The 115,343-nt window shown below is 43.7% G+C and carries 105 protein-coding genes and 1 pseudogene (1 of these 106 running past the window's edge); 44 read left to right on the forward strand and 62 right to left on the reverse strand.

Annotated elements, in window-relative coordinates; translation table 11 throughout:
• The first annotated feature begins 207 nt into the window (after positions 1 to 207).
• Both NL626_RS18425 and NL626_RS18430 read left to right on the forward strand, forming a co-directional pair.
• A complete protein-coding gene (locus tag NL626_RS18425; RefSeq protein ID WP_017634171.1) occupies positions 208 to 417 on the forward strand; it encodes a YgdI/YgdR family lipoprotein in 210 nt (69 codons plus the stop codon).
• A gap of 289 nt (positions 418 to 706) precedes the next feature.
• The gene (locus NL626_RS18430) at positions 707 to 1,264 is read left to right on the forward strand and encodes a PhnA domain-containing protein (protein ID WP_005376350.1); all 558 of its coding nucleotides are present in this window, start codon (positions 707 to 709) and stop codon (positions 1,262 to 1,264) included.
• Positions 1,265 to 1,449: 185 nt separating this feature from the next.
• Here NL626_RS18430 and NL626_RS18435 read toward each other — a convergent pair whose 3' ends face one another.
• The 3 genes from NL626_RS18435 to NL626_RS18445 form a co-directional block, all read right to left on the reverse strand.
• Positions 1,450 to 1,641: a hypothetical protein gene (locus NL626_RS18435; RefSeq protein WP_005376351.1), complete on the reverse strand. Its 192-nt coding sequence runs from the start codon at positions 1,639 to 1,641 to the stop codon at positions 1,450 to 1,452.
• A 279-nt stretch (positions 1,642 to 1,920) separates the two neighbouring features.
• Positions 1,921 to 2,940, reverse strand: a complete 1,020-nt coding sequence (locus tag NL626_RS18440) for a TerC/Alx family metal homeostasis membrane protein (protein ID WP_017820941.1) — start codon at positions 2,938 to 2,940, stop codon at positions 1,921 to 1,923.
• A gap of 622 nt (positions 2,941 to 3,562) precedes the next feature.
• A complete protein-coding gene (locus NL626_RS18445; protein ID WP_253657620.1) occupies positions 3,563 to 5,305 on the reverse strand; it encodes a bifunctional UDP-sugar hydrolase/5'-nucleotidase in 1,743 nt (580 codons plus the stop codon).
• A gap of 268 nt (positions 5,306 to 5,573) precedes the next feature.
• On the opposite strand from NL626_RS18445, the gene NL626_RS18450 reads away from it, so the two are divergent.
• Positions 5,574 to 7,208 (forward strand): ATP-dependent endonuclease, encoded by a 1,635-nt coding sequence (locus tag NL626_RS18450; RefSeq protein WP_042520844.1) that lies wholly within the window; start codon positions 5,574 to 5,576, stop codon positions 7,206 to 7,208.
• A gap of 153 nt (positions 7,209 to 7,361) precedes the next feature.
• On the opposite strand, the gene NL626_RS18455 is transcribed toward NL626_RS18450, so the two are convergent.
• Together NL626_RS18455 and NL626_RS18460 are read right to left on the reverse strand one after the other, a co-directional pair.
• Positions 7,362 to 7,844 (reverse strand): DUF1097 domain-containing protein, encoded by a 483-nt coding sequence (locus tag NL626_RS18455; RefSeq protein WP_017634175.1) that lies wholly within the window; start codon positions 7,842 to 7,844, stop codon positions 7,362 to 7,364.
• 228 nt (positions 7,845 to 8,072) lie between these two features.
• The gene (locus tag NL626_RS18460; protein ID WP_253657621.1) at positions 8,073 to 8,978 is read right to left on the reverse strand and encodes a LysR substrate-binding domain-containing protein; all 906 of its coding nucleotides are present in this window, start codon (positions 8,976 to 8,978) and stop codon (positions 8,073 to 8,075) included.
• Positions 8,979 to 9,279: 301 nt separating this feature from the next.
• Here NL626_RS18460 and focA point away from each other — a divergent pair, with 301 nt between their 5' ends.
• Positions 9,280 to 10,731 (forward strand): formate transporter FocA, encoded by a 1,452-nt coding sequence (gene focA, locus NL626_RS18465; protein WP_085569043.1) that lies wholly within the window; start codon positions 9,280 to 9,282, stop codon positions 10,729 to 10,731.
• 137 nt (positions 10,732 to 10,868) lie between these two features.
• Here focA and NL626_RS18470 read toward each other — a convergent pair whose 3' ends face one another.
• The 3 genes from NL626_RS18470 to NL626_RS18480 form a co-directional block, all read right to left on the reverse strand.
• Complete coding sequence (locus NL626_RS18470; RefSeq protein WP_017634178.1) at positions 10,869 to 11,438, reverse strand: YceI family protein; 570 nt, start codon at positions 11,436 to 11,438, stop codon at positions 10,869 to 10,871.
• Positions 11,435 to 11,974, reverse strand: a complete 540-nt coding sequence (locus NL626_RS18475; protein ID WP_042520838.1) for a cytochrome b — start codon at positions 11,972 to 11,974, stop codon at positions 11,435 to 11,437. Before NL626_RS18475 ends, NL626_RS18470 begins: the two co-directional genes overlap by 4 nt.
• Before the next feature lie 174 nt (positions 11,975 to 12,148).
• Positions 12,149 to 12,391 carry a DUF2164 domain-containing protein gene (locus tag NL626_RS18480; RefSeq protein ID WP_042520836.1) on the reverse strand — a complete coding sequence of 81 codons (243 nt, stop codon included), beginning with the start codon at positions 12,389 to 12,391 and terminating at the stop codon, positions 12,149 to 12,151.
• A gap of 183 nt (positions 12,392 to 12,574) precedes the next feature.
• Here NL626_RS18480 and NL626_RS18485 point away from each other — a divergent pair, with 183 nt between their 5' ends.
• Positions 12,575 to 13,207, forward strand: a complete 633-nt coding sequence (locus NL626_RS18485) for a hypothetical protein (RefSeq protein WP_005376385.1) — start codon at positions 12,575 to 12,577, stop codon at positions 13,205 to 13,207.
• 187 nt (positions 13,208 to 13,394) lie between these two features.
• Positions 13,395 to 14,183, forward strand: a complete 789-nt coding sequence (locus NL626_RS18490) for an EAL domain-containing protein (protein ID WP_167416040.1) — start codon at positions 13,395 to 13,397, stop codon at positions 14,181 to 14,183.
• Between the two features lie 27 nt (positions 14,184 to 14,210).
• Here the strand turns inward: NL626_RS18490 and NL626_RS18495 are convergent, their stop codons facing one another.
• The 3 genes from NL626_RS18495 to NL626_RS18505 all read right to left on the reverse strand — a co-directional run bounded on the left by NL626_RS18495 (position 14,211) and on the right by NL626_RS18505 (position 16,395).
• Positions 14,211 to 15,470 (reverse strand): DEAD/DEAH box helicase, encoded by a 1,260-nt coding sequence (locus NL626_RS18495; RefSeq protein ID WP_167416041.1) that lies wholly within the window; start codon positions 15,468 to 15,470, stop codon positions 14,211 to 14,213.
• 67 nt (positions 15,471 to 15,537) lie between these two features.
• Entirely contained in the window at positions 15,538 to 16,140 is a 603-nt protein-coding gene (locus NL626_RS18500; protein WP_085569047.1) for an ACP phosphodiesterase, read from the reverse strand.
• A gap of 81 nt (positions 16,141 to 16,221) precedes the next feature.
• Positions 16,222 to 16,395, reverse strand: coding sequence for a hypothetical protein (locus NL626_RS18505; protein WP_005376381.1), 174 nt, complete (start codon positions 16,393 to 16,395; stop codon positions 16,222 to 16,224).
• 314 nt (positions 16,396 to 16,709) lie between these two features.
• Here NL626_RS18505 and NL626_RS18510 point away from each other — a divergent pair, with 314 nt between their 5' ends.
• Entirely contained in the window at positions 16,710 to 18,140 is a 1,431-nt protein-coding gene (locus NL626_RS18510; RefSeq protein WP_005376380.1) for a methyl-accepting chemotaxis protein, read from the forward strand.
• A gap of 430 nt (positions 18,141 to 18,570) precedes the next feature.
• On the opposite strand, the gene NL626_RS18515 is transcribed toward NL626_RS18510, so the two are convergent.
• Positions 18,571 to 19,239, reverse strand: a complete 669-nt coding sequence (locus tag NL626_RS18515; protein ID WP_253657622.1) for an HAD-IA family hydrolase — start codon at positions 19,237 to 19,239, stop codon at positions 18,571 to 18,573.
• A gap of 195 nt (positions 19,240 to 19,434) precedes the next feature.
• Positions 19,435 to 19,944, reverse strand: a complete 510-nt coding sequence (locus NL626_RS18520) for a flavodoxin (RefSeq protein ID WP_253657623.1) — start codon at positions 19,942 to 19,944, stop codon at positions 19,435 to 19,437.
• Between the two features lie 145 nt (positions 19,945 to 20,089).
• Between NL626_RS18520 and NL626_RS18525 the strand changes: the two genes are divergently transcribed.
• From NL626_RS18525 to glgC, 4 genes are all read left to right on the forward strand, one after another.
• Positions 20,090 to 20,560: a CreA family protein gene (locus NL626_RS18525; protein WP_005397614.1), complete on the forward strand. Its 471-nt coding sequence runs from the start codon at positions 20,090 to 20,092 to the stop codon at positions 20,558 to 20,560.
• A 233-nt stretch (positions 20,561 to 20,793) separates the two neighbouring features.
• Complete coding sequence (locus tag NL626_RS18530) at positions 20,794 to 22,098, forward strand: inosine/guanosine kinase (RefSeq protein WP_005376376.1); 1,305 nt, start codon at positions 20,794 to 20,796, stop codon at positions 22,096 to 22,098.
• 236 nt (positions 22,099 to 22,334) lie between these two features.
• A complete protein-coding gene (locus NL626_RS18535) occupies positions 22,335 to 24,083 on the forward strand; it encodes a formate--tetrahydrofolate ligase (RefSeq protein WP_104976103.1) in 1,749 nt (582 codons plus the stop codon).
• A gap of 537 nt (positions 24,084 to 24,620) precedes the next feature.
• On the forward strand, positions 24,621 to 25,838 hold the full coding sequence (gene glgC / locus NL626_RS18540) for a glucose-1-phosphate adenylyltransferase (RefSeq protein WP_253657624.1): 1,218 nt from the start codon (positions 24,621 to 24,623) through the stop codon (positions 25,836 to 25,838).
• Between the two features lie 97 nt (positions 25,839 to 25,935).
• Here the strand turns inward: glgC and NL626_RS18545 are convergent, their stop codons facing one another.
• Entirely contained in the window at positions 25,936 to 29,097 is a 3,162-nt protein-coding gene (locus NL626_RS18545) for a glycosyl hydrolase family 18 protein (RefSeq protein WP_253657625.1), read from the reverse strand.
• Between the two features lie 277 nt (positions 29,098 to 29,374).
• Positions 29,375 to 30,256, reverse strand: coding sequence for an AraC family transcriptional regulator (locus NL626_RS18550; protein ID WP_253657626.1), 882 nt, complete (start codon positions 30,254 to 30,256; stop codon positions 29,375 to 29,377).
• A gap of 206 nt (positions 30,257 to 30,462) precedes the next feature.
• Here NL626_RS18550 and NL626_RS18555 point away from each other — a divergent pair, with 206 nt between their 5' ends.
• From NL626_RS18555 to NL626_RS18585, 7 genes are all read left to right on the forward strand, one after another.
• Complete coding sequence (locus tag NL626_RS18555; RefSeq protein WP_005386076.1) at positions 30,463 to 31,611, forward strand: iron-containing alcohol dehydrogenase; 1,149 nt, start codon at positions 30,463 to 30,465, stop codon at positions 31,609 to 31,611.
• A 294-nt stretch (positions 31,612 to 31,905) separates the two neighbouring features.
• Positions 31,906 to 32,562, forward strand: a complete 657-nt coding sequence (locus tag NL626_RS18560; protein ID WP_005376394.1) for a lysoplasmalogenase — start codon at positions 31,906 to 31,908, stop codon at positions 32,560 to 32,562.
• A gap of 162 nt (positions 32,563 to 32,724) precedes the next feature.
• Positions 32,725 to 33,459 carry an amino acid ABC transporter ATP-binding protein gene (locus NL626_RS18565; protein ID WP_017820955.1) on the forward strand — a complete coding sequence of 245 codons (735 nt, stop codon included), beginning with the start codon at positions 32,725 to 32,727 and terminating at the stop codon, positions 33,457 to 33,459.
• Positions 33,459 to 34,256 (forward strand): amino acid ABC transporter permease, encoded by a 798-nt coding sequence (locus NL626_RS18570; RefSeq protein ID WP_253657627.1) that lies wholly within the window; start codon positions 33,459 to 33,461, stop codon positions 34,254 to 34,256. The genes NL626_RS18565 and NL626_RS18570 overlap by 1 nt, the downstream gene beginning before the upstream one ends.
• Positions 34,257 to 34,265: 9 nt before the next feature.
• Positions 34,266 to 35,084, forward strand: a complete 819-nt coding sequence (locus NL626_RS18575) for a transporter substrate-binding domain-containing protein (protein WP_206954118.1) — start codon at positions 34,266 to 34,268, stop codon at positions 35,082 to 35,084.
• 81 nt (positions 35,085 to 35,165) lie between these two features.
• The gene (locus tag NL626_RS18580; protein WP_017820957.1) at positions 35,166 to 36,086 is read left to right on the forward strand and encodes an amino acid ABC transporter permease; all 921 of its coding nucleotides are present in this window, start codon (positions 35,166 to 35,168) and stop codon (positions 36,084 to 36,086) included.
• Between the two features lie 92 nt (positions 36,087 to 36,178).
• Positions 36,179 to 36,997, forward strand: coding sequence for an EAL domain-containing protein (locus NL626_RS18585; protein ID WP_005386068.1), 819 nt, complete (start codon positions 36,179 to 36,181; stop codon positions 36,995 to 36,997).
• A gap of 106 nt (positions 36,998 to 37,103) precedes the next feature.
• Here the strand turns inward: NL626_RS18585 and NL626_RS18590 are convergent, their stop codons facing one another.
• Positions 37,104 to 37,637 (reverse strand): RNA-binding S4 domain-containing protein, encoded by a 534-nt coding sequence (locus tag NL626_RS18590; RefSeq protein WP_053303581.1) that lies wholly within the window; start codon positions 37,635 to 37,637, stop codon positions 37,104 to 37,106.
• A gap of 226 nt (positions 37,638 to 37,863) precedes the next feature.
• Between NL626_RS18590 and NL626_RS18595 the strand changes: the two genes are divergently transcribed.
• Positions 37,864 to 38,817 carry an endonuclease/exonuclease/phosphatase family protein gene (locus tag NL626_RS18595; protein ID WP_047103544.1) on the forward strand — a complete coding sequence of 318 codons (954 nt, stop codon included), beginning with the start codon at positions 37,864 to 37,866 and terminating at the stop codon, positions 38,815 to 38,817.
• 17 nt (positions 38,818 to 38,834) lie between these two features.
• Here the strand turns inward: NL626_RS18595 and cra are convergent, their stop codons facing one another.
• Positions 38,835 to 39,815 carry a catabolite repressor/activator gene (gene cra / locus NL626_RS18600; RefSeq protein WP_042520802.1) on the reverse strand — a complete coding sequence of 327 codons (981 nt, stop codon included), beginning with the start codon at positions 39,813 to 39,815 and terminating at the stop codon, positions 38,835 to 38,837.
• A 373-nt stretch (positions 39,816 to 40,188) separates the two neighbouring features.
• Between cra and fruB the strand changes: the two genes are divergently transcribed.
• The 3 genes from fruB to fruA are packed head-to-tail and all read left to right on the forward strand — an operon-like array spanning position 40,189 to position 44,061.
• Complete coding sequence (gene fruB, locus NL626_RS18605; protein ID WP_005386065.1) at positions 40,189 to 41,322, forward strand: fused PTS fructose transporter subunit IIA/HPr protein; 1,134 nt, start codon at positions 40,189 to 40,191, stop codon at positions 41,320 to 41,322.
• Between the two features lie 9 nt (positions 41,323 to 41,331).
• Entirely contained in the window at positions 41,332 to 42,303 is a 972-nt protein-coding gene (pfkB, locus tag NL626_RS18610; protein ID WP_253657628.1) for a 1-phosphofructokinase, read from the forward strand.
• Between the two features lie 18 nt (positions 42,304 to 42,321).
• Positions 42,322 to 44,061, forward strand: coding sequence for a PTS fructose transporter subunit IIBC (gene fruA / locus NL626_RS18615; protein WP_253657629.1), 1,740 nt, complete (start codon positions 42,322 to 42,324; stop codon positions 44,059 to 44,061).
• A gap of 82 nt (positions 44,062 to 44,143) precedes the next feature.
• Here the strand turns inward: fruA and NL626_RS18620 are convergent, their stop codons facing one another.
• The 4 genes from NL626_RS18620 to NL626_RS18635 all read right to left on the reverse strand — a co-directional run bounded on the left by NL626_RS18620 (position 44,144) and on the right by NL626_RS18635 (position 50,223).
• Complete coding sequence (locus NL626_RS18620) at positions 44,144 to 44,854, reverse strand: hypothetical protein (RefSeq protein WP_005376411.1); 711 nt, start codon at positions 44,852 to 44,854, stop codon at positions 44,144 to 44,146.
• A 175-nt stretch (positions 44,855 to 45,029) separates the two neighbouring features.
• Entirely contained in the window at positions 45,030 to 48,089 is a 3,060-nt protein-coding gene (locus tag NL626_RS18625; RefSeq protein WP_005376413.1) for an efflux RND transporter permease subunit, read from the reverse strand.
• On the reverse strand, positions 48,089 to 49,150 hold the full coding sequence (locus NL626_RS18630; protein WP_054576014.1) for an efflux RND transporter periplasmic adaptor subunit: 1,062 nt from the start codon (positions 49,148 to 49,150) through the stop codon (positions 48,089 to 48,091). Before NL626_RS18630 ends, NL626_RS18625 begins: the two co-directional genes overlap by 1 nt.
• Positions 49,150 to 50,223, reverse strand: coding sequence for an efflux RND transporter periplasmic adaptor subunit (locus tag NL626_RS18635; RefSeq protein ID WP_017820965.1), 1,074 nt, complete (start codon positions 50,221 to 50,223; stop codon positions 49,150 to 49,152). Before NL626_RS18635 ends, NL626_RS18630 begins: the two co-directional genes overlap by 1 nt.
• A 160-nt stretch (positions 50,224 to 50,383) precedes the next feature.
• Here NL626_RS18635 and vdeR point away from each other — a divergent pair, with 160 nt between their 5' ends.
• Complete coding sequence (gene vdeR / locus NL626_RS18640) at positions 50,384 to 51,112, forward strand: efflux transporter transcriptional repressor VdeR (RefSeq protein ID WP_017820966.1); 729 nt, start codon at positions 50,384 to 50,386, stop codon at positions 51,110 to 51,112.
• A 70-nt stretch (positions 51,113 to 51,182) separates the two neighbouring features.
• On the opposite strand, the gene gcvT is transcribed toward vdeR, so the two are convergent.
• Together gcvT and NL626_RS18650 are read right to left on the reverse strand one after the other, a co-directional pair.
• A complete protein-coding gene (gcvT, locus tag NL626_RS18645) occupies positions 51,183 to 52,301 on the reverse strand; it encodes a glycine cleavage system aminomethyltransferase GcvT (RefSeq protein ID WP_053303572.1) in 1,119 nt (372 codons plus the stop codon).
• A gap of 260 nt (positions 52,302 to 52,561) precedes the next feature.
• On the reverse strand, positions 52,562 to 53,185 hold the full coding sequence (locus tag NL626_RS18650) for a helix-turn-helix domain-containing protein (RefSeq protein WP_005376429.1): 624 nt from the start codon (positions 53,183 to 53,185) through the stop codon (positions 52,562 to 52,564).
• A gap of 379 nt (positions 53,186 to 53,564) precedes the next feature.
• On the opposite strand from NL626_RS18650, the gene NL626_RS18655 reads away from it, so the two are divergent.
• The 3 genes from NL626_RS18655 to gcvP all read left to right on the forward strand — a co-directional run bounded on the left by NL626_RS18655 (position 53,565) and on the right by gcvP (position 58,285).
• Complete coding sequence (locus NL626_RS18655) at positions 53,565 to 54,860, forward strand: serine hydroxymethyltransferase (protein WP_005376430.1); 1,296 nt, start codon at positions 53,565 to 53,567, stop codon at positions 54,858 to 54,860.
• A gap of 53 nt (positions 54,861 to 54,913) precedes the next feature.
• A complete protein-coding gene (gcvH, locus tag NL626_RS18660) occupies positions 54,914 to 55,294 on the forward strand; it encodes a glycine cleavage system protein GcvH (RefSeq protein WP_005376432.1) in 381 nt (126 codons plus the stop codon).
• Between the two features lie 126 nt (positions 55,295 to 55,420).
• Positions 55,421 to 58,285, forward strand: coding sequence for an aminomethyl-transferring glycine dehydrogenase (gene gcvP, locus NL626_RS18665; protein ID WP_253657630.1), 2,865 nt, complete (start codon positions 55,421 to 55,423; stop codon positions 58,283 to 58,285).
• Between the two features lie 241 nt (positions 58,286 to 58,526).
• On the opposite strand, the gene NL626_RS18670 is transcribed toward gcvP, so the two are convergent.
• The 3 genes from NL626_RS18670 to NL626_RS18680 all read right to left on the reverse strand — a co-directional run bounded on the left by NL626_RS18670 (position 58,527) and on the right by NL626_RS18680 (position 61,178).
• Positions 58,527 to 58,928 (reverse strand): VOC family protein, encoded by a 402-nt coding sequence (locus tag NL626_RS18670; RefSeq protein WP_005388788.1) that lies wholly within the window; start codon positions 58,926 to 58,928, stop codon positions 58,527 to 58,529.
• A gap of 250 nt (positions 58,929 to 59,178) precedes the next feature.
• Positions 59,179 to 60,006, reverse strand: coding sequence for an MBL fold metallo-hydrolase (locus NL626_RS18675; RefSeq protein WP_225452537.1), 828 nt, complete (start codon positions 60,004 to 60,006; stop codon positions 59,179 to 59,181).
• Between the two features lie 266 nt (positions 60,007 to 60,272).
• The gene (locus tag NL626_RS18680) at positions 60,273 to 61,178 is read right to left on the reverse strand and encodes a LysR family transcriptional regulator (RefSeq protein WP_115386627.1); all 906 of its coding nucleotides are present in this window, start codon (positions 61,176 to 61,178) and stop codon (positions 60,273 to 60,275) included.
• A gap of 93 nt (positions 61,179 to 61,271) precedes the next feature.
• Between NL626_RS18680 and NL626_RS18685 the strand changes: the two genes are divergently transcribed.
• The 3 genes from NL626_RS18685 (at position 61,272) to NL626_RS18695 (ending at position 63,686) form a co-directional block, all read left to right on the forward strand.
• A complete protein-coding gene (locus NL626_RS18685; protein WP_253657631.1) occupies positions 61,272 to 62,183 on the forward strand; it encodes a DMT family transporter in 912 nt (303 codons plus the stop codon).
• A 196-nt stretch (positions 62,184 to 62,379) separates the two neighbouring features.
• The gene (locus tag NL626_RS18690; protein ID WP_005376442.1) at positions 62,380 to 62,841 is read left to right on the forward strand and encodes a carboxymuconolactone decarboxylase family protein; all 462 of its coding nucleotides are present in this window, start codon (positions 62,380 to 62,382) and stop codon (positions 62,839 to 62,841) included.
• A 104-nt stretch (positions 62,842 to 62,945) separates the two neighbouring features.
• Entirely contained in the window at positions 62,946 to 63,686 is a 741-nt protein-coding gene (locus NL626_RS18695) for a helix-turn-helix domain-containing protein (RefSeq protein ID WP_253657632.1), read from the forward strand.
• Between the two features lie 119 nt (positions 63,687 to 63,805).
• Here the strand turns inward: NL626_RS18695 and NL626_RS18700 are convergent, their stop codons facing one another.
• The 4 genes and pseudogenes from NL626_RS18700 to NL626_RS18715 form a co-directional block, all read right to left on the reverse strand.
• The gene (locus tag NL626_RS18700; RefSeq protein WP_005376446.1) at positions 63,806 to 64,300 is read right to left on the reverse strand and encodes a YcxB family protein; all 495 of its coding nucleotides are present in this window, start codon (positions 64,298 to 64,300) and stop codon (positions 63,806 to 63,808) included.
• A gap of 223 nt (positions 64,301 to 64,523) precedes the next feature.
• Positions 64,524 to 64,784: a DUF5062 family protein gene (locus NL626_RS18705; protein ID WP_005376453.1), complete on the reverse strand. Its 261-nt coding sequence runs from the start codon at positions 64,782 to 64,784 to the stop codon at positions 64,524 to 64,526.
• Positions 64,785 to 64,866: 82 nt separating this feature from the next.
• Positions 64,867 to 65,091: pseudogene (locus tag NL626_RS18710) on the reverse strand (hypothetical protein); the annotation flags it as partial.
• A gap of 52 nt (positions 65,092 to 65,143) precedes the next feature.
• Positions 65,144 to 66,004, reverse strand: coding sequence for an immunity 49 family protein (locus NL626_RS18715; RefSeq protein WP_253657633.1), 861 nt, complete (start codon positions 66,002 to 66,004; stop codon positions 65,144 to 65,146).
• Positions 66,005 to 66,360: 356 nt separating this feature from the next.
• Here NL626_RS18715 and NL626_RS18720 point away from each other — a divergent pair, with 356 nt between their 5' ends.
• From NL626_RS18720 to NL626_RS18730, 3 genes are all read left to right on the forward strand, one after another.
• Positions 66,361 to 66,975: a PolC-type DNA polymerase III gene (locus tag NL626_RS18720; protein ID WP_165401653.1), complete on the forward strand. Its 615-nt coding sequence runs from the start codon at positions 66,361 to 66,363 to the stop codon at positions 66,973 to 66,975.
• A 173-nt stretch (positions 66,976 to 67,148) separates the two neighbouring features.
• Positions 67,149 to 68,909 carry an ABC transporter ATP-binding protein/permease gene (locus NL626_RS18725; protein ID WP_017635320.1) on the forward strand — a complete coding sequence of 587 codons (1,761 nt, stop codon included), beginning with the start codon at positions 67,149 to 67,151 and terminating at the stop codon, positions 68,907 to 68,909.
• A gap of 491 nt (positions 68,910 to 69,400) precedes the next feature.
• Positions 69,401 to 69,793 carry a hypothetical protein gene (locus tag NL626_RS18730; RefSeq protein ID WP_086047431.1) on the forward strand — a complete coding sequence of 131 codons (393 nt, stop codon included), beginning with the start codon at positions 69,401 to 69,403 and terminating at the stop codon, positions 69,791 to 69,793.
• Positions 69,794 to 69,833: 40 nt separating this feature from the next.
• On the opposite strand, the gene NL626_RS18735 is transcribed toward NL626_RS18730, so the two are convergent.
• The 4 genes from NL626_RS18735 to NL626_RS18750 all read right to left on the reverse strand — a co-directional run bounded on the left by NL626_RS18735 (position 69,834) and on the right by NL626_RS18750 (position 73,477).
• Positions 69,834 to 70,838 (reverse strand): metal-dependent hydrolase, encoded by a 1,005-nt coding sequence (locus NL626_RS18735; RefSeq protein WP_086047432.1) that lies wholly within the window; start codon positions 70,836 to 70,838, stop codon positions 69,834 to 69,836.
• A 328-nt stretch (positions 70,839 to 71,166) separates the two neighbouring features.
• The gene (locus NL626_RS18740; RefSeq protein ID WP_042520759.1) at positions 71,167 to 71,625 is read right to left on the reverse strand and encodes a hypothetical protein; all 459 of its coding nucleotides are present in this window, start codon (positions 71,623 to 71,625) and stop codon (positions 71,167 to 71,169) included.
• Positions 71,626 to 71,718: 93 nt separating this feature from the next.
• Complete coding sequence (locus NL626_RS18745; RefSeq protein WP_005376466.1) at positions 71,719 to 72,747, reverse strand: phospholipase A; 1,029 nt, start codon at positions 72,745 to 72,747, stop codon at positions 71,719 to 71,721.
• A gap of 226 nt (positions 72,748 to 72,973) precedes the next feature.
• On the reverse strand, positions 72,974 to 73,477 hold the full coding sequence (locus tag NL626_RS18750; protein WP_033906514.1) for a DUF2938 domain-containing protein: 504 nt from the start codon (positions 73,475 to 73,477) through the stop codon (positions 72,974 to 72,976).
• An 84-nt stretch (positions 73,478 to 73,561) separates the two neighbouring features.
• On the opposite strand from NL626_RS18750, the gene NL626_RS18755 reads away from it, so the two are divergent.
• Entirely contained in the window at positions 73,562 to 73,969 is a 408-nt protein-coding gene (locus tag NL626_RS18755; RefSeq protein ID WP_031778925.1) for a helix-turn-helix domain-containing protein, read from the forward strand.
• A gap of 72 nt (positions 73,970 to 74,041) precedes the next feature.
• On the opposite strand, the gene def is transcribed toward NL626_RS18755, so the two are convergent.
• The 7 genes from def to NL626_RS18790 form a co-directional block, all read right to left on the reverse strand.
• Positions 74,042 to 74,548 carry a peptide deformylase gene (gene def, locus NL626_RS18760; protein WP_253657634.1) on the reverse strand — a complete coding sequence of 169 codons (507 nt, stop codon included), beginning with the start codon at positions 74,546 to 74,548 and terminating at the stop codon, positions 74,042 to 74,044.
• Between the two features lie 234 nt (positions 74,549 to 74,782).
• Positions 74,783 to 75,247, reverse strand: a complete 465-nt coding sequence (locus NL626_RS18765; protein ID WP_065275261.1) for an ABZJ_00895 family protein — start codon at positions 75,245 to 75,247, stop codon at positions 74,783 to 74,785.
• A gap of 512 nt (positions 75,248 to 75,759) precedes the next feature.
• Positions 75,760 to 76,299 (reverse strand): tetratricopeptide repeat protein, encoded by a 540-nt coding sequence (locus NL626_RS18770; RefSeq protein WP_064354738.1) that lies wholly within the window; start codon positions 76,297 to 76,299, stop codon positions 75,760 to 75,762.
• Between the two features lies 1 nt (position 76,300).
• On the reverse strand, positions 76,301 to 77,071 hold the full coding sequence (locus tag NL626_RS18775; RefSeq protein ID WP_086047433.1) for a hypothetical protein: 771 nt from the start codon (positions 77,069 to 77,071) through the stop codon (positions 76,301 to 76,303).
• A gap of 296 nt (positions 77,072 to 77,367) precedes the next feature.
• Positions 77,368 to 78,813, reverse strand: coding sequence for an AGE family epimerase/isomerase (locus NL626_RS18780; RefSeq protein ID WP_253657635.1), 1,446 nt, complete (start codon positions 78,811 to 78,813; stop codon positions 77,368 to 77,370).
• A 113-nt stretch (positions 78,814 to 78,926) separates the two neighbouring features.
• Positions 78,927 to 79,463 carry an AAA family ATPase gene (locus tag NL626_RS18785; RefSeq protein WP_162497046.1) on the reverse strand — a complete coding sequence of 179 codons (537 nt, stop codon included), beginning with the start codon at positions 79,461 to 79,463 and terminating at the stop codon, positions 78,927 to 78,929.
• Between the two features lie 289 nt (positions 79,464 to 79,752).
• Positions 79,753 to 81,096 carry a magnesium transporter gene (locus NL626_RS18790; RefSeq protein WP_017635328.1) on the reverse strand — a complete coding sequence of 448 codons (1,344 nt, stop codon included), beginning with the start codon at positions 81,094 to 81,096 and terminating at the stop codon, positions 79,753 to 79,755.
• A gap of 215 nt (positions 81,097 to 81,311) precedes the next feature.
• Between NL626_RS18790 and NL626_RS18795 the strand changes: the two genes are divergently transcribed.
• Complete coding sequence (locus NL626_RS18795; RefSeq protein WP_025767825.1) at positions 81,312 to 82,187, forward strand: universal stress protein; 876 nt, start codon at positions 81,312 to 81,314, stop codon at positions 82,185 to 82,187.
• 43 nt (positions 82,188 to 82,230) lie between these two features.
• On the opposite strand, the gene NL626_RS18800 is transcribed toward NL626_RS18795, so the two are convergent.
• Together NL626_RS18800 and NL626_RS18805 are read right to left on the reverse strand one after the other, a co-directional pair.
• Complete coding sequence (locus NL626_RS18800) at positions 82,231 to 82,620, reverse strand: MazG nucleotide pyrophosphohydrolase domain-containing protein (protein WP_054574607.1); 390 nt, start codon at positions 82,618 to 82,620, stop codon at positions 82,231 to 82,233.
• Positions 82,621 to 82,646: 26 nt separating this feature from the next.
• Positions 82,647 to 83,075, reverse strand: coding sequence for a PaaI family thioesterase (locus tag NL626_RS18805; protein ID WP_031781242.1), 429 nt, complete (start codon positions 83,073 to 83,075; stop codon positions 82,647 to 82,649).
• 211 nt (positions 83,076 to 83,286) lie between these two features.
• Between NL626_RS18805 and gloA the strand changes: the two genes are divergently transcribed.
• On the forward strand, positions 83,287 to 83,673 hold the full coding sequence (gene gloA / locus NL626_RS18810; protein ID WP_213903310.1) for a lactoylglutathione lyase: 387 nt from the start codon (positions 83,287 to 83,289) through the stop codon (positions 83,671 to 83,673).
• 11 nt (positions 83,674 to 83,684) lie between these two features.
• Complete coding sequence (locus NL626_RS18815) at positions 83,685 to 84,785, forward strand: alkene reductase (protein WP_253657636.1); 1,101 nt, start codon at positions 83,685 to 83,687, stop codon at positions 84,783 to 84,785.
• Between the two features lie 117 nt (positions 84,786 to 84,902).
• On the opposite strand, the gene NL626_RS18820 is transcribed toward NL626_RS18815, so the two are convergent.
• Complete coding sequence (locus NL626_RS18820) at positions 84,903 to 85,178, reverse strand: nitrogenase-stabilizing/protective protein NifW (RefSeq protein WP_033906505.1); 276 nt, start codon at positions 85,176 to 85,178, stop codon at positions 84,903 to 84,905.
• A gap of 241 nt (positions 85,179 to 85,419) precedes the next feature.
• Between NL626_RS18820 and NL626_RS18825 the strand changes: the two genes are divergently transcribed.
• The gene (locus NL626_RS18825; protein ID WP_253657637.1) at positions 85,420 to 87,270 is read left to right on the forward strand and encodes an acyltransferase family protein; all 1,851 of its coding nucleotides are present in this window, start codon (positions 85,420 to 85,422) and stop codon (positions 87,268 to 87,270) included.
• 79 nt (positions 87,271 to 87,349) lie between these two features.
• On the opposite strand, the gene NL626_RS18830 is transcribed toward NL626_RS18825, so the two are convergent.
• The 4 genes from NL626_RS18830 to NL626_RS18845 all read right to left on the reverse strand — a co-directional run bounded on the left by NL626_RS18830 (position 87,350) and on the right by NL626_RS18845 (position 92,330).
• Positions 87,350 to 87,820: an RES family NAD+ phosphorylase gene (locus NL626_RS18830; protein ID WP_253657638.1), complete on the reverse strand. Its 471-nt coding sequence runs from the start codon at positions 87,818 to 87,820 to the stop codon at positions 87,350 to 87,352.
• A 1-nt stretch (position 87,821) separates the two neighbouring features.
• Positions 87,822 to 88,274, reverse strand: a complete 453-nt coding sequence (locus tag NL626_RS18835) for an antitoxin Xre/MbcA/ParS toxin-binding domain-containing protein (RefSeq protein ID WP_005376498.1) — start codon at positions 88,272 to 88,274, stop codon at positions 87,822 to 87,824.
• Between the two features lie 153 nt (positions 88,275 to 88,427).
• Positions 88,428 to 90,602, reverse strand: a complete 2,175-nt coding sequence (gene katG, locus NL626_RS18840; protein WP_253657639.1) for a catalase/peroxidase HPI — start codon at positions 90,600 to 90,602, stop codon at positions 88,428 to 88,430.
• Positions 90,603 to 90,788: 186 nt separating this feature from the next.
• On the reverse strand, positions 90,789 to 92,330 hold the full coding sequence (locus NL626_RS18845) for a glutamate synthase-related protein (protein ID WP_064354734.1): 1,542 nt from the start codon (positions 92,328 to 92,330) through the stop codon (positions 90,789 to 90,791).
• Between the two features lie 156 nt (positions 92,331 to 92,486).
• Between NL626_RS18845 and NL626_RS18850 the strand changes: the two genes are divergently transcribed.
• The gene (locus tag NL626_RS18850) at positions 92,487 to 92,966 is read left to right on the forward strand and encodes an aminoacyl-tRNA deacylase (protein ID WP_005376501.1); all 480 of its coding nucleotides are present in this window, start codon (positions 92,487 to 92,489) and stop codon (positions 92,964 to 92,966) included.
• Between the two features lie 175 nt (positions 92,967 to 93,141).
• Here NL626_RS18850 and NL626_RS18855 read toward each other — a convergent pair whose 3' ends face one another.
• The 3 genes from NL626_RS18855 to NL626_RS18865 form a co-directional block, all read right to left on the reverse strand.
• Positions 93,142 to 94,554, reverse strand: coding sequence for a coniferyl aldehyde dehydrogenase (locus NL626_RS18855; protein ID WP_005390037.1), 1,413 nt, complete (start codon positions 94,552 to 94,554; stop codon positions 93,142 to 93,144).
• 125 nt (positions 94,555 to 94,679) lie between these two features.
• Entirely contained in the window at positions 94,680 to 95,252 is a 573-nt protein-coding gene (locus NL626_RS18860) for a GNAT family N-acetyltransferase (protein WP_054574614.1), read from the reverse strand.
• Between the two features lie 104 nt (positions 95,253 to 95,356).
• Positions 95,357 to 95,815: an NUDIX pyrophosphatase gene (locus NL626_RS18865; protein WP_005376504.1), complete on the reverse strand. Its 459-nt coding sequence runs from the start codon at positions 95,813 to 95,815 to the stop codon at positions 95,357 to 95,359.
• Positions 95,816 to 95,984: 169 nt separating this feature from the next.
• Here NL626_RS18865 and NL626_RS18870 point away from each other — a divergent pair, with 169 nt between their 5' ends.
• Positions 95,985 to 96,890: a DMT family transporter gene (locus tag NL626_RS18870; RefSeq protein WP_005376505.1), complete on the forward strand. Its 906-nt coding sequence runs from the start codon at positions 95,985 to 95,987 to the stop codon at positions 96,888 to 96,890.
• A 79-nt stretch (positions 96,891 to 96,969) separates the two neighbouring features.
• Here the strand turns inward: NL626_RS18870 and NL626_RS18875 are convergent, their stop codons facing one another.
• On the reverse strand, positions 96,970 to 97,284 hold the full coding sequence (locus NL626_RS18875) for a multidrug efflux SMR transporter (protein ID WP_005376506.1): 315 nt from the start codon (positions 97,282 to 97,284) through the stop codon (positions 96,970 to 96,972).
• 394 nt (positions 97,285 to 97,678) lie between these two features.
• Between NL626_RS18875 and NL626_RS18880 the strand changes: the two genes are divergently transcribed.
• Positions 97,679 to 99,043 (forward strand): endonuclease/exonuclease/phosphatase family protein, encoded by a 1,365-nt coding sequence (locus NL626_RS18880; protein ID WP_253657640.1) that lies wholly within the window; start codon positions 97,679 to 97,681, stop codon positions 99,041 to 99,043.
• A gap of 284 nt (positions 99,044 to 99,327) precedes the next feature.
• Here NL626_RS18880 and NL626_RS18885 read toward each other — a convergent pair whose 3' ends face one another.
• From NL626_RS18885 to NL626_RS18900, 4 genes are all read right to left on the reverse strand, one after another.
• On the reverse strand, positions 99,328 to 99,861 hold the full coding sequence (locus NL626_RS18885; protein WP_253657641.1) for a DNA mismatch repair protein: 534 nt from the start codon (positions 99,859 to 99,861) through the stop codon (positions 99,328 to 99,330).
• Positions 99,855 to 100,241 (reverse strand): MAPEG family protein, encoded by a 387-nt coding sequence (locus tag NL626_RS18890; protein ID WP_005376510.1) that lies wholly within the window; start codon positions 100,239 to 100,241, stop codon positions 99,855 to 99,857. The genes NL626_RS18885 and NL626_RS18890 overlap by 7 nt, the downstream gene beginning before the upstream one ends.
• Before the next feature lie 209 nt (positions 100,242 to 100,450).
• Entirely contained in the window at positions 100,451 to 101,356 is a 906-nt protein-coding gene (gene rarD / locus NL626_RS18895) for an EamA family transporter RarD (protein ID WP_253657642.1), read from the reverse strand.
• A gap of 102 nt (positions 101,357 to 101,458) precedes the next feature.
• Positions 101,459 to 102,181: a sulfite exporter TauE/SafE family protein gene (locus NL626_RS18900; RefSeq protein WP_042520743.1), complete on the reverse strand. Its 723-nt coding sequence runs from the start codon at positions 102,179 to 102,181 to the stop codon at positions 101,459 to 101,461.
• Positions 102,182 to 102,625: 444 nt separating this feature from the next.
• On the opposite strand from NL626_RS18900, the gene NL626_RS18905 reads away from it, so the two are divergent.
• The gene (locus NL626_RS18905; protein WP_005376513.1) at positions 102,626 to 103,156 is read left to right on the forward strand and encodes a prepilin-type N-terminal cleavage/methylation domain-containing protein; all 531 of its coding nucleotides are present in this window, start codon (positions 102,626 to 102,628) and stop codon (positions 103,154 to 103,156) included.
• Between the two features lie 49 nt (positions 103,157 to 103,205).
• Here the strand turns inward: NL626_RS18905 and NL626_RS18910 are convergent, their stop codons facing one another.
• Positions 103,206 to 104,186, reverse strand: coding sequence for a chemotaxis protein (locus NL626_RS18910; RefSeq protein WP_025998672.1), 981 nt, complete (start codon positions 104,184 to 104,186; stop codon positions 103,206 to 103,208).
• Positions 104,187 to 104,869: 683 nt separating this feature from the next.
• Between NL626_RS18910 and NL626_RS18915 the strand changes: the two genes are divergently transcribed.
• Entirely contained in the window at positions 104,870 to 105,478 is a 609-nt protein-coding gene (locus NL626_RS18915; RefSeq protein WP_253657643.1) for a response regulator transcription factor, read from the forward strand.
• Here the strand turns inward: NL626_RS18915 and NL626_RS18920 are convergent.
• The 5 genes from NL626_RS18920 to NL626_RS18940 all read right to left on the reverse strand — a co-directional run bounded on the left by NL626_RS18920 (position 105,475) and on the right by NL626_RS18940 (position 113,304).
• On the reverse strand, positions 105,475 to 106,362 hold the full coding sequence (locus NL626_RS18920; protein WP_033906494.1) for a LysR family transcriptional regulator: 888 nt from the start codon (positions 106,360 to 106,362) through the stop codon (positions 105,475 to 105,477). The genes NL626_RS18915 and NL626_RS18920 overlap by 4 nt on opposite strands.
• 157 nt (positions 106,363 to 106,519) lie before the next feature.
• Positions 106,520 to 107,890: a GGDEF domain-containing protein gene (locus NL626_RS18925; protein ID WP_053307630.1), complete on the reverse strand. Its 1,371-nt coding sequence runs from the start codon at positions 107,888 to 107,890 to the stop codon at positions 106,520 to 106,522.
• A gap of 9 nt (positions 107,891 to 107,899) precedes the next feature.
• Positions 107,900 to 108,496: a response regulator transcription factor gene (locus NL626_RS18930; protein WP_017635347.1), complete on the reverse strand. Its 597-nt coding sequence runs from the start codon at positions 108,494 to 108,496 to the stop codon at positions 107,900 to 107,902.
• Complete coding sequence (locus NL626_RS18935) at positions 108,489 to 109,655, reverse strand: EAL domain-containing protein (protein ID WP_054576033.1); 1,167 nt, start codon at positions 109,653 to 109,655, stop codon at positions 108,489 to 108,491. Before NL626_RS18935 ends, NL626_RS18930 begins: the two co-directional genes overlap by 8 nt.
• Positions 109,639 to 113,304 carry a transporter substrate-binding domain-containing protein gene (locus NL626_RS18940; RefSeq protein WP_253657644.1) on the reverse strand — a complete coding sequence of 1,222 codons (3,666 nt, stop codon included), beginning with the start codon at positions 113,302 to 113,304 and terminating at the stop codon, positions 109,639 to 109,641. The genes NL626_RS18935 and NL626_RS18940 overlap by 17 nt, the downstream gene beginning before the upstream one ends.
• Positions 113,305 to 113,751: 447 nt before the next feature.
• Here NL626_RS18940 and ylqF point away from each other — a divergent pair, with 447 nt between their 5' ends.
• Positions 113,752 to 114,696, forward strand: coding sequence for a ribosome biogenesis GTPase YlqF (ylqF, locus tag NL626_RS18945; RefSeq protein ID WP_005376521.1), 945 nt, complete (start codon positions 113,752 to 113,754; stop codon positions 114,694 to 114,696).
• A gap of 337 nt (positions 114,697 to 115,033) precedes the next feature.
• On the forward strand, positions 115,034 to 115,343 hold the 5' portion of the coding sequence (gene cqsA / locus NL626_RS18950; RefSeq protein WP_213968441.1) for an alpha-hydroxyketone-type quorum-sensing autoinducer synthase. The gene runs 872 nt beyond the window's last position; the window shows 310 of its 1,182 coding nt (coding positions 1-310); it begins with the start codon at positions 115,034 to 115,036; its stop codon lies off the right edge, out of view.

Raw genomic sequence — 115,343 nt, forward strand, 5'->3', positions numbered from 1 at the left:
TGTAAGACATCAAGAGAAGCAAGAGCGAGTAGAGCAGCAGCAATTGGCGCTGGACTAAACAAAGGCCCCCTTTTAGGGGGCTCACACAAAGCCACCTTCTTTAGAAGGTGGTAATTTACTTCAATTCTATTCAAACCCACTCATATTTCCTCTGCTATAGTTAAATCGATGTCTTTGCCTAACTCACTTGTTTAAAAGGAAAACTCTATGCGCGTATTGACTGTTATTGCCACTGTATTACTTCTTTCTGCATGCGGAAGTAGCCAATATCTGATGTCGACAAATGAAGGGAAAATTATTACCTCTTACGGTAAACCAGACCTGAACGAGGAAACGGGTATGTACGAATATGAAGACATGGATGGTAAAGAAATGAGTATTTCAAAAGAGCAAATTGTCCAGATTGTCGAACGTTAACGACAGGCCCTCTGTAAATTAGAGGGCTATGTTCTAGCCACCCTCTCTCTACATTTACCTCTTTTAGGCTTGTAATCGTTGTAGAAATTGACACAACTAATTCATAAGCCAAAACAATTAATAGTGTCTTTTATACTTCCGTATTATTTATTTAGCGAATATTTTACATCTTCACCTTAATCAGGTTGGAGTATTGTAAAATCTAGTCTTTAATTCGCTAACACCCTTTTATTTCTCAGGATAAAGTGGATAATACCGCCACAAAATAACATTACTAAGGTGAGTCCTTATGTCTATTGAAGCTACTCTGCTTGCGCGCTGCGAGTCAAAATGTGAACTGTGTTCTTCTGAATCTCAACTAACTGCATACGCTGTCCCACCTCACGGTAATGTGACGGTTGATACTGCCATCATGGTTTGTGATAAGTGTCTGGGTGAGATCGATGAGCCAAAAGACATTAACCACTGGCGTTGTCTAAACGAAAGTATGTGGAGCCAGGTTCCTGCTGTACAAGTGACTGCATGGCGCCAACTCACTCGCCTAAACACAGAAAGCTGGGCTCAAGATGCTCTTGACATGATGTACATGGAAGAAGAGCAAATGAACTGGGCAATGAAAGGGATGTCTGCTGACGATAAAACGGTTGACTGTAACGGCACTGAACTTAAGAAAGGTGACGATGTAACTGTAATTAAAGACCTACCAGTAAAAGGCACTAACCAAGTAATCAAACAAGGTACAGTGATTCGTGGCATTAGCCTTGGCGATGATCCAAAGCTAGTTTCGGGTAAGGCAAATGGTGGTCAGTCGATGTACGTGATCGCAGAATACTGCCGCAAGAAGTAATATCGCACTTCAGTCATGTCAAAACGGGGCACCAATGGTGCCCCGTTTTTCTATACAACACTTAATCTACTCTCATGTCTACCTCCTCTAGAGTGTTTCTTTTCTAGGGCGTAGGTTGAGTAGGCATGTTTTACAAATAAAAAAATACCGGCTCATAGGCCGGTATTTCTTACATTATTTCAATATTAACGGTACATACCGATGTCTTTTTGAATATGTGCTGACAAGTCTTCTGCGTAGTAACTGCGTGGCGCAGTGTTATCTACAAATAGAATGTCCAGTAAGTGAGCAATCAGTCCTTTGAAGTTAACCGCGTAGGTTTTCTTATCCATAGAGGTTGGTAAAGCTACATTTGTCATTTGCATTGCTTGTGCCATGATTGCCTCTCTTTAAAAGCAGTAGTCTGTTTAGTTGGTTGTATATTAGTCAGTTTCTTATTGTTTAAGAAATGACAAATTTTACCCATTCAAATTAGAATTTCTAATAAAACAAACTCATTACAAAACTCAAAAATACAAATGAATAATAACGGCATAAATAATCATAATTGCTGTAATTACATTGAATAACTGAACATTACCTGCATAATCGCCCCTTAAGAAACAACATATATTTAACAATATTTTTCGTTATTTCTTTTGATTTTAGTGCTTACTTTATATTTTTTGATTAGTAATATTAACGCTAGTTTGACGCTTCGCTTTATTTTTTAGGAGTGATGCCACCACTGCCGATGTCATCACAACAACTAAAAATGTGAGAGACCATGCTGTCGGAATCTCATATTCTGTTCCAACCAATAGCATTTTCACCCCGATAAACATCATGATTACTGATAATGCTGGTTTTAAGTACACAAACTTATCTAACATTGCTTGAAGAACAAAGTACAGCGATCGCAAACCCAATAATGCAAATACGTTCGCGGCTAAGACTAAAAATGGCTCTCGCGTTACCGCGAATATAGCTGGTATAGAATCCAATGCAAACATAACGTCCATTACTGCAATGACACCAACAACGATCAGCATCGGTGTTGCCACCCACTTACCAGCTTGCTTTAAGATTAAGTGATTTCCTTGGTAGTCATCTGTAACTGGCAATACCTTTCGAATCAACTGCTCCGGATATGGATTAACCTCTTGTGCTTCGCCTTTGTCGCGAGCTAGCTTAACACCTGTCCAAATAAGGAAAGCAGCAAATAAGTACAATACCCAGTGATACTGTGCAAGTAACTGAGCACCAACCGCAATCATGACAGCGCGTAAAACTAGCGCACCTATCACCCCCCAAAGCAATGCTCTCGGACGCAAATGCTCCGGCACACTGTATTGTGCAAAGATGATGGCAAACACAAACAAGTTATCAACGCTTAACGACTTCTCTAGTAAGTAACCAGTTAAGAATGAAATCGTTGCTTTGTCGTTCGTATAAGCGCTATGTGGCGCGTAAAAGTCCCAGAATAAATAAATAGAACCTGCAAAAACAAAGGCAAGCAAGAACCAAAAAACACTCCAAACGATGGCTTTTTTCATCGTGATAACGCCACCACGTGTTTGATAGATATCAAGCGTAACAAGAACAAGGGTAAATAAACCAAAAGCACCATACATCGCTAATGATTCTTGAAGAGGCACCGATTGGCTCAATTGGGTGGTACTTTCGATAAGAGACATATTTCCTCCCATGGCGGAAGGACTTCGTTTGGTGACCTTCCGCATACAATAACAACCAACAGCCACATAACGATTATGTGCTGCTAGTCAATGAATGCGTTGGTCTCGTTGAAGTGTTGATGTGAATAAACCACGTAACACCTTTACTTACCGGATAAGCTGATGCTTAACGAGATGACGATAAGTAAACTTGCGCTAACTACTCCCCAAACGCCGACATAATAACGCCGAGCGTCAGGCTTTCCAACAAAAAAACCTTGTCTTATCGAAATAAAATTCTTATCAAAAATCAGGAAGCACTATAAAAAGAAAGAAATGGATTCAACCACCTGAACTTTAGTAAACAGACAAAAAGCAGCAAATGGCTCAAGACAAACTCTTCATTGGTTAGAGCCCTAACGGGGAAGATAGATACAAAAAAGGAGCATTACTGCTCCCTTTTGTAACATCCACATTCTTAGCAATTCAAAAGCCGCTTAGAGGCACAAAGTAGACCAGTGTTGACCAAATTGCGATCCAGGCAACCACGACTGCCGTATCTGCCCAATCTTCATTCCACATACTGCCATCCTCATCAACCCATGTAGTAAGTGGAGAGCAGCAAAATGAATACCAGTATCTATTATCGACGTCGCTTTGTGTAAAGTTTGTGACTTTGATTCAAACAGTTTGGCTCATCGGTCAGGAGTTCAATAAAACAATCAGCCATGGACAAACTGGTCACACGCCCTTCTCCTTTCATCTCCTGCAATGCGTCGTACCCCTCTTTCCCTTTCATCGTATAGGCAGAAGAAGTCCCTCGATACCAAACATCATCTTGAACACCTACCCATTGTTTACCATCAAAAATCACTAATGATTGAACTCTTTCACCTTTTGGGGCTTCTGCGTGGTACTCGAAGTTTAAATTGTAAGTGTACGGATAACTGCCAGATCCAGTGCCTTCTACGCCATTGTTGAGTGCATTATTTATCGCGCCTTCAAGTGCACGGCGAATAGCGCTGCCTTTTACATCGTAAAAGCCGATAGGAACGGCAAAAGGCAACAGCCGTCCGGCAATGTCTGCCACTGTAATGTTGCCAGGGTTCAAAGAGGTTCGCACGCCACCCGCATTATGAATTGCAAATTGAACGTCATATCCACGTTTGTTTAAACAGTGCAGAAATGATCGGGCAACGGAGGAAGCCAACTCACTCTCACCAAATTCATCGGGAATTCTCACATGACGCTTTTTGGTGTCAACACTAGCAATGACTTGTGACTGTAACTGCCTGACCTGAGGAATATATTTATCGCTCAGGATCGCTTGAGTTTCCGGGTGTTTCTTACAAACCACGACATTCGGTTGACCATGGATGAAGTCGCACGCGGTTTCGAATACACCTTGGTCGAGCTGTTGGTTTAGCGTCGAGTCCCAAAAAATACGTCGACCAAGCAACAGTTCATTTTGTCCACTCAACATCGTTGCTTTACCGTGTTCATCAAACTCAATGACGCAGTGCCCCATTGTCAAAGCATGGAAACCCGCTTGCACCACATAGGTATCATTAATTTTGATACCGTAGGGATCGTCTTGTCCTAACCCTATTGATGAAAAATCACCTTGCAACCGGTGGCTGTGTCCACCAACAATTATACCAATACCTGCGACTTTCTCAGCTAACTCTAAATCACCTTCATAACCTAAGTGGCTCAGAAGAATAATATTTTTTATACCTGATGAATGGATTTGTTTTACGGTCGCCTTGGCGGTTTCAATTGCTGAGTGAAAAGGCGTGTCTGCATCAGGGTTTGCGATGTCGCTCATTTTATCTATGGATAATCCGAAAATCGCGACCCGCTCACCATGGAATTCTTTAACAATGTATTGAGCGCTCTGTGTATCCGGTTGGTAACTATATACATCCTTGCAATCACTGATACGGTGAGTTTTTTTAAGTGATTCATTGGATAAATCCCAGTTGCCAGCAAGCAATGGGAACTGAGTACGTTGGCAAAACAATGCAACTGGCTCATTCCCCATATCTAATTCATGATTGCCTAACGCCATTGCATCAATCTTTAATGCGTTCAATAAGTCGGCATTGGCTTTGCCTTTAAATAGTGAGAAATACAGCGTGCCTTGGAAGCAATCTCCGGCATGGAGGAACAACATCCCGTGACCTTGGCGCTGAGCATCATCTCTTAACTGCTCGACTCGGGTTGCAATACGAGAAAAGCCGCCAGCACTGACATAAGGCTCTAGCGTGAGTTCATTGTTTATCTTAAGCTTTAACTGTAATGACGTTGGTTCAAAGTAGGAATGTGTGTCATTGATGTGTGCCAGTTTGATTCTCACTGGCTTATGATTGTTATTCATCTTCATCTTCTCTTTTTTCATTCCTTATAATAATAAGAAGTGAATCATGACAGAATCATGAATTTTATGAAACTGCGATTTAGGATTTCATGTTTAAGTGATCACGATGCTGTCCCCCGGCTTTGAAAGCAAGCCTCGCTTGTAACGGTCTCTATTCAGTAAGAGGCTCTCGTAATTTTGTGAACTGAGCTTAACTCAAAAATTTCGAATTCATATATGCTTAGGAGTAGCAAAATAACTCTCGATAATTCAAATAATTGCAAGGAGGATTGAGATGAGACTAGAACGCATCGAAATCTCCGGGTTTAGAGGCATCAAACGCCTTTCACTCTCTTTTGACGAACTCACCACGCTTATCGGTGAAAACACGTGGGGCAAATCATCATTACTCGATGCCCTTTCCATCGCATTACCTGCCAATGGCTCATTGTATCAATTCAAACTGAAAGATTTTCACGTTGACTACTCAATTTCTCATCCACAAACACAACACTTACAGATCATTGTTTGTTTTAAAGCACAGGATAAAAACGAAGTAAAAGCGGGACGCTACAGACGCATAAAGCCTACATGGTGCACCAACGAAGATGGTGAGCAAGTCATTTACTATCGTATTAGTGCGTCTCGCGATGAGCACGGCATTAATACAGAGTACGCGTTTTTGGGTCATAACGGCAAACCCAAAAAACTTCACCACTCAGAGAAACTCGCTATTGAGTTAATGACACTTCATCCTGTAATCCGACTACGTGACTCCCGACGCTTCCCAGATTTAAACCATGTCAACGGCGATGGTAAAAATGCTCGGATTGAAAAACGAATCAACAATACCTGTCGACGCTTATTGGCTATGCCTGGCCATGTAAATAAAGGTGAGATTCGTAGTAGTCTCGACTCAATGCAAACGCTTGTTGAGCACTATTTTGCGTTCAGAAGTGTCAGTAAAGGTAACCCACGCAAACCTCGCGATGGTCTTTTCTATACAAGCCCTTCCTCTGATAAAGGTTTGAGTCAGTTCTTGAAAGAAACCAATGACAAACAAAGCCGCTTGCTTTTAATGGGGTTACTCAATGCCTATCTTCAAGCTAAGGGTCCCACCGATTTAAGGCGCTGCGCGAGACCAATACTGATTATTGAAGATCCAGAAGGTCGACTGCATCCAACTCATCTAGCGAGAGCGTGGTCCTTATTGCAATTGTTGCCAATGCAAAAGATATTAACCACCAACAGTGGCACGTTACTCGGTTCTGTTCCACTGTATTCAATTCGACGTTTAATTCGGCTATCAGACAGAACCATCGCTAAGAGTTTAAACTCAACAAAGTTTGGTCGAGATGAGTTGCGCCGAATTGGTTTCCATATTCGTTTTCATCGTTCAGGAGCATTATTTGCGCGGTGCTGGTTACTTGTTGAGGGCGAAACCGAAGTTTGGCTTTTTCATGAACTGGCTCGTCAATGCGGGTATGACTTGGCTGCCGAAGGGGTTCAAATCGTTGAGTTTGCTCAATCAGGTCTAAAATCACTCATCAAAGTAGCAAAAGAGTTTGGTATTGATTGGCATGTCGTTACCGATGGCGACCCAGCAGGGAAAAAGTACGCGCATGCAGTGCGAGCACAGCTCGACCATGATCAGGAAAGGCATCGACTTACGGAGTTACCCGACCGAGACATCGAGCACTTTCTGTACAACAATGGCTTTGAACTTTTCTTTAAGGACATCATCAAAGTTCCTCATGACCACCCTATCCCTGCTAAAAAAGTCGTAAATCGTGTTTTGAAAAAACATGCAAAACCGGACTTAGCTTTGGCTATTGTTTCTCATTGTGAAGAGAAAGGCATGGAGTGTATTCCTGTTCTTCTGCGCTGGACACTTAAACGCGTTGTTACCATGGCCAACGGCAATACATGAGTTAGACGTATTTTACACTCAGCGTATTGTCTTGTAATACAAAAAAAGCACACCAATTTGGTGTGCTTGTATCAAACATCATTAATTTTGATTAAGGGTATTGAGAGGGATAAAACTCAATACACAGTGGATACCAATAAGATCGGGGGTTCACTACTGTGCTTGCTCAGCAAGCGAAGAAGAAGTAGCGGTTGATTTCGTATGCAACCATAGCCCTGTCGCTTTCATTAGATAGCCAAACACACCACCTAGCAACAACGATGGAATGACAAGTTGCCAGTTTCCGTCAGCCGCAAATGTTGCGCATGAACCAATAAAAGTACCAGGGATGTACGCGAGCCAAGCCTGTTTAGCTTGAATACACATGAAGAATGCCACAATAGCGGTAATCACATAGCCAATAATTTCCAACCCCACGTAAGTGGAACCGTGAATAATTACCATTGCCCAGAATACGCCTGTCATATTGGTGATTAAGCTGATGCCTAGTCCTTTCAATCCGCTCGTTGGCGCTGCAAAGTAGCTCGTGCAACCTAAAAAACCAGCCCAAGAAAGCAAACCTAAAGAGATGGCGATCCAACCCCATACGCCAGATAAAATTCCAGTAGTGATAGAAATAGCTAAAAGTGTCGTCATGGTAGTCATACCTACTCGGCTATTATCGTACCTATATGGTTCAATAACTGCCTTCATACATTGAAATCAAGGACACATGTTAGATACATCAGCTCAGCTTATCGGTGACACTGATCACAATAAGATATTATTATTTTCACAATTTACATTAAAAGTTTGACGCAACCGATAAATCAACAGATTTGGGGAATAAACCCAACTCATCTCGTAGGCATGTTTAATCAACCTTTAAAGAACTGAAGGCTTCCCTTTCATCATTCGCAGCCCCTCTCTTTTAATGCAGTCGACTAATGGTTTTTCTGCCATATCTGAGCGCCATATAAATGAAAGCGTCCTTTCCATTTTTAACTCAGGTACATTTAATGCCACAAGATGACCTGCTTCTATATATCGCTCTACATCTAAATACGGTAAGCAAGTAAGGTACTGACCATTAGCAACTAAACTACGTAACACCGGAACGTGTTCATACTCGCGCCACACATCCAAATCTTCAATAAGGTGGTGAATGGAACTATCAAATGTTTTTCGTGTGCCAGAGCCATGCTCTCTTAGTACCCACTTCGCTTGCTCTAACTGCGCAAGGCTAACAGACTGATTACGCGCAAAAGGATGATGAGAAGCTGCGACAACAGTAAGATGATCACGACACCATACTTCTTGGTGTAAACGGTTATCATCACAGCGCCCTTCAATAATCCCTAAGTCATACTTGTAATCTAATACCCCATCAATCACCCCTTTTGTACTTTGTACACCGAGGGAAATACGCATTTCTGGAAAGTCATTATCAATGATACTGATAAGGTCGGGAACTAAGTGCTCTGCTGGGGTTTGACTCGCTCCCATACGAATCTCACCACTCAATAAATGTTGCTCATAGAAGCCCATTTCAATCTGCAATGCATCTTGTAGCAAGCGTTTTGCTTTTGGTCGTAACCACATCCCCCAATGGGTTAACGCCATTTGCTTGCCTTGCCTCTCAAACAACGGCCTGCCAAGCATCTTCTCTAATTGCGCAAGCGACATACTCGTCGCTGATTGTGTTAAAGCCAATTTTTCTGCGGCTTGGCTTACACTGCCGGTATCTGCAACTGCGTCGAAAACCGCTAATTGCTTAAGTGAGTAGCGCAAAGTGTCCTCCATTATTAGTGGGTATTTCCCAATCCCCACAATTGTTAAAGCATGCCCCAATAAGCAATAGAGTTCATTTTACCTAGCCCCGTAAAGTTATCAATTAATTTGATGAGGTTTCTAAATATTATCAATTTTACCTTACTAACCATTCTCCCTATTCTGAGTACGCGGTTCGGGAACACCGCAAGCCTCAATGGTTTTGAAACCGAAGTCATTGAGGCTCTTAATAAAAACAACAATTTCATTTTTGAGTTAATAACCAAGGATTTTTTATGCGATTACAAATTAAGGAGTCAATATGGCGGTGACCAGTTCTCAAAATCACCAGTATTTTTCTCCAAAAGAGATGATGGTTGAAGCGGAAAAATTTGCGTTAAGTAAGGCAAACAAAACCAGCAGTATGACATTAAGCCTCGCCATTATGGCCGGCGCGTTCATCGGGTTAGCATTCTTGTTTTACATCACGGTGACCACCGGCAGTACGGGCGCTGGTTGGGGCTTGAGCCGCCTAGCTGGTGGACTCGCATTTAGCATGGGATTGATCCTCATAGTGATCTGCGGTGGTGAATTATTTACCAGCTCCGTCCTATCCAGTATTTCTTGGGCCAATAAGCAAATCTCGTTCGGTAAGATGCTTTCGATCTGGGGCAAAGTTTACGTTGGTAACTTTATTGGTGCGATGTTCCTACTTGCGCTGGTTACTGCTGCTGGTCTTTATCAGATGGATGGCGGTCAATGGGGATTAAATGCGCTTAACATCGCACAACACAAACTTCACCACACTCTCATTCAAGCGTTTGCACTCGGTATTCTCTGTAACCTGTTGGTCTGCCTAGCGATTTGGCTGACATTTAGTTCTGCAAATGCAATGACAAAAGCAGCAATGACAATTTTGCCTGTGGCAATGTTTGTCAGCAGCGGTTTTGAGCACTGTGTTGCGAACATGTTTATGGTTCCACTTGGTATTGTTATCGCGAATTTTGCACCTGAATCTTTTTGGGCATCTGTCGGTGTGCCCGCGTCACAATACACAGACCTAAACATTAGCCACTTTATTACCGCTAACTTAATTCCTGTCACGCTTGGCAACATCGTCGGCGGAGCGGTATTAGTTGGCCTTTCAAACTGGTGTATTTTTCGCCGACCAGAACTAAAAGCAGCGAATATTTCTTCTATCACTACAACTACAACACTGTCGTCAGTTAAGGATTTCACCATGAAAAATGCCTCTTTTGTTAAAGACATTATGAACCAAAAACCAGTCACCATTCGTGCAGAAACGCCAATTGCAGCCGCGCTGGATGTGTTACTTGATAACAACGTAACTAGCGCACCTGTTGTAGACGTACAAAATCGATTAGTTGGCTTCTTCTCTGCTCACGATGTGATGGTAGAACTATGGTGTGAGGACTACATTCCGGTGAAAGACCAAAAAGTCGTCGACATCATGAGCCGAGATGTGGTCGCAATTGACGCTGGTGATCGCCTCGTTGATGTTGTGGAATTCCTATGTATCGATAAAGAGCAGTTGTACCCAGCGAGCAGTATGGGTATTGCCACTCGCTTGACGTCTTTGTCTCTCGAAGAACGCGCTAAAAGTATCAAAGTAAGTAAGCCACAAGTGCTTCCTGTGCTTGAAAAGGGGCAGATGGTCGGGGTGGTTACTCGTACTGAAGTATTAAAAGCACTACGCCCGATTTTTGGTGAGCGTTTAAACCTAGTGGAAAAAAGCGAGTTAGAAACAGCGTAAATCGCTAAACATTTACAACGTCTATTGGCTTTCAATCGCTATCACTGACGGGTTTATCGATGTTAGTGATGTGATTAAGATAATAAAAAAGCGCTCTCAAGTGAAGGAGCGCTTTTAGTGTATCTAAAAGGAACTAATTACTTCTTAATACCTTCGATATGAAGTTCCATATCGACGTAGCTTGAAGCACCCATTACTGGGATGTCAAAGTCAGCAAGCTCTAGGCGAGTGTTGCCAACAAAGCCAGCGCGCTCGCCGCCCCATGGGTCACTACCAGCACCAACGAATTCAGCCTCAATAGTAATAGGCTTAGTAACACCGTGTAGCGTTAGATCACCAGTTACATCTAGTTTGCCATTGCCTTTATCAACCACTTTTGTGCTAGTAAAGGTTGCTTCACTGTATTTGCCAGCATCGATGAAGTCACCACTACGAATGTGTTTGTCACGTTCAGCATGGTTTGAATCTAGGCTGGTTGTATCAACAACAACATTTACTTTTGAGTCAGCAATGTTGTTTTCATCAAAAGAAAAGTCACCAGAAAATGTATTGAAACGACCTTTGATGAAACTGTAACCCAAGTGGCTAACTTTAAAGTTGATTGAAGCGTGAGCACCTTTGGTATCGATGACATAATCTGCAGCTTGCGCACCAAATGGCAGTGCCATAGCGATAGCTAATCCTGTAGCGAAAAGTGACTTTTTCATTTTGAAGCTCCTAACATTTTTCTTAATGTGTTGTCTTTATCGATAAAGTGGTGTTTTAGTGCAGCAATAGCATGTAAGCCTGCAATCAGGATGACTGCCCAAGCTGCATAGAAGTGAATCTCACCTGCAATATCTGATTGGCCTGGGAATAACTCTCCCGCTCCTGGCACGGTGAACCAATTAAACACTTCGATGCCGCGTCCATCAGACGTTGAAATGAGGTAACCTGAAACAAAGATGGTGACCAATAGTAGGTACATGACACCATGCGCTGCTTTAGCAGCAAGCACTTCGTAACGTTTGCCTTCTACCTTTGGTGACGCCGTCACATGTTTCCATACTATGCGTACCAAAGTTAAAATAGCGAGTAAAATACCGACAGAGCGATGGTAATGCGGCGCAGTTCGATACCATTCGCTGTAATAGCTAAGGTCGACCATCCACAAACCCACTGCAAATAGACCAATAATGCACAGCGCTGATAACCAATGCATCACGCGTGCAGTAAGGTTGTAATTCTTTACCAGTGTATCCATCTCAAGTTCCTAGATATATTCCTAAGTTAATGCTGAGCAAGAAACACTACATTAACCTATTTACGTCATATGAAACAGATTATTTACCATCATTTACATCCAGCCAATGGTACCGTATCTATCAAGTTGTTCGAATTTTTTGAAGGAACTTTAAATCGTTTGTAAAACTGAAACTTACAGCTTAATTTCTTGTTCTATCTCATACAGCTCTTCGGAAACTTCTAACATTCTGCGTTCAACCAGTAACTTAGCATCTTCAACACCCTTGTTATAATAAATTGGTCCTAGTTTTTCTGTAATAAAATCAATTAGAAACTCACTATCGAACTGGCCAATTTCAACATCTAGCTCGTCTTGCATGTAATCTTGAATGGCGGTGGCCAACGCCTCTTTTTGTGCGCGTTCTAGCTTTATCATTTTTTCCCTTTCAAATTTTTGTTCAACTTCTGCTTCTTTCGTATTGCTCTATTAAAGATTAAACACGGTCATTTGTGAGAAATTTGGTGTTTAGATCAAGAAGTTGCCGAAGTAAATTAGTCTATTCTCAAAAGACTATGCTAACCTTTTGCAGTTCGTTTTGTAATTATTAAGGGATATTCTTTGCTACTCGACCTAGTTATTCAAAGTGTTAATGATTTTCAAGACGACTGTCTTAAGCTGTGTGAAAAGCATTACCCTGCGGTGCATAACCAAGGCATGAGTGAGCATCATCTTGGTCTCGCGTTTTCAAGAAGGATGGAACATACTTTTCGTCACTTTGGATACAACTGCGTGATAAAGCCAATCGAAGTGTTGGATTCTCCAGACCTTCCCCATCACTATCGAATTTCATCCGACATCGGCACTGTCTGGGTTCTGAGTCACCATATGGTCAGTGCCGGAAAATCTTGCCGGGAAAACTTACTCTCATCAATTACGGAATGGCAGAGTGAATATGGCTATGCCTTACAGCCTAATGACCTACTCTTTTTAGTTTGTGATCATTGGATAAGTCGCAGCAAAACGAGCCGAGAATTGCTTCATTGGTGGATGGGGGAACTACCCGATCAGATCAACGAATACACAGAACAAGGAATCACACTGTACACCAGCGAGTCGCAACTCACGCAATCGTTGGACACTCGATTCGGTATTAGCCCTTGTTACATTAAGTTTGGGCATCCTTTACGGCGTTCGAACAAACAGCAGTTAGTCAGAAAATATTTGCAGTTGTATGCCGTACTGCAATGGTAGCATCAAATTGAAGTGCTGAGATTATCAATTATTTCATCAATTTGTTTGATATCACTCGACAAAACTACCCATCCATTACCATCGTTCTTGCTTGAGTTAATGAGCACACTTAGATTCATTGCCAATGAAATAGAAAAATTAGCGCGATAACGCTGATGTTGAGACATTGATTTAGGTTGTGGTAACAATGATGAGCATCTCGCAACTACTTAGTTGCATCCGGAAAGAAGCCGACGGGCAGTATATTGCGAAATACGCGAACTTCACTCTCCGCAGTGTCTTTCAACCCATATATAAGAACGATATTTCCATCGTTGGCCTTGAAGCACTGGTAAGAATTAGCAATGCCAATGGCACCATGGTTAGGCCAGATCAGTTTTTCCAATCCAAAGCGACTCCCACTCAAGATTTGCTCAATGTTGAACGCTTAAGTCGCCTAGTCCATATCAAAAATTTCTCTCAGTCTCGCTTTCACACAAAACAATTGTTTCTCAATGTATTACCGGTAGCGGCAGAGATACTAGTCAAAGACATCACTTATAACCGACTGCTAAAACAAACCATTTATGAATCGCATTTGATGAATGAACAAATCGTCATGGAGTTACTTGAATTGAAGGTGGAGGATGAACTCTCTTTGTCTCAAGCTGCTCGGGAGTTAAGTCTTGAAGGATTTAAATTAGCGATTGACGATTATGGCGTCAATGCATCGACAACTGAGCGAGTGAGAAGCGTTTGCCCAGATATAATCAAGATGGATCGCTCTTTATTGCTAAGGTATGAAAACGGTGATTTTAAAGCGCTTAACGATGCATTATCACTCGCAAAAGCGTTATGCTCTAAAACCGTTATCGAAGGAATTGAAACCGAGCATCAACTTCGCTTAATGAAAAAGCTCGGTTTCGATATGTATCAAGGGTACCTACTTGCTATCCCCCAAACGTTAGACGTCTATGAAGAGGCAAAAACAGCCTGATTATGTAAGAACAAAAGTTTGCGCGGTTTAGCGAGAGCTACGTGATTTACCACGATTCTTATGAATCGCCAATTTTGCTTTTAGCTTACGCTTCTCTGATGAACGACTACGACGGCGCCCACCCCCATTTTGTTCAGGCTCAACTTCTTCTACAAGACTTGGTTCGAAACCTGCCAGCCATTCTTGGGGTAAGCGTTGATCAAGCAGGTTCTCGATAGCTTGCAACAAGTACTCCTCATCTCTACTCATCAGAGAAACCGCCAAACCTGACTTTCCTGCTCTTCCAGTGCGGCCAATTCGATGGACATAATCTTCTGCTTTGAATGGCATATCAAAGTTCACGACTTGTTCTAGCTCTTGAATATCTAACCCTCGTGCTGCCACATCGGTTGCAATCAAAGCACGTACCTTACCTTGTTTAAATTCATCCAAAGCTCTTTGGCGGGCACCCTGTGATTTATCACCGTTGATAGAAACCGCTTTGATGCCATCTAACTTGAGCTCTTTCGCTAACTCATCACTGCCTTGCTTCGTTTTTGTAAATACAAGCACTTGCTGCCAATTCCGCGAGCCAATTAAGTACGCTAGCAGTTCACGTTTCCGTTTTTTATCCACTGGATAAACCATTTGTGTTACCGTTTCAGCAGTCGTGTTTGCTGGTGAAACTTCGACTTCAACTGGCGATTCCATGAGTTTATACGCAATAGTTTTGATTCGCTTCTCAAATGTCGCAGAGAACAATAGGATCTGTTTCTCAGCAGGCAAACGTCGGAAGATGCGCTGCAAGTCAGGCCAAAATCCCATATCTAACATACGGTCGGCTTCGTCTAACACGAGCATACCGGTTTTAGAGATGTTTACGTTACTATTAAACAGGTGATCCAAAAGGCGGCCTGGCGTGGCAATCAAAATATCAGCGCCCTCTTCTAACTTTCTCTTTTGTACGCCAATGCTTGTACCACCATAAACACACACAATGCGAAGTTCTGTTTCTGCCGAGTACTGATTCAAATTATCAAATACCTGCTGTGCAAGCTCGCGTGTTGGAACCAAAATCAATGCTTGAGGTGTGCCGTTAAGTTTCTTTTGCTGAACGGTTTGTATGATAGGTAAACCAAACGCAGCCGTTTTTCCCGTACCAGTTTGTGCAGCAGCAAGTAAGTTTTTTCCTGCAAGGACGTGTGGAATTGACTTTTCTTGCACTGGTGTTGGCGTCACGATATTTAGATTGCCTAGCGTCTCGATTAGCTTTTGTTCGATGCCTAAATCAGCAAAATTAACAGACATGTGTAACCTCATTATTTTTGGAGCGCAGAGTTTACCAGAGCCCCTAAAGCCATACTACTTTTCTATCTCATTGAGTTGAGTCATTAAGCTGTTGCTGAAAGTCATACGACTGGCGCAAAACATCTCGATAAAGTGACGAGAACTTCTCTTCTAATTCGGTGTAATCACTTTCAATCACTTTAAATGTTGTGGTTAAGTCTGCCATTCTAGGGCTTCTTTGCGACATCCGATGTAGTGCAAATTCTATATTGTCTAGATCTTGATAGGATTGAAGCCATCGGCCATGCCACATTCTGCTGTGGAGCACCAAAAAACGTGGCGGCAAATGTTCATGAACCTCTCGGTTTACTCGCTCGTATGCCGTTTGGACAAAGTGTTCGAGAGGCACGGAATGAAAGTCGTTCCAGTGTTTTGCGAGGCAATGATCCCAAAACATATCCAAAGCGATAGGTGCAAAACGTCTCGCAATACCAGTGAAATGAGGCTTACATTCGTTGACGATTGGATGATGGTCAGTAATACGGTCAACAAATCTATGTAATCTGATACCATTTGAGATATCGCGATCATACAGCTTGCTTGGATCTCCTTTTACGAAGTCTCCAAGCAAGTTTCCCAATAAATGGCTGTTACTGTGATCTGCGATATGCAGGTGGGCTAGAAAGTTCATTCGACGCCAGTTTTGGCCTCTAGGGCTTGGTGTGACATGAACCTAGTATAACGTCAATTACGACGAGATGAGAGTGTTCCGCTATTCGGCTTCGTTGTCTGAGCCAACGTATTCCGACAAGATAATGCCAATTTCAAGCGCATCTAGCAGCTCTAGGCTCTCATCGTTTTGGTATTGGTCGCTCATTGTGACCTCCTTTATTTTAAGCTCTCTTGCTTTTACTTGCTGACGGCCTGACTCTTGCCATATCCACATCAGCAACTCCTTTTTATAGTCTTTATATGACACATTCATGACAGCGAGAAGTAAAGATTTAAAAACCTATGAGCATAATCAAAAGTAAACGATTGCAATTAGGTTTCATATCCGCTTAACACTTTAGAGAAATGACTCTTTTATCAACATTCATGTCAATTTAAAGATATAACATACTGTTATAGGCGTCCTTAGATCTCATTTCTTAAACTAAATTTAGTATTCGTTACATATTTTGCTGATTAACTTCGCATATTTTGTTTCGATATAGCAATAGATTTGGTCAATATCTTTTATCTCTAATGGAGCTTTAAATGAGAGAAGTTGAGTTTAGAACGATAGACAGGCTGTTTATCAAGATGTCTATCAACGACAAAATGTGGGTTATATTCCTACTGTTTTTAGTAGCCCTCACTTCAGTGGCTGGAAGCCGCTACTTCAATGAAATACAACAATTTGAGCAGCAAGCCATCTCGGCGAGCGAAGCGAAGCTTTCTGGTATCGTTGATGCTCAATCAAACCGCGCTACAGAAATTGACGGCGTATCGAAATCGAACCGCGTAAGCGAGAGTTCTTTTGTCGATGGGTCTGTGACCGCTTATGCCAAGTTGCATTCTGGGGAAGTGATTAAGCTGACTCAAAATGTGTCCACACAATACGAATCGTTAAAATCATCAGCTCTATCGTCACTATTACTCAGCTTCTTATGGGTTATTCCTTTTGCCCTATTCTCTTACTGGGTGGCAACGTTTATCGGAGGAGCTCTGTGGGTTTTATATACAACAACCGAAAAAATTGGTGACGGTGACTTAACCTCTCGTCTTGGTTTCCATCCAGGTCGAGATGAATTCGGTACCATCGGCTGTGCGCTAGACAAGTCTATGGATACCTTAAGTGAACTGGTTAATAGTGTTAAAAATAATGCAACGATGTTGAGCGAGACATCTTCTGCATTCGAAAAAGATATGCAGTTGAGTGAAACCCAGATATCTCATCAATATCAAACGCTTGATTCAGTCGCGACGGCAATGGAAGAAATGACAGCCTCTGCAAAGGAGGTATCAAGTATTTCTCAACAAGCAACGACGCAGTCAGACCAAGATGCCCAGAAGATCGAACTAAGCAGAAGCCGTGTACAAAACGTGATTGGCGAGATAGAGACGTTATCTAGCTATATTGAACAAGCCTCTACGTCAGTAACCAATTTAAACGAGAATACGACGCAGATTAATGACGTGATCACAACGATTAACGCCATTTCAGAACAAACTAATCTGTTGGCACTAAACGCAGCAATCGAAGCAGCCCGTGCTGGTGAACAAGGTCGTGGATTTGCAGTGGTTGCCGATGAAGTACGTACATTAGCAAGCAGAACTCAACAGGCAACAGTAGAGATCCAAGCCATGATTGAGAAGCTTCAAATTGAGAGCCAGAACATTGCTTCAATCACCAACCGAACCGTTCAGCAAGCTCAAACCAGCAGCCAGCTTATTGATGAAATCGGCCATGATGTTACCTCTATTGCCGAGTCAGCACGCTCATTAATGGACATGAGCATTCAGATTTCCACATCTGCTGAAGAACAAAGCGCAGTTGCTAACGATATTGCATCGGAACTTTCAGAAATTCGTAGTCAATCAAGCACAATCAGAGAAGTGGCGGAGCAATCTACCGCTGGCGTCGCTAATCTCACGCAAGCCTCCGTTTCTCTTGGTGAGATATTACAACGCTACCGCACCGCATAACATTGTGGAACTTATGATCAACAAGGGCTCCTTAAGGAGCCCTTTTCTTTAAACCGTGTTCAACTATTACCTTCGATATTTTCTACGACATCCAAGTGGATATTTGAAGTGAATCTCAAGTTCTCGCTGTACCCGATGAAATAATGTTCTTAAACAAAGCGTTCCGCTATGCTTGATCTTGCCAATTCCAATTTGCTGCTGGAAAACAATATGAATAATTACAAAGACACAAAAGACATAGAGAACCTGAACTGCCCACTCTGCCAAGGAGATGAATATCTCATTTCATCGGATGGCGAGAAATTCACATGCGCTGCTTGCGGATTTCATACAAAAAACTTCTCATCTATCCAATGTCTACATCAAACGCCTTACCTACAGTCTAAACTTAAGCACATCCACAGCTTGAGTCCGGTTTGCCATTAGTAGGTCAAACAGAGCAGCCACACAGCTGCTCTTTTAATTCATCTAAATGATGGATGCGAATTACACGCTCGTCATCAACAAGATTGATAGCTTCACCATTAAATAACTGCACCGTTTTGATACCGGCGTTTAGTCCCGCCTCAACTCCTTTAGGCGTGTCATCAATATAAAGACAGTCACTTGGTAAAAAGCCCATGCTCATAGCACTGTACATGATTAAATCGGGCTCAGGCTTCCAACTATTCGCATCGAATGCCGAGAACACTTTCCCTCGGAAAGCATCGAGCAAACCGGTTAACTCCAAAGCGTATTCAATTTTATCTTTAGGTCCATTAGACGCCACACAATATTCGATACTATGCGAATCCAAAAACTGAATTAATCGTTTTGCGCCATCCATCGGCTGTAAGTGACGCACAAAAAGAGACTGGACTTCTTCTCGGTATTGCGGCTCTAAAACATCAATTGGGACTTTGATATCTTTCAACTCTTTAGTATCTAAAAGGATGTCAGCGAGCTTTCCTCCTTTAAAGTGAGAAACGCACTCATCCATCGTTAACTCAGCCCCATGCTGGTTAAATACATTGACGAGCGCTTGGCAACACAGCCTTTCACTGTCGACCAACGTACCATCACAGTCAAATATCACGCACTTAATATTGGTAATTGCCATAGCCATCTCCAGACGTCTTACAGGCTCAAGCCCAAGCTGATTTTAAGAATGTTTGGATTAATCTTATTTGAGTTTGGGATTGTTGAAACGACGAGCTTGGCATTTCATGGAAATAGAAGGGAGCAATTACAGTTTTTCTAAGCAAGATCACCCAACGTCATCTTGCTTTACTTTTTATGCACATTGATGTGTAAGTTAGTTTTCGATAACCACTGAGTCTAACAGTTTTTGCTCGGTGCTTAGTTTTTTAGCCAGATCAGCCACAAACGAGCTTTTGTATTTTGATTCAGAAACAGCAATATCAGAGATGAGTGTATTTCCTTCGAGATGGCTAACAATAGCAGCACCAATTGGGACTCCAGATTTAAAACCAACATATAATTCAAAATCTGGCGTGAGGATAATCTGTGTCAGATATTCAATGATCATATCTTTATCATACTGCTGTTCCCAGCGCTGAGATTGCAAGATAGAGAACATAATGGTCAGTCGATGAAAATCGACCAGAAAAATATCGTCGGGGTTAAATTCAGAGTCACTTTCCAGTAGTGTGTCTTTGTCGACTACTTGATACGTTGCTTTTTCTAGCGTTTTGAAATAGACATCGCGCCCTTTCAAACTCTCTGGTGTCGGAAATTCAACTTCGACCAGATCATACAGCCATGTATTTTTACGCTCGATACTGGCTAACTGTTGTTCATTCATCTTGATACCTTCGTTTAGAGCAGTACATTAGCATGAAGCCCGCAACAAACCTAGCGCACATAGACCTTTCCGTGGCTAAATTTTGTTTTAGGTGCAAACCTCTGATAGATTTCATCAATATCTTTCCTAGTTAAGGACAAAAATAATGAAAAAGATGCTGTTAAGTGCATTGCTTGCTACTACTCTAGTTGGTTGTTCAGATAACGATGTTGCTGACGTGGGGCTCGGTTGGTTTACTTTGAAAGACATCAAAGTCGGTGAGTTGAAAGACGAGGTGGTAACAGGTGTCACATGTCACATCGCCTCTATCGAAGCGGATTTCAGCTTAGCAGATCCAAGTGATAGCTCAATATCATGTCGTCAGACTGGCGAAATCACACCGGAAATGATTGCAAAAATAGATAAGAGTAAGTCCGGTGAAATTGTATTTAAGAAGTCAAAAAGCATTTTCTTCAAAACAATGAAGGTTCGCCGTATTTATGATGCCGATAACCAAACCTTACTCTACTTGTCTTATACAACAAAAGAGACCGATGGTAGTTTTAAACATAGCCTTTCGACAGTCCCACTTTGGGGCACCAAGGCTTACGTTGAGCCAACTGAAGTGAAAAAGTAACGCGGGTAAATTTAGTTAGCGCGGAGCAGGCTCTTTCCGGGCGCTGCTGAGCAACAAGTTTAAAAAACAACCCATTGCAATACGACAAGCGTCATAAATTGCAGCTGCTTTGGTTGCTATTTACTCAGCTCGCTGATTTTTTCAGCGAGCAGACTTCTTTGTAATAAATCGCCACGATTTTCATTTTTTTGTGATACAATCCCGCCTCTTTTTTTTCTCACTCAAGAACAAGCATGAAGTTTCCTGGTCAGCGTAAATCTAAACACTACTTCCCAACTCACGCTCGAGATCCATTAGTAAACCAAATCCGACAGGCACCTAAGCTATATCGCCCAACTATTGTTGGTGTCGGTCAAACCATTGTAGATATCGAAGCACGTGTAGATGACGCGTTTTTAGAGAAATACAACCTGAGTAAAGGACATTCGCTCGTTCTTGAAGAAAGCAAAGCAGATGCTCTTTACGAAGAACTGGTTGAGCAAGGCCTGATCACACACCAATACCCAGGTGACACGATTGGCAATACTCTTCACAACTACTCAGTTTTAGCCGATAGCAAATCCGTTTTGCTCGGTGTGATGTCTAAGAACATTCAAGTCGGTTCTTTTGCTTACCGCTACCTTTGCCGTACGTCTTCACGCATGAACCTTAACCATTTACAAACGGTAGATGGCCCTATTGGTCGCTGCTACACCCTAATTTCTCAAGACGGTGAGCGTACATTTGCTATCAACGAAGGTCATATGAATCAACTACTTCCGGAAAGCATTCCTGAAGAGATCTTTGAGAAAGCATCAGCCCTGGTTGTTTCTTCTTACCTAATGCGTGGTAAAGAAGAAGATCCAATGCCTAAAGCGGTACAAAGAGCGATCGACTTTGCTAAGAAGCACGATGTCCCTGTTGTACTTACGTTAGGGACGAAGTACGTTATCGAAGGCAACGCACAGTGGTGGCAAGAATACATTCGCGAAAACATTTCTGTTGTCGCTATGAATGAAGAAGAAGGTGCGGCGCTAACAGGTGAAACAGAGCCGCTAGCTGCTGCTGATAAAGCACTTGAATGGGTTGATCTCGTACTGTGTACGGCAGGACCAAATGGTCTGTACATGGCTGGTTACACCGACGAGAAAGTAAAACGAGAAACCACACACGACATCCTTGAAAGCTCCCTCGAAGCCTTTAACCAGTACGAGTTTAGTCGTGCGATGCGTAAAGAAGACTGTCAAAACCCAATGAAGGTCTACTCTCACATCGGCCCTTACCTTGGTGGACCACTAGAGATTAAGAACACTAATGGTGCAGGTGATGCAGCCCTTTCAGCCTTACTGCATGACATGGCAGCAAACTCTTTCCACCAAAAAGAAGTGCCTAACTCAGAAAAGCACGAAGTACGATGCTTAACCTACTCCTCGCTTTCTCAGATCTGTAAATACGCAAACCGAGTAAGCTATGAAGTGTTGACGCAGCACTCTCCTCGCCTATCGCGAGCGCTTCCTGAACGAGAAGATAGCTTAGAAGAGACTTATTGGGATCGTTAAAACGACAGCTTTAAAGCTAAAAATATATCAAGGTCACCATTTGGTGGCCTTTTTGTTTTTATCTAGCACTATAACGAGTAGATTTCGTTAGTATGTCGCACAATACGAAGCAGTAAACTCTTTACAAGCCTAACCGAAACAGTACCATCACCAAGCAGACCTTTGCCTCACAATAATACTCGTTATAACTCAGGTAGTTTTTCAACGCTACCTGTGTGCCACTTTGGGGATTCTCCATGCAGTCAGATATCGAAATTTGCCGAAACACACCACTTTCTTCTATTGATGTTATCGCGGAAAAAGTAGGACTATTGCCCGAAGAGTATGACACTCACGGGAAGCACAAAGCCAAAGTCCACCCAAAATGTTTGGAACGACTCAAAGCAAATGATGACGGTAAACTTGTACTCGTCACTGCGATCACGCCGACTCCTCTTGGCGAAGGAAAAACCGTTACGACGATAGGACTGGCGCAAGGTTTAGCAAAGCTTAATCAATCTGTTATTGCATGTATAAGGCAACCTTCGATGGGACCCGTCTTCGGTATTAAAGGTGGCGCAGCGGGCGGTGGTTATTCTCAAGTAGCTCCAATGGAAGAGTTAAACTTACACCTTACTGGTGACATTCACGCAGTGACAGCGGCGCACAACCTTGCTTCAGCCGCTCTTGACGCTCGCTTGTTCCATGAGCAACGCGAGGGTTATGATGCCTTTGAATCACGCACCGGGTTAAGAGCACTTAAAATCGACACGGCAAGTATTACTTGGAAACGAGTGATGGACCATAATGATCGTGCACTACGTAAAGTCAAAATTGGCCTCAATGATGCAGGAAAAACCATCAATGGTTTCGAGCGTGACGAAGGGTTCGATATTTCAGCCGCTTCTGAGTTAATGGCTATCATTGCACTAGCCAAAGATTTAAAAGATTTACGTCAACGTATTGGGAAAATTGTCGTAGCGTACGATTTGAACGGAAACCCCGTCACTACGGAAGATCTACAAGTTGCAGGAGCAATGGCAGTAACACTAAAAGAGGCGATTGCACCAACACTGATGCAAACTCTAGAAGGTGTTCCTACGTTGATCCATGCAGGTCCATTTGCAAACATCGCCCATGGAAATTCATCCATTATCGCGGACGATATTGCGCTCAAACTGTCAGGTTACACGGTAACTGAAGCCGGTTTTGGTTCGGATATGGGATTTGAGAAAGCGTGTAACATTAAAGCTGCTGCCGCCAACAAAGCCCCGGACTGTGTAGTGATCGTAGCAACATTACGCGGCCTCAAAGCGAATTCCGGACACTACGATTTACGACCAGGTATGGCTATTCCAGATTCCATTTTTAATCCGGACCAAGCAGCATTGGAGGCTGGGTTTGAAAATTTAAAATGGCACATAAATAACGTTCATAAATACGGTTTACCTGCTGTCGTTGCCATTAACCAGTTTCCACAAGATTGTGTGAAAGAGCTTAAAGCTCTTGAAGATCTGATTCACCAATTTAATCCCGAAGTTAAAGTAGCCATCAGCACCGCTTTTTCGCAAGGCGGACAAGGCGCAACGGAACTAGCTCAACATGTTATTGATGCGTGTACCACGCCTGTAGAGTTTTGTCCGTTATACAACAAAGAGCAATCATTACTCGAAAAGCTCATGGCAGTATGTGAAGCGGGCTATGGAGCAACCAATATAGAAATGACTCCTATCGCGACTGAACAGCTCAAACATTTTGAGCAATTAGGCTTTAACAACTTAGCGGTTTGCATCGCGAAGACACCACTATCTATAACCACGGACTCCGCAGTCAAAGGGGCACCAACTGGTTTTACCGTCCCAATCCGCGAGCTGCGCTTGTGTGCGGGCGCAGGATTCGTTTATGCATTATCTGGTACCGTGATGACGATGCCAGGCTTACCTGATAAACCCGCATTTATGAACTTAGATCTTGATGATGAAGGAAATATCGTCGGTCTCTCTTAGTGCAGTGATAACGTATCGCTATCAGTGAAGTGAGCATATTCATTGAGTGAGTGGTCTACTTACCTATCCACTCACTCTCAACAACTGTGAAAAGAGTTGTCTCAGGCCTTCTACTCTTGAATTGTTGATACAAAGCTCTCCTGCCTTACATCAACGCGCCTGTTTTAGACCTTTAGAGTTAAAACGCTAACCCTAAGCCTTGTTTAGCCATAGTTATTAAGCTAGAAAACCCTATTTATCTTCTTGTTTTGTCGCCACTTTACATTGTAAATCCATACTTGTTGACTTCTCCTTTCTACAATTTTGCGCCAATTTGATGCACGGGCTATTTAGCGCTTCACTAATATGGTGCAGTTGTCTTACAGTGAAATTTTAACCTCCTTGATTTTTAAGGAGATATTCTATGGCTCGATTCTTGTAGTAGACTTTTCACTAATAAGCACATTAGCACATGCTTTTCAAAACCTCTGCGTTGCATACCACCTCCTTCAGGTTAGCACCGTTTTGATGCATGTCAGAAAAGGGAAAGGGAATACTATGGAAGACGCACTCGCCGTAATTTTAGCAGGAGGGATGGGGTCTAGACTCAGCCCACTCACCGATGACAGAACCAAGCCAGCCGTACCTTTTGGCGGAAAATATAGAATTATAGATTTCACACTAACCAATTGTTTACATTCGGGTTTACGCAAGATCCTTGTTTTAACCCAATATAAATCTCATTCACTTCAAAAACACTTACGAGACGGCTGGTCGATATTCAATCCAGAGCTAGGCGAGTACATTACTGCTGTTCCACCACAAATGCGCAAAGGTGGTGCATGGTATGAAGGAACCGCCGATGCAATTTATCACAACATGTGGTTGCTATCGCGAAATGATGCAAAGTATGTGGTTGTGTTATCCGGCGATCATATCTATCGAATGGACTACGCCGCAATGCTTGAAGAGCATAAAGAGAAAGGTGCTAAGCTCACCGTTGCCTGTATGGATGTTCCCGTAGAGGATGCTTCAGCATTCGGTGTAATGGGCACCACAGAAAGCGGGCTCGTTACTTCGTTTATAGAGAAACCTGAAACCCCACCTACCCTTCCTGGAAGCGCGACCAGAAGCCTTGTTTCTATGGGAATATATATCTTTGATATGGATGTTTTGAAAGAAGCGCTTGAAGAAGACTCAAAACTCGATTCATCAAGCCATGACTTCGGAAAAGACATCATACCTAAGCTGATTGATACCGAATCCGTTTACGCTTATCAATTCTGTGGCAGTAAAGGGCGCGTCGATAAAGATTGCTATTGGCGCGACGTGGGTACCATTGATTCCTTCTATGAAGCGAATATGGATCTACTAGAACCTGTGCCGCCAATGAACCTTTATCAGTCCAATTGGGCGATTCGTACTTACGAGCCGCAGTTTCCACCAGCTCGTACCGTTTCTTCTGCTACAGGCAATGAAGGTATTTTTATTAACTCCATCATTGCTACCGGTGTCATCAATTCTGGAGGCTCAGTACAGCATTCCATCATTTCCTATAACGTACGCATTCAAGACAGTGCAACGGTAGTCGATTCCATCATATTTGATGACGTGGAAGTCGGTGAAGGAAGTCAGTTGGTCAACTGCATAGTTGATAAACATGTTCGTATTCCGCCACATACTCAAATTGGCATCAACAAACTTGAAGATGCGAAGCGATTTAAAATCTCAGACAAAGGTATTGTCGTCATACCTGAAAGTTACCAATTCGATTAAACGACAAACTATCACAACAAAAAAGCGCACGATAATCATCGTGCGCTTTTGTTTAAGTGCCTGTAAACATTAGGCTATAACAAATAATCCATAATAATTAGATGTTACATACCGTTGACCAGCTACCATCTGTACCCGGTTCAGCCGCTGTCCACCAGTTCGCTTGGTAAACCACACCGTTGTGGATGATCTTATCGCCTTGGTTAGCGTGGCTTGGATTACCTGCCCAATCCGTTTGTGGCAGAGCTGGGTATGTCACTAAACCTGTCGTATCACACGTACCTGGTTCAGTGGTACCACCACCCGTGCCCGCATTGAGATCACCAATTGGTAGATCTGGCTGTTCAAACTTAAACGCAAACTCTTTACCACCAGAAATCACTGAGTAGTTAGCCGGACCAGAGATTGGTAGGTAGTAAACCATATCAAGCTCGTAAGTGCCGCCCGCTGGCAAGTCTTTCCATGCTGGTAGAGAGAACGACACACGGTGCATTACGCCATCTAAGCCACCGATGTTGTTTGCACGAGTATGTCCAGAAGCAATGACTTTCAAACCACCACCTGATTGGTCTTTCGCGTTGTCCGGCGCAGATACTGGGATATCGAATTGGAATTCAGTACCGCCAGGGATCGCTTGACCAGTGTTGTTCGTAAACGTGATTTTCGGGTTAATTGGGTAGTTTTGATCGCCAACTTTGAAGCCGCCAACACTAACAGTAATGTCTACTGCTTCAGTTGGTGTTGGACCAGTCGCTACTTTATTACCGTAAGGCGTCGCAGACTTAAACTTGTCGTAGATAGCTTTGGTCATAGTGTTACCCATGTGGTATTCACCATTACCTGCCGCACAAGCTTGTTCAGTGGCATCTACTGCCGTACGATTACCATTTGCATCCAGTACGTAACAGTTGTAGTCACCGGCTAGTTCCCAGAACATGATACCGCCGATCTCTTTATCGATAACGTAATCGGCTTTCACCTCGATAGAAGCTTTATCTTCCGTAGATAGGAATACGCTCTTCTCTGCGTTCCACAACCAAGGTGCCACAGCAACGCTATCGTAATGACGAGTATAAGTACCAACAAACTTATCTGAAGGATCGTTGACTGGGTCCAGACCGTAAGCAGCTGCGTAAGAGCCCCAAATACCGTTTTCTAGGTTCTTAGCATGCCACATTGGGTTAGAACCAGCGCCCATTTCGTTTCCTTTAGGGTCGGTATCATGCCACATGTTGTCGATACCAATAGCGCCGTGACCACAGTTGTTCTTCTCACCTTCACCTGTGCCCGGTTGGCACTCTGCTTGGTTTGGTAGTGCCGCTCGGCCCCATAGGCCATTTTCGCCACCAGTAACACCTTGCCAACCACGGGTGTAGTAAGGAACACCAATGTTGATACGACCTGCTGGCATAGAGCCACGGAAGTAATGGTAAGCCCAGTCTGTGTTCAAGTAACCGATACCACCGTATGCAGCAGTGCCGTATACGTTCCACTGCGCTAGCTCAGAGTCTTTACCTGTATCGAATAAAGCCGCGTTATGACCAACGTGATCATTCCAAGCCCCATGCAAGTCGTAAGACATGATGTTTACGTAGTCTAGGTACTTAGTTACATCGAAGGTTTCCATCCCACGTAGCAAGTAACCTGAAGATGGTGCTGCGATAGTCAGCATATAATGAATACCATCTTGCGCGGATGCCGCATCAAGTTTCTCACGCAATACTTTCATCAGCTCTTGGTAAGACGCCCATAAATACTGACGACGTGGTTCCATGAAGTCTTTGTCGTAAGGGTTACCAGCACCAGCCATTGACGTCGGGTATTCATAGTCGATATCCAGACCATCGAACTTGTACTGACGCATCATTTCAACGGCTGAAGTTGCGAACTTCTCAATACCAGCATGATTAATAGAACCGTCCGCATTCGTCGTCATGGTGTAGAAGCCACCATCAGCTACACGATCGCCGTTCGTATCGAAGTGACCGCCCGTTTCAGCCCAACCACCAATCGAGATTAGCGTTTTAACATCATGTTTTTGCTTGTAAGTTGCTAGTGCACCAAAATGACCTTTAAAACCAAGAGCGGGATCTACCTCAACGCCTGGCCAAGTTTTACCTGTAGCAGGGTTGTTAGGATCATTTACGTCGCCAACGTTTACTTTGCCGTCAGAACCAATGCTCACAAACGCGTAGTTAATGTGAGTAAGTTGTTCCCAAGGAATGTCTTTAACAAGGTAAGTCGATTGTGGGTCGTCACCTGATCGCCAACTGGTGAAGTAACCGATTACACGACGTGGGTGATCAGCCCCCATTTTCTCACGGCCTTCTTCGTCATAAATAGAACAGTAAGGAACATCTACACCCGTTGTTTGATAAAGACCATCAGGACGACAATTAGATGTCACTGCGCCGCCGTTTACTGTTAACGTCGCAATTGCAGAATCTGCTGTTGCGCCAGCATCATCGGTTGCTCTCGCATAAACACTTAATGAGCCAGCTTGTGAAGGGGTTACATCCAGCGTGTATGGCGCTGTTGTAGCAGTGCCAGCAAGCACACCTGCAACATAAAAATCAACTTTAGCAACGGTACCATCCGCATCCGTAGCATTTGCAGTCAGTGTTACGGAACCACCCAGGTCAATAGAGCTCGCAGAAAGCGCGACATCCACTGTCGGCGCTTCGTTACCAGGTTGCGCTGATGCCACAGTTAACGTCACAACACTTGCCGTACTAACGGCACCTGCATCGTCATAGGCCTTGGTAGAGAACTCGTGCTGTCCTTCAGTTGCTGTCCACGATGCAGCATACGGCGCAGACGTTGCCTGACCAACTAATACACCATCAACAAAGAACTCTACTTTGCTAACAGTCCCATCAGTATCTGCCGCATCTGCAGCTAGGCTAACAACATCACCCGCAGTCACAGAAGCCGACGCAGAAGGCGATGTCAGAGTAACCGTCGGGACTTCATTCTGAGGTGGATCAACCGGTCCAGTGCCATCACAAGCGCCAAGTGTTTCCCACTCGCCCCACTCACCAGATTGCGCTGGATTGTTGTTTTGCGTCCAGTAACGCGCTTTATAAGCATTACCTTCATGCTGAACTTGGTCGCCACCGTTATAAACTTTTGATGATTGCCAAGTTTCTAGAGGGGCACAGTCAACTGCTGCGTAGCTATTGAAGGCCATAAGACAAGAAGCGGTGAGTGTGCTTAGTGTGAACACGTTTTTCACTGCGTTGCCGTTTTTAAGGTGCATAATCGCTCTTCCTTAAGTTATTGTTAAAACAATACTAAATGCGCTAAACGAAGCGCATCTATACTTTTATTTCGACGTAAAATAACTTAAGTACAAGTTGGTGATTTCACACTATCTATTTACGAGTTTTCCACACCGCCTCGCAACAATCCACTAAATGATTGCAACAACGTACCTATTATTTGGCACCAGTAACTAATTTTATAACTTAAATAAATATGTCACTCGCAAATTAATAAAAAAGGTAAAAAAAGTCGCCATTTTGAAATAAAGATCACTAAGCCTTTGTTGACCTTGGCGTTTCATTAAAATGCCGCTTGTACTCGCGACTAAACTGTGATGGGCTCGTGTACCCAACCATTCTCGCTGCATCATTAACACGTCGCCCCTCTAACTGGATCAATTCGCGCGCTTTGTTAAGTCGAACTTTCTTAATATATTGCAACGGAGATTCAAGCGTGACATTGCGAAATGCTTGATGGAAAGCAGACACACTCATGTTGGCTTCTTCAGCCAATGCTTGTACGTTCAACTGTTCGTGATACGCTTGATGTACACGATTTAGTGCTTTAGCTACCCTCGCGTAAGAACCTTCTTGATGTGCTAGGTCAAATAAAACATACCCCTCTTTGCTCACCAAAGTACGATACACAATTTCCTCAAGAAGCAGCTCGCCAAGCATGATGACATCAAGCTCGTCACACATTGCTTTCATTAACCGCTTGCACGCATCCAACATACCTTCATTCATACGTACCGACTTAAGGCCGCAACGGGTAGCATCCAGACACTTATTACTGAATTTCTCACCCTCTAATTTTTTAACGAGTTTATGAAGAAGCGTTGGCGAAATATCTATCGAAATGCCAAGTAAAGGCTCATTGTTTGTCGCAAACGCTTCGCACTCTAGTGGCATGGGAACCCCGACAACAAGGTAATCATCGGGCCCATATTGCACTGGTGTATCACCAATATGAATGTTCTTATGCCCTTGACCCAATACGATGATGCCGGACTGATAGACAAACGGCTGGCGATGATTCCCTTTGCTACTGCGATAAAACCATACGCCATCTATCGCTGTTTTCTTAATACCTTCTAGGTCATGCAGCCCCTGCTTTTCAACATATTGCTGCATGATATCTGCGAGAGTGTGCATTAGAGCGCTCCATCAATGACCAACGAGTTTGGTCTCTATTATCGTTTCGAGCACTATACTTCCTCTCGACTTTAACTTTCTAGCTCAAGAGCATCAATTTTGTAGAAATAGGCAAATTATTTGCAGAAATCGACCTGTTAACCATCGTTAATCAGGACTAATATGCATGTATTCAATCTCCTTCACTGGAAGCAAGAGGGCTAATAATGAACTTTTCTTATGTAAACCCAACCAAGATTTTCTTTGGTCAAAAACAAATCGCAGCAATCAAAGAAGCTATCCCATCCGACCAAAAAGTTTTAGTGGTATACGGTGGTGGCTCCATCAAAAAAAATGGCGTGTACGACCAAGTAGCAGAAGCTCTTGAGGGACATGAATGGCTAGAGTTTTCAGGTGTTGAACCAAACCCAACCAAAGAAACACTCGATAAAGCAGTCGCAATGGTAAAAGAGCATGGCGTTGACTTTATTTTAGCGGTAGGTGGTGGTTCAGTCATCGATGGCTCCAAATACGTAGCAGCGGCATCAAAGTATGATGGTGATGGTTGGGATATCATGATTGGTAAGCACCAAGTCACTGAAGCGACGCCTCTAGCTGCAATTTTGACATTGCCAGCAACAGGCTCAGAGTCAAACATGGGCGCAGTTATCACTAAAAAAGAAACTCAAGACAAGCTTCCGTTCATGTCTCCAGCAGTGCAGCCAAAATTTGCCGTGTTAGACCCAGATGTAATGAAAACACTGCCAGAACGCCAGCTTATCAACGGCATTGTTGACGCATGGGTGCATGTATGTGAGCAATACTTGACGCTTCCTACCGGTGCAATGGTTCAAGATGGTTACGCAGAAACACTGCTGAAAACCTTAAAAACACTCGGAGAACAGTTTGCGGAACGAGACGACGATATGTGGCGCGCAAACTTAATGTGGTCTGCTAACCAAGCATTGAATGGGTTAATTGGTAGTGGCGTTCCACAAGACTGGGCGACACATATGATCGGCCATGAATTAACCGCTCTATGGGGCGTTGATCATGCGCGTTCTCTTGCAATTGTCCAACCGTCGTTACTTCGTAACCAAATGCAGTTTAAGCGCCCTAAGTTAGAACAAATGGGTCGCAACGTATTTGGTCTTGAAGCAGGTGAGGATTTAGCAGAGCGCACAATCGAATCTATCGAAGCGTTTTATCATCAACTTGATGTCGCAACTAAGCTCGAAAACTATGGTGAGAGCCGTGAACAAGCTATCGATGCCATCATTGATCAACTAAACAAACACGGCATGACTGTTTTAGGTGAAAACCAGGCGATCACACTTGAACGTAGCCGAGAAATCTTAGAGTTAGCTGTCTCATAACTGCAACAATTCTTCACTGCCCTTCCTAGGGTTTAACGGTATTGTGACTTAACAGTCACAATACCGTTTTTTTATGCTATTTTGTAAGCCGCATCACGTTCAAAACGAGGAGGCTTCTAAAAACAACGATTCCCTCCAGACAAAAAATCGGCCGTGTTGGTTAGTAAAGAGACAACTGTCCAGCTTTACACAAATAAAAATAATTGAGATCAAAGAACGAGTTAACTCGTTAATTAAGTTTTGATTTGTTGTAGTGATGTACTACATAATTTTGTCTGTTCGAGAAAACACTTTATGTGGCTAGTTGTTGTCGTATTAGCATTCATACATATCATCAGTATCCGTAAAGGCTCTAAATGGCTCTTTTACGTTTCTAAACCATTACCAGTGCTCTGTATGCTTGGTATTTTAATTCAGTCCCCGGCTTACCCAATGCCATATGCGCATTGGATTTTGATTGGCTTATCGCTCTCGTTGCTTGGTGACGTGTTATTAATGCTCCCTAGAGACAAGTTCATTACAGGATTAGTGCTCTTTTGCTCTGCCCATCTCTCCTATAGTTATGGTTTTGCCATCATGTCAGCGTGGCATTTTACACCTTGGCTCCCAATTGCCTTGTTCGGACTCGGTATATGCGTCTACTGGTTGTTCCGACCGGATCTCGGTAAAGAAAAACGGCCAGTTGCTAGTTATATATTGGTACTGATGACTATGTGCTGGGCTTCGATCGAGTATTATTTGAGTGGGAAAACACAATCCTCCTCTTTTGCAGTGCTCGGAAGCTTTATCTTTATTATCTCTGGCATCGTATTGGCTTTCGAACGCTTTGGAGGACGGTCAATATTTTCACGACAAGTTGTCATGGTGACCTACTATTCTGCACAGACACTAATGGTTATGTCTGTTGTTGCGATTGTTGTTCGTTATCCGTATCTCGTTGAACTGAGTTAGTCATACTCTAGACTGCACCAACATTAAAGAAACATGGATGTATCTTGTAAGCGATCTGAATAGAGTCTTAAAATCATCGCCTAAACATTAGCTTATTCTTAATGAAATTACGCGCACAACTTGCTATTGTAAAAGGATATTTTTCCGTTATAGCGTGCCCCTTTGAAAGAGAATACTCCCGTCGTTGAGTTTAGCGACGTAAATAAGTGGTATGGCGATTACCACGCTCTAAAAGACATCAACTTCTCCGTGCATTCTGGCGAGATCGTCGTGGTGTGTGGCCCTTCAGGTTCCGGAAAATCAACGCTCATTCGTTGCATCAATCATCTTGAATCGATTCAAGAAGGCCAGCTTCATGTGTTCGACCAGCCTTCTCACGCAAAATCTCTCAAGCCCGGTAAAATCGGCATGGTGTTCCAACACTTTCACCTTTTTCCTCATTTGACTGTACTGGAAAACCTCACCTTAGCGCCGATTCGCACACACAAATTATCAAAACAAGAAGCTGAAAAACGCGCAAGACATTACCTAAAGCGAGTCAATATTGAAGAGCAAGCGAGTAAGTATCCTATCCAGCTTTCTGGCGGTCAGCAGCAACGCGTCGCGATTGCCCGCTCCTTGTGTATGGAACCGGATTTACTCCTGTTTGACGAGCCAACTTCAGCGCTTGATCCGGAAATGATCAACGAAGTGTTGGATGTCATGGTTGAGCTGGCTCAAAGCGGAATGACGATGATTTGCGTCACGCATGAAATGGGATTTGCCAAAAAAGTAGCGAACCGCGTGGTATTTATGGATGAAGGCCAAATCGTGGAAATGAACTCTCCAGTCGCCTTATTTGAGACACCACAGCATCCACGAACCCAAGCATTTTTGAACCAAATTTTAAGTTACTGATGATAATTCGCGTAATCAAACCTGTCCTTCAAGCTTTACTGCAAATGACGCTCCTCTTCATCGCGATTGTGTGGGTGTTGGACTCTGGTGCCGACGCTATGGGCTATCAATGGCAATGGGAGCGCGTACCTGATTACATCGCTTTTTATGAAGATGGCGAATGGTGGCCGGCAGAACTTATTGATGGGCTATTGGTAACGCTTAACATCTCGGGTATTAGTCTATTCTTCACCTTAGTGTTGGGGTTGGTCACCGCGTTACTAAGGCTTAGCGATTCGAAAGTCGGCAATGTTATTGGCACCACTTATGTCGAGGTAATACGCAACACGCCGTTGTTGGTGCAAATCTATTTGCTCTACTTCGTGTTTGGCCCCGTGATTGGTTTGGACCGATTCAGTACCGCCGTTTTGGCATTGTCCCTTTTCCAAGGTGCTTACACTGCAGAAATATTCCGCGCAGGTTTAAACAGTATTCCTAAAGGGCAATTCGAAGCAGCACAAACACTCGGGTTATCACCGTTTTACACTTACAAAGACGTAATTTTGCCCCAGGTTTTACAGCGCACATTACCGCCATTGACCAATGAAGTGGTTTCTTTGATCAAAAACTCTTCCATTGTAAGCGTGATGGCGATTTTTGATTTAACAACACAGGCACGCAACATCGTCTCAGAGACGGCGATGCCGTTCGAAATTTGGTTTACCGTGGCAGCAATTTATCTTGCTCTCACTCTGTCACTTTCTGGCTTGTCTGCATGGCTAGAACACAAACTCGGAGCCAGTTGGCGCAAATTATAAGGAGATAACATGAAGTTATTCAAAGCGACCATTACTGCATTATTAGGGCTAGCCATAGCTATGCCTACAATCGCGAAAGAAGATGTCGCCACACCCAATGTAGATCAAATCAAAGAACGAGGAACTTTGCGCGTTGGTATGTCAACATTTGTACCTTGGGCAATGCGTAACAAGCAAGGTGAGTTAATCGGTTTTGAAATCGATGTTGCCAAACGCTTAGCACAAGATTCAGGTTTGAAAGTGGAATTCGTACCGACTGCGTGGGATGGCATTATTCCCGCACTACTGGCGAAAAAGTTCGACGTGATCATTGGTGGCATGTCTGTTACGCCTGAACGTTCCAAAAGCGTCTTGTTTACTGCGCCCTACTCGCACTCAGGCGTTCAAGTAGCAGCAAACAAAGAACTCGCCTCTGGTTTTAGCGAATTTTCGGATTTTGACTCACGACGCGTAAAAATTGCGGCTCGTCGCGGCGCATTCACCGTTCAAGTAGCCAGAGAAACCTTCCCGAAAGCGAAGATCCTGCAATTTGATGACGACGCGCAAGCGTTCCAAGAGGTGCTGAATGGTAACGCCCACGCGGTCATTGCTTCTAGCCCAAAACCAGAACATGAGACAGTGAAACACAGCGACAAACTATTCCTTCCATTCTCTGAGCGACTATCACAAGGTAACGAAGCCTTTGCAGTTCGCTTGGGGGAAGAAGATAAAAAGGCCTTTTTCAATAAATGGATTGAAGCAAGAACCCAAGATGGATGGTTAAAACAACGTTATGAATACTGGTTCTCGACATTAGATTGGCAAGATCAAGTCGCGCAAGGCCAGTAATCTAAATGGCTCGTGGACGCCGCGAGCCTATACTCTCCAATCATCCATTTTACTTTTCCATAACTTATCGGAGTCAAATTTTTGGGCGAACACACTACCACTCGCACAGCACCCGCGAAATCCAGCACAGGCTACCTTTTACCGCAATTAAACACACTAGACTGGGTACTACTTGTTATGTGCGGTATCGGTGGTGTTTGGCTGTACCATCGGTCCGCTGTTGGTGTGCATTATTTGTGGCAGTGGAAAGAGGCGCTTGAATTACTTTTCACGCCTAGAGCAGATGGTGGTTTGCCCTACTTCTTCCAAGGTTTGATTTCGACGTTAAGGCTCAGTATTTGGGGCATCAGCTTCGCATTAGTGTTTGGCACTTTGTTAGGCTTAGCACGCTTCTCTCGTTCCGTTTGGTTGCGCACACCTGCCAATGCGTTTATCCAGTTAGTGAGAAACATCCCTCCGTTGGTGTTTGTTTTTATTTTCTACTTTTTCATTTCTAACCAATTGATCCCGTTGCTCGGTTTGGAAGATCTTCTACGAAACTACAACGGCGAACCAAATGCGCTACAGCGCTTTCTGTTTGGGCCTTCTAACCTTTGGGAAAACCTTGCCTCTGGCGTGTTATGCGTCGGCTTACTCTCTTCTGCCTACATTGCAGAAGTTGTGCGCGGTGGTTTACAAAGTATCGACCAAGGTCAGTGGGAAGCGGCTGACTCATTGGGCTTGTCTCGATGGGTGAAATACCGATTTGTTATCGCGCCACAGGTGCTTAAATCAATAACACCTGCACTTGCCGGTCAAACCATCTCTTTGGTGAAAGACACCTCTATTGTTTCACTGATTTCGATACAAGAAATGACGTTTGTTGGGACAGAGATGGCAAATTCATCAGGGTATATATTTGAAATTTGGTTGATTGTCGGCCTTGCTTACTTCTTAATTTGTTTTGGTCTGTCACTTATTTTTCGCCATATTGAAGCAAAATCGGAAGCCATTTCAAATTAACTCAACCGCATATGTAATTAGGCACATTTGATTCTTCAAATCAGAATTGCACCCTGTTACATTGGCAAGATGCTAAATTTTCGGCGTTTTTCATGGAGTTAAAGAATCAATCCGACTACGAGCGATACATAAAACAAGATAATCTTGGTGAATATTACGTAGTTCTCAATCAATTCACTTTTCACAGTGTTTATCAGCCAATTTTTGATAGACGCCAACGTATTATTGGTATGGAAGCCTTACTGCGTATTCGTGGCATTGATGGTTCCCTAATTCGTCCTGACGTGTTTCTGGCCAATAATGGTCTTGATCCCTACTTTCGCTTATGTGTAGAGTTTTTATCCAGAGCAATGCACATTCGAAATTTTGCACGCTATTTCGCGGGGACGCCGATCAAACTGTTTCTTAACGTCATGCCTCAAACGCTACTCACACTAACCAAAGACATGGGCTTTAAAGATAACGGCCTGCTTTACAAACGCCTTTCCGAACTTGGTATGAGCCCATCAGACGTCGTTTTTGAAGTAGTCGAAGAGTCGTGCGGAAATACGGATTTATTAATCAAAGCCGTACAGTTAATGAAAGCAAATGGTTTTATCTTTGCTATCGATGATTTTGGCGCCCAACATTCTGATATCGCACGTGTTCAGCAGCTCTGCCCTGACATCATCAAAATCGATCGTTCCTATTTGCTAGACTACTGCGCCGGAGAAACCTTTTCCATACATAGCGCCGTTGATCTAGCGGATCATATGGGAGCAAAAGTCATTATAGAAGGGGTTGAAGAAGACGTGCAGCTACAAGCTATGTATCAACTTAATTTGGATTATTACCAAGGCTTTTACTTAGGAAAGCCTTGCGCCATTCATCACTGGACAGATAGCCTAAACATCGAGACGACTGTGCATTAACACTGCCCACTTACAGCACAGTGAAACCAAAAAAGCGCCGATATAATATGCTCGGCGCTTTTTAGTTTTACTCAGATGTCACTTATTTAGTTAAGCGTTCATTTCCCTAGAAAAAATCAATAGAATTACGACCGCTCTTCGGATCACGAGTGGCTTGCGGTTTGTCTTCTTTTTTGCCTTTCTTAGCAGACTGAGACAACGCTTCTTTCTGCGCTTTACGTTCTTTATGCGCTGCTTTTCGGCCTGTTGACTTAGGTCCAGAGCCTTTAGCTGGCTTGCTTTGGCGAGATTTCTCTTTACGTGCAGATTGCGCTTCTTTCTTCGCTTTCTTTTCTGCTTTTTGCTCTGCCGTTTCAGGTTCGGTTACTGGCGCATCGCAAACCACAACATAATATTCCTGGTTAAACTCAAAAAAGTCACCATCATACATCTTGCGGCGCTTACGTGTTTCTAGTTCACCATTCACCGCGACGTAGCCTTCCTCGATGATATGTTTTGCTTCGCCGCCACCGCTGACCAAGTTTGCGATTTTAAAAAGCTTGTACAGTTCGATTGGATGCGCATCAACATCGATGCCAATCGCTTCGATCTCAATCTCTTCGCCTTCTAAATACTCTTCGTGGTCGTAATCTTGGGTCATGTTACTTACTCTTACTATTTGATGCCCTGAAGTTTAAACGCAATGCTTAAAAATAGAAACCTCTGGCGATGTTCAATCACCGATTCACCTTGGCATTTGAGCACCTCTTAACCCATTTAGCTTGTCGCTCGTTAGCTTGTATCTCGATGCGTAGCTCAAACGAAGCTGCAATTACGCAACCTGAAGGTATATACTCTCTAAGTTATTGTTGAAAAGAGCGAATACTTTGTCTCAACCAAGTAGAATTACCTTTGTCACTGCGAACTTGTTTAATTTTGTCGCACCGCCTAACGCCTACTATGATTTCGAGAACATATACTCGTTAGAGCAATGGCGAGACAAACTTTCGTGGACGCAACGTCAAGTTGAAAAACTGGAAGGCGACGTGATTGGCTTACAAGAAGTGTTCAGTATCGAGAAGACCCAGGAATTTTTTTCAACCATCGGCTACCCCTACTTTGCGACCGTTGACACCCCACATGTTGAAGATGAGTACATTTACTCAAGCCCTGTTGTGGCAATCGCATCTCGGTTTCCAATAGAAAAAGTACAAGCGGTAGAGTTTGACTTAGCAACGCTTGAGCCTTTTGGAGTAAGTGTTGTTCCAGAGTTCAGTCGCAAACCTATCTATGCCCAAGTAATACATCCTGTACTTGGTCATATCGCCGTTTACGTAACGCACCTGAAATCTCAACGCCCGGCCGACTCAGAACAACCAGAAACGTCTAGCACGATTATTGGGCGCTGGTTATCCACCCAGCAAAGAGGCTGGGAAGCAGCGATGTTAAGAGACGCGATGCAAAAGAGGTATCGAAAAGAACCAATGCCGACAGTGTTAATGGGCGATATGAATCAACCTATCACTCCTATCAGCGTTAACAGCGCATTGGTATCCAACACTGGTGACAGTGTCACTGAATTACAACTCAAAGATGGTTGGATATTGCAAAGTGACGCTCAGAAGGATGAACGCCCCGCCACGCACTATCATTTTTCCACTGGGAACGTACTCGACTATATCTTGCTCTCACAAGAGTTTGACACCTTATCAGATATATCGGTTGCCGAGGTTGTTGACTATCAGGTGTCTAACCAACATCTGATCAACCCGATTTATGACAGAGATAAAAACGCCAGCGACCACGCATTTGTGGCGCTGACGGCTGAAGTAAAGCTTTGAGCAACCTATTTAGTTACTTAGTGACGTTTCACAATTTTACGCGGGATAAGTTCTACGCCAGGCTTGTAACGCTTAGCGGAAGCGTTGAGTGCTAACTCCATTGCGCTGTCCGCGATCAACTCAAACTGTTGAGGCAAAGAGTTGATTTTCACAGGCAAGAAGTCCAGCAGTCGATTATCACCAAATGTCGCTAAACGCACCTTTCCCATCAGTTCTGGTTTTTCTAGCATTACATCCAACACACCTTCTAACAGTGTGTATGACGTTGTAACAATGGCATCTGGCAATGCGTTCTCTGTTAACCAACTCTCTAAGACTTTCTTGCCTTCTTCCCGGGAGAAGTGTTGTCCATAACCCACTGTTGCCGTTTTACCACCTTGTTGAGAAGCAGATAGAAAACCGAGCTCACGCTCTTTTGAGACTTGAAGATCTTGCAATGCGCCGATTAAGCCAATGGACTTAATATCCTCTGACAGTACTGACTGAGTGAGTTCAAGTGCGGCATCAAAATCTTCGCTGATGACACAACAAAAGTGCTCATCATCCATTGGACGGTCTAGCGCGATAACTGGCGTACCAGAATTTTGCAACTTAAGGTAATACTCGTTTGCAGTGGGCATACCACTTGCCACAAACAACGCATCAATGCGACGACTGACTAATGCTTCCGCCACCTTTTGCTCTGTATCAGGATCATCATCAGAGCAGCCAATCAAAATTTGGTACCCCGCTTTCCGGGAGTTCTGCTCTATCAGCTTTGCAAGACGCGCATAACTGGTGTTCTCTAAGTCTGGGATGATAAGCCCAAATGAGCGTGAATTACCTGCCCGCAAGGAAGACGCCGCATGATCTGGCTTATAATTGTACTCATCTACAACGGCCATCACCTTTTTCTGAGTCTTCTCGCTGATGCGGTATTTCTGCGCTTTTCCGTTAATCACATAGCTTGCAGTTGTCTTAGAAACACCCGCTAATTTGGCTATTTCATCCAGTGTCATATTCTAAACCTTATTCTGTGCGCGCGATCATATTAATACATCAACGATCTTTCGATAAGTTGAATTATAAGCTGAACCGATTCAGTATAAAAGCTGAAAGGATTCAGCAAAACTTAAAAATTGACGTAAATCACCTGAATACACAACAAACCAATTTGTGAGCTAGGCTATAGGACAGCGGCAAAGGCTCGTTTGTTAACGTCAGTTTTTAAAACAGTTTTTCTGAGTCTTTTAAAAAATTTACCAACAAGCTGAATCGATTTAGCTTGAAATATAAAAGGTTTGAGGAGTGATAAGCGCTCAGAAGAAGCGGCGTTCAACTTCTCACACAGAATACATTTTTAAATTGATACCTTAAGGCTGGAGAAGCACCATGCTTAAGCTAAATAAGAACGACATTACCCTCTCGCAATCAGCGACAGATAAGTTTGAAGCAATAAAGAGTATTGCTCATAGCCTGACTGATAAAGGCCTAGTTGAGCAAGGTTACGTTGAAGGCATGCTAAACCGTGAAAACCAAAACTCTACGTTTTTGGGGAACGGTATTGCAATACCGCACGGTACAACCGACACTCGTGCAATGGTGAAAACAACGGGTGTTGCTGTGCACCACTTCCCACAAGGTGTCGACTGGGGTGATGGCAATACTGTGTTCGTCGCTATCGGTATCGCAGCTAAATCTGATGAGCACCTTGGCATTCTTAAACAGCTCACCAAAGTGCTAGGCGCAGATGGCGTAGAAGAACGTCTGCGTAATGCAAAAAATGAAGACGAAATCATCGCCCTACTGCACGGTGATGTTCAGCTTGAAGCAGACTTTGACGCTTCTTTAATTCAACTGATGTTCCCTGCGAGCGACATGCTACAGATGAGTGCTGTTGCTGGTGGTCTGTTGAAAAATACGGGATGTGCTGATAACGAATTCGTTGCAGATCTCGTTACCAAACAACCAACTCACTTAGGTAATGGCCTGTGGTTAATTGGCAGTGACAAACATGTCACTCGCACAGGTGTGTCATTTGTCTCGACGGCAAACGACTGCGAATATGAAGGTCAAAAAGTGCGTGCACTTGTCGCGTTCGCGGCATGTAACAATGCTCACCAACCTATCCTAAAAACGCTTTCTAATATTGTGTTTAACAATGAACACGGCAAGCTTTTAGATGCATCAGTAGAACAGATTCTTGCTTTGTTCAAAGGTGAAGAAGTCACAGCTGCATCTTCAGAAGAAGGCAATACCGCTGTATTTAAAATCAAAAACTCTCACGGCCTACATGCTCGTCCGGGGGCAATGTTAGTCGCAGAAGCGAAAAAGTTTGAATCCACTATACGTGTTTCCAACCTAGACGGAGATGGAAAAGCAGTAAACGCGAAGAGCCTAATGAAAGTCATCGCGCTGGGCGTTAAGCACGGTCACCAACTTCAATTTACAGCAGAAGGCCCTGATGCGCCGCAAGCCTTGGAGTCTATCGGAAATGCAATCGCTTCTGGCCTTGGTGAAGGTTAAGGATCCGATATGACAAACAAAACAAATAAGGTTGTCACTATTACGCTCAACCCGGCATTGGATTTAACAGGTTCAGTAAATGAACTAAACGTTGGTTCCGTGAGCTTAGTACAGCAAAGCAATCTCCACGCTGCAGGTAAAGGTGTCAACGTAGCAAAAGTGTTGAGCGATTTAGGCGCAGATGTCACGGTTACCGGCTTTCTTGGTAAAGATAACCCTGAGCTATTCCATCAGCTTTTCAATGACATCGGCGTTGAGAACGAGTTTGTAGAAGTACAAGGTGCAACTCGTATCAACGTCAAGCTCGTTGAGGCTAATGGAAACGTTAGTGACATTAACTTCCCTGGTGTTCAAGTTACGGCAGAAGAAATCGCGCGCTTTGAAGAAACCCTATTCCGCCTTGCTGAAACACACGATTACTTTGTATTGGCAGGCAGCCTACCGGGCGGTGTTACTGCAGAGCAATGCGCTGCATGGATAGAAGCACTGCATCAACAAGGCAAAAAGGTGTTGTTCGACAGTAGCAAAGCCGCATTGAAGTCAGGTATTGATGCTCACCCATGGTTAATTAAACCTAACGATGAAGAACTTGGTGATTTTGTTGGCGAACATCTAGCAACACCTGAACAGTGCCAAGCTGCAGCGCAAACACTGAGCGACAAAGGCATAGAAAACATCGTGGTTTCTATGGGACCTGACGGTGTTATGTGGCTCAACCAAGGCGAATGGCTTAGTGCAAAACCGCCTCGAATGCATGTCGTGAGCACCGTTGGCGCAGGCGATACGCTGGTCGCTGGCTTGTGTTGGGGCCACATGCAACTGATGCCTAAAAACGATTTATTGCGCTTCGCTACAGCACTTTCTGCTTTGGCAGTTAGTCAAGTTGGCGTAGGGCTAACCAGTCAGGAAGAACTGGAAAATATCAAGCGACAAACTGAAGTTAGCGCGCTTTACCCTATTACAAACTTAGAACAAAACTAAGGAACAGAAGGTTATCGTATGAATATTGCCATTATTACTGCCTGTCCGAGCGGTGTAGCAAATAGCATCCTTGCGGCAGGATTACTAGAACAAGCCGCCGCAAAATTAAACTGGAATGCCAAAATAGAATGTCAATCAAGTGTGGTTGAACCAACACTATTGACGGAAGCTGACGTTGAACAAGCAGAAGTCATTGTCATTGCGGCAAATACTAGCGTCGACACTTCTCGTTTTGTAGGAAAAAAGGTTTACCAAGCGGAAATTAGCGAAGTAGCAAAAGACGCAACTGCGTTTCTCCAGCAAGCGGTTGAAAACGCCACTTTACTTGAAAAAGCAACCACACTTGCAGCCCCTATCACTACAGATACAACATCAGCATCAAAGAAGGTTGTTGCAATCACGGCATGCCCTACTGGCGTTGCGCATACCTTTATGGCGGCAGAAGCTTTAGAAGAAGAAGGCAAGCGTCGTGGCCATCAAATCAAGGTGGAAACTCGTGGTTCAGTTGGCGCTAAAAACCAACTGACTGAGCAAGAAATTGCAGACGCCGATCTGGTGATCATTGCTGCGGATATTGAAGTGCCACTTGATCGCTTTAACGGCAAAAAGATGTACCGCACGAAAACAGGTCCAGCTCTGAAGAAAACAGCCGAAGAGATGGACAAAGCATTCGAGCAAGCCACGGTGTATCAACATTCTGGTTCAGCTAACTCTTCATCTTCCACCGAAGAGAAAAAAGGCGCTTACAAACACCTAATGACGGGTGTTTCGCACATGCTTCCTGTCGTCGTTGCAGGTGGTTTGATCATCGCTCTATCTTTCGTGTTCGGTATTGAAGCATTTAAAGAAGAAGGCACACTAGCAGCAGCCTTGATGAACATTGGTGGTGGCTCTGCATTCGCATTGATGATTCCTGTACTTGCTGGTTACATCGCGTTCTCAATTGCTGACCGTCCTGGTCTGGCTCCTGGTCTTGTTGGTGGTATGCTAGCAAGTTCAACGGGTGCTGGTTTCCTAGGTGGTATCGCAGCTGGCTTCATTGCCGGTTACGCAGCGAAACTCCTCGCAGATAAGGTGAAACTGCCACAATCGATGGAGGCGCTTAAACCGATTCTGATCATTCCATTTGTAGCAACATTGTTCACTGGCCTTGTCATGATCTACATCGTAGGCGGCCCAGTTTCAGGCATCATGAACGGCCTGACTGACTTCCTAAACAACATGGGATCTGACAGTGCAGTACTACTGGGTATTATCCTTGGCGCAATGATGTGTTTCGACCTAGGAGGCCCGGTAAACAAAGCCGCTTACGCATTTGGTGTTGGCCTTTTGGCTTCACAAACTTACGCACCAATGGCGGCAATCATGGCCGCAGGTATGGTTCCTGCGCTAGGTATGGGTTTAGCGACCTTCATTGCGAAGAACAAATTTGAACAAAATGAACGTGAGGCTGGTAAAGCATCATTTGTCTTGGGTCTGTGTTTCATCTCTGAAGGCGCAATTCCATTTGCTGCGAAAGATCCAATGCGCGTGATTCCATCTTGTATGGCAGGTGGCGCGCTTACTGGTGCCCTATCGATGCTATTCGGTGCGAAATTAATGGCACCACACGGCGGTCTATTCGTGCTGCTAATTCCTAACGCAATTTCACCAGTATTAATGTATTTAGTGGCTATTGCAGCGGGTACAGCGGTAACTGGCTTTACTTACGCATTCTTAAAAAGCAAAGCAGAAGCGAAGCAAGAAGTCGCAGCTTAATTAGAGCGACTCCGGTTAACAATGCCACCCTCGAATTTGGCATTTAGCACCTCCCTTTAATTCCGGTTAAGGGAGGTGTTTTTTATTCCGCAGCCGGAACGGCTACAATGTCTACTTCCCCACTGCTCATATCCACCGTTGCTTGATAAGCGCTATGCGGATCACCGTAGTGCTTGAAGGTAAAGTGGTAAACGTTAGCTGGCGTCCACAAGGTTTTTGACTCTGCGGGCAGAATGTCATAGCCGTCTTGCTGATAAAGCTCTGTCGCCATTACATTTGCGATTGCCGCCTGCTGGTTAGCGTCTCGATCCACCTTTGGCTCTAGTGACGGGTTACTTGGATAAGACTCACCGTTGTAACTCATGAGTCGATATGAGCCATTACTCCAAACGATAAAGTCCTGCCAACCATTACTGTAACTGTCGGCTAGTACAATAGGCGTGCGAGTTACCGACATTCGATTAATAACGTTTCCCTCATTATCAAACATATATGCAGAGCAGCCACCACTACCACAGAAATAGCGATCTTGAAGCAACACTATGTGTTCTGCCTTGCCGTCGCTGTTTAGGTCGGCGCTACCCGATAGATAACGTAGATTGTCTTGCTCGAGCGACAGCCCTTCAGGGGCTAAAACCTTACTATCAATCCAACTGGAAATGACTTCAGCACTAACACTGTTGACTTTAGGGGCAGGTTGTTTGGTTTCTGTCGGCATGCTATCCGTCGCGGTGCAGCCAACCAAGGTGAAAGAACCAACGAAGAAGAGTCCGTTTAATATGCGCTTATTCATGTAATCTCAATCTTTGATGTGTCGTTACATCAGTATACGCATGATTTGCATTGTAATCGTAAGAAAATCATTAAAATCAAGCAAATGAATGGTTTGGTATATATTAGTAAGATCAAAAAAGCCCCGAAGAAAACCTTCAGGGCTAGGCAGGAAGCTGGCAAATAGCCAGGAGTCCCTATGCAGTGGTCGGTTTTACCCTAAACAGAATTGCAAACATCACTGGCACCACTATCAGTGTCAGTACAGTAGCAAAACCAAGACCTGCCATAATCGTTATTGCCATCGAGCCAAAGAAGGCATCGAAGACCAGTGGAATCATCCCCAAGATAGTCGTTAGCGCAGCCATACTTACCGGACGAACGCGGCTTATCGCACTATCGACAATCGCGAGGTAAGGATCTTTACCTGACTCCAACTCAAGGTTAATTTGGTCAAGCAACACAATACCGTTTTTCAAAATCATGCCACTTAGGCTTAACAAACCAAGGAATGCTGTAAAACTGAACGGCATGTTCGTGGTAAGCAAACCAAAAGCAACGCCAATGATCGCTAACGGAACGGTGAACCAAATGACCAACGGCTTTTTGATTGAGTTAAACAGTAAAATAGTAATGATGAACATCAACAAGTAACCCATCGGCAATGAACCGAATAGGCCTTCTTGTGCATCTTTGGATGATTCGTACTCACCACCCCATGTGATTTCGTACCCTTCTGGAACATGCAATGCCATCACTTTAGGCTGTACACGAGCAAATAAGCTTGCTGCCGTGTCGTCACTCAACACATCATGGTCCGCGAGAACGGTTAACGTACGCTTACGGTCACGACGCTGAATTAGCGGCTCACTCCAATCCAGTTGAACGCCATCAATCACTTGATCAACCGGAATATACGTTTGCAACGAAGGACTCCAAATGGTCACGTTTTGTAGTGATTCAAAATCTACGCGTTCTTCTTCAGGAAGGCGTGTCATAATTGGCAACGTATGTGTACCATCACGCAAGTAACCTAAGGTGCTACCACCAAACGCCATTTGCAGTGTGCTTGAAAGATCTTCTTTCGAAATACCTAAGCGACGAGCTTTAGACTCATTGAAAACGGGTACAAGTTCCTTGGTGCGCTCTCGCCAATCGTGACGAATGTTTCGGGCACCAGGATCGGTATGAAGGATGTCTTCAACTTGCACCGCCAAGTCACGTAAAACTTGTGGATCAGGGCCAGTAATACGCGCTTCGATCTTAGACGCTGGTGATGGACCAAATTCCATCAATTTAAACTGGAACGTAGGCGCATCAAATGTTTTCGCCAGATTCTCATCTAACTTATGCAGTAAACCAAACATTTTCTCACGATCAGTCGCGCGAACTTGGAACTGAGCGTACGCTTCGTAACTTTTTTCTGGTTGATAGGTTAAAGCAAAACGCTGTAGGCCCTGCCCAATCGAAGCAGAAACAAAGTCAATATCATCTTGCTGACGAATGTAGCTTTCGACCTCTTCAGCTTTTTTGATCGTTTCACGGATGTCAGTACCTTCTGGCATCCACATATCCACGTAGAACATCGGCGTATTCGATGGTGGGAAGAACTGCTGTTTTACATTACCAAATGCCACGACAGCACCCACTAATAGCGCCACCATGCCAGCAACGGTAAGCCAGCGGAATCGCAATGCAAATTTCAGCGATGCCCCAAATACGACAAACAACCAGCCTTTATAAGGATCATCTTCGCTAGTACCTTGCTCTTTGTTTTCCTCTTTCAACAAAAGATCGGCAAGGAAAGGCGTCAGTGTAATAGCGGTAATCCAGCTTAAAAATAGTGAGAAACACAGCACCCAGAATAGAGAGCCCATGAACTCACCTGTCGCATCTTGCGACAAGCCGATAGGTGCAAAAGCCGTAATTGCAATAACAGTCGCGCCCAGCAAAGGCCATTGTGTTTGCTTTACAATATCGACAGCCGCTTGAACTTTGGTACGCCCTTTCTTTAGGCCAACCAATATGCCTTCCACGACAACAATCGCGTTATCAACCAGCATACCTAAGGCAATAATTAACGCGCCAAGAGAAATACGATGCAGTTCGATGTTGTTGTAATTCATCAAAATGAAGGTACCAAATACCGTCAATAACAACACAACTCCAATGATGACACCACTGCGTAAACCCATAGTAAACAGCAACACAATGATTACGATCGCCACTGCCTCCGCTAGACTAATTACAAACGCTTTAACAGATTCATCCACCTCATTGGCTTGGTTGTAAAAGTAGTTCATATCGATGCCAGCAGGCTTGATAGACTCAAGGCTCGCGAGCTCCGCATCCAAACGTTCACCAACCTCAACCACGTTCACACCCGATGCAAACGAGATACCGATATTAATCGCTTTTTGACCGTTAAAGAGTACGACGTTGCCTGGCTTCTCTTGAATACCGCGAGAAATCGTTGCTACGTCTTTTAGACGAATTAGATTTCCTGTGTCACGGCCATGAATGATCAGATTTTCTAGTGCTTCTACAGTGTTTAAGGTGCCGCTTGGGCGAATAACAAGGCTTTCGCCATTGACCATCACTTCCCCTGCTGAAACCACATTGTTTTGCTGGTTCAACAAGCTCGAAACCACATTCATGTCTAAGTTCAGTGCAGCAAGGCGATCAAGTGAGATCTCAACGAATAGCATTTCTTGCTGATCGCCCGTGATGTCTACCTTACCAACACCATCAACAAGCTCGATTTCACGGGTCAGGTAATCCGCATAACGTTTCAGCTCTACATAGTCGTAATCGTCACCAGTGAGCATTAACATCACGCCATAAACGTCACCGAAATCATCAATGATCTGTAAAGACTGAACACCTTGAGGCAATGATGGTCGTAAATCATTAATTTTACGGCGCATTTCATCCCAAATTTGCGGCAGTTCATCAGGACCATAGTCCATTTCCATGCTCACCGTTATTTGAGACATACCATTAGAAGACGTAGAGGTAATTTTGTCGATATAAGGGAGTTTTCGAATCTCTTTTTCTAGAGGATACGTCAGCTCTTCTTCAACTTCTTTTGACGTCGCGCCAGGGTATGTTGAGATGATCATGGCATCTTTGATCGTAAATGCCGGGTCTTCTAATCGTCCAAGCTCCAAAAATGACGTTAAACCACCAACAGCAAGGATAATAATGAACAACCAGCTGATGACTTTGTTTTTTATTGAATACTCAGCAATGTTCATTATTGGTTATTCTCCACAACATCCACATGTTTACCTTCGCGTAATTTACGCAGATTTGAATTAATCAGAATATCGCCCTGGCTAACACCTGACGACACAATGGCTCCATTGCCATTCACTTGAGAAATCATGACAGGCACTCGTGTGACAATGTCACCTTCTTTTTTCCACACAAAGAACTCATTCCCTTCACTGCCTGCTTGAAGCGCCGTGACAGGAACACTGTAACCATCAATAGAGGTAATGCCCGCCTTCACCATATCGACCAAAACGCTTACGCTGGTTCCCGGCAATATCTCTGTTTTTGGCTGTGGCATCGTCAAGTACATTTCGTAGGTTTGAGTTTCAGCGTTGGGTTCACTTGTGTGCTCTAAATAGTCCAAAGCAAATCTGCCATCGATGCCGGAGAAGGTTGCTCTAGGCTTGTAGCTCATGCTGTCTGAGTTTGGGTCTACCATCGCTAAAACATTGTCGGAAAGCTCAATACGCACGTAAACCAAATCGTTTTGGTATAGGTTTAACACGGGTTCACCAATTGCCACACGCTCAAAACGTTCTTTGAAAACATCAGATACTTTACCGGCGAACGGGGCGAATAAACGGGTGTAATTCAATTGATTGGTCGCGTTATAGAAAGTAGCCTCAGCTAGCTCTTTATTGGCGGTTAGCTCATCAAGTTCCGCTTTTGAAATCATTTGACGTGCATGCAAGTCTTCACCGCGTTTAAGCTGACGAATTGCGAGTGTGTATTGTGCTTCTGCGTCATTCACGGCTTGCTTCTCTTTGCTATCATCTAGCTTTGCGATCATTTGCCCCTGCTTCACAACGTCACCCGCTTTAACCAATACGTGCTGAACTTCCCCAGCGCGGCGAAATGCCATTGGCGTTTGCTCTGCAGGCACTACTATGCCTTTGAACGCGCGATGTTGACTTTGTACTGGTGCATCCACCGAGATAGTCGACACAAAAAGTGGCTGCTCGACGATAGCTTGGTTTTCATTTTTGCACCCCGTTAAAACTGCAAGTGCAATCGCAGAGATCGTAAATAGAGAACGTTTCATTAAATGCCTCCCTCACGAACCCAAGCTTTCACCACTTGTCCTTCAACCAGTCTCTCAACACCAGCAATAACAACGTAATCATTGTTATCAAGCCCGGCTTTCACACCACCTGCTGCGTCAAGTGACACAGTGACTTTATTGACCTGCTGCGTGCTTCTGTCCATTACCCAAACTTCACCTTGCGTCCCATTTTTGTTGACCCAAGCAGACTGAGGTAACGTCATCGCGTCCGATACATGTTGTTTAGCAATGTGTACCTGCCCTGTCATACCTGTCAGCAAATTGCGATCTTCTGGTCGAGTGATGGTCACGATCGCCTCATAACTATTGGTATCGATGTTTGGCTGTGTCGAAATTTCTTTAAATTGCCCAGGAATACGTTTTCCTGGCTCGCTATCCATCGTCACCCACATATCGGAGTTTTGCAGTGACTCAAGTGATACAGATTCCGCATAACTTACTGGCAAGGTGAACGACACATCCAACGTCGTGTTATCAATGAGATTCAAGATCTCCTGCTTCTCTGCTACTACCTGAAATGGGTTGACATAGGTATATGACACTATGCCATCAAACGGTGCGTGAATTTTGGTATAGCTCAAATCGGTTTTAGCTTGTTCGTAGTTCGCCAATGCCGCTTTATATTGAGTTTCTTTCTGATCGTACTCATCAGTACTAATGAGTTTTTTTCCGTAAAGGTTTTTCGCGCGGTCCCATTGTGTTTTCGCTAACGCGTACTGCGCTTGAGCGGCATCTAACGCAAGCTGAAGATCTTTAGGGTCTAACGTTGCGAGCACTTCACCTTTTTGGACCTTTTGACCCATGCGTACACGTAATTCATCTACCTCTCCACCAACCTGAAAAGAAAGCTGCGCGCGATGTGTTGCATCAATACGCGCTAAAAAGGCGTGCGAGTCTTCAAGTTCTAGGTCTTTCACCGCCAGTAATTTTACAGGTTTGATTAAAGGTTCAGACGGCTCAGAAATGGCTTTATTACACCCAGTTAGCATCCCAGAAAGACTTAATGTCACCACTGCGCCAACTAAAGTGCGCTTTAAATATTGTTTTCGCACCCGCTTTCTCCGTAGGTTTTATATATTACACAGCCGTGCAGTATAAGCAGAATTTGAAATTGATCAACATATTTTCCAGGTGGATAGCAAATTAATTAGTCAAAGCGTTCGGTTTCTGGTAAAAGTAAGCGCGTGATTAATATTCGGGAAAATTCGAACTATGAATGAAAGAAAGCAGGGGCGTAGAAGTGCTGAAGCAGCAGAACAAACTAAGTGTCTGATCCTTAAAGTGGCAGCAGATATGTTTTGTGAACTTGGTTACGAGCGTGTCTCGCTGCGCAATATCAGTGAAAAGGCTGGTGTTTCACATAGTTTGATCCGTCACCACTTCGGCAGCAAAGAGAAAATCTGGCAAGCGGTTAGCGATGCAATGGACGAGTTCATGCAGTGCTATATGGCTGAACTCATCAATGAAATGCCGGAGAACACACCTTCGAATAGAAAAATTTATCTGTTTATGGTTCGCATGCTAGCGTTTGCTCTCGTCAATCCTCATCCAGTACAGATGATCGCCGATGCCATTCGACAAGGCGATGACGGTGCTCTGCTGCAGTATTTCTTAAAGTCAAAAGATGAGTTCGCTGCGATATTTACCGGAATTTTCGAGCAGTACAACAGCGAAAACCCTAATGCACAGTTTGATCAGTGGGAATCAAAATGGCAAATGTTGATCTTCGCACATGGTGCTGTCAGTCTCGCGCCAATGATGCAAGAAACATGGCCGGATATTGCAGATAATCGCGAAAAACTGCTGATCAAGCATTGGGAATTGTTTAATACCATTATGGCCTCTCAATTTGGGATCGCAAAAGAAGAGATGATTCATCCGGAAAAGCTTGAAGATATCGTTATTGATATGTGCTGTACTATTGATGAAGCAGTAAACTAAAAGCAAACAAGCGAAAAGAAGACATAAAAATGCCGAGCTACAAAGCTCGGCATTTTTGTTTCAATTCGTTTTAACCACGGTAGTAGCGTTGTGGTACGAACGGCATTTTTTCAACTGTCATTGGTAGCATTTTGCCACGCACTTCAGCGAACACTTCAGTACCAATCGCCGCCAAATCCGCACGAACATACCCCATTGAGACTGGCTTACCTGCATTCGGGCCCGCCGTACCACTGGTTACAACGCCAATTTTAACGCCGTCAGCATCAAACAGTTCAACACCTTCACGCACTGGCGCTTTGGTTTGACCTACTAGACCCACACGCTTACGCGCCACATCTTTAGTCTCAATCTGCTTAAGAATAATGTCTGCGCCAGGGAAACCACCTTCACGTTCACCACCAATACGACGAACTTTTTGGATACCCCATAGCAAGCTCGCTTCAACAGGTGTTGTTGTTGTGTCTAGGTCATGACCGTATAGACAAAGGCCACACTCAAGACGAAGCGAATCACGAGCACCAAGGCCAATCCATTCAACTTCATCTTCCGCAGTCAGTTTCCGTGCTAGCTCTTCCGCTTTGTCAGCAGGAACCGAGATTTCGTAACCGTCTTCGCCTGTATAACCACTACGAGAAACAATGCACTCGGCGCCTAAAACATCGACTTTACAAATATCCATGAACAGCATTTCAGAAACTTCTGGTGCAAAACGCGCCAATACAGCTGCCGCTTTAGGGCCTTGGATTGCAAGTAGAGCTCGGTCTTCGATAATTTCTAGCTCAACACCAGATGGTAAATGCGCTTGTAGGTGTGCGATATCTTGCGCTTTACATGCTGCGTTCACAACCACAAACAGATGATCGCCTAGGTTAGCCACCATCAAGTCGTCCATGATGCCGCCCTCTTCATTAGTGAAAAAAGCGTAACGCTGTTTACCAGACTCAAGATCCACAATATCCACTGGAACTAATGTTTCTAGGAACGCAGCTGCACCGTCACCAATTAGGCGAAGCTGTCCCATGTGAGAAACGTCAAACAGACCTGCCGCATCACGAGTATGTAAGTGTTCCTTCTTTACGCCTAGAGGATACTGAACAGGCATATCGTAACCCGCGAACGGGACCATTTTGGCACCAACTTCAACGTGAAGTGCGTGTAGTGGTGTTTTCAGTAGTTCTTGAGTCATTTTCGTCTCCATTTAGATAGACCCGAGAATGCTATCGGCATTCGATGTGTTTCCAATAATAAACATGGCTCATTCTATTTTGCACGAACAAGACGTAGATCGACTTGCAAAAGTGTGACTCTTAACATTTTAATCACAACAAATCGTACAAAAAAAGCGCTTTAATGAGCAAGTTCTCATCAAAAAAGCGCCTTTTCATCATAACGACCACCAACAGCAATCGTTTGCTTTCACTATAGGAAATTTACAAGTATTTATCACTATTTGGCTGTCACCCACAAAATGAGCGCATCTTCCTCGCTAACACTGGTCAACATATGTCCCATATTTGCATCGTAATAAACGCTGTCTCCCTCGCTTAAAACAACAGGTTCGTAAAACTCAGAATAGAACATAACCTCGCCAGATAAGATAAGTAAAAATTCTTCGCCGTCATGACGAACCCAGTCTTTATATTCATCAAAACTACGAGCTCGAATTTGGCTCTTAAACGGCATCATTTTCTTATTGGAAAGTTGTGTCGCGAGCAGTTCATGTTCATAGGTTTGTGTTGGGTGTGGTTTACCTTCATTCTTCTTGGTAACATCCCTGCGCCCTGTCGCTACCTTTTTTCTAGGTGGCTCAAAGAGTTGTGGCATGTCAATTTGTAAGCCTAGTGCCAATTTTTGCATCGCTTGAAACGTCGGGGAGATCTGCTCATTTTCTATTTTGCTCAGTGTAGATCGAGCAAGCCCGGTTCGCTGACTGGCCTCTTCTAATGTGATACCGAGTTTCGAGCGGATATCCTTAATACGCTGGCCCAGCTTTAACGGCTCAATATTTTGGTCATGTTGCTCTTTTGCCAACGTCATCGATGGGTATTCATCGTAAATACTTTCTGCCATAAATCCCTCTATAGATATCCATATTTTTTGTCTTACTCGCATTGTGCATGAAGCACATAGTGGATAGAAGTCCACCAAGTGAATTAAACCGTGCTCTTGTTAACAAATTTTGAAATCTTGTTTCCTATAGGAAATTTTTGGTTGATTGTTCCCGCCACAGGCGCTATGTTACCAACTTGTTAGATGTAGAGATGCATATTTCCGTAAGAGATTGGTAAAAGAAACACGCAATCCAACGGAGTTTTTGCCCAAATTTAGGGCCGGATGTTCACTCTGTTCTGCTACGCAGTTCAGCTGTTTTTGAGGACAAATGAACCACAACCGCAAATCATAACTCATCTATTGCGGGTTCATTTTCAGATTTGGAAGGTCAACTACCATGAATAAGAGTTACCCTAACCACAGCTTGGAAAACTTTTTCTCTACCAACCTCTCTGCGACAGATGATGCTGTCTTTGCTGGAATTCAAGCGGAATCCGCTCGCCAAAACGAACAAATCGAACTTATCGCTTCTGAGAACATTGTTTCTAAAGCGGTAATGCAAGCTCAAGGCACATGCCTAACAAACAAATACGCTGAAGGGTACCCAGGTCGCCGTTACTATGGTGGTTGTGAGCACGTAGATACAGTGGAAGCCATTGCTATCGAACGCGCAAAAAAACTTTTCAATTGTGAATACGCAAACGTTCAACCACACTCAGGGGCACAAGCAAACGGCGCAGTAAAGCTGGCACTGCTTCAACCTGGTGACACCATTCTTGGTATGTCTTTAGACGCAGGTGGTCACCTGACGCACGGCGCACGCCCTGCACTTTCTGGTAAATGGTTTAATGCAGTTCAATACGGTGTTGATCGCGAAACACTAGAAATTAACTACGAAGATGTTCGTGAGCTAGCACTTGAGCACCAACCTAAAATGATCATCGCAGGTGGTAGCGCTATTCCACGTACTATCGACTTTGCAAAATTCCGTGAAATCGCAGACGAAGTAAATGCAATTCTTATGGTCGACATGGCGCACATCGCTGGTCTTATCGCAACAGGCGCACACCCTAGCCCATTGCCACACGCACACGTTGTTACGACTACAACACACAAAACATTGCGTGGCCCTCGCGGCGGTATGATTCTTACTAACCACGAAGACATCATTAAGAAAATCAACTCAGCCGTATTCCCTGGCCTACAAGGTGGCCCACTGATGCACGTTATCGCAGCCAAAGCGGTCGCATTTGGTGAAGCGCTTGGCCCTGAATTTAAAACTTATATTGATTCGGTGATCAATAACGCAAAAGTCCTAGCGGAAGTATTGCAAACTCGCGGTTGCGACATCGTAACTGGTGGCACAGACACGCACCTAATGCTGGTTGACCTTCGTCCGAAAGGGTTGAAAGGCAATAAAGCAGAAGAAGCTCTAGAGCGTGCTGGGATCACATGTAACAAAAATGGCATCCCATTCGATACAGAGAAGCCTATGATTACATCGGGCATCCGTTTAGGAACGCCTGCGGGTACAAGCCGCGGCTTTGGCGCTGAAGAATTCAAACTCATCGGTAATTGGATTGGTGACGTACTGGACGGTTTAGTGAACAACCCTGAAGGTGACGCAGAAGTTGAAAAACGCGTTCGCAAAGAAGTAAAAGAACTTTGCAGTCGCTTTCCTCTATACCAGTAAACGATTTTTTTGAAATCATAATAATTCCTGACAAGTTATTCGGAGATTAAGCAATGGACAAAACACTGAAGTTTGCAGATAGCCACGAGTGGGTACGTGACAACGGTGACGGCACAGTAACAATTGGTATTTCTGAGCATGCACAAGAAATGCTAGGTGACGTGGTATTCGTTGACCTACCAGACGTAGAAGACGAAGTTGAAGCAGGTGAAAGCTTCTCTCTCGTTGAATCTGTAAAAGCAGCGTCAGACATCTACGCACCAATCACTGGTGAAATCGTAGAAATCAATGAAGAACTAGAAGACAGCCCAGAGCTAATTAACGAAGAGCCGTACGAAGGTGGCTGGATCGTAAAAGTGAAGATGTCTGATGTATCTGAACTAGATAACCTGAAAGACGCAGACGAATACCTAAACTCTATCGAAGAAGAGTAATTAGGATGTGACGAAAGCTGTTCCCTAGCCTGTTTAGAGAACAGCTTTTTTTCTAGGTTCGGACGTATAATTTAATTTATCAGTAACGCAAATCCGTTACCCGAACCAAGGAGTAGGTAAAGGACAATGACTGAATTACTTCAAAGCCTCAGCACACACAACGAGTTCGTTGCTCGCCACAATGGACCAAACAAATCTGACCAACAGAAAATGTTGGAAGCGATCAACGCAGTTAGCCTAGATTCGCTTATCGACGAAACCGTACCAGCACAAATTCGCCTAGAGCAACCAATGAGCTTGGCAGAAGCGAAAAGCGAAGCAGACATGCTGGCAGCCATGCGTAAGTTCGCCGATCAGAACCAAGTTAAACGTACATTCATTGGTCAGGGTTACTACAACACCTTCACGCCGAACGTGATTCTACGCAACGTGATGGAAAACCCGGGCTGGTACACTGCTTACACCCCTTATCAACCAGAGATCTCACAAGGTCGTTTAGAAGCACTTCTAAACTACCAACAAATGGTGATGGATCTTACTGGTATGGAAATCGCGAACGCGTCATTGCTCGATGAAGCAACGGCAGCAGCAGAAGCGATGACACTTTGTAAGCGTGCGGGTAAAAGCAAGAGCAACGTATTCTTCGTTGCTGACGACGTTCACCCACAAACCATCGAAGTGGTAAAAACTCGTGCGAAATTCATCGGCTTTGAAGTCTTGGTTGGTTCTTTAGAATCACTACCAGAGCAAGACGTGTTCGGTGCACTAGTTCAATACCCAAGTACAACAGGTGAAGTTCGTGACCTAACGGACATCATCGCTAAAGCGCAAGCAAACAAAACACTAGTGACTGTAGCAACGGACCTTCTTGCTTCTACCCTACTTAAACCTGCAGGTGAAATGGGCGCAGACGTAGCAATCGGTTCAGCACAACGTTTTGGCGTGCCGATGGGTTACGGCGGTCCACACGCTGCTTTCATGGCAACTCGTGATAAGCACAAGCGTACAATGCCTGGTCGTGTTATCGGTGTTTCTATCGATACCAACGGTAACCAAGCACTGCGTATGGCAATGCAAACGCGTGAACAGCACATCCGTCGTGAAAAAGCGACTTCAAACATCTGTACTGCTCAAGCACTGCTAGCGAACATGGCGTCTTTCTACGCGGTTTACCACGGCGCAGAAGGTCTACGCACGATTGCTCGTCGTACGCACCACATGACAGCCATCCTAGCCGCTGGCCTAACTAAAGGCGGCTTCGAGCTTGCTCACAACAGCTTCTTCGACACCATCACTATCAACACAGGTGCACAAACTGAAGACCTATACGCGAAAGCACTAGCCGCAGACATCAACCTACGTAAGTTGGGTACTCAGCTAGGTGTGAGCTTCGACGAAACCACAACCGTGGCAGATGTAGAAGCCCTATTCGCAGTATTCGGTGTGAAAGAAGAAGTCGCAGCACTATCAACTGAAATCGCAGGCAACGAGTTTGCAGCCATTCCAGAAGCATTGCGCCGCACAACAGAATATCTAACACACCCTGTGTTTAACACGCACCACAGCGAAACACAGATGATGCGTTACCTAAAACAGCTAGAGAACAAAGACTTCTCACTCACGCACGGCATGATCCCACTGGGCAGCTGTACGATGAAGCTGAACGCAGCAGCAGAGATGATCCCAGTTACTTGGCCTGAGTTTGGTTCGATCCACCCGTTCGCACCAGCAGAACAAGCAGCTGGTTACGCAGCACTCGCAAAAGACCTTAAAGAAAAGCTATGTGAAATCACTGGCTATGACGCATTCTCACTACAACCAAACTCTGGTGCATCGGGTGAGTACGCAGGCCTTATCGCGATTCAACGCTACCACGAAAGCCGTGGCGAAGGTCACCGCAACGTATGTTTGATCCCAAGCTCTGCGCACGGTACTAACCCTGCGACAGCATCTATGGTGTCAATGAAAGTGGTTGTGGTTAAGTGTGATGAAGAAGGCAACGTCGACATCGACGACCTAGCAGCGAAAATCGAGAAACACAAAGACAACCTATCAAGCATTATGATCACTTACCCTTCTACGCACGGCGTTTACGAAGAGAAAGTGAAAGAAGTGTGTGAAATGGTTCATGCCGCTGGCGGTCAGGTTTACCTAGACGGCGCTAACATGAACGCGCAGGTTGGTCTAACATCACCAGGCTTCATCGGTTCAGACGTTTCTCACCTAAACCTACACAAAACCTTCTGCATCCCGCACGGTGGTGGCGGTCCGGGTATGGGTCCTATCGGTGTGAAATCTCACCTAGCTCCTTTCTTACCAGGGCATATTGAAGACGGTGTAGAAGGCGCAGATTTCGCAGTATCAGCAGCAGATATGGGTAGCGCTTCTATCCTACCTATCTCTTGGGCTTACATCGCAATGATGGGCGAACCTGGCCTAACAGATGCAACAAAAGTAGCAATTCTGAACGCAAACTACGTGATGGAAACACTTCGCCAACACTACCCTGTTCTTTACCGTGGCAAAAATGGCCGCGTAGCGCACGAATGTATTATCGACATTCGTCCGCTGAAAGAAGAAACAGGTATCAGCGAAGAAGACATCGCGAAGCGTCTAATGGACTACGGTTTCCACGCGCCAACTATGTCGTTCCCTGTAGCGGGCACGCTAATGGTTGAGCCAACGGAATCGGAAGATCTAGAAGAGCTGGACCGCTTCTGTGATGCGATGATCGCTATCCGCGAAGAAATGGAGAAAGTGAAAAACGGTGAATGGCCACTGGATAACAACCCACTTGTTAACGCGCCACACACACAAGTTGATCTTTCAGCTGAAGATTGGGACCGCCCTTACTCTCGCGAGATTGGCTGCTTCCCGTCTAAAGCGACCAAATCTTGGAAGTACTGGCCAACGGTAAACCGCGTAGATAACGTATACGGCGACCGTAACCTAATCTGTTCATGCCCAAGCATCGATAACTACGAAGATTAATTTTTGTAGTCTCTAAATCGACAAAGGCGAACCGTTTGGTTCGCCTTTTTGTTTTTGGTGTGCCGCCCTAACACTTGTTGATACATCGAGAAGGAATGATGGCTAGTTATTGTTTGCACAAAAGTGATTTAGAAATACAGTAACTTCTGAGAACCTTTGAATTAGCACTAATATCTCAGAGCCTTAAAGGCTTGTTGGAAACTCCTCATGAACACTATGCTATGCAGGTGCTATGTAGTTTCTAGTTCAGTTGCAGTAAGTCCCATTTATTACCATAGAGATCTTGGAACACCACCACTGTCCCGTATTCTTCCACACGAGGCTCTTCATTAAATACAACACCATTTTTCTTCATCAACTCATAGTCACGCCAAAAATCATTAGTTTGCAGAAACAGGAAAACACGACCACCTGTTTGATTTCCTACTGCATGCGTTTGCTCCGGTGTACTCGCTTGAGCTAAAAGTAGGTTTGTACCATTGGAGTTTGGAGGAGAAACTTGAACCCAGCGTTTACCACCACCTAGGTTGGTATCTTCAACCAGAGTGAATTGAAGTTTTTGAGTATAGAATTCGATAGCATCGTCGTAATTTTCAACGACTAGAGCAATGTTTCCGATTTGCTGCTGAACAGTTTTGGCCATGATGATTTCCGCTGTGTCAAAACGCTAATTGTACTCTATTTTGAGACTTTTCTAGAAAGCACATAACGCCTTGCAAATGTGTAAGGCACACAATACGAATGCTTACGCACGGCGCCTTTGTCACTAGAACCGACAAACAATATAGCTGCCACCAGTGTCGAATCTTGATTGAGCAACTTATTAAAGCCTTAGCTATAACTCAAGAGCAAATCTCTAACCTAATAAAGAAGGCTGCTCGTATACCACGGTATTATAGTTCTTCTAGTTTTCCCTTAGCTAAATCTTCTTGTTGCTTAAGGAACATGAAGAAGTTTGCCTCACTGATAAACGGGTTACCGCTTGTGCCGAGCTTCTTCCTATTTTCAAAAAGGAAATTTTTATGTGGATGGTTCGAAAGGTTAACGTTCACAATAGGTGCCTGTAGTGAAATTTTTCTAATTTTCTCCATGCTAGTCAGGAACTGGCCAATAACTTCTGGATCATTGCTACTTACGCTATGCCCACCAACGATAAAAGCACGATATTGTTCGCCATTATCTTCAACAGTGAAGTCTAAGGAATAATCACCTTCCGTGTGGCCAGGTGTGAGATAGAACTTAAACTCATGTCCACCAATAGCCATAGAGCTATCGCTTTTTATCTCTATGTCTAAATTTGGAGGAAGGAACTTGTTCTCACCTTCGCTTTTGTTTGATTGCTGTATAGATAGTTCATGAGCGCTTTTGGTCATCACGACTTTGGAACCATACTTCTCTTGAAGTAACTGGGCGCCTCCAACGTGGTCAGAATGCCCATGAGTTACCAATATGTGCGTTATTGGCTTATCTTTTAGCCCTAGCTTCTCTAGGTTGATAGGTATCCACTCAGAGTAAGGGAAGTCAAGCGTATCAATGATAACGAGTCCGTCGTCTGTAGCAATGGCATATGATGAGACCCACTTGTCTCCTACATAATAGACATTATCAAACATTTGAAATGGTTCTACATAACCGTTCTTATCATTCATTGCTGGAACATATTGACTTAAGGAAGCAAAAGACGAAGCACTGAAAAGTAAACCTACAATAATTTTTTTCACGAAATCACACACAAATATATCCTTAATAATTTCTTATAGAACCTCGCGGATGAGAAAGCTCTAAACGATTTTCAGAGGCAAATACAACTGCAAATACTTTCTACTTAGCTTGAGTTTTAGCTGACCGAATCACTTGTAAACTCGAATCCCATTAACTGCCTATGTATTCATGATTCTTTTAGAGGTTAAATAAATGAACTCAATTGAGGCAGAGTCATGAAGCTTCACTTGAGGTTACCGGCACAGCACAATGTGATAAACCTCTTTCAAGCAAACATTTGAATGCGATTTTTCCAATTTAAGACATGTTCAATAAATGCATCAACTCTTGCAGGCCTTTTATCGCGGTCTCGATACATAATGAATACTTCTTTACCCGAGCATTGCCATTCTGGCAACAAAGGCAGCAGGTTATGTTGATCATGATTTAGCTCATGAAAGTAATAGGTTGGAATCCACGCAATTCCTAAACCATGGATGACGGCGTCTCTAACTAGCAGTACATCATTTGAAGTGAATTGAAACTTTAGCGGATGATCAAATGTTTCATTGGTGATTTGATTAACTAATTTCCATTGGCTGTCGTTGTTTACCGTAATTAGGCGATGATGAACAAGTTGTTCTGGATGGGTAATCGGTTGGTGTTGTTCTAAATAGCTTCGTGATGCACAAAGCGCAAATGGAATCGACCATAATTTCTGAGCAATCCAGTCTTGTTCAATAAGATCACCAAGACGAAAACTAACATCGACACGGTTAGATACAAGATTGATTTTTTCATTCTGTACATCTAAATCGATACATACCTTCGGATGTTGCTCTGCAAATTCATAAACGCACCGCTTTAACCACATCTGTGTCATGTTAATTGGCGCTGATATTTTGATCGTTCCGCTTAAAGACTGACGCTCAGTCGCAATTCTCGATGTCACATTATTTAAGCTAAGAAGTAGCGGCTCACAGAGTTGATAATATTTTTCGCCATCAGTTGTTAACGCAAAGTGGTGTGCACTGCGGTTAAATAGTCTGCAATTTAAGTTTGTTTCCAGCCTTTTTAACTTCCGGCTTAGCGTGGCTAACGGGACATTAAGACGCTCAGATGCTTGTGTTAGGCTTTGATAGCGAGCAACAGAAACGAATAACAAAAGATCATCCAAAGAGTGACGTTCCATATTTGGGATTAACCCTCTTAAATTTGGCGATTAAAAATCAAATATGAAATATATAGCATTGTCGCGTCAAGTTAATTTTTATCAGGAAGATCTATGTCTAAGCATTTATCAATTTGGTGCGGTGTTGTTGTCGCTATCTTTTTTTGGTCTAGTAACTTTAACGTAATAAAGGCTACTAATAGCGATGTCTCTCCTTTGGATTCAGCGACGTTACGATTTTCCGTTGCAGCTTTAATACTCTTACTGATAAGAGGTACTAAACGCTCTCCATATGGAGCCAAACTCACACGAAAAAGTATGTTGTCGTTGTTTGTTATAGCAACCGTGGGTGTAACTATCCAAAACTTCTCTATTTTCTCTGCAATGAGATTTACTACCCCAGTTAACGCAGCGGTTGTTCAGGCAAACCTACCACTTGTCACTATCTTGTTGTCGGGCTTTATTCTCAAGACTTCCATTTCGGTTAAAACTATTTTAGGTGCACTAATCAGTTTTTGTGGAGTGGTAATCGTCATTACAGGGGGAAATATTCATTCTATTAGCAGCAATAGTAATATTGGTGATCTATACATGTTATTTGCTTTAATTAGTGGGTGTTTATACACAATTCTAGCGAAGCGTTTAACATCTCATATCCCAGTAACTCAGCAGTTACGTTGGGTGTTAAGTATTGGTGCCATTCAAATGGTCGCTATAGCGATGTACCACGGCGACTTTAGCCGTAGCTTAAATGCCATAACATTTAAAGACCTAGCATTAATAGCTTACATGAGCCTGTTTGGAACTTTGATCGCTTATTACTTTTGGATGAAAGGCGCTATCGTTCTTGGTCCAGATAAGATGTCTCCATTATTTAATATTATGCCGGTATTCACTCTACTGATTTCGTTCATTTCTGGTGAGCAGGCTCAATGGGAAAATGTTTTAGGCGTATTTATCGTTGCGGCTGGTGTGTATATAGGTAACTCAGCACCTTTTGCTCGTTTACGGAAGGTGGTGGAGTAAAAATAGACGCCAACCTTAAGTCGCATTATTTAGAGCAATACTTTGTTAATTGGCATAAGTTTTCTTGGTTTCCAATAGGTACACTTTTCGCTTTCGTCGTTCACTCTTTTATCTAACTTTATTGAGTGCATGTCGAAAATCTTCAATCTTTTGCTAAGAGCGTTTTTTACTATGTAAAAAACAGAGGAGAATGACCATGAAAAAACGACTCAACTATATTGAAGTAGCGCCAAAAGCAATAGAAATCCTATACGCTCAGGAAGCTTACTTCCATGAACAATTTAGCCAATCAGAAACTATGAACATGATCATATGGGAACTGGTTAAGTTACGCATATCGCAAATCAATCAATGTGCATTTTGTATCGACATGCATAGTAAAGATGCGCTTAAGTTAGGTGAAAAGCCGGAACGCATATGGGGGCTTAGTGCATGGAAAGATATGCCATTCTACAGCGATGCAGAACACGTTGCGCTTGGCTGGGCTGAATTACTAACTGCTGGCCTACCAGTAGATGATGATACCTATCAGCTGACCTTGAATACCTTTGGAGAAGAAGCTATGGTCAACCTAACAATTGCGATCAACGCGATCAATAGTTGGAACCGAATAGTTAAGGCATTTAAGCCAAAGGTTGGAGTCTATAAACCTCGATAATTCTATTTGACGGTTCTTACTTGTAAGCCACTGCTTATACCTCAACTTAATAGGATGAAAAGTACATGTGTATCACTTTCTCATTTAAGTTGAGGTTAAATAGGATGATTCATTTGAACTTAGAATTTGATATTTTAAAACCTCAAAAGGCTTTAGCTGGCTATGTTCAAGCCATTTGGTCAGCATCCGTCAAACCTGATACGACGCAAACCGTACGTAAACAATTACTCAGTGATGCTGGTACAGGTGTGGTATTCATTTTACAGAATGAAGTACAAATGGATGGTGAGTGGCAGACGCCGGGGGTTGTCCTACTGCCTATAAGCATTCTGGCACATCAGGTCTGCCTACCGCCAGGCGCGGTGATGACTGGCGTACGCTTTCATCCTGCTGTTGGTTATCAACTATTTGGTAAACGTCTAGAACAGCTATTGCGGATTCAAGACGACCACCTTTTGGCTTCTTCTGCACTAGCAACATTTGAGTCTCTGCAAATAGCTCGTTCGCCATATGCAAGGATTTCTACGTTATATCGCTGGGTTCAAACACTGATTGAGGAATATGAACCGAAGTATGTCGGCCACATTATTGACCAACCTACAGGGACCATCAGTCAGCGCCAGAGAGAGCGCAATTTTCAGAAATGGTTGGGGATTACTCCTAAACATTACCAACGCATTAAACGAGTGAAGCACACTTTAGAGCAACTCCGAGCGCAACCCGATCTTACTTTATCGGAGTTGGCGCTGGAGCAAGGTTTTTCCGATCAAGCACACATGACTAGAGAGTGTAAGCAGATTGCGCGCATGACACCGAAGCAGTATGTCCGAAAGAGAAACCTCTAAACCTTATTAGCTTTCTACATCAAACCCCATTGATTCAGAATCGACCATATACTTGTTACAATGTTCGATCATATATCACCTACTTTTTCGATCGCTCATTCCAGCTTGATGTGAGTTGGTTAGCTCGCTTTTGATGCCGCGTGCCGCTCTACCATAAACGCGATCACTTCTTCGTTTAAGCAAGATTTGCTGATGTATTGGCGTTGTTTACCAAGGTGAAGGATAAAGCCCAAATCAGTTTGTTCGAGTTGGTCGATATCATTCCAAGCGAGGCTGCGGTCAACTTTACCGCTTTTGTAGCGCACGCCATCTGCATTCACTTCAAACACCACTTTACTGCCGCGGCTTGAGCTGATGGTTTGACGCCACAGCCACCAAGTTCTTTTGAAGTAAACGCTACACGCTTCAATCACACTCAATACGATAAAGAACCAACCGACGTAACCGTTAGGTAGCAGTTCAAACTCCAATAAAACCACACCAAAGATAAGAAACAGCATCCCTTTTAGGTACGCTTGTGGGAACTTTGTTGGCTGGCTAGTTTGATCATAACACTCAGCAAAGAAAGGTTTGTCGAGTATGTATTCTGTAGTGAATTCGAAATCTTTAGACATGTATGGTTACTTCAAGGCTTCTGTAAATGAGTAATCTTGGTTGCACTCTCGCAACACCTGCATTGTAGCGCTTCTCGGGATTTATCTTTAGTCATTTTGATTCTGTTTTGTAAATCAATGATTCCGCCACGCCAAAAGACCTCGGTGCACTTGCCAAGAGCAAACAAGGCGAACCATTTGGCTCGCCTTGTGAATTAATGACCTATGTAACTTCTTGAGGTTTTTACTTTAGAGGGTCGTTGTCTGGCAACGCACTGTGTATCCATACTGCCAGTCGGTGTTTGATGCTTGCGCCGTCTAGCTTGCTTTCCGGCAATGGCGTGATCTGTTTTGCATCGACCAAGAATAGGTAAATCGCTTTTACTCTTAGAGGTTGTGGTGACTGAGGAAGGTCAAAACCTTGTAGCTTCGCCATCTTCCCACCAATCTCTAGTGCCTTCTTAACCAGTTTGTCTTCATTGTGAAGCTTGGAGCTTTTTGACATTGATAAATCCTCTTCTTCGCTTCAATTAAGAATACATGAAGTGTCACGTATGGCGTGTTAGTAAGCTCGCATATTGATAAGTTTATGCCTTCTTACCGAGTAACTGATTGAAAAACGACCTTAATTCGTCATCACCAAGATTGAGCAGGTAGTCACCAACATACCATTCAACAATCGATTGATTTGGATGTGCCGTGACTTGCGGGTTACCAAACCAAATGCCCTTTTCCGTGGCAAACGTGTATTGGAGTTCTTTCAACTTTTCACAGCTGAAAGGTAGGATCAGGTACAACATGTTTGCTCGAGGTGCTGCCGAACGGCATTGCCGCAGACACTACATAAGGTGTTCTATTAATGATTTATTTAGAACAGAGATCATGCTCACCGTAAACGAGCCACTTTGGCAAATATGCGGTTTCTGGAATTGTCCAGCCATACTTATCGTATGCCAATGCAGCAAGACCAGTCAGTTTCAGAGAAACATTTCCTTTTGGCGAATAGCGAACATCTTCATTCATATAGAACTGGTAATGCGCCTCTAACGCATCCCTCAGTGCTTCTTGATAATGTGCCTCATCGCCATCGATAATGGCAACAAACACATTCACAAATGGAATAAACAAAGAGTGTACATATGGCACTCTGGTTGATTCTAAGTATTGCGGGGAGGATTTCTCCATCACAGTTTGCAATAACTCTGGTAACGCTGATGAATTGCTAAATACACCGTTAACGAACTCGACTAGCGCAACATCGAATGGATCTTTTAAACGCACTAACGACTCATCCATGATGGTCATCAGCTCTACGCAGCGCCAATCTCTCGCGGCCATCGCTAAACAGATTTCATCCAACCAAGCATCCATCGTTCCCCCTGCAATAGAACGGTTACCTACTTCCGAAAAATGTCGGTGCCCAACGGAGAATTCAACCACTTTGTCTGAATGATTGGCCAGCAAGTACACGTTATTCAGTAACTCAAGCGCTCTTTTTATATAAGCTGGCGAGGCCTGATGTTGTCCGTATTTTGAAGCAGTGAAGAATGAATCAAGCGAATACCAAGCGTCGCCTTTCATTCTTTTGAGAGGTTGCTGATAAAAAGATTGTTTTTCATCAAGCATTTCTTCCCAGAAGTTGTAAAAATCTTCATCTTCCTCACGAAAAATACGCAATTTTCTTTCTTCAGGTATCTCTAAATAATGATTCTTCATTGCTTCCATCGTTCCCTAGCCTCGCATTATAAGTTGTTCTAATTTTTTGCCGTGATGATATTCATACTCAAAATCAAGCCGTGAATGATGCCGAAGTTAATTTATAAAATCAATTTATAATCAGTATGTTGTATCGAAAGTTAATGCTTAACTGAAATGAATCGAAAAGCCGAAAAACATTTGAAATATAAGGCTACCGCACAAGCCGCGATGGGTAAGCCAGAACGTACCTGTCCATAAACAGTGGACGACGAACACTGACTTTGTGGAGTAAAGATAGACAGATATTCACCATTGTGTTCGCCTTTCTTTTTCTGTCGCTTTCGATAATACTCTTGCGCAATATTACTCAGCTGGAAAATTTTATGCCTCAAGCAAACTCTGTGGTCGTACTCGACTTTGAAACCACAGGTCTCTCTCCTACTTTAGGTGATCGCGCAATAGAAATTGGTGCAGTAAAGTTAGTCAATGGCGAGGTTGTCGATAGTTTTCAGCAACTCATGAACCCCGGTTTCAGAGTGAGTTCTTTCATTGAGAACTACACCGGCATTACCAACAATATGTTGCGATCGGCACCAAGCTGCGAAGAGGTAATGGCGTCATTTAGTGAGTTCATTGCTGGCGAGAACCTTATCGCTCACAACGCGTCCTTCGATAAACGATTTTTAGATGCAGAGCTTGAACGAATCAACTGTGGTTATTCGGGTGAGTTTGCTTGCTCCTTACTGGTAGCAAGACGGCTCATTCAAGAAGCCCCATCACATAAGCTAGGTGAACTTGTTCGCTATAAAAATATCGACAACGACGGTGTTTTCCACCGTGCACTAGCCGATGCGCAAATGACAGCCAAGCTTTGGCTCTTAATGGTCGAAGGGATAGAAAACTCAGGCATCGAAAAACCAAGTTTTAAGTTGATGCAAACGGTCAGTAAAACAGCCAAAGGAAAAGTCGACCTGCTACTCGCCAAAAGCCGTGCGTAACACCCTCCGAACTAAAAGCTGATTCTAGTCTCTTCGACGTTTAAGTGATTTTCGATATACATGCGATATTGGTTATCCCAGTTAATTTCCTGATCCGAAAGCGGTAGTTCGCTGGTCTCACCAACCAAACTGGCTTACTATGCCAGGTACCTAAAACGCTTTGTGAGTCACTCATGAGCAGAAAAAATAACAAAAATCTCAGCATTCTTCTTAAACTCAGCACCTTTATTGCACCTTATAAATGGCGGGTTGCGGCAGCCTTGGTTGCCCTTGTCGCGACAGCAAGTTTGACGTTATCCGTTGGCTATGGAGTGCGCATTCTTATCGACCAAGGCTTTGCTCAGCAATCATTGCAAGAGCTCACCAATGCGATTCAGTTTATTGTCGGTGTCACATTGTGTATTGCCATTGGGACTTTCTTTCGCTTTTACCTTGTCTCTTCCGTAGGTGAGCGCGTCAGTGCGGATATTCGCCTTGCGGTGTTTAACCACGTGATTACGCTGCACCCGAGCTATTTTGAGACCAACAGTAGCGGCGATATTATGTCGCGCCTGACTACCGATACCACGTTGCTGCAAAGCATTATCGGTTCATCGTTCTCAATGGCGATGCGTAGCGCTTTGATGTGCTTTGGTGCCATCATTATGTTATTCGCTACCAACGTTAAGCTCACGCTGATTGTGCTTGCTTCTGTGCCTTTGGTTTTGGTACCAATTTTGTTCTATGGACGACGCGTGCGTGCGCTCTCTCGCAAAAGTCAGGATTCAATGGCCGATGTCGGAAGCTATGCTGGAGAAGCGATAGAACATATTAAAACCGTGCAAAGTTTTAGCTCAGAGTCGCATGAACGAGCGGCTTTTGCTGTCGAGGTGGAAAAAGCTTATGAAATAGGTAGACAGAGAGTAAAGCAGCGAGCGATCCTGATATCAGGCGTTATTGTGATTGTGTTCAGCGCGATTGCAGGTATGCTTTGGGTAGGCGGCAGCGATGTGATTCACGGAAAAATGTCTGCGGGTGACCTAGCCGCATTTGTGTTTTATGCCATTATGGTTGCCTCATCGACTGCAACCATTTCCGAAGTCATGGGTGAATTGCAAAGAGCCGCAGGTGCTACCGAACGGCTGATTGAGATCCTTCAAGTAGACAGTGATATTAAAGCGCCAAGCAACCATTTGCCTGTCCGTTCCGACATGCCTGCTGAGATTAACTTTAATTCGGTGAGTTTCAACTACCCTTCTCGCCCAAATCAACCAGCAATCAAAGAATTAAATCTAACCGCTGAACAAGGAAAAGTACTGGCGTTAGTCGGCCCTTCTGGTGCAGGTAAAACAACACTATTCGAACTGCTGCAACGATTTTATGACCCACAGCAAGGGCAAGTGTTGTTTGGTGGTGAAGATATTCGACAGTTCGACCCAAACGAACTTCGACGTCAAATGGCGCTCGTACCACAACAACCAGCGCTGTTTAGCCATGATGTTTTCCATAATATTCGCTACGGTAATCCTGAAGCGACGGATGAACAAGTTATCGAAGCCGCGAAAAAAGCCCATGCCCATGAGTTTATTGAGAAGCTTCCCGAAGGCTATCACAGCTTTTTAGGCGAGCGCGGCGTTAGGCTATCGGGCGGACAAAAGCAGCGCATTGCGATTGCTCGCGCGATTCTAAAAGATCCAAAAATCTTACTGCTAGACGAAGCTACCAGCGCCCTTGATAGTGAAAGTGAACATCACGTTCAGCAAGCACTTGAAGCTCTAATGAAAGGACGCACAACGCTGATCATTGCTCATCGTCTTTCGACTATCCAACATGCGGATAAAATTGCGGTGCTTGACAATGGCGAGTTAGTCGATGTTGGTAACCACCAATCATTAATGCAAAGCTGTGAGTTGTATCAGCGACTTGTGGCATTGCAATTTAAGCACTTGGAGTAACGCCTAGTTAAGCGTTCAAAAGTAAGTAAAGGCGAACAAAGTAATTTAATAACAATAGCTTAACGATGTTTTTTTGTATCAGTCCTGTGAACCCTGGCGAGACTAGGGATCTGATAGCAGTGCGCTGAGTGGTTAATGAGATAATTTAGACCATGAAGAGCTAGGGTAGAAGATCCCACATCATGTCCCATCGTCGCTGTACAAGGTGACGAAATACAAAAGATGCCACTCGCAGTTAAACGAGCGGCATTAAACCAAGCAGCTCGTCTTTTAACAAAGGAATTCCAGTAACCAGCGTATTCTCCCTTCAACTAGAAACACTCGTTCACAACTACCATATAAAACCCAATCAGCTTCATTTGTAATAATTCAGGTTTCAAAAATAGGAAATCATTACTGAAAAAGTTTACCGCGTTTTGTGTTGCTATCTATGGTTACAATATTTGAGACATCAATGCCTTTAAACCAAGCAACACAAAAGCGGCACCGATATGAACAGCGAAGCGAAACAACTATTTTCTTATCTATGTCAGCGATACGATGCGCTTTCTCAAGAGCTTGAGTCTCGCCCTTTTCCTGAATTTTCTGAGACTATTACTCATCCTCTTGGGCACTGTTTAGTCCGTTGCCCAGCAGGTAGCCAACGCTTTTCTATTGTAGCAGTCAACTTTGCACCCTCCATTCGCGGGCAAGGCGTGCTTACTGCATTTATCGACTACATCAAAAGCAATCCTTACCACTACCAAGGTGTTGAGGTTGCAATCATTGAAAACAAGAACTTAGCTAAACGGCTTTTGTCTCTTGGCTGGAAGTACAAGTCCCTGTTTGGCAAAATTTTCTTCGCTAGCAAGCCGACCCTAGTAAAGGACTTTCAGTCTACGTAATGGTTATTACGACACCGCATCGGTATCCAAAGTAAAGCCATCACTCAAAATCCGTAAGCATGTTGAAAAAAACTTGGCGATCTTCTGCAGTACTTCCTCGATGAGCAGTGTATTCAACGTGCGCGTCTGCGCTGGCTTTTGGGGATAGATTGATGCCCCATAACGCATTAATTTGATTTGGTACGATGGAATAACGCATATCAACAATTCGCATTTCATTATTCGGATCCTTCGCTACAAAACCGTTTGAAAACCAACGGAAACGTTCGATGTCTTTTGCTTGTTGCGATTGCGGGTTTAGCCACGGAAATTGCTCTTTTATATTTAACTTTGGAGTTGATTCGCCAGGGTAAATTTTTATTGAACGCCCCACCCTTACGGCATCTACATAGTAGCTCTCTTCCGTTTCATAAATTAGTTTCCAAACCAAAAGATTGCTGAAACTTGGTTTGGCTTTTAATTGTATAGCGTTGTGTTGTCGCTCTTTGACGATTTCCCAACCAGCTACTTCTGCTCTATCTCGCTGGATCATTCCAAGACTTAGGTAAGCCAGGCACCATAAAAATGCAATGCGGGCATAGTTTGGGCTTCGCTTCAGTGCAACAAACAAAAGCAATATTAAAATAGGGAGTGTGAACGCGGGGTCGATTACCGAAATAGTGTTCCAAGCATAACGCGTGTTGCTTATCGGCCATAGAAGCTGTGTTCCATAACTGGTGCATGCGTCTAATAACGCATGGGTACTATAACCAAGCGCGCAGTAAAACCAACTCTGCCGGAAGCTTAGTCCTCGCTTTTTTGCGAACAATGGATACAACACCAAAGCACAAATGAAACTACCAAACGGGATAAACAAGAGCGAGTGAGTAAATTGGCGATGGTATTCCAAATACAGCAAAGGATCAGTTGAAGAACGGATGAGCACATCTAAATCCGGAGCCATCCCAGAGACCACGCCCAACACGCCAACAACTGCAAGGTTTCGCTTGTTGCTCACGGCCAGTGGCAAAGCTGCACCCAATAAACCTTGCGTTAACGGATCCATCGTTCACTTCCTTTAGATAGATGAAGCTCAGCTGGAAAGCGTACACGCTCAATAGTCGGTTCCAATTTAAAAACCAGAAGGTTCTTCGACATAAATTATCCGCATTTAAGTGGAAAACAATACACGACTTAGTCATGCATTTGCTTGTTTAGCAACAAACACCTTGATTTAGTGTAAGAAGGAATCACGCCGTTCGCTAGTGAACGAACAAATCTGAGTCTAGGCTTGTTTGGTATTTCAAACCCGAAGGTTTATCTGACGCGAAAAAACAAGGCGATCCAAATGGCTCGCCTTGTTTCTAATTTACTGAACGATAAACGACAGGGGTTTAGTCTTGAGGATTCTCTTTCGCGTTGATTTCAGCGTAAGTGTGCAGCAGCTCCGTCAATGTTTTTACCCACGCAAAAACATCCGAAGGTGCATTTTCGATTAGTTTTTCCACTAGAGCACAGTGTGTTTCTAGCGTGATGGCCTCTTCCAAACGGAATGAGAGCGCGTAGAAATGCCAAAGCACCAATCGCGTCATTCGCTCGCTATTTTGCTTTGCGTTGTCTGAGTCATCAAACGCTTGTTGAATTTCACTCAGTGCGATTGCTGTCATGCGTAGCATTGCATCAAGACGTGCAGACAACATGCGGTCTTCACTATCCACTTCTTCTTGATCAAAAGTGAACAGCTCATTCATCACGTCTTCTGGCACCATTTTACTGATCATACGAGCACTAAACTCTTCAAGCTCATGGCGAGGCATAGTTACAAGACAATCGAAGGTGTAATCACGAAGCATAAAATCACTCTAGGTTAGAAATCAATTTCAGCCTCGCATTCTAAATATTGAAATTTCAATTGCCAGTGTTAATTTCTATCCATCTACGAAAAACTACAAAACACCGTTGATTGCAATACCAACACCAATCCGCTGCTGATTATGATCATAGTCGATCAAGCTCTTACCATAACCCGCTGAGTATTGTGCGTACCCCTGAACTTTGCCCCAAATCGGAAATGACACTCCCAGTTCTGCAAAACCCTTATGTGTTTGAAAGTTCTGGCGACCTAAAAAGGTAAACTCGTAACCATTCCACTTGTAAGCACTCGATAGCTCAAAGTGTCCCATATAGTCTTCGATATCCGGGTTATCATCACCTTTGGGATCATTAGGCGATGTCTTTTCATCTTCAGGTATACGCCACCAAGGCTGGATAGAAACCGCAAAATTGTCTTTTGCAAAGGTTACGTTGGCATAGACACGGTTCCAACTGCGCGATAGCTCCTGTCTCTGACCGTTAGACTCATGTTCAATACCAAAACCTAACCAAGTCGAACCATCAAGTGGTTTCCAGTCAGTTGGGGTGTAGTAAAAAAGCTCTGGACGATAATTGGTTTCACGGAATGGACGAGATGCTGCACCCGTATATACCTGCCAAAATGATTTAAGAGTCATTCCAAAAAACAGACCATCGCCATCAAACAACAAGTCATCATAGTTCATTGGTACTTTAAAACTGATTTGGAACTCCGCCTCTTCCTTACGCAGTTCATCGCCGTATTTGGTGTCGGCATACGCGCGTTTATTTACACGATCACTGTATGTAAACGGAAGAATATAGTTAACGCGATGCGCGACCAGACTAAACGGTTCGAACGCGTTTTCTCGTTCTGATTCCAAACGCTTGTCGACCAAACTTTCCTGAAGTTCTTCAGGCTCTTCAATTTCTGGATCAGCGGGCACTGTGCTGGTTACTGTGTCAAGCTCACACTGCGCGCGAATGCTCTTTATGGTTTCTTCACCTTTGCTTTGCTTTATTTTGTCTAGCAAACATAAATCATAAGCACTGGCTGTTTCTCCCATCGCAACTGGCGCTGCCAATAAACTCAGTATTGATATCCCTGCCACTTTTGAAGCCATCTGAAACCCTTAATATTCTTTATGTCAAACCAGATAATTTTAGTTTTTCTTGGTAAACCGCTTGCCATTCTGACGTTAAGGCAATGTTAAATGTCCGCCGACTTTACGTCTTGGATAAATGCAACAGACTTTAGACATATCGGTCAACTATGATCAAAGCGCAAAAAACAACCAAGAGTTGAGCATCATAGATAAAAACCACTCGTTTGCATGATGCTCATGTTCTCTATGCAAAATACTGGCTCGTAACTTTGATTGCAAACCCGGCTATGAATAAACCCAAACCAAAACCCAAATGCGCCAATGTGCTAAGAAAACGGGCTTTCCAAGGTGTTGGGGTTTTACTCGCAGCAAAACCAAATCCTAGACAAGGTTGAATGACCAAAAATGGGAAGATCAACGTTACCACGCCTGTAATTAAGCTGGGCATTAGACTGGGCTCTACCAACCAATGATGACCAAAAACAGTAACGTGAGCCAAAGCGAAAGTAACGCCGATGGCATAATGCAAAAACCAGCCAAGTGACTTTTCTCCCGGCATCGCCTCTGACGCCATAATTGGCGCATGCATAAACTTTCCTTGGGGCATGTACAAAACCCAGCGCGCAACCAACGCATAGTTTAATGAAGGAATACCAAACACTCTCCTTTGTAACCATGCCCATAAATCCATTATCAAAGTGGCACCAATCCCTATTAGCACCGCTTGCAATCCCATTAAAAGCAGCATTTTTCTCTCCTCAAGTTTTTGATTTGTTAAGGTCTTAGTTGCATGCTACAACTTAAAGCCAACTTGAAGTCAATGGGGAATAATATGGATATTGCAGAAGTGGTTAGAAAATCAGGATTGCCGACTTCAACGCTCAGGTATTACGAACAGCTGGGGTTAATTCGCTCGATAGGAAGGAATGGATTGAGACGCCAATATTCACCAGAGGTACTCAATACACTCAATTTAATTAGTTTGGGGCGTATCGCTGGAATATCGCTTAACGAAATGGCAGAAATGTTGAATCAATCAGAAGTTTCAAAGCCATATATCGATCGTGACTTACTAACGAAAAAGGCACTTGAGATTGATGAGCAAATAAAACGTTTGAAAGCGGTGCGAGACAGCCTAAACCATGTTGCTACCTGCCCTCATGAGTCACATATGGACTGTTCTTCATTTCAGAAGCTTATGAAGGTCGTAAAGCGTTATGTCCCCCAAAAGCAGAGATAAACCGCTCTCCCTACCGTCCTATTCTTGATTTACAAGGAAGTAACTCGCGGTTGTGAGTTACTTCCTTTCATATTACTTAGCTTGCGATTTTACGTACTTCTTCACTTTTTTCATCGCCATTTTTTGCTTTAACGGTGAAAGGTAATCAATGAACAAGTTACCAGATAGGTGATCAATTTCGTGCTGCATCACAATCGCCAAGAACTCATCGCTCTCGATTGTAATCGGGTTGCCTTCACGGTCTAGTGCAGAAACAACAACTGACGTGTAACGCTCTACATCTGCGTAGTACTCAGGAACAGATAGGCACCCTTCTTGACCAAGTGCTTTGTTTTCTCCGCTCACCACTTCTGGGTTAACCAAGATTAAAGGATCATTGCGTTCGTCAGAGATATCGATGACAACAACCGCCTCTTTTCTGCCCACTTGGGTTGAAGCTAAACCGATACCATTGCCCGTTGCGTAAAGTGTTTCTAGCATATCGTCTATCAGCGTTTGTATTGTCGATACATCAGTGACTTTTTCTGCTTTTACTTTAAGCCTTGGATCAGGAATTGAGAGAATTTCGAGGACTGCCATACTTACCTTTCATATCTATAAATCGTAATTCGTGGCGAATTATACACACGTTTCTCGATACATAAACCTGCTAAGCTATCTTGCGCACAAGGCATAAACCATTAACTCAAACGACAACACAATAAATGGGTTTGCCTTTTAGACAAAAAATCCTACAAACAGGAAACTAAAACGCCAGCACATTATGGCTGACGTCTTGTCATGATCCTAATTGAATCGTTTGTTGTATTTTATCTACTGACTTTCCTTGGCTTTGAGTAATACTCTAATCGCCATTTTCTCACCACTTTTTAAAATTAAGTAGGCGATGCCAATCGTTATTAGCATTATGATAGCAATAAAAATACTTACCCCACCGAGCTCAGATAATAAATAAAACGGAGAAATATCTAACGACATTAAGATAAGAGAGAACACTACCAAACTTGCTAAAGTCCACAGTAAAACAGCATACCATCTTGTTTTTGATGGCATTACATCTCCAGTCTTGTAGCCGAAGTAATAACCAACACTCATGGCTGGGATTAACGTGCTAAGAAAGCCTGTACCACTCATTTCTATCCCAACAATATATTCAATGGCCAACAGCAATGCAGCCCAACAAACGGACGCCAAACACAACAGAGACGTAACAAGAAGTACCGATGGTGGCTGGTTCATTTCTGATTCTGAATAGTTACTTTTTAATTCCACTTTCATTTCTTTCCATTTATTTGAATAAAATAAGCGTTTTAGATCATGCTTCCGCTTGGACAACCTAGAGAAACAACACCACAAGAAATACAACTTGTAGCTTTTTAAATAGTTTTATTTTCATTTAACCTAGATTCCAACTAACTGTTATTTTTAAAATTAAGCCCTCTCTCTCAAATTGTATATTCAATGAATTTACTCATAAGGGCCCAGTGCAACCATGTTAATACGTTCTATGTATCAGAAACAATTCATTTATTTCCAATGACACTAGTGAGATTATGCGACGTGATTGGAATCTCACTTAAGTTTTCATGGGCCTATCGCGCTGAAAATTGAATCCTCTACCTGTCATAGAATAAAAAGCCGTCAAAACCAGTTGGTTCTGACGGCTTTTTATTTTCTATTACACACTCGATTATTGTTGCAGCTTCGCTGTGGCTTCTACTGCTTTGTAGAAGTCCAGCACTCTCTGTTTGAGGTTCGATTAAAACCCTATAAAACATTAAGCCGCAATATTAATTGAGTTGTTCTATATAGCGATTCAGCTCTACCGCATATGTTTTTTGATCAATCGCAGTGTCACCTATTTCTTCATCTAGAAATCCAAGTAGCATTTGTGCACCACCTTCACCATTATTTAACGCTTGCGTCAAGTAATAGGCTGAAAGCACCTTATTTTCAGGTAAACCACAGCCATCATCATACAAACATGATCCTAAATAAAATTGTGCACTAGCCAACCCATCATCAGCAGCCTCTGAGATTAAAGAAAAGCCCCGCTTAACATCCATGACTTTTGGCTCTTTCAGAAGGATTACCCCTAAAAGCTCTTTACTATGAACATCATCCACTTCGATAGCTTTGATCAATAAAGACTTTGCTCCTTGCACATCACCTTGTTCATAAAATTTATTTGCTTCGCTGTACAACTGCTCTGGAGCTTCTCGGTTCTTAGTTAGGAGGCTTTCTGTCGTTTTAGTTGCCTCAAACTTTGACGTAGTATCGTTACATGCCGTAACAAGGAGCACTACGAATAAAACGTTAACAATTCTCATGTTATTCCCATGTACATTTGATAAACAAGACTGCTGTCGAGTATGAATCGTCATACTGACCGCTTACAATTTGAAACTTTGTATTGATCGGAGCTTTAGCACTAGCTTCACACATATTGGCAATTTGACCACGAACATAAGCACTCGAATCAAAGTTATACTTGTCTTCTTGAGAAATTATACTTGCTAATGAAACTCTAGATAGTTGAGGAGCTTTCCCATATTCCCTTTCGACTTTCAAATACTTCACATTAACAATCAAAATGCAGCCAGATGATTCTAGATTTGCATTGTGTACTCGATTAGCTAGTACTCTAACGTTTTGTCGGATAATATCAAAGAGAAGCATAGCTCTGCCTTTCTGTAATACCATCCCTAAGGCCATGGCCCTTCCACTATTTGCTTTCATTGCAGTAGAAGCTAGAGTTGACGACTGTATTGGAGCTAGAGACGAAAATTTACGTGAAGGAATAACAGCTTTATTTTTCCAGTGCATTCGATCTGTTAACATACCAGACTTAACCGCCATGTTGCGATCTATCTGTTCCTTAAGCTTTTGTAACCTTTTCTCACCTGTAATATCATTTGGAAGCTTACGTAATGGTCCCGCAAGAGAAGTATCTTTTATGGTATTAACGGGAATTTTCTCATCATCTAATTTGCTTCTTAGTTCGACACAAGAGCTAAATAGTTTGTCAGCTGGATACATGTAATTAATGTAGTTGATTGATAACGGCGTATCTCTCTCGTGCGTTAGTATAGAAATGTACATAATGATTCTCTCAAAACCATTATTATGAACAGGATTGCATAAAGTTCCAAACTCTAAGTTGTCCTAGTTGTGAGATATACCCTAATCAATGAAAGTTAATTTATAGTTAGATATTTGTTAGAAACACTCAGCGGTCATTACAAATAAACATTCGTTAACTATATGTGTTGTCACAATTACATGTAAGATTATTAAAAATAAAGGCTAACCAGTTGGTTAGCCTTTATTGATATTACTGCTACAATTTTGCTTTGGCTTTTACGCGGACTTTAACCAACACATCACCATCGACCAACCTAAGGTCGAATATTGGTGAATGTCGCGATGGTGACTCCATCACTTTGTGACGACAACGATTTTACGTCTGCGCTAAAGTAATATGGATTAAGTGGCATTTTACTCTCGGCTAGTCGCGCGTAGTAAAGCTTGGCGGGCTGTTTTGCCATTTGTTGCGCGTACAAATACCCGACCAACGCATGTTCAAACTGGTGGTAACCATTTCCCCAATGGAACGCTTTGGTTGATTTAGGGCTTAGACCGACGCCTCCATATTGATGATCCACCCATGCATCCATAAAAGTGGGTAACGTGTATTGAAGCGTTTCTTTCATCGAACCATCAACAAGGGAAACTGTCATTGCCGCTTGATCGAGCTCTGCCCATTCCCAAGACGAGCTATAGTGCTTGTATGGTCTTGATTGCCAAGCAGGAATGCTCTCTTGCGTCCATTTACTCTGCCATTCTGGTGAGAAAAGCGCTTTGACTTGCTCAAAGTTTTGCTGGTATTGCGCTTGCTTAAGCGTGTGTTTCATTCCTTTGAAACCAAACTCTGTCCACTTTGAATTTTCCAACAACTGACCTGTCAGATACGTCATCCAATACGCCTTGATGGTGTGTCCAAAATCATTGTGTTTCGCATTTGGCATCATTACCGCTTTGTGGTGTATCGCGCCATAAAAGCGCTGCTCTTTGACGGAATGGTAGTTATCTATCATCACTTGCGTCAGCCACTCCAGATCTTGTTTCCACTTGGCTTGCGCTGGTTCTGGTAAAAGTGGCGCCGTTAACAACAGGTAGCCATTAATTTGGTCAAGTTGAGCGACTAACTCTTGCTGCTTCGCACTTTCCCCATCACCGTCTTTCAAAACCCAAGCCAGACCGCGATCATCGCTTCGTCGGTATTGTTTAAATATAAACGCTTGCTGGTCGATAAGCGCTTGTTCGACCTTTGGATCTTGCGTTAAGTAGTAGTACATCGCCAACCCCACCAAGGCGTAAGCTTGGTCTTGAGAAGTTCGTTGTTGCCACTCCATCCCCGGTTTTCCACTACGCGTAAAGCTCACGAAGCCGCCGTTTTTCTCATCTTGTAGATGATCAATCAGGTAATAAGCCCCTTTCTTTGCCAACTCTAATGCTTGCTTGTCACCCGTAAGATGAAAAAGTACGCCATAAGCGTAAGTTTGGCGCGATTTCATGCGGGTGTATTCGCGATCGAAGTGCGGGCTAATCCACCCTTTGTTTAATTCTTCACACGGCTTTTGTGGGTCGAGAATGACACCGTTATCACAACGAAAAGTCGGAAAATTCCCCGCAGGTTGTCCATGCGCGCTTTCCATCATCCAATATGGGGCTAGGCCATTCGTCACATGGTTTAACCAATCATCCCCCGAAGGCAGGCCTACATCAGCAAAGCTGCTCATGCTCGTCGTTGCGAGCAATAAGGTAAGATATTTAAAAGACATAACACTCAATTAAGTTATTGAATTTTATCCAGTATAAATAACTCCCTTTACGCATATTGTCGTCGTGGTCACAATCGCCTTACGCATTTGTTTGCATCAATCATCTTTCAGCCTTACTCGATGATTGAGCCGCGAATAAACGCTACTCTGTCTTCGACTGACATTTTGGGCACTTCGATCAATTGATAACCAAATTTGTGATAAGCGCTGGCCATCTGTTGATACGTAGCCACCGCTTCAGAAAAATCTTGCTTTCGCTCTTCGTCGTTGCTGAATATCGATGCCCAAGGTGGAAAAATGAATACTTGAGAATGATAACGAAGCATCTGGCAATGCGTGATGAGCTCATGCGAGATTGGAAGTTGTTCCAACTTACTGTAGCCATATACGTCCACAATACTGCGATCAAAAAACACGTCCCCTTGGTGGGCATTGAAAGCTCGGTAATTGCTCACTTCTGCCTTCATCATTTCGTCTCGAAAAGCTTGTTTGTCATTCCAAGGTAATGCTGAACCGTGATTGGCAACCTGCGTTTGTATCACGTGACGACCGGTTTCTGGCGCGCAGATAAAGCCTTGTGTTTTTAGCTGTTCGATTACCGAAGTTTTCCCTGCACCGGGACCACCAGTGAATACGATGAGTTTATTCAAAATTGTTTCCTTATTTTTTGTTTGAGTGAAGTAATGCGTGTACAGCCAAGAAAATGGGCATCATCTGGCGTTTGAAATTGGCATTTGGCACGCCAGCGTTAAGCGAGATCGGTAGTGGGAAATTTGGGGAATAGAACTGGGCAGTGAAGAGATATACAAAGTAAGAACCGAAACGACGTGTTCATCGGTTATGGAAAACGGAGGAATGCTGAGTGAAGCAAGCTCGCCCAAAATACTGGGTTGGGAAATGGTGCGATTGGTTCTGCTAGTTAACGCGTCAATTGGATATCTATATCAAGAAAATGGCACCTAAGCCTAAGAACGCAAAGAAACCAACGACATCGGTAACGGTCGTCAATACTACCGAGCCAGCCACGGCGGGGTCAATGTTAAACTTTTTCAACGTGAATGGTATCAACGTACCCGATGCCGCGGCCGCCAAACTATTGAGGAAAATGGCACAGCAAATAATAAGCGCCAATGGCAAAGAGTCAAACACCATGTAAACGACACCCGCGATCACCAATCCCATAATTAAACCATTAATGGTGGCGATTTTTAATTCCTTATTCACCAATAGCTTCAAGTTACTTTGGTGCAAGTGGTTTAGTGCGATACCTCGAATGGCCACCGCTAAGGTTTGGCTACCCGCGATGCCGCCCATACTCGCCACAACGGGCATTAAGATCGCAAGCGCAACGACTTGCTCGACCACATTATCAAAAAGCCCAATGATGGCGGAGGCTACGAAAGCGGTCAGCAAGTTAATCACCAACCAAAGTGCTCTTAGCCTTGTCGCCACGCTTAATGGTGTAAACAAATCTTCTTCGCTTCGTACGTTTTCTGCCACTACAGCTTGTAGGCTGAGTTCACGCAAGGTAATCGCGATGGTCGCCATCGACAAGACGCCCATAATTTTGCCACCAGCCATGATAGGAAACCAATGTGCTCCACCATCAATCGAGACTTGTTTGCTGACGCTTTGAATCGTTTGAATATCTTCTAGAATTGGCGTAACTACGGTCAAGTCGGTAAGTTTGATATGATTTTCGTGCAGCAACAGGGTTTGCGGCTCTATCGTACCAATCACACCACTTGCATCACGCACAATAATCAACCGCACTGGACTTTGCCCACGTTTTAGCAGCTCGGTTTTGATGCCTCCTACGCTGTTTTTAGGGTTTGCGACCAGAAAGTGAGGCTCGGCATAACGTCCAACTTTGTTGTCTTCATACGACAATGCTTGTTGGATATGCGCGACAGACTCTTCACTTTGATCAATAAGGTATTCATCTACAAATTCGGTCGGTAGAAAGTCCGCAAAGATGATCAGTTCTGAATCCGTTATGTACGCCAAGCGTTCATGTTGTAAGTCTTTATTGAGTGATTGATGAATGTGCTTGGCGGTGTCGTATCGGAGCAAATTTAATACCGTCCAATACTTCTCAGGCGGCACTGCTTCTATGACACGCTTACGGTAAGCAATGTTGACCGATTCCAAAATGTTCGCAATCTGTGCTTCTTGATAGTCTTTCAAAAAGCTCAAGTCTTCGGTCGATTCTATCGCTTTAATGATCTCAGCAAGCAAATGTGGCACTTTGCGGTTAATTTGCAATTGGTTGGAATCTATCATTACTTTTACCTATAGCTTTCAGTACCACATTCGCCGCATTGACGATATGTGCTATCCGAAGGCATGAATTCTTGATGTTAAAATTCTAGGCGATAGTTGACTTAATTGCGGAATTTATATTTCGCTCGCAGAAACAAAACGCCTCTGCATCAGTTCATGGTATAGACTTGAATGTGTGTCAGGCTCATTCGCCTTGTTTGATAATGGAGTAATCAATGGCACCTGTATTTTTTCTGACTCAGCAGGCCGCCTTACCAAGTCGTAAGGTGCTTCGTAAAGTGATTCAATTTTCGACAGCGCTGGCTCAGCCTATTGTAGTTTTAGTGGAAGACCATCGCCGAAGTGAAGATCACGCATTCGCTCATTTTCTCAGTTTCAACTCTGACCATATAGAAAAAAGACAAGCTGAGTTTGAAGCTTGGACCTTAAAGTTCAACGCATTAATTGTCGAACTTTGTGAAGAAGAAGAGCTTGAAACACCAACGCTATCTTACGAGCATTTCAAAGGGAGCCATTGGGTTGAGCAAGTTGCGAAACGACTTGTTGACCACACTGACTTACTGCTCGTGGGACACTTTAACAAACACGAGATTCAAACGATGCTCACAGAACTAGCACAACAAGATTGCGACTTGTTGCTACTGAGTGAGCGTTCATGGCCTTCTCACGCCAACATGCTTTGTGCAATCGACCCACTTCATCGAGGGGATGAAAAGTCGATAGTAGATAAAGCCATCGTCTCGCGAGGCTCAAAATTAGAACAAACCTTAAGCGGGAAAATGACGCTCGTTTACTGCCGATACGTCGCGCCATACCTCTCTCGCTATCGTGCAGAGATATTAAGCAATCAAAAAGCAGGCATTACAGATTTTATTAGTGCGCAAAAGTTAACGCGAGTTCCATTACTATTACCGGAAGGAAACCCTGAAACGGCGTTACCAAAAGCAGTTAAGCAATCACAAGCAGCGATTTTGATTATGGGTGCATGTAAACGAAGCATGTCATCCCAATTTTGGTCTGGCAGCACTGTAGACACGTTACTTGACCAACCACCTTGTGACCTACTGTTGGTCAACAGCTCCAAGGGCTGACTAGGTATTCCCTATTAATCTATCCTTTCAATACCAAGCGCAGTTATTGGCTCTTTACATCTTCTAACTGCGCGACTTCATGCTCTGCGTTCAAGGCTTGTTTCTGCTGCTGTTTTATTTCATCCCAACTGCGTCCCGACTCAATCGCAGATACACGCTGATCGTATTTGTTGCAGGCTCTTTCGAGTACTTTCTCAGGATCTATGCCCTTTTCTCTTTCCAACGCTTTTAATACGTTAAGGTAGTTCCACAACACATCGCCTAACTCGTCTTCCAAATGACAAAGGCGATCCTCACGAATCTCTTCGCGGACTTCATCAACTTCTTTGCCAATGGCCTCCAGATAAGTCTCTACGCCTTTAAACCAAGTGTTGGTTTGGTCATATTGAGATTTTCTCGTCGCAATTGCATACAGCTCATCAAATTTCTTCATTGCCTCTCCGTAGAACACGTTTTTATTTATGCCTTTTTAGGACGAATAAACTTCCCTTTAGCCGTCACTCTAACTTCGCTTTCGACCCGCAATTGAGCCACCAGTTGATATATACCGCGTCGTTCACCTTCACAGTGTGCGGTAATCGTGACTCGATCATCTAACTGAATAGGTGCATGGTAGCGCACATCCAACTGCGCCGTAAGGGCTTGAATGTCTCTAGATAACAAACAATGCGTCATTGCACCATCGAGAAGCGAACTGGCAATACCACCATGCAACAGGTCTGTGTAACCTTGATGACGCGGTAAAACGTGAAACTCTCCGACAACAGAGCCATCGGCTAGGTATTGGTAGTTCACGGCCAAAGAGTTCGGATTCACATTAATTGAAGAACAAACCGCACATTGATGATGAGATTCGTGAGTGTAATGACAATAGCTGTTTGTAGACATGATAGTAACTCGGTTTCTCAAAAGAGTAATTAGCATATGCCAACAATTAAAAAGAAACGGCGAGTAATCTTTGTTTGCATGTTGCAGGGCCAGCAACCTCGCTTTTCATAACACTAAATAATCATTTTAATAATTAACGATAATTTCCAGTTTATTTAGAGTGGCGATATGGTTTGCATAGTGATTACGCAACGTTATGAAAAGGCGACTTATGAAGTTTCTCCACACGATGATCCGTGTAGCTGACCTAGACAAATCTATCGAATTTTATACAAAAGTTCTGGGAATGAGTGTTTTGGATCGTTTTGAAAACCAAGAATACCGTTACTCACTGGTGTTTGTTGGTAACCCTGATCAACCAGATAGCGCGACCATCGAGCTAACTTATAACTGGGATACCGACAGTTACGACTTGGGTAACGCATTCGGACACATGGCACTGGGGTCTGAAGATATTTACGCCGCTTGCGAAAAAATTAAAGCGCTTGGTGGCAACGTTACTCGCGAGCCAGGTCCAATGAAAGGCGGAGAAACTCACATCGCGTTCATTAAAGATCCCGATGGTTACCAAATCGAACTCATCCAAACTCAAAAATAACGAGGTTTCCTATGACAGACGCATTATTTCAACCCATTCAACTTGGCTCTCTCTCATTAAAAAACCGTATCGTTATGCCTCCGATGACGCGCTCTCGTGCTTCTCAACCAGGTAATATCGCTAACGACATGATGGCGACCTACTATGCTCAACGTGCTGAAGCGGGCCTAATCGTTGCTGAAGGCACACAAATTTCGCCAATGGGTCAAGGCTATGCATGGACACCAGGCATTTACAGCCCAGAGCAAATTGCTGGCTGGAAAAAAGTAACTGATGCAGTGCACGAGAAAGGCGGCACTATCTTCGCGCAATTATGGCACGTTGGTCGCGTGACTCACCCTGATAACATTGGCGGTGAGCAACCTATTTCTTCTTCTGCGCTAAAAGCAGAAAACGTGAAAGTATTTGTCGATAACGGCACAGACGAACCGGGTTTTGTCGACGTGGTTGAGCCACGTGAAATGACCAAACGAGACATCAAGAACGTTATTGAAGAGTACCGCCAAGCCGCACTAAACGCGATAGAAGCCGGATTCGATGGTATCGAACTTCATGCAGCGAATGGCTACTTGGTTAACCAGTTTATCGATTCTGAAGCGAATAACCGCACCGATGAATACGGCGACTCAATTGAAAACCGTCTGCGTTTTCTTGGTGAAGTGGTAGAGGCGATGACGCAAGCTATTGGCGCTGAGCGTGTTGGTGTTCGTCTTGCGCCATTCACTTCGTTAAATGGCACCGTTGATAGTACGCCAGTCGAAACCTACACCGCCGCTGCAGCGCTGCTTGATAAACTCAATGTGGTTTACATTCACATTGCAGAAGTGGATTGGGACGACGCGCCAGACACTCCGCACGACTTTAAAACCGCAGTTCGTGAGGCGTATAAAGGCACACTGATCTATGCTGGTCGTTACAACGATGAAAAGGCGCAACACGCGATCGAAAGTGGTTTAGCTGACATGATTGGCTTTGGCCGTCCGTTTGTTGCAAACCCCGACTTACCAAGCCGCATCAAGCATGGCTATCCACTGGCAGAACATGACCCTGCCACATTGTTCGGCGGCGGTGAAAAAGGCTTAGTGGACTACCCTGCGTACCACGCGGGTTAATTCATCTACGTAAAGCTGATTCGCAACTCGCGACAAACCAATAGCGAAACCAAAAGAACCTTGCTCTTCCCCCTGTAACGCCAAGATGCAGGGTTCTTTTTAGGCAAGCCATCAGAATTAACGTCTTTGACAAGATGTACAACCTCGACACGCAGAGCGCGTCTTTTTACTGAGCAAACTGCGCTGTACTTTACAGTAAGCATTCTTTAAAGCACGACGACCTGAAAACCAATCATCCGGTTTAGTGAGGATTAAGTAGCCGTGAAACCTCTTAACCAACTCGGTTCGATTGTTTTCGATAAATCGGCTATCAAACTCGATGTCGAAGTAATTCAAAGCCTCTTCGATACAAGTAAAGCTAGCAATTTTTTCCTGAATCGTATTCTCTGTCATCGTTTCTGTAGCGTAATCATTTTCAATGAAGTCTAAGTGCCTCGCGCTTTACGTTCTTTGATTTAGCGCTTCTTAAGATCATTCTTTATGGGTTTTCCATATTGAAATTCAATTTGGGAATTCGTTAACCCACCTAGCATTTTCATTTTGACAATCACTTTAAGGTGCTGATTTAAAGCAACATTATTTCTGGTTCATATTTTGCTCTACTTCATTAAACGGAATGTTGGAGCAACACGATATGACCTACAGAGCAGAAGTAGACGGATTAAGGGCGATTGCTGTCACGTTGGTGATTTTGTTTCATGCAGGAGTTGAGCAATTCGCTGGTGGCTTTATTGGCGTCGACGTGTTTTTTGTGATCAGCGGCTATTTGATCACCACCATCGTGATTAACGACTTAGAAAACCAGAAGTTCAGCCTTGGTGATTTTTATGAGCGACGCATTCGTCGCATACTCCCCCTCTTACTGGTGGTGATCGCCGTCAGCTATTTGATGTCTTGGTGGCTATTTTTGCCGCAAGCACACAAAGACGTTGGTCAGTTCGCAGTGTCTTCCATTCTTTCCTCATCCAACATTCTTCTGTATCTAAAAGGCCACAATTACTTCGGTTTAGAAGATCAAGCCAACCCGCTGTTTCACACTTGGAGCTTGGGCGTTGAAGAACAATACTACATTGTCATTCCTTTGCTACTCATGCTACTCGCTCGTGGCAAAAACGCGTTTTACCTGACTTTTTTCATCGCGGTATTTGCGCTGAGTTTGATGACTATTGTCTACGCGAGCAACGATCCTGATTTCGCTTTTTACATGATCTTCTCTCGCGCTTGGGAGCTGGCAACCGGTTCATTACTCGCATTAGTGATGAGAAAAGTCCAAGTTCAATCTAACGATACGCTAGCAACCATTGGCATCGTTTTGATATTGGCTTCCGCGCTTTTGTTTGAAAAATCGCAAGATGGCGCGGGCATTACGCTGCTGGTGCCGGTCATCGGTAGCGCGTTGGTGATTTTGTTTGCCTCGAAAGACAATGTCTGCGGTAGATTACTGAGCCTAAAGTGGGTCGTGTTCGTCGGCTTAATCAGCTACAGCTTATACTTGTGGCACATTCCATTATTTGTCTTTTACCGCTACGTGTTGGACACAACACAAGACATCAATATCCCACTTTACGTTGTCACTCTTTTTGTACTTTCTTACTTCACTTGGCGCTTTATTGAAAAGCCGTTCCGTAGCCGAAAAGCCATGAGCATGCGCACTGTGTCCGCGGTTATTGTGTTGTTGACGTTGCCCTTGCTAACGCTCGGCGTTATCGGTCATCAGAACGGTGGTTTTCCAGAAAGAAGCGCATTTTTCGAGGCCATGCGCGTTAACAACGGTTATGGTTTAGATTGCAACGGCAACACCAACGTTAACGATGTGTGCTCGTCTGCGCCGCAGCCCGCCATCGCTGTGTTAGGCAATAGTCACAGCATGGTTTACGTGAAGCGTCTATCCGAAGTAACACCAACTGGCGTGGTGCAACTTACTCAAGATTCCTGTGCGGTCGGTTATGTCGACATCCTAGAAGCTGCTGGCTCAATTTCTTGCCGACAGTTCTTCAATGAGGCTGTCGATACCATTCTAAGTACCCCTTCCATTCGTCGCGTTGTTATCTCTTCTAACTTCAATAAAGAGCTTTCACAAGCCGATTATGAAGCATCATTAACCAAATTATTGAATGAACTGAAAGGAAAGGAAGTGGTCGTTTTCGGTCCAACCCCTTCTGCACCGTTTGCGGTAGGAGAATGCCTTTGGAAAGCGCGTTTGTTTGGCGAGACAGAAGAGTCTGCCTGCGACTTTTCTCCCAAACAACATCACCCTCGAAACGTGGCGAAGTTAGTGAACTACTTTGAGCAATTTGAGCACGTTGAGTTTGTCGACTTGACCGATGCCATTTGCAGGAATGGCGTATGTCGAATGAAAGTTGGTACAAACAATGCGATGTATACGGATGACAGCCATTTATCTTACAAAGGTGCTGAGTTGGTGCTTGGACATTACCACAACAGTACAAATGAAGCGCAACAGTTCACTTACGACCGACAATAACCAAGGGAATAAACTTTTATGCTTCAGCGCTTATCTCAGGTAAGCGCTGAATGCTTTAAAGCAAGACAAAGCTAGGCGTCTATTTGAAAATGCGCGGATCAAACGCGAAATCGAGCTTTTCGGCTTTCTTGATGATCTCTTTCATTTTGGGATGATTTGGATTCACCACGTAGTTTTTATCACGAGGTGAAATCGTTGAAGGCACTTGCAGCGCGGCAAACTCTGGATGAGGATCATTGAGAAACTGATCACCAATGTACTGCGTAGACTCGCTCGCCGGTATTGCTCGCCACGTCACAGGGAGATCTTCTTCATCTAAGGTGGCGATGAGGTATTCTGGCATTTCAATACGATATAAATCGTAAAGTTTGGTGATAGCAGGATCGTTGTTTACGTGAACAAATACTTCCAACGAGCAAAGGGATTCCGATTCAGAGAAGTAGAGGGCTTCGGTTCCTTTTGAGTTCCATCGCCCTCCAAACAACTTTGCGCCAACGCGGCTGAATGGCGTGTCAGCAAATTTCTTTTGTGTGAGACGATAGAGCTTCATATTACGAGAATACCCCGTGCTCTAAACGGCCGATCAAATCTTTTACGATTTCAAAATCCACCGTGGTCGAGACCATATCAAGTGGACGTTTACCTCCTAAGCCATACACATTCTCTCTCATCCATTTTAACGCGCGCTCTTCGTCGTCAAACAGCTCTGTCGCGAGTTTCAATAACATCGCTAATCGATAGATTGCATCACTTTCTTGCGTATTGAAGCGTTCATCGTTTTTTAGACGACGCTTGACCGTGCTGACAGGTATCAATGTGACGTTTTGAAACTCACTCTGAGAAAGCTTCACACGCTCAACAATATTGCGATACACCTTTGGCTCAAAGCCTTTGTGAACCGCATCAGTGCGACCTGTTTCAGCGTCTTCAATACCCAACATAAACCAGAAATTGGCTTTATGAGGTTGTTTCGGTTTGAAGCTTTTTAATGCTGCAGTTGCCATATCAAGCTCCTATGGTTCATATGGTCCAGTTATTATGGTTCAAATGAGCTTAACTTTCAATCAAAGTAAAAAGATAGGTAAAGAAAAAGGCGAGCTTTTCGCCCGCCTCTCTTACTTATTCATCAACCCATCTACCGACGGGCATCGTTTCACTTATTGCAAGTCAAAACGATCCGCGTTCATGACTTTCGTCCATGCGGCGATGAAGTCATGGATGAATTTTTCCTGATTATCATCTTGCGCATACACTTCCGCATACGAACGCAGGATCGAGTTTGAACCAAAGACAAGATCCACACGGGTTGCCGTCCACTTCACAGCGTCGGTTTTACGATCACGGATTTCATATTGATTAGCACTCACTGGTTTCCACGTATATGCCATGTCAGTAAGGTTCACGAAGAAATCATTCGACAAAGTGCCGACTCGGTCAGTAAATACGCCCTCTTTTCCACCGCCGTAGTTACTGCCTAGAACGCGCATACCACCAATAAGTACCGTCATTTCTGGCGCCGTTAATCCCATAAGCTGAGCACGATCTAATAAAAGCTCTTCTGGCTTAACCGCGTAGTCTTTCTTCAACCAATTTCGGAAACCGTCAGCAACAGGCTCAAGTACTTCGAACGATTCCACATCCGTCATCTCTTGGGTGGCATCACCTCGGCCTGGCGCGAATGGCACGGAAACATCATGACCTGCGGCACGCGCAGCCAGTTCAATACCTACGTTTCCAGCAAGCACGATAGCGTCTGCAACACTACAGCCCTCTTCTGCTGCTATTTTTTCTAGCACAGCAAGAACACGGCTTAGACGTTCAGGTTCGTTCCCTTGCCAATCTTTTTGCGGAGCCAAGCGAATTCTCGCGCCATTTGCACCTCCTCGACGGTCAGAGCCACGGTAAGTACGCGCGCTATCCCACGCCGTACTTACTAACTCACTAATGGATAGGCCACTTGCTTCAATTTTTGTTTTCACTAAATCGACATCGTAGTCTGTCTTACCTGCGGGCGTTGGGTCTTGCCAAATAAGATCTTCGCTTGGCACATCAGGGCCGAAATAACATGATTTTGGTCCTAGATCGCGGTGTGTCAACTTAAACCAGGCACGAGCAAAAACGTCATCAAAGTACGCAGGGTCATTTTGGAACTTTTCTGCAATCTTACGATATTCAGGGTCCATTTTAAGCGCCATATCGGCGTCGGTCATGATTGGATTGTAGCGCTTAGAACCGTCTTCAACATCGACAGGCTTGTCTTCTTCTTCAATGTCGATTGGCTCCCATTGCCATGCACCTGCTGGGCTCTTTTTCAGTTCCCAGTCATACTTAAATAGTAGGTGGAAGTATCCGTAGTCCCATTGTGTAGGGTGTGTTGTCCAAGCACCTTCAATGCCACTCGTTACCGTGTCACGGCCAATACCACGTGTTTTGTGGTTAATCCAGCCAAGACCTTGCTCATGAACGTCTGCTGCTTCGGGCTCTGGGCCAAGGTTTGCGGCATCACCATTACCATGACACTTACCCACCGTGTGACCACCAGCTGTGAGCGCGACGGTTTCTTCATCGTTCATTGCCATTCGCGCAAAGGTCACTCGCATGTCATGTGCTGTTTTGAGAGGATCTGGGTTACCGTCTACCCCTTCAGGGTTCACATAGATAAGACCCATCATTACCGCAGCAAGCGGGTTTTCTAAATCTCGCTCACCAGAGTAGCGGCTGTTATCAGCGTCACTTGTGGCTAACCATTCTTGCTCAGAGCCCCAGTAAGTGTCTTTTTCTGGGTGCCAAATGTCCTCTCGTCCAAACGCAAAGCCAAAGGTCTTAAAACCCATGGATTCGTACGCCATGTTACCGGCAAGGACAATCAGGTCTGCCCAACTTAGTTTGTTGCCATATTTTTTCTTGATTGGCCATAAAAGGCGTCGAGCCTTATCGAGGTTGGCGTTATCTGGCCAAGAGTTGAGAGGAGCAAAGCGTTGGTTGCCTGTAGCAGCACCGCCACGGCCATCCGCAATACGATAACTGCCCGCTGCATGCCATGCCATTCGGATCATTAAACCACCGTAGTGTCCCCAGTCGGCAGGCCACCAGTCTTGGCTATCAGTCATTAAATCTTTTAAATCTTTTTTAAGTGCTTCGACATCTAGCTTTTTCAGTTCTTCTTTGTAATTAAAGTCCTGACCAAATGGGTTGGTTTTGGAGTCGTGTTGATGCAGGATGTCTAAGTTCAAGGCATTCGGCCACCAATCCATCACCGACTTATCTGTAGATGTTTGCCCACCATGCATAACTGGACATTTACCTACCGAACCGCCGTTTGCTTTGCTCATATAATGCTCCTTCGTGTCGTGGTTGTGGTAACCACTCTTTGTTATTCAATAAATCGAATATCCACCTCAAACAGCGTAGTTCATACACTGTTTTTTTAGTTAACGCCAAGTCAAAATTTCAAACATTTCAGCGAATAAATAATTGTTATCAAACATGTACCTATATGCAGAAAATATGGATAGAGATCAGTTTAAGTCCATACCTGAATACTTAATCCCAGACAGCCTCGCCATGTTGTGATCCCAGGTCGCTAAATCATGATGACTAAATTCATTCAGAGCGTGATGACCACACGCCCTCGCCATGACTTTCATGAGCTCGACCGAGGATTCGAAGAAATTTTTCAGTTGCTGGGATGACTTTTCAACGTCGAGACGCTGCCTCAAATCGGCATTTTGTGTCGCAATGCCTGCCGGGCAATTATTGGTGTTGCAGATGCGAGCCGCGACACAACCGATCGATTGCATCGCACTGTTTGCTATCGCTACTCCGTCTGCTCCAAGTGCCAACGCTTTGACAAAATCCGTAGGAACTCGCAACCCACCGGTGATGATTAATGTGACACGGTCACTTACGCCTTTTTCATCTAAGTACTTACGTGCACGAGCTAATGCAGGGATGGTGGGTACACTAATATGATCACGGAACATAGTTGGCGCCGCACCCGTGCCACCACCGCGACCATCTAAGATGATATAATCAGCCCCAGCATCAAGCGCAAACTGGATGTCTTGCTCAATATGGTTGGCACTGAGTTTAAATCCAATTGGAATACCGCCTGTGATGCCACGAACTCTGTCAGCAAACTTTCTGAAATCGTGAGTAGTGTGAAGATCTTTGAACGTTGGTGGTGATATCGCTGGTTGTCCCTCGGGGATGCCTCTCACCTGAGAGATCTTACCTACATTTTTATTTGCAGGCAGATGACCACCCGTGCCCGTTTTTGCTCCTTGCCCGCCTTTGAAGTGAAACGCCTGAACATTAAGAAGCTTAGATTCGTCGTAGCCAAATTGAGCACTAGCAAGCTCATAGAAATACCGTGAATTGGCGGCTTGCTCTTCCGGTAACATGCCACCCTCACCAGAGCAAATCCCAGTCCCTGCCAACTCTGCACCTTTTGCTAGTGCAATTTTCGCCTCTTCAGAAAGTGCGCCAAAACTCATGTCCGACACCAACAAAGGAATGGCGAGTCTGAGCGGCTTACGCGCGTTTGGTCCCACAATCAACTCGGTAGACACAGGAACGTCTTCCAACAACGGTTGTGTCGCCATTTGCGCCACCATGATTTGTATAGCATCCCAATGTGGTAGCAAATGCCTAGGAACCCCCATTGCAGCCATCGGACCATGATGACCGAGTTTAGAGAGTCCTTCTCTCGCTAATTGGTGGATAAACTCGAGGGTTGGTTCTTCTTGAGTAGCAGACGCCGTTGGTTTGTCTCTTTTCTCTCGCTTTTGTTCCGGTCCCTCTTTACCGACTTGCTCTGCGGTAAATCGCTTGTGTGTACCATCACAAAAAGGAGCATTGGCGGTATGCTTACATTGGCAGAGATAGGCATCTTCGTCTTTTTCCGCACTAAAGCTCATTGGCTTTAAGCCGGTTCCCGAATGAGACCCATCGCAGTAAGGTTGATTTTTAGAACGCCCACATCGGCAGAAGTAATATTCTTGCCCAGCTTTCAACTCTACTTTGATCGGCTTGTTATCAGCGATGATTGGCTTGCTCATGTTGCCCCCTATTTATTATTGTTAACCATGCTTTCTCGCTGGCTTGCAATAAGCGTAGAACAGGAGCGTAAAGAGCGTCAGTGTCGCCGAGTAAAATGCGCGATTGTCGCCCGACTAACCTATACTTTTTATGGGTCTCATACACGTGGAGGCTATATGACGATTGCAACCCGATTAGATGAATATTTGACTGAGCATAACATTCACTTTCAAACCGTGAATCACAGCCACAGTCATAGCTCGCTACAAAGTGGTGTTGCAGCAGGTGTGCCTTTAATGAATATCGCAAAAGGTGTGATTCTAGAGGATCATGAAGGGCGTCATATGATGGCGGTCTTACCTGCCAACAACAAAATCAGTTTGTCGCGATTAAACGACGAATTTAATGCCACCTTCCACTTGGTGAAAGAGCGTATGGTTTACCGACTCTTCACCGATTGTGAACACGGCGCTATTCCACCGATTGGTAGCCCTTACCACATGTCGACAGTTTGCGATGAAAGACTAGCAAACTTGGAACATGTCTACCTTGAAGCTGGCGATCATGAAACTCTGATTAAGCTGGACCGAAAGGCGTTTAAAGAACTGATGAACGACTGTAGATATCTAAGATTCAGCAGTGAAGTTCTGCATTAAACTTGCCAAGATCTCTCGACACTTCCTGAACAAGGCTCTTTCAACAAGAGCCTTTCTTTGTTTTGTTGGTAGCACGCGATGGAAGTTTCTCGGACTTTGGTGCCCAGCGTTTCAGAGCATATAGAAACAAAAAACCGCCTATTCGGGCGGTTTTTTATCAATCAAATCATAATTATTATCGAACAAAGATCTTTTGGATCGCTTTTATCGCCATAGCCCTACGGCGCATTAATACGCTCGTTCTTGGCAACCATTTCGGTGTGTGAAGAATGGTTTTCGCATGACTAAAAGTTCTGAATCCTTCCTCTCCGTGATAATGCCCAATACCCGATTCACCAACGCCACCAAAAGGCGCATCTTCAGCGCCAACATGTAAAACCGTATCATTAACGCCGACGCCACCACTGTGGGTGTTGCGTACAATATATTTGATGGTCGATTTGTCGTCCGACATAACATACAGCGCAAGTGGTCTTTGGCGCTGATTAATGTAATCAATCGCTTCATCAACCGCATTGTAGGGCTTGACTGGTAGAAATGGCCCGAAGATCTCCTCTTGCATGATTCGCATTTTCGGCGACACGTCCGTGACCAAATGAGGATACAGAAGTCGTTCCTCTTGGGGCGACGCTTCAACAGTATGAATGTTTGCACCTTGCGCTTTTGCATCCTCAAGTAGCGCAGTCAAACGATCATATTGTCGTTGGTTGACAATATGGGTCAGCTTTTGATTCTTGTTGGATTTTAAATAGAGCTTTTCAAAACGTTTTAAGAATAGCGAAATGAACTCTTCGACACGTTCTTGCGGTACAAACGCGTAGTCAGGCGCGACACAAATCTGGCCTGCATTAATGCATTTACCAAACAAGATAGCATCAACGGCTTTCTTCATGTCTGCATCTTTTGCAATGATCACCGGGGACTTTCCACCCAACTCTAACGTCACCGGGGTAAGGTTTTCCGCTGCCGCTTTTGCTACTGCGCGGCCAACACTCGTAGAACCCGTGAACAAAAGGTGATCGAATGGCAGTTGGCTGAATGCTTGTGCGACGTCTGCTTCACCCTCAAAAACTTCGACATACTCAGACAACCCACGGCAAATATCGACGATGACTTTATTGGTTTTTGGCGTAAATTCGCTGAGCTTCATCATCACGCGGTTGCCAGCAGCCAATGCTGTCACTAAAGGCGCAAGGCTCAAAATCACAGGAAAGTTCCACGGTGAAATGATCCCGACGACACCTAACGGTTGATACTGAACGGTGACTTTAGAAGGTGCGAGCAATAAGCCGGATTCGCGCTTGCTGGGTTTACACCATTTTTTTAGTCGTTTGAGGGTATAATTAATATGCGAGACCGTTGGCAAAACGTCGGTCATGGCGGTATCAAATTCTGAGCGATAGCCAAAATCGTCACTTAACGCTTCAACCAGCGCTTGTTTGTTCTCAAGCAGCGATTTTTTTAACAAAACGAGGCGCTGTTTACGTTCATCCAAACTAGGATAAGGCTCGGCTGCATATGCCGCTTTTAAGCGTTCGAGGCTTTGCTGTAACAAGTTATCTACTTCAACCTCTGTGATTGCGTTCATGATGCTTCTCCTAGCCTAGTTTCTGCCAATGACGCCCCAAGTTAACACGAGCGCAACAATGTTACTATTGTAGCGCTCGTGAAGTTAGAGTTCGAACTCTGATTAAAATATTTCTGGGGTGGATACTACATCAAACGTAGTTCATAAATGCCTAGTCGTTGAGAGCGGTCAAGCATATCGAACTCATGATCAACGTATTCTTTTAATGTGGCGCCTGCACGCTCAGCAATATTGATGCTAGCGATGTTATCTTCCATACAATGGAACTGAATGAATTGTGCGTGCCCTTTCTGCTTCAAAAAAGGGATCAATACTGCGAGCACTTGATCAATCACACGATGGCCTCGCCCATTGTTGGCAAGCCAGTAGCCAATTTCAGTAACACGCGTATGTGAATCCACACCTTTAATGCCAATAACACCCGTAAGCTGCTCATCAAAATAAATTGCACACCAGTGGGAATCCAGCGCGTTACTGTTCACTCGCTGGGAAATGTAGTTAACGGCCTCTCTATGATTCGTGACAGAATCCGTCCAAGGTAGATAACCCTCAAGGCTCTCTCGGTGAGTGTTCACAACCTCTAGTAAAGCGGACGCGTGTTTCGTGTTGAGGGGCTCAATTGAGATCCTTTGCGAGACGGAAAAACGCTTCTGTAAGTGATTTCCTTGATACGTCTCTTGGCATGTGACTTCATCCATAGATGTTATTCCTTTTTATTGTGAACGCTCAGCGCAAATCCTAACGCTTCATTTTATGAGAACAAACCTCTCTATAAAAACTAATCAAAGCCGTTGCCGTTCATTTAGCCCTTTTGATCGATCAGCGTAAATGGCGTTAGTGATGCCACATCTACATAATGCTTCCATACATGTTCATAGAGGTGATGCTGATTGGCAAACGGAGCCAGCTGCTTAGCTTCTTCAAGCGTACACCAGCGATACTCTGTATGCTCTTCGTTAAGAACAACTGATTGGTTAGGCGGACAAAATAGCACAAAACATGGGATAACCATGATACGGTTATTTTTTGCTTCGTAGAACTGCTCTAGAAAGTCTGCTGTATGTAACTCAACTTGGTCAATTAGTGTCTCTTCTTTTAACTCTCTTAAAATGGTTTGCCACCCGGCTTCACCCGCTTCGATACCACCTGCAACATGGCACCAATAGCCACCTTTTACGCGTTTGAGTAACAGCATTTTTTCTATGCCATCAATTTTTGAAATGACAACACCTGAAACATGCGTTGCTTTTATCGGGATCATGTAAGCTCCTTAAATATCGAGTTTTTATTGTTACGCTGAAGAGAGGCAGATTAATTGCTACGTATTCTACTGTTTATTCATCTTGTCGACAGAAGTGTTTGAGTTGAGAGGATTTAATCGCTAACTAAGTATGCTAAAGTGAGATCTGTCGCAACAAATGAGCAGTAAAATGTCCAATTCATTCAACACTATGATTCCCATCGGTGTGCGCTTTATGGTGCTTTCCGCGTTCGGCTTTGCTCTGATGTCGGCTACAGTAAAGCACGTCGGCAACTACGGTATCCCCGTTTTTGAAATCGTTGCAGCAAGAGCGCTCGTTTCACTTATCATTAGTTATTTCGATGTAAAGCGAAAACGAATTTCTGTATGGGGCAATAATAAGCCATTACTATTTGCACGCGGTGCTGTGGGCACGATGGCTCTGATGTGTGTATATTATTCAGTGACCACCTTACCTTTGGCAGAAGCGACGATATTCCAATATATTCATCCGGTGTTTACTGCACTACTCGCCGTATTTTTCTTGAAAGAGCGCATCCAGCCGTCAACTTTCCTTTGTATTGCGTTGTGCTTACTCGGCATCTATATCATGGTAAGCCCAGAAACGGGGCAAGGCTCAGATAGCGCTTTACCAATGTTTAGCGTCATGATTGCGATCTTAGGCGCATTTGGTAGCTCAATTGCCTACGTCATTGTCAGAAAACTGAGTCAGACAGAAGACAGCTCAGTGATCATTTTCTATTTCCCGTTGGTTGCTCTCCCCGCTTCACTCTTACTGATTGGCGACGATTTTGTAATGCCCGATCTATATCTGACTTTCATGTTGGTTCTAGTTGGTGTCTTTACCCAAATTGGGCAATTGGGGTTAACCAAAGCGATGCAAACTCAACAAGCGGGTAAAGCCTCCGCTTATTCGTATATCCAGATCGTATTTTCTGTGTTGTTGGGCATCATTTTCTTTGGCGAGGTTCCGATCATTTGGACGTACGTCGGTGGCGGTCTGATTGTTACAGGCGCATTAATTAATGCGTTTGGTCATCACTTACGGTTACCTTTTATTAAGCGCAACGCTTGATATACCTCGCCAGAACCGTAAACACGACATTTAGAAAAACAGCCAGAGTGACTCTGGCTGTTTTGTGTTTAGCCTAACGTTAAGCTGATATTTTTAACCCTGCGATACCAGCGACAATCATTAGCAAGCTTAAGGCTTTGATAAGTGTTGCTGGCTCATTGAACAGATAAATACTCACGACTGCCGTGCCTATTGCGCCAATCCCTACCCATACTCCATAAGCAATGCCTAAAGGCAAGGTTCTTAACGCAATGCCAAGCAACCAAAAGCTCAATAACATAAAGACAATAGTGAATGCCGAAGCACCGAATTTGGTAAACCCTTGTGAATATTTAAGACCGACAGCCCATGCGATTTCACACAAGCCCGCAATGAAGAGAATTCCCCAAGCCATGTCACATTTCCCAACGAGATGGGGTCGTCCCCGAGAAAAGATAGAGCGGTGAGGTCGTCCTCACTTCTGATTGACTGCTTATTATATACGGAAATCTAAACATAAAAAATAAAACACGGCGATAAGCATACAACTCAAACATCTCATGCACGCTTAAATTCTACGCTTTTCTTTTTAACGGTGGCGGACTCTCTATTTCGCATCAATAACGACACCGTTTTTTAACAATTTACATATAACCTTCTGGTGTTGAAAGTGTTGCATTTATTGCACAAATCACACAAAAACTAATTGAACATGTAAATATGAAAACGTTTGTGTGACTAATATCGCTTAAAACAATGACTGATGACTTTAATATTCAGCCGAATTAATTATAAGGTATGACGTACCCATGAAAGCAATCAAAACCTCTATCGCTGTCCTTGTTGGCGCCGCTCTACTATCTGGATGTAATGACGATACTGAATACGTCAATGTTCAGCCTAAAGAAGTAAAAATAGCGACTTACAACCTCTCTTTTGACCGCGCTACCTTCGAAACTTTGGTAGATGAAATGCAAATTGAACCAACGCAGCAAGCTGCGTTGGTCACCTCTTATTTAGACGGTTCAATCGCAGCCGAAGACAAAACCACTGCGGAAAAAGTCATTCAAATTCGTAACGTTGCAGCAATCATTCAAAAGAATCGTCCTGATGTTCTCATGATGGCGGAATACAACAACGATGGAACAGGTGAAAACAAAGCAGCCATTGAAGGATTCCAGAAGAACTACTTGTCTGTCGCGCAAAGCATCAATGGCGCGGGCGGTGAAGCAAACCTTGAGCCTATTGAATACCCTTATGCTGAGTCTTATTCAACTAATACAGGGTTGTTGAGTGAGTTTGATCTCGACAACAACGGAACCGCAGGTCAAATGCCAGGTGATGCATGGGGCTTTGGCATGTACCATGGTCAATATGCATTTGCCCTTATGTCTAAGTATAAAATTGACACGGCAAACACACGTACATTCCAAGCATTTAAGTGGAAAGATATGAAAGGTGCGAAAATTCCAACCATTACTATCTGTGACGGTTCGCAAAAGATTCCAAACGGCATGAAGTGTGGTGATGAATGGTACTCAGCGGAAGAGTGGGATCAAGTGCGTCTATCTTCGAAAAATCACGTCGACGCGCCAATCATCATTCCAACTCGTAATGGCGAGGAAGTTGTACACTTGTTGATGTCTCATCCTACTCCACCAGTATTCGACACCGGCAAAAACAAAGCGCAAAACGCAGCAGAAGTGGAGTTTTGGCATCATTACATTCAAGGCAAAGACTATTTTTACGACGATGCGGGTAAAACAGGTGGCTTAACGAACGGCGCTAAATTCGTAATGATGGGTGATCAAAACCTTGATCCAGTGTCTGGTGACGGCATTAGCTCTGTAATGCAAGAGCTGCACAACGATCCATTGGTTAATCAAACCGTGATGAATGGTGAGCTTTACCCAACAAGCTTTGGTGCAGTTGAACACGCTGTTGACCGCAGTTCAACTCACCCATATCCGAATCGCATCACTTCAACGTTTGGCTTAGGGGTAGACTATGCCTTGCCTTCAGCAAATTTGAATGTAATAGACTCTGGTGTGTACTGGTCAGCGTCTTATGAAGAAGGCCGTAAACTATTTAACGATGCACGTATCGGTAAGTATGGTGATGGTAAGGATGTATCTTCCGACCATCGCATGATCTGGATTAAAGCACAGTTCTAGACTGCATAAAAAAAAGCCAACCACAAGGAGTCGTGATTGGCTGTATATATTTGTGAACAAGATGGTTCACTAACAACGTCAGTTGGCTAGGTGACCCTCGGCTTAGAAAGGGTCGCTCATACTAAAGCATGAGGCGTGCCAACTTTTCAGCGCACAAAAACAGGTTGTTATTTAATCACTTTCATTAAAACTTAACCAATAGCTACTGTTTGCTCACAGAATAAATTGCAATTTGCAAACTACCATTGGCATTTCGCAATAAACCTGATCTTTAGCTCTTGCTTTTATTGCTTCCTAGCTAAGTCGCGTGCAAGGATTAACGCAAGTCCGAATACTTGCAAGAAGAGTCCGATATTCTTGTACCAAGCGATCTTTTCATCCTGCTTTGCCATTACCTCATTGAGCTCTACATTCTCAATGTAGTAATTATCGATGCGGTCTCTATACGAAGCTTGTGCCTGATTTATCTTTGACATTAGTTGAGGAAGTTGATCAATTTTTATTTCATCCGACTCGTTATGAACCCAAGAAGATAAATGCCCTGCTAATACCTCTTCTAGCTCTAAAGGTATCGCTACGCTCTGACTTATGTGCACATGCAGCAGTAAGGCTTCTCTTTTCCTTTCTAGGGTTTCCACACTGTTCCATGCGAGTTGGATGGAATACAAGTTTTCTGCTGTTTGCTCTGCGAGCTGCGATTGCTGTTTACCCAACTTATCAAGGACTAAGCTAGTAACGATGATCGCGCCAATATTCAGTACTAATCCAATCAGAACGAGTACCCAAGGTGGTGGAATGTAACGTCGCAGACTTACCATAACTTATCGTATGGCAGGTAAATCATATTTAACACAACCAATGAAAGTATCACCAGAAATGTCACCTGCATCCCTCTAATGCGCTTTTTCAAGTCTTTTTTCAATATGCCTTTAGCATGAATAACTCGACCAATTACAAAAATAATACCGGTGAGATGTATCCATGTTGGGTAAGCACTATTGAATTCTAAAAGTGCCATTAAAATCAGGGTGATGGGGATATATTCTGTCGCATTACTCTGGGCACTACGAGCAATTTGTAGAGCCTCTACCCCACCATCTGCATAAGCAATTTGATTTAAGCGACGTTGCTTAATTACTTGAACAGCCAACCAAATAATGAGTATTGCGAGAATGTTGGCATACAGAGCTGTGATCATATGTCGTCCTTCTTGATCTGGTTTTCACTTATATAAGCGTGTCACTTGGCTATAACTATAGCGGTATCATTATGATAATGCGTCAAATAATCTCAAGTTATGATTTCTATTCGGGCAAAAAACGAAAGCCAATGCTTCATGACATTAAAAATGCCCTCGAATGGAGGGCATAAGAATAAAGAAGCTAATATGTGAGAATATTGAAACCACTATAAGGGGTGTTTGACCAGCTTTTTGCGCCGATGCCCTTTGATAATACTTTCAAAAATTGTGAACAACAGCCCTACCCAAATAAATGCAAAGGTCACCGCTTTCACTTCGTCAAACAACTCGCCAAAAAACATAACTGCCAACACAAACTGCAAGCTTGGCTCGATGTATTGCATTAGACCGAGGGTTGATAAATTAGTTATACGTATTGCGATAGAATAAAATACGAGTGGTAAAAGTGTGATAGGTGCACTGCCAAAATACAAAAGCAATGTTGTGGTATCTGTGCCCGAAGCCAGTTCACCAGTTGCCCATTGTTTATAGAGCAAATAGGCGAGTGCAACTGGAGTCAGTAACAACGCCTCAACAAACAAGGTTGTACTCCAGTCATAATTTATCTTCTTCTTGTACAGCCCATACAAAGCAAAGAACAACCCCATCGTTAGTGCGATAACGGGTAGCTGACCATAGTGAATCACTTGATACATAACACCAATTGTTGCCAGCACGATTGCAATAAGCTTGCCTATTGAGAGCTTATCCCCAAGAATAAATACGCCCAGTGCAACAGATACTAATGGTCCAATAAAGAAGCCTAAGCTGGCATCGATGACCCGATGATGGGTCAAAGCCCAAGTGAACGCACTCCAAGAAATACACATCAAACTGCTCGCCACAAACGTGTACCACAAGGATTTTTTATCAAGCCAGATTTCTTTCCAATTCAGCCCTCGATGGGTTATCCCAAGTACAATTAGAAACCCGACAGGTACAGACCCAATGATTCGCCATGCTAGCAACTCATCCATAGAAGCATTTGGTAAATAACGATAATAAATTGGTAGCAATCCCCAGATCACAAAGGAGAATGCTGCCATAAAAGTGCCATAACGAGTGTTATTCATAAAACTATCGCCCATCTAAACGACCAATTTGGCGTAAGTAAACAAGTCCGCCATACATAAAAAGGAATGCAATCCCGCAGTGACTTTATGATGCAGATGGCATTATTGGCTCAACGCTTGTACGACGGCGGTAAAGCCACTCACAAAACACAACATAAGTGCCCCAAACCGAATCTTTTCTTTTGGTAACGACTGGGTAGTTTTCATTGCTAGCCAGTAACCAAGCGCCGCAGCAGGTAATAGAGGAATAGTAATGACCAAATGATGCAATGTGAAGAAGCCCACTGGGATTTGTACTATTAGTGAAATAATCGAACTGAAAACAAAAAAAGCCGATAAATTACCGCGTAACTGATTCGCTTCTTGATGCTGCAACAATAACGCCATCGGAGGGCCTCCAATCGCAGAACTGGTACCAAACAACCCAGAAAAGAAACCAGCACATGTCATACGCGAAGGCGTAGGCTCAACCCGAAACGGTAAAACACTCACCACGACTGCAAACAGCACCAACAAACCAATCCAAAGCGTGAGAGTTTGTGTAGATACAAAAAAGAGTAGCAAGCCACCAGCAATTGATCCCGGCACTCGCCCAATCAACGCCATCTTTAAGCCGCCGATTTCAACACTACTGCGGTGCTTCATCGCATTCATCAACGAAATAAATAACGCGACTAAACAGATTGGCGCAGGAACATATTCTGGCGCCCAAAGAATCAGTAAAGGTGCGGCAACAATAGCCAAGCCAAAACCGATTGCGGTCTGGACATAAGAGCCAAGAAATATCAAACCTATTGCAAGGAAGTTTATCGAATCGAATTCCATTTAGATTATTCTTATATTTGAAAAATAAACACAAAACCAAAGCACATTCGCATGATGAATACCTCAGGCATACTGCGATATGAATTCCGCGTAGCATTCATCAAAGTGAATAAAAAGACAATCCATTTGTGCGGTTCGCCCTCATTTGCATTTTGTATTTCATTCCGCTGATGTACATGTTTGCTTACATCGAAGAGGATTCATGCTCGCCTGTTCACGCAGCATTTCTTCAGCGGAATTAATGACCTCTTAAAATCTAGCCGAATTAGACCCGTGAATTCTCCATTGCATTTAATGGATTCAGTCAATTAGTGCGGCGTCGGTATAGCACTTTACAACTCACCTCTTTATACTACTGATCGATTTATCATTACCGTACTTATTTACACAATAAACAAGTGTACGGTCAGTGTTTTTCTACCTTTAACTTGCTGTGAAAATAATATGAAAAAACAAACGGGATTTACTCTAATAGAGTTAGTCGTAGTTATTGTCGTGCTCGGTATTCTAGCTGTCACTGCCGCGCCACGCTTTTTAAACCTTCAAAGCGATGCACGTGAAGCACGTTTGGAAGGAATGAAAGGCGCTATTGCGTCAGCATTAGGCGTCGGTTATGGGAAAATGGCGATTGCGGGATTGGAAAGCAAGCCTTACGTTTCAAACTTCGTAGACAGTGCTTTAATGGCAGATTTACCATTTGACGGCTGTAATATTGGTGGTTCAAAGCGCTGTGTTTTTTTATATGGATATCCTGATTCTGATAGCGAATCGATGAAGTTACTCGTGCAAGGACTGAACGAAGAAGACTCGGATTGGAAAACATTTCATCACCCGGCTGGTTCAACAACTCGCGAAATGGTCATTGCTGCAGCCGACGAAAAACGAGCTAGCCTAACTCAATGCGGAATTTTATATGGGCCGCCGCAGACTCCAAACGAGAGTTACACCTTAGATATTCTTCCCTGCCCTCAATAAAAATAAGGCTGCCAATCGGCAGCCTTATTTGTTTCATCTGATCGGTTTTTTACGCAAAGTTAAACACGTATTTATCCATCATATTCACCATGCGGCCAATCTCTGGCTTGGTAATCGTATCATTTGCGCCAAGAGATAGTGCTTTCGCTCGGTTATCCTCACTCATCAATGACGAGAACATAATGATCGGCATTTCATGAAACGCTTCGGTATCTCGTAGTCTCTTCACTAAGTGCATACCATCCATTCGAGGCATTTCTACGTCCGTAACCACCGCATCTAATAGCTCTTTAACTGGCAAGTTTTCTTCTTTCGCGACCTCGATCAAGCTCATCAACTTCTCATGCGCCTCACCACCGTCTTTACATGTGATCACATTGTAACCTGAAGAAGCTAATGTATCTTGGATCAAAGAGCGAATAAATGCTGAGTCATCCACCACCATGATCGTTTTAGCATTACGCTTACCGACCATTCTCTGGTTGAGATCCACCGACTTGTCCCCTTTCACATCGTATTTTTCCATACTCAGTTCTGGGTTGATGTCTGCGATGATTTTTTCAAAGTCGAGAATCATGATCAGGTTGCCTTCTTTACGGACAACGGCTACTACACAATCTTGTTCGCCCGCTTCCAAAAACTGACTTGGTGATTCCACATCATTCCAAGAGATACGATGAATACGCGAAATGCTGTCAATTAAGAAGCCATTGGTCATTTTGTTGAAATCCGTAACGATTACAAACTTGCGCTCCAGATCTTGTCGTGTTGGCACACCTAACCAACCAGCTAAATCCACTAAAGGCGTCAGTACATCTCTGGATGAGAACACACCAATCATATGAGGTTGTGCGTTTGGATAATCGGTTGTTTCTGGCACGCGAATCACTTCTCGTACTTTCGCAACGTTAATGCCGTAATAACAAGTTTTTGTGCTGCCATCTGGCAATGTTTTTTCTAAATGAAACTCGATGATTTCAAGCTCATTGGTACCACTTTCTGTCAAAATGGTGCTGGTTACGTTACTCATAAAGCCAATTATCCAACCAAAAATACGCATCAGAAAAGTTTGATGCAAACGCCATGAGAAGCCGTTCTCTGGCTAAAAATCCAAAAGTCCTTTGTAGTCGTTACAACAAAATTTGTAAACCATCAAAAGGACGGCTAACGCACATTTCCATACCAAACCATGTAAAATTGTCTCATTTTTGAACACGACATTATGAGTGGCCAAAGTGCGAATTAACACCTCCACTTTTAGCGGCAGAGTCAATGAAAAGTTTAGAAATAATTTGAAGTAATGTTCAGCGTCAATAGCCAAACCTATCTAACAGATATCATTACAAAGTTGGCTAGCGTGCTCATGCCTGGTGTAGAACACGCTCTCTTCAAGTGGCTTGGTATAAAACTGCGCTTGCTAACACACGGGTTTAAATCGAAGCGCTAGAAACATCACAAGAAAATCTGAAGGCGTAGAACACTGAAAGAGCACTTTCAGTTTGTTAATTTTTTGTCAGCGTAAGTTTTAAGCAATTATCCTATCACTAGGTATTTCAATACCTGACATCGCTATTCCCATAATCAAGACACTGATTTTCACTTTTGGAAAGAGTCATTTTCCTTCCTCTTAGCAAGGTTTTTCCTACAATCCTATTCATCCAATTGCGCTGTCGCCTGACAGCACACTAGTTGATGTATTAGGTGAGGTTCACTTTGAATAATGTTCTTATTATCGACGCTCAACCATTGTATAGCGAAGCACTTGCTTCTCTAGTTGAATCTGTAATCAACGCAGCTGAAGTGATTCAAACCACTGACAGTGCGGAAGTGATGGATCTTGTTCGAGGCCAACAGATTGATTTGATTATTTTAGACGTAGTGCTTGGCGACCGCGATGGTATGCGTTTAGCCAAAAACATTTTAGCGACGGGATATCGTGGCCGACTGTTATTTGTTTCTTCACGTGACTACTCGAGTCTTTCTAAAGCCGCGTACGAAATGGGCGCAAACGGCTTCTTAAGCAAACATGAAACAAGAGAGACCATTATTGACGCAATTGTGAGTGTTTCACGCGGTTACTCAATGTTTAAGTCGACTCACACACCATCGTCGGGTAACGTAACACTTTCAAATCGCGAAGCCATGGTGTTCCATTATCTTGTACAAGGCTACTCAAATAAGAAGATTTCTGAACAACTTTCACTCAGCGCTAAAACAATCAGCACCTACAAAACGCGTATTCTGAAAAAGTACCATGCGGACACGTTGATTGAACTTCTGCATACTATCCCTCAGTCAGAAAACATTGAGTTTTGCCGCTAAGCGCTCATGTATTTTGCAATAGCACCGATTAACAACTGGTGCATTGCATCATGTCTTAAGCTTTGCTTCACCTGTACAACCACTTTTGGCCAGCCATCTGGGTAAAAATGCTCTGGCACTCTTATAAATTTATATCCATCAATTGGCGCCTGATATTCAAGTAACACGGTTGCGGCGCTTTTTTGCTTAATTAGCTTCAATACGCTGCTTACGTTGTCTAGAGCCGCAATACGGTTGATGACCATACCGTGGCTTTCCATTGCACGCTTAACGAGCTGCTCTTTCTCTTTCCAACCGATAATCTCTAACATGATAAAGGGAAGTTTGGCCGCTTCTTCCAGGGTGGTAATTCCCAGCTCTTCAGGGACAACTACCACAGCAGGCGCATAGCCGATGAACTTCTGATAAACAGATTTCGGAACATCCTCGTTGAAGTAATGTAACTGCGCATCCACTTTGCCTAGGATTATCTCTTCTATCGTATACTCTGTAATCGTTGCTATCGAAATGTGCGCCTTGGGAAACAGCACCATTAAATCCATTGCAAGTAAATGCCCAAATGAGTATTGAGCGGTTTGCGGTAAACAAATGGTGATGTCTTTTTCGTAATTTTCCGGTTCAAACTCATCTCTAATTAGACAAGTTTCAAGCTTCTCGAGTGCATCGGAAATTTTAGGTAATTGACGTTTTAAATAGTCCGTCGGTTCCATGTGATGAGGATGCCGAATAAACAATTCATCGTTTAGCTGGAGTCGCAATCGGGCAAGGTATTTGCTAATTGACGCTTCACTCTTCCCCATCGCTTTCGCAACGGGCTTGAGCTGACGGTGCTTATCCAGTAAGACAAGTATTTTAAGTAAGTTTAAGTCGAGATCTTTGTTCACGTGCGACACCAGATGTAAGGTCGAGAATAAATAGAGCAATCACTATTTGTTGACTGCTCTAATATAAAAGACCACTCATTCTGTTTGGTCAAATTAATCAAACAGTTATGTCATGGTTATGTTCCGTAACTTAACATTGAGTCAATACCAGACCTGCTTAATGGGACTTTTGTCTGTGTTTTTTCATCTCATAGAGATCTTCATCTGCACGTACAATAACGTCCTGAAGCGTTTCGTGTAATTCATTCGCCGCGATACCAGTACTCACACTAACCTCGATATCCAAGGTCTTTAGTCGGTTATCTTTAACGACACTACGAAGCTTCTTCGCCAATATTGAAGATTGACTGATACTGCAACCCGGCAGAATCGCAACAAACTCATCACCACCAGTTCGAACTAGATAATCACTATTTCGAAACACTTTAGACATAGCATCAGCAATAATTCCAATAACTTCGTCCCCTACATGGTGACCGTAATGGTCATTGATTCGCTTGATCCTATCGCCATCTATTGCAATGACGGAATATGGCGCGGTTTCCAAACGACGTTTGAACTCGCTATCTTGAAAAACTCTGCGGTTAAACAATCCCGTTAAATCATCTTTCGTCACGTTCGTCAGTGCTTTCGCGAGGCGAAGTTGGCTCTCTTTAGATTCATAAGCTTTGTTGTAATACGCTAAGGTTACGAAAAAGAAGATGATAAACAAGAACACGTAATCCAATACAATTTTGCTGAATGGGTACATGTAAACGATAAGATTGTTGTTGTCTGCGACATATGATTGGGTGTACGCGAATGATGGAAAGGGGTAGCCAGCGAAATAAATCACCATTTGTTTGTTCCCATTCGCTATTTGAACATCCACCGCTTTCCCATCATTATAAAGCGGCGAGAGGTATAATTGTTCCGAGAACTCTCCCACTAACTCACCTTGAAAGTAAACCGGACTCATGATGCTTATCGCCATGTCATCGGAGTATGTCGTTTTAAATGGTAGGGAAAACAATACCCGGTCCGTTAGTTGCTCTTTCCACGCGGCTAACACACAAGAATAGTTACTTTTACACCAATCAACATCAAATGTGGCTTTCACTCCCTCTAGCGCTTCAATCGGTCTCTCTAAGATGAGTTTGTTTCCAGTATAAGAACGAAAATACATAACGGCATTTTGTCGATTGAACGCATTTGATAAATACGCTTCAGCCTGATGAAGCGATTTCCGTGCAACAGCTTCAACGTAATTAAGTTTTTCATAACGTGACAGGGAGTAAATCGCATCTTGAAAGCTCAGCTCTGTTTGCGCTTCTACTTCACTCACGCTCATGCCTTTGTATTGCTCGAGCTGCGCTTCCGTCAATAGCCCCATGAGAATTACTTTTTGTTTTATTTTGGCTAAATTATTCGCGTAAGTGTTGAACTGCTTTACTTCATAAGAAATTAACACCGCACCAATCATTGTGACAGAAGTGACGAATAGTAATGTTGCGATGAAAAGAGACAACGCGATACTTTTAAGTGTCATGATGCGGTCTTACGCCCCCGCCACTCTTGTTAGCTCAACAATGTTCTTTACGTTAAATTTATCCAATAGACGACGTTTGTATGTGCTGACTGTTTTGTCACTTATTGATAGCACTGAAGCGATTTCTCGATTGGACTTTCCTTGTAATAAATACTTCATTACTGCGCTTTCTCTGCTTGAAAGTTGTGGCATTTCTCGAACGCTATTAACAACTTGCTTAAATTTGAAGAAGGTATACCCCTTCTCTACCGCTTCTATCGCGTCTTTAAGAATGTCGTGATTTTCCGATTTACACACGTAGCCATCAGCGCCAGAACGAAAAGCCATTTGGCTGTACATTTGGCTAGTTTCAGCGGAGAAGAAAATGACTTTGCCTTCATAACCATGGGATTTGATACGTTTGTAGAAATCAAACCCATCGCAATCTGCCAAGTTCACATCTAAGATCAACAGTTGAATTTCTTCCTTTTTCAATATTTGTAATGCCATCTTCGCTGATGTTGCAGTAAATACCCCATTTGTTTTACCTAACTCTTCCAGCAACGACTTGATTGCAACACAAACGAGAGGATGATCGTCAAAGATCAAGTAATTCAATTTATTCATATCTTTCATTTAGTATGGTTATGGCTTCTAGTGGCATGGGTTTATCAATGTAGAAGCCTTGGCAAAGATCAATGCCATACTCACGTATCGCTTGCAGTGTGACTTCGTCTTCAATACCTTCCGCGACCAATCGTATATTCAAACTTTTCGCTAACGCGCAAATAGCAACAACGATGTTGCGTTTTTTGATATCGCATTCGACACCTTGTACAAACGAACGATCGATTTTTAACTCGTTGAATGGCAGTTGAGCCAGTTTTTCAAACGTCGATGACCCCGTGCCAAAATCATCTATTGAGACAGTGACACCGTTCATCCTCAACTTGAGTAAATTCTTGTACAGGGACGCGCTAGTCTGAAATGTATCTCGCTCTGTAATTTCAATGGTGATTTGTGATGGGTCAATCTCGCTCTCTAAACATTGCTGTAAAAAGTAATGAGAGAACGCCGTATCTTCTAAATTTTCATGGTCTACATTGATGGATACGTTTTGCGTCAATCCGCGGTGTTTCATGTCATAAATAACATTACTCAATACAGCTTGAAACAACTCTCCAGAAAGGCGGCAACGCTCTACAATTGGCAAAAAATAATGAGGGGGTAACACACCATAAATAGGATGATTCCAACGCGCGAGCGCTTCATACCCAAGCACTTCCCCACTTTGCACATCGACTAAAGGCTGGTAATAATTTTTCACGCGCCCTTCAGCCAGAGCAAACAGGAATTCTTGATCTTCCACTTCAATAGGTTGCGCAAAGCTGACTTGTTTCGCTTTTTCATCTTTTATTTTACCCAACAAATCAACGACTTCATTTTCATCGTATGGCTTAGGCAGCTTCCCTAATACTTCAAAACTAAATCCCTCGCACATGGCTCTTACCGCAGAAATAATGGTCAATTCCATTGCACTGACCAGTACAACTTGCCCCTGGTACTGGACTTTATCGAGCATTTCCATCATATCGATGCCGTCTTTTCCGGGCATTTGGATATCACAAAAAATCACGTCAAAATATTGTTCCTGCACACTCTGAATAGCGGCATCCACACAGTTAAAAGGGATGACTTGCGCGCAATAGCGTTCCAATATTTGCGTAAGTATTGTGGTTTGTAGCGGATGGTCATCAATCACCATCACATTAAATTGTGTATTCATTTGTCTCTACCCAATAGTTTATGTTTTCGATCTCCTGCTCGATTCGTAAAATTAGCTCCGCTGTTCGCCTGTCAAACTCCGCAGCAGTAACTCGTTCTGCCTCAATACAAAGCTCAGCCAGCATGCTTACCCCTATCGTCCCAACCGCTCCTTTGATGCCATGAATGACCCGTTTTTTGTCTCGCTCAGTCGATGCGGCGTTTAAGTTTTTTATATCTGTAGACATTGATTGACTAAACACGCGCGCAATCTCTTTTGCGTCCTGAGCTTTGAACCGTTTAATCCAGCCGGGCAGCCTACCCCTCTCTTTTTCGCCAATAAATGGAATCAAAACGGTTTTTAATTGATTAAGGTCATAGGGCTTGTAGAGCACATCATCAATGCCGATATCCTGTGTACGTTCAATGGCAAGACGAGCATCTTCTGCTGTCACACCGATGATTGGAATTGCTTTAAATTCGGAGTTTTTCACGTGCCTAACAAGCTCATAGCCATCCATTTCTGGCATATGAAAATCGGTCATCAGCAACACAACGTTTTCATCTTGGTTGATGTATTCCCATGCTTCGCGGCCGTTATTCACAATGACAGGTTCGATTCCAAGTTCATGAAGCTGCATTGCTATCACACTTTGGTTAATGGGATTATCTTCTGCGACCAGTACCGTGCCGAGAACCCAAGAAACCACTTCTTGATTTACGTCACTAAGCTTGGTTTCTTGCTGCGTTTGGCTGAGCAAATTGAACAATGTATCTGGATATTGAATCTCTCTTAGCGTAAGACTGCCAAGTACCCTTTGTTCGTCACGCAGCATTAGGCCATTAAAACTGGCATCGCTGTCGTGTATAGGGTGAAGGTTCGCCACCATTGTTTTTAACGTCGCTGGACGCATTTTCCACGCGTCACACCACTGGCGAATATTAAGTGGTAAGCTCTCGCTATACGTCCAGTTCAAACAAACGTCTGGCTCAGAGTCGCAATGCTCAATTGGCAGTCTGACAGTAATCGTCGTGCCCAAGCCAAATTGTGAATCGATGCAGAGCACGCCGCCCATGCAGTCGATCAATCGGTCAACAATGCTTAGCCCCAATCCAGTACCGCCATATTTACGCGTAATAGTGTCATCCGCTTGAACAAAAGGATTGAGAATGCCTTCGAGTTGGTCATCCGTCATGCCGATACCTGAATCCGCCACTTTCAAAATAAGCTGCTTTTCATGAAGAATGACACTGATTCCAACTTCTCCTTCGGCAGTGAATTTCATCGCATTGGAGAGTAGATTGGTGGTAATTTGCACCAATCGCAGCGCGTCGATTTCAATGAAAGCATTCGAAAATGGTTTGATTGTCACTTTGTAATCCAAACCTTTCGCAAGCGCTCGTGGTTCAAAGCTTCGAAACACATCGCACAAGGTTTTAAGCAAGTCGGTCTTAACTGGGGCGACGGTTAAGTGCCCTGCCTCTAACTTTGAATAATCCAGTACTTCGTCTACTAGCGTATTCAAATGATTGAGCGAGCGTATGGCTTGGGCAATTAACTCGCGATTTGAATCTGCCGTCACTTGGCGATTTAGCAAATCGAGGATGCCGTGTGCTGCCGACAATGGCGTTCTTAATTCGTGACTCATGGTTGCCAAAAAGTTTTCGCGCGCACGTACCGCGGTTTGCGCTTCTTTTTGCGCATCGATTAACGCCTGCTCACGTTCTTTTTGCTGGGTAATATCTTGAATAACAGTCAGTACAAACTTGTTCTTACCGCTAGGAGAAGCGATGACTTTGCGTTCTCGATATACATGTTTAATATCAAGTTCACAGCCCGACGAGGCAACCTCTTCTGAAATACGCTTTCCAGCGATAACAGTGGTCAGTTCATCAAAATTATTCACCAGAGGAGCGTGCGCAGAATCACTTTTCAACTTACATTGTTGGCACTGTTTACTGTTGTAGTTGGCACAATTGCTCATCTCCATATGGTTATTTTCACTATGGATAAAAACCAAGCTATTGATCTCTTTGATGATGTCCATCAGCCATTGCTTTTCCGCTTCCTCATTGTCAGCATTAAATTCGGCTAACCTCACTTTAAGTCGCATGTGAGATAAGATGAAATACGCCGCAATTAACATGAGACAGAATATGAATGAACCAGCAACAACAAATGTAGCGATCTGCTCCGCGTCATAGCCATAAGTCAGTTTGAAGCTTCGGTGAGAACGCAGCAGTTTTTCGATCTCGTTAGAATCAATGGTTTCGATGATGCTGTTCAACATGTGTTGAAGTTGTGTATTGTGGTTTGCAACCGCAAATGCATTAGAGAACGTCAAAACGTCCTCCGCATTGATCACCAAGCCATCGACTTGATCTTGTGCAATCATGTTGTGAACGATGTCGTCAGGAATGTAAGCCACATCCAAAACGCCCGATTTCAAATCGGTAAGCAGCTTCTTCAAATCATCATAATGATCAACTTGGCCTTGCTGCCAAGTGCCCAAATGAACTAACCCTTGCTTTTTCAAAGTGAGCAGAATACCCGCTTCTTTCAGTGCAGATTTATCGCGCTTACTCTGCTCCGCTTGGATAGCCACGTAATTACTGTGCATGAATGGTTTAGTGAACAACCAATCTGACTTAGGTAGCTCACCCACATAAGAGATGGGGACTATATCGGCATCAAATGCCGTTAATCCATTGGAAAGGCTCGACGTCGGCTTCACATACTTAAAGCTCAAGCCAGTACGAGACTGCAATAAGTCGATGAAGTCTGGAAAGAAACCGTCTAGCTCGCCCGTTTGCGAATCTCGGTAGAGAAACGGATAAGCTTCGTCACTGCTGCTGTAAGTTATCACTAGTTTGTTTTGATGATTACGTCGGTAATCTACCAATAACTTATCACTGATATGGTAAGGATTTTTCGAGGCGACGGAGCGAATGTTTTTTCCATTTTGCTCCCACTGAAGGATTTTGTTGATGTCATCGATCAGACTCTGTTTGTCCAACGAAGCGATAAAACTCACCTCTTCGTTTTTCAACCAACTGGGAATATCGACAACCCCTTTTACAATGTCATTCAAATCCAAATATTGGGTAATACCAACATAAGTGTAAATCAGCGCGTTCGCTTTACCTCGCTTAACTTCATTAAACGCCTCTAAACGTGTTTTAACGTAATGTATCTTATCGATACCGCGTTCAGTGAGGTTGTCACAATACACACTGCCCTCAACACACACCCATTTAAGATCACGCGCATCACTATCTCGGTAAGTGGCATTCCGATACCAAACCGCGATAGTGCTCGAAAAGAAAGGCATCGAAAACAAGAAACGCTTTTCTCTTGCTGCTGTTTTACTAAATCCAACCGCACCATCAATCTTCTTGCTTTCGACATCCGCAAGTAAAGACGGAATATGCTTGTAAGTCCGAAGTTCTAACTCATAATCCAAAGCTTTAGTAATGTTAGACAAATACTCAAGACTAATTCCGTACGAAGGACCAACGCTACCGTCAAACGAGTCTTTAGCTTCGTCTTGCGCAATAACACCAACGATGACCTTCGGTTTAGGACTCTGTTTGGCAGTTGAGCAAAAAGAACTCGCTAAAAAAATTAAGGCGACGGACGATACCGTAATACTTCTAAGAATACTGAGCATGACTGCTTCCTCTGAATGGAAGCTCAGACTAGTTTTTGTCAGATAAAAGTCAAACTTCGCTCAATAGCGAAATAAAAATAAAGCTTTGATATAAAAACAAAAAACCAAAATTCGTCAGAACAATCTGACAACACAATCCACCTTTGACTACACAGCGTTTGCGTTCGGTCTCTCACCCAGACGGATATTCACTGCGAGTCGGTATACATAAGGGATGTGTGCTTTTAGGTTTGCACGCCATAGCTTTTTACTTTCATCTTGAATGATTCATCATCATTCCATGATAAACTGGCGTATTAACATGAAAGAAAGCTCAACTCCGCGGTTTCGAGCAGCTTGAAGTAAACACAGTTTTAGAAAATGCGTTCTAGTATTGTGTCACTCAAGATTCACATTGCTACTTTTACAACCGCTGGAGCATTAGAAAAATTAAGGTATTAAATTCAAATGGTTAATAACTCAATCCAGTGGTTTCCTGGCCACATGCACAAAGCACGTAAAGAGATCGAAGAAGCAATCCCTCAAGTGGATGTGATCATCGAAGTACTGGATGCTCGTATTCCTTTCAGTAGTGAAAACCCTTTGATTTCTCAAATCCGTGGTGACAAACCTGTCGTTAAAGTTTTGAACAAACGTGATTTGGCCGATCCAGAGTTAACTCAACTGTGGATTGAGCACTTGGAGCAAGAGCAACATGTAAAAGCAATGGCGATCACGACTTCTGAACCACAAGAAGTGCATCGAATCATGGAGCTTTGCCGCAAACTTGCCCCACACCGAGAAGAAATTGGTAAAAACATTCGCACCATGATCATGGGCATCCCAAACGTTGGAAAGTCGACGATCATTAACACCCTCGCAGGCCGAACAATCGCTGTAACAGGTAACCAACCCGCGGTTACACGTCGTCAACAGCGTATCAACCTGCAAAATGGCATCGTATTATCTGATACTCCAGGAATTTTATGGCCAAAAGTGGAAAATCCACACAGTGGCTTCCGCCTTGCGGCTACCGGCGCGGTAAAAGATACAGCGATGGAATATGACGAAGTCGCATTCTATACCATTGAATACCTAGCAGCTCATTATGCAGATAAGCTTAAAGAGCGTTATCAAATTGAAGAGCTTCCAGAATCAGATATCGAGATCATGGAAGAAATTGGTCGCCGCCGCGGTGCACTACGTGCTGGTGGACGTGTTGACTTACACAAAGTATCAGAGATCTTATTGCACGAACTTCGCCAAGGCACTTTGGGCCAAATTACATTAGAACGCCCAGAAATGATCACTCAAGAACTGATTGAAGTCGAGATTGAAACCGCCCGTAAAGAAGAAGAGAAAGCGAAGCGTAAAGAAGAGCGTCGTAAGCGCTATTTACGTAATAAGCGATAAGCTTGTCTCTTATCTACTCATGTTTCAAGGCGCGATTTTCGCGCCTTTTTTGTTATCTAATGCGCCCATTTTTTTCACTTTTCAAACTTTATATTCCTCATCCAAAATCCCAGATATGAAGCACGAAAAAACACCGAAAAATCGCCGTATAAACTTTAAGCACAAACTAGTTTAGACCCCGGGCCCCTATAGAGTTACAGCCACCATCCAACCCTCAAATGTCGAGTTTGCAAGGGTCTGCAAACTTATGCAACCTGGTTAGTGACACTCTCCCCAAAATCCGCAATATGAATAAGTGTCAGCGCTGGCGTTTTTCCATATGAAGAAGAGATTTATTATGAGTGAAACTATACAAAGCAAACCACTTCCCTCCTTTATCGAGGAACGCCTAGATTTTTATATTCAAGATCTAATCGAACCGAATGAGAACAAAAAACACCTTGTTCTTGGTAAACGCCCACCGTGTAATGCCGTTGTCCTGCAAAGCAATGATTACCTTGCACTGTCTCATAATAAGGAGATTCAAAACGCGCATCGTGATGGGATTTCCCAGCACGATGACAACGTCGTGATGTCCGCGATTTTCTTACAAGACGATGAATCGAAACCTGTATTTGAAACACAACTAGCCAGTTTCGTTGGTATGC

Source organism: Vibrio sp. Y58_MX_L22 (assembly GCF_024181865.1).
Lineage (GTDB): Bacteria > Pseudomonadota > Gammaproteobacteria > Enterobacterales > Vibrionaceae > Vibrio > Vibrio alginolyticus.

Excerpts from the sequence above, each read along its gene's own strand:
- NL626_RS18425 (WP_017634171.1), top strand. The coding sequence starts at position 208 with ATGCGCGTATTGACTGTTATTGCCACTGTATTACTTCTTTCTGCATGC.
- NL626_RS18430 (WP_005376350.1), top strand. The coding sequence starts at position 707 with ATGTCTATTGAAGCTACTCTGCTTGCGCGCTGCGAGTCAAAATGTGAA.
- NL626_RS18435 (WP_005376351.1), bottom strand. The coding sequence starts at position 1,641 with ATGGCACAAGCAATGCAAATGACAAATGTAGCTTTACCAACCTCTATG.
- NL626_RS18440 (WP_017820941.1), bottom strand. The coding sequence starts at position 2,940 with ATGTCTCTTATCGAAAGTACCACCCAATTGAGCCAATCGGTGCCTCTT.
- NL626_RS18445 (WP_253657620.1), bottom strand. The coding sequence starts at position 5,305 with ATGAAGATGAATAACAATCATAAGCCAGTGAGAATCAAACTGGCACAC.
- NL626_RS18450 (WP_042520844.1), top strand. The coding sequence starts at position 5,574 with ATGAGACTAGAACGCATCGAAATCTCCGGGTTTAGAGGCATCAAACGC.
- NL626_RS18455 (WP_017634175.1), bottom strand. The coding sequence starts at position 7,844 with ATGACGACACTTTTAGCTATTTCTATCACTACTGGAATTTTATCTGGC.
- focA (WP_085569043.1), top strand. The coding sequence starts at position 9,280 with ATGGCGGTGACCAGTTCTCAAAATCACCAGTATTTTTCTCCAAAAGAG.
- NL626_RS18470 (WP_017634178.1), bottom strand. The coding sequence starts at position 11,438 with ATGAAAAAGTCACTTTTCGCTACAGGATTAGCTATCGCTATGGCACTG.
- NL626_RS18475 (WP_042520838.1), bottom strand. The coding sequence starts at position 11,974 with ATGGATACACTGGTAAAGAATTACAACCTTACTGCACGCGTGATGCAT.
- NL626_RS18480 (WP_042520836.1), bottom strand. The coding sequence starts at position 12,391 with ATGATAAAGCTAGAACGCGCACAAAAAGAGGCGTTGGCCACCGCCATT.
- NL626_RS18490 (WP_167416040.1), top strand. The coding sequence starts at position 13,395 with ATGATGAGCATCTCGCAACTACTTAGTTGCATCCGGAAAGAAGCCGAC.
- NL626_RS18495 (WP_167416041.1), bottom strand. The coding sequence starts at position 15,470 with ATGTCTGTTAATTTTGCTGATTTAGGCATCGAACAAAAGCTAATCGAG.
- NL626_RS18500 (WP_085569047.1), bottom strand. The coding sequence starts at position 16,140 with ATGAACTTTCTAGCCCACCTGCATATCGCAGATCACAGTAACAGCCAT.
- NL626_RS18505 (WP_005376381.1), bottom strand. The coding sequence starts at position 16,395 with ATGTGGATATGGCAAGAGTCAGGCCGTCAGCAAGTAAAAGCAAGAGAG.
- NL626_RS18510 (WP_005376380.1), top strand. The coding sequence starts at position 16,710 with ATGAGAGAAGTTGAGTTTAGAACGATAGACAGGCTGTTTATCAAGATG.
- NL626_RS18515 (WP_253657622.1), bottom strand. The coding sequence starts at position 19,239 with ATGGCAATTACCAATATTAAGTGCGTGATATTTGACTGTGATGGTACG.
- NL626_RS18520 (WP_253657623.1), bottom strand. The coding sequence starts at position 19,944 with ATGAATGAACAACAGTTAGCCAGTATCGAGCGTAAAAATACATGGCTG.
- NL626_RS18525 (WP_005397614.1), top strand. The coding sequence starts at position 20,090 with ATGAAAAAGATGCTGTTAAGTGCATTGCTTGCTACTACTCTAGTTGGT.
- NL626_RS18530 (WP_005376376.1), top strand. The coding sequence starts at position 20,794 with ATGAAGTTTCCTGGTCAGCGTAAATCTAAACACTACTTCCCAACTCAC.
- NL626_RS18535 (WP_104976103.1), top strand. The coding sequence starts at position 22,335 with ATGCAGTCAGATATCGAAATTTGCCGAAACACACCACTTTCTTCTATT.
- glgC (WP_253657624.1), top strand. The coding sequence starts at position 24,621 with ATGGAAGACGCACTCGCCGTAATTTTAGCAGGAGGGATGGGGTCTAGA.
- NL626_RS18545 (WP_253657625.1), bottom strand. The coding sequence starts at position 29,097 with ATGCACCTTAAAAACGGCAACGCAGTGAAAAACGTGTTCACACTAAGC.
- NL626_RS18550 (WP_253657626.1), bottom strand. The coding sequence starts at position 30,256 with ATGCACACTCTCGCAGATATCATGCAGCAATATGTTGAAAAGCAGGGG.
- NL626_RS18555 (WP_005386076.1), top strand. The coding sequence starts at position 30,463 with ATGAACTTTTCTTATGTAAACCCAACCAAGATTTTCTTTGGTCAAAAA.
- NL626_RS18560 (WP_005376394.1), top strand. The coding sequence starts at position 31,906 with ATGTGGCTAGTTGTTGTCGTATTAGCATTCATACATATCATCAGTATC.
- NL626_RS18570 (WP_253657627.1), top strand. The coding sequence starts at position 33,459 with ATGATAATTCGCGTAATCAAACCTGTCCTTCAAGCTTTACTGCAAATG.
- NL626_RS18575 (WP_206954118.1), top strand. The coding sequence starts at position 34,266 with ATGAAGTTATTCAAAGCGACCATTACTGCATTATTAGGGCTAGCCATA.
- NL626_RS18585 (WP_005386068.1), top strand. The coding sequence starts at position 36,179 with ATGGAGTTAAAGAATCAATCCGACTACGAGCGATACATAAAACAAGAT.
- NL626_RS18590 (WP_053303581.1), bottom strand. The coding sequence starts at position 37,637 with ATGACCCAAGATTACGACCACGAAGAGTATTTAGAAGGCGAAGAGATT.
- cra (WP_042520802.1), bottom strand. The coding sequence starts at position 39,815 with ATGACACTGGATGAAATAGCCAAATTAGCGGGTGTTTCTAAGACAACT.
- fruB (WP_005386065.1), top strand. The coding sequence starts at position 40,189 with ATGCTTAAGCTAAATAAGAACGACATTACCCTCTCGCAATCAGCGACA.
- pfkB (WP_253657628.1), top strand. The coding sequence starts at position 41,332 with ATGACAAACAAAACAAATAAGGTTGTCACTATTACGCTCAACCCGGCA.
- fruA (WP_253657629.1), top strand. The coding sequence starts at position 42,322 with ATGAATATTGCCATTATTACTGCCTGTCCGAGCGGTGTAGCAAATAGC.
- NL626_RS18620 (WP_005376411.1), bottom strand. The coding sequence starts at position 44,854 with ATGAATAAGCGCATATTAAACGGACTCTTCTTCGTTGGTTCTTTCACC.
- NL626_RS18625 (WP_005376413.1), bottom strand. The coding sequence starts at position 48,089 with ATGAACATTGCTGAGTATTCAATAAAAAACAAAGTCATCAGCTGGTTG.
- NL626_RS18630 (WP_054576014.1), bottom strand. The coding sequence starts at position 49,150 with ATGAAACGTTCTCTATTTACGATCTCTGCGATTGCACTTGCAGTTTTA.
- vdeR (WP_017820966.1), top strand. The coding sequence starts at position 50,384 with ATGAATGAAAGAAAGCAGGGGCGTAGAAGTGCTGAAGCAGCAGAACAA.
- gcvT (WP_053303572.1), bottom strand. The coding sequence starts at position 52,301 with ATGACTCAAGAACTACTGAAAACACCACTACACGCACTTCACGTTGAA.
- NL626_RS18650 (WP_005376429.1), bottom strand. The coding sequence starts at position 53,185 with ATGGCAGAAAGTATTTACGATGAATACCCATCGATGACGTTGGCAAAA.
- NL626_RS18655 (WP_005376430.1), top strand. The coding sequence starts at position 53,565 with ATGAATAAGAGTTACCCTAACCACAGCTTGGAAAACTTTTTCTCTACC.
- gcvH (WP_005376432.1), top strand. The coding sequence starts at position 54,914 with ATGGACAAAACACTGAAGTTTGCAGATAGCCACGAGTGGGTACGTGAC.
- gcvP (WP_253657630.1), top strand. The coding sequence starts at position 55,421 with ATGACTGAATTACTTCAAAGCCTCAGCACACACAACGAGTTCGTTGCT.
- NL626_RS18670 (WP_005388788.1), bottom strand. The coding sequence starts at position 58,928 with ATGGCCAAAACTGTTCAGCAGCAAATCGGAAACATTGCTCTAGTCGTT.
- NL626_RS18680 (WP_115386627.1), bottom strand. The coding sequence starts at position 61,178 with ATGGAACGTCACTCTTTGGATGATCTTTTGTTATTCGTTTCTGTTGCT.
- NL626_RS18685 (WP_253657631.1), top strand. The coding sequence starts at position 61,272 with ATGTCTAAGCATTTATCAATTTGGTGCGGTGTTGTTGTCGCTATCTTT.
- NL626_RS18690 (WP_005376442.1), top strand. The coding sequence starts at position 62,380 with ATGAAAAAACGACTCAACTATATTGAAGTAGCGCCAAAAGCAATAGAA.
- NL626_RS18695 (WP_253657632.1), top strand. The coding sequence starts at position 62,946 with ATGATTCATTTGAACTTAGAATTTGATATTTTAAAACCTCAAAAGGCT.
- NL626_RS18700 (WP_005376446.1), bottom strand. The coding sequence starts at position 64,300 with ATGTCTAAAGATTTCGAATTCACTACAGAATACATACTCGACAAACCT.
- NL626_RS18705 (WP_005376453.1), bottom strand. The coding sequence starts at position 64,784 with ATGTCAAAAAGCTCCAAGCTTCACAATGAAGACAAACTGGTTAAGAAG.
- NL626_RS18715 (WP_253657633.1), bottom strand. The coding sequence starts at position 66,004 with ATGGAAGCAATGAAGAATCATTATTTAGAGATACCTGAAGAAAGAAAA.
- NL626_RS18720 (WP_165401653.1), top strand. The coding sequence starts at position 66,361 with ATGCCTCAAGCAAACTCTGTGGTCGTACTCGACTTTGAAACCACAGGT.
- NL626_RS18725 (WP_017635320.1), top strand. The coding sequence starts at position 67,149 with ATGAGCAGAAAAAATAACAAAAATCTCAGCATTCTTCTTAAACTCAGC.
- NL626_RS18730 (WP_086047431.1), top strand. The coding sequence starts at position 69,401 with ATGAACAGCGAAGCGAAACAACTATTTTCTTATCTATGTCAGCGATAC.
- NL626_RS18735 (WP_086047432.1), bottom strand. The coding sequence starts at position 70,838 with ATGGATCCGTTAACGCAAGGTTTATTGGGTGCAGCTTTGCCACTGGCC.
- NL626_RS18740 (WP_042520759.1), bottom strand. The coding sequence starts at position 71,625 with ATGCTTCGTGATTACACCTTCGATTGTCTTGTAACTATGCCTCGCCAT.
- NL626_RS18745 (WP_005376466.1), bottom strand. The coding sequence starts at position 72,747 with ATGGCTTCAAAAGTGGCAGGGATATCAATACTGAGTTTATTGGCAGCG.
- NL626_RS18750 (WP_033906514.1), bottom strand. The coding sequence starts at position 73,477 with ATGCTGCTTTTAATGGGATTGCAAGCGGTGCTAATAGGGATTGGTGCC.
- NL626_RS18755 (WP_031778925.1), top strand. The coding sequence starts at position 73,562 with ATGGATATTGCAGAAGTGGTTAGAAAATCAGGATTGCCGACTTCAACG.
- def (WP_253657634.1), bottom strand. The coding sequence starts at position 74,548 with ATGGCAGTCCTCGAAATTCTCTCAATTCCTGATCCAAGGCTTAAAGTA.
- NL626_RS18765 (WP_065275261.1), bottom strand. The coding sequence starts at position 75,247 with ATGAAAGTGGAATTAAAAAGTAACTATTCAGAATCAGAAATGAACCAG.
- NL626_RS18770 (WP_064354738.1), bottom strand. The coding sequence starts at position 76,299 with ATGAGAATTGTTAACGTTTTATTCGTAGTGCTCCTTGTTACGGCATGT.
- NL626_RS18775 (WP_086047433.1), bottom strand. The coding sequence starts at position 77,071 with ATGTACATTTCTATACTAACGCACGAGAGAGATACGCCGTTATCAATC.
- NL626_RS18780 (WP_253657635.1), bottom strand. The coding sequence starts at position 78,813 with ATGTCTTTTAAATATCTTACCTTATTGCTCGCAACGACGAGCATGAGC.
- NL626_RS18790 (WP_017635328.1), bottom strand. The coding sequence starts at position 81,096 with ATGATAGATTCCAACCAATTGCAAATTAACCGCAAAGTGCCACATTTG.
- NL626_RS18795 (WP_025767825.1), top strand. The coding sequence starts at position 81,312 with ATGGCACCTGTATTTTTTCTGACTCAGCAGGCCGCCTTACCAAGTCGT.
- NL626_RS18800 (WP_054574607.1), bottom strand. The coding sequence starts at position 82,620 with ATGAAGAAATTTGATGAGCTGTATGCAATTGCGACGAGAAAATCTCAA.
- NL626_RS18805 (WP_031781242.1), bottom strand. The coding sequence starts at position 83,075 with ATGTCTACAAACAGCTATTGTCATTACACTCACGAATCTCATCATCAA.
- gloA (WP_213903310.1), top strand. The coding sequence starts at position 83,287 with ATGAAGTTTCTCCACACGATGATCCGTGTAGCTGACCTAGACAAATCT.
- NL626_RS18815 (WP_253657636.1), top strand. The coding sequence starts at position 83,685 with ATGACAGACGCATTATTTCAACCCATTCAACTTGGCTCTCTCTCATTA.
- NL626_RS18820 (WP_033906505.1), bottom strand. The coding sequence starts at position 85,178 with ATGACAGAGAATACGATTCAGGAAAAAATTGCTAGCTTTACTTGTATC.
- NL626_RS18825 (WP_253657637.1), top strand. The coding sequence starts at position 85,420 with ATGACCTACAGAGCAGAAGTAGACGGATTAAGGGCGATTGCTGTCACG.
- NL626_RS18830 (WP_253657638.1), bottom strand. The coding sequence starts at position 87,820 with ATGAAGCTCTATCGTCTCACACAAAAGAAATTTGCTGACACGCCATTC.
- NL626_RS18835 (WP_005376498.1), bottom strand. The coding sequence starts at position 88,274 with ATGGCAACTGCAGCATTAAAAAGCTTCAAACCGAAACAACCTCATAAA.
- katG (WP_253657639.1), bottom strand. The coding sequence starts at position 90,602 with ATGAGCAAAGCAAACGGCGGTTCGGTAGGTAAATGTCCAGTTATGCAT.
- NL626_RS18845 (WP_064354734.1), bottom strand. The coding sequence starts at position 92,330 with ATGAGCAAGCCAATCATCGCTGATAACAAGCCGATCAAAGTAGAGTTG.
- NL626_RS18850 (WP_005376501.1), top strand. The coding sequence starts at position 92,487 with ATGACGATTGCAACCCGATTAGATGAATATTTGACTGAGCATAACATT.
- NL626_RS18855 (WP_005390037.1), bottom strand. The coding sequence starts at position 94,554 with ATGAACGCAATCACAGAGGTTGAAGTAGATAACTTGTTACAGCAAAGC.
- NL626_RS18860 (WP_054574614.1), bottom strand. The coding sequence starts at position 95,252 with ATGGATGAAGTCACATGCCAAGAGACGTATCAAGGAAATCACTTACAG.
- NL626_RS18865 (WP_005376504.1), bottom strand. The coding sequence starts at position 95,815 with ATGATCCCGATAAAAGCAACGCATGTTTCAGGTGTTGTCATTTCAAAA.
- NL626_RS18870 (WP_005376505.1), top strand. The coding sequence starts at position 95,985 with ATGTCCAATTCATTCAACACTATGATTCCCATCGGTGTGCGCTTTATG.
- NL626_RS18875 (WP_005376506.1), bottom strand. The coding sequence starts at position 97,284 with ATGGCTTGGGGAATTCTCTTCATTGCGGGCTTGTGTGAAATCGCATGG.
- NL626_RS18880 (WP_253657640.1), top strand. The coding sequence starts at position 97,679 with ATGAAAGCAATCAAAACCTCTATCGCTGTCCTTGTTGGCGCCGCTCTA.
- NL626_RS18885 (WP_253657641.1), bottom strand. The coding sequence starts at position 99,861 with ATGGTAAGTCTGCGACGTTACATTCCACCACCTTGGGTACTCGTTCTG.
- NL626_RS18890 (WP_005376510.1), bottom strand. The coding sequence starts at position 100,241 with ATGATCACAGCTCTGTATGCCAACATTCTCGCAATACTCATTATTTGG.
- rarD (WP_253657642.1), bottom strand. The coding sequence starts at position 101,356 with ATGAATAACACTCGTTATGGCACTTTTATGGCAGCATTCTCCTTTGTG.
- NL626_RS18900 (WP_042520743.1), bottom strand. The coding sequence starts at position 102,181 with ATGGAATTCGATTCGATAAACTTCCTTGCAATAGGTTTGATATTTCTT.
- NL626_RS18905 (WP_005376513.1), top strand. The coding sequence starts at position 102,626 with ATGAAAAAACAAACGGGATTTACTCTAATAGAGTTAGTCGTAGTTATT.
- NL626_RS18910 (WP_025998672.1), bottom strand. The coding sequence starts at position 104,186 with ATGAGTAACGTAACCAGCACCATTTTGACAGAAAGTGGTACCAATGAG.
- NL626_RS18925 (WP_053307630.1), bottom strand. The coding sequence starts at position 107,890 with ATGACACTTAAAAGTATCGCGTTGTCTCTTTTCATCGCAACATTACTA.
- NL626_RS18930 (WP_017635347.1), bottom strand. The coding sequence starts at position 108,496 with ATGAATAAATTGAATTACTTGATCTTTGACGATCATCCTCTCGTTTGT.
- NL626_RS18935 (WP_054576033.1), bottom strand. The coding sequence starts at position 109,655 with ATGAATACACAATTTAATGTGATGGTGATTGATGACCATCCGCTACAA.
- NL626_RS18940 (WP_253657644.1), bottom strand. The coding sequence starts at position 113,304 with ATGCTCAGTATTCTTAGAAGTATTACGGTATCGTCCGTCGCCTTAATT.
- ylqF (WP_005376521.1), top strand. The coding sequence starts at position 113,752 with ATGGTTAATAACTCAATCCAGTGGTTTCCTGGCCACATGCACAAAGCA.